Origin of the sequence: Nitrosococcus halophilus Nc 4 (assembly GCF_000024725.1) — a bacterium.
In the GTDB taxonomy this organism is placed as follows: Bacteria; Pseudomonadota; Gammaproteobacteria; order Nitrosococcales; family Nitrosococcaceae; genus Nitrosococcus; species Nitrosococcus halophilus.
Genome location: NC_013960.1, coordinates 2,543,732 through 2,659,074, shown reverse-complemented (window position 1 = coordinate 2,659,074; position 115,343 = coordinate 2,543,732). Strand labels below are relative to the sequence as shown.

The following is a 115,343-nucleotide window of genomic DNA, read 5'->3' as shown; positions in this document are numbered from 1 at the left end:
GAACTAGACAGGAAAAGTTGTATTCCGCCAAAATCTCTCAGAATACTCACCGACCTAGCCACCGCTTATCTCAATGAAGGCAAAGAAATCACACCCGTTGCCGGCTTCCTCCCCCGACAACCCCTCCGGCAATGATGTGGGCGGTGCGCAGAGGTTCGGGAATAATGCTGTGGATGGCAAAACGCCGGATTGTTGCCTCCGCCACGGCCAGGGGCAAACCAACCCGTTGGATATAAATACCAGCGACAAGCTCCGGCGGCCCAGCTCGCTCAATCAGCGCCCACTTGCGTCGACCTCCAGGGACCCGATTTAAGAGGGCTTTCTTGATGGCTGTAAAATTGGGCGCCCGTCGGGCGATGACCAACACCGGGATACCCGTGGCTTGGTAAAGGTGGTGCAAATCCACGACGTTAAATCCGGCCAAGGCAATCCCCTGGAGCATCAGCAATTGGGTGTGTGGGAAAAAACGTGAGGCCGTGATTAAACGGATCAGGGTTTGGGTTGAATTCACGCCGTCGCGGCGCACTTTACCGCTCAGGACACCATCAAGGCGTTCCGCGGAATATACCGCCCCCACCACCAACACATCCCCGTGGTGTTGTGCTGGAAAGGGAGCATCATCAAAACCAATCACATGGGACAGCGAGCGCACCATCTTGGACTAAACTCTAAACTTATGCGAATATTTTAAGTTTTTCCCTTCCAAGCGAAGGTACACTGGCCCTTTAACGCGTTTATCGGGCCACCTGACAACCCCTAATCAATCTAAGGAATTCATATGCGTAAGGGAGCCTCGTTTCTGGTCGCCGCCTTTATCCTGCCGCTCATTGGAGGGACTAGTGCTGCGGACGAACTTGAAACAGACAGCCAAAAACTGAGTTATATTATCGGGTATCAGATCGGTCAAAACTTGCAACGGCAAGGGATAGAGCTAGATAAGCAAGCTTTTCTACTCGCTATTGAGGACGCGCTGAAGCAAACCCCCTCGCGACTTTCTCCTGAGCAAGCAAAAGCGGCAATGAAGGCCATGCAACAACAGGAGCAACAGCAACGAACCAAACTCGCAGAGAAAAATAAAGCTGCCGGAAAAGCCTATCTCCAAGCCAATAAAGAAAAGCAAGGAGTCGTTGAACTTGACAGCGGTCTACAATATCGCATCATCCAGCAAGGGGAAGGCGAAAAGCCCGCCGCCGACGATACGGTGGTGGTGAACTATCGTGGCACGCTGATTGATGGCACGGAGTTCGATAGCTCTTACAAACGGGGTCAACCGGCCACCTTCAAAGTCAATGGCGTCGTCAAAGGCTGGCAACAAGCATTGCAGTTAATGCCCGTGGGCTCCAAATGGGAAATCGTCATCCCCCCTACTCTCGCCTACGGTCCACAGGGCGCTGGCCGCCTCATTGGCCCCAATGAAACCCTGATCTTCGATATTGAGCTACTCGAAATTAAATAATCTAGAAAAAGTCAACATTCATAGCACTGTTCCTGTGCTTCTAAGCGATCAACCACCGTTTGTAGGATAATCATTCCCTTTAAGGGCTGTGGGCGCCTGCTCGCAGCCCCTATGCCCTACCTTGAAGGAGCACAAGGAAGTGCGACGCCCCCCCCAGCGAGAGTGCGCAGCTTGCTACGCGGTGAGCGCGAGGGTCAGGATGACTTGCGTTTCGCCATGAATTCGCGTTTCGCGTAGTTGCCCAGCACGGTTTCAACCAAGTTTGATAGCGTTCGGTTTTCCCTCTTAGCCAACTTTTGAAGTTGCTTTTTGAGATCGGCATCAACCCGTACATTTAAATATTCCCTTGCCATTGTTATTAAAGCCCTGTTGTATTACGATTGGGATATGGTAACGCAACGGGCCTACAAATTCAGGTTTTACCCAACGCCCCAGCAAAAGCGGCAATTGGCCATAGAATTTGGCCATGCTCGCTATGTGTGGAATTGGGCGTTGGAGGCCCGAACGAAGGCGTATAAAGAGGATGGCGAGTCGCTGAATACGATAAGCCTCAGTCGCCAATTGACGGTACTTAAAAAGACGGCGTGCCCCTGGCTGAGTGAAGCCACCGCCGGTTGCCATACCTAGAAATTGCGAGACCAAGATACAGCCTTTAAGCATTTCTTTGCCGGTCGAGCGAAATACCCACGATTTAAGAAGCGTCATCAGACTCAATCGGTACGCTATCAACTCGATCAACGCCATGTGGCGAAGAACTTCAACGCCGAAAACCAACGGTTGAAACTGCCCAAGCTTGGGGCACTGAAGATCAAGTGGTCTCGGAATGTGGGCGGTATCCCTAAAATGGTGACAGTGAGTAAAGACCCCGCTGGCCGTTATTTCGTCAGCATGGCCTGCGAGGTGGAGATTACGGCGCTGCCTACCCGCAAGAATGCGATTGGGGTGGATGTGGGCGTCAAGGATGTGGTGGTGACCTCTAGCGGGGATAAGTCCGGCGCGCCTAAATACACTTACCAGTACGCACGGCAATTGAAAATGGCGCAGCCTCGCTTTCTGAGTGCGGGACTATTCAAGAGTTGATGCCGCTCAAGATCCGTGAATGGGAATGCCCGGACTGTGGAACGGAACACGATAGGGATATCAACGCGGCCAAAAATGTGTTGAGGTTGGGTGCGGCGGGGAGCGCCGGAACCGATAAAGCGCGTGGAGCGGTGAAGACCCCAAGGGCCGTGGCCTAGCCACCGCCCGAGGACTGCTGAGAAACGCGAATTCTCCAGGCTGACAAGGTGAGGAGGGACCGAACCGCAGTCAGTCATGGCGAAACTCCAAGAAGCAGTGGAACTAATGCCGGCCAAATGTTGTCGAGCATAAGGGCCTGGGCCTCAGGGCGAGGATGGATACCATCAGATTGCATTAACTCTGATCGGGTGGCAATCCCATGCAGGATAAAGGGTGCGATGGCCACTCCATACTCGTTCTTAAGATCGGCAAATAGTTTTTGGAACCTTTCCGTGTACAAAGGACCATAATTAGGCGGCAAGCGCATCCTAACAAGTAACACCTTGGCGCCGCTTTGCTGAGATTTTTGAATAATCTGGGAAAAGTTTCGTCGCATTTCCCCCAGCGATAACCCCCGTAGACCGTCATTGCCCCCCAACTCGACAACTACAATTTCCGGCTGATGAGTCTCCAGAAGAGGATCAAGGCGAGCCAATGCGCCGCGGGTAGTTTCTCCGCTAATACTGGCATTAACCACCTGATAAGGGTAGCCTTCACGGGTCAAACGTTCCTGGAGCCGCGTGACCCAACCTTGATCGAGAGGGATACCATAGCTGGCACTCAGACTATCGCCTAGGACTACGATGACCGGCTGGAGCGCGGCCCCGGCGACCATAGATTGGAGCAATAAACCGACAAGCACACTAAATCGAAATATGGAAAATAATTTCATCATACGCGCAGAACACCTCATCAAACGCGTGGAAAGCCCAGAGAATCTACTGACCATCCTGAATGATATCAGCTTTTCCATTGCCCACTCGGAAGCTTTGGCCATTATCGGAGCTTCCGGCTCCGGCAAATCGACCTTATTGGGTCTTCTAGCCGGCTTGGACACACCCACTTCCGGGCGGGTTATCTTGGATGGCGTCGACCTACAAACCCTGGATGAAGACGGACGGGCCCGGCTACGCAGCGACCGGGTCGGTTTTGTCTTTCAAAGTTTCCATCTCTTGCCCAATCTCACCGCCCTAGAAAACGTCATGCTGCCTTTGGAACTCGGGGGCCACTCCCAGCCGCGGGAGGCGGCCCTAGCCGAGCTAGAAGCCGTCGGCCTCGGCCATCGCACGGGCCACTACCCTAACCAACTTTCAGGCGGTGAACAACAACGGGTGGCCATTGCCCGCGCCTTTGCGCCTCGCCCTCCGATCCTTTTTGCCGATGAGCCCACTGGAAATTTGGATGGCAAAACAGGCGCCAAAGTAAGCGATCTCCTGTTTGCCATGAAGCGAGAACACGGCACTACCCTAGTGCTGGTCACCCACGACAAAGCACTCACCAAGCATTGCGACCGCACTTTAGCCCTGGACAATGGGCGTTTGGTGACCTCCCACTGATGGACCATGAAAATAGACTTAACTAAGAGATCCCTTAACCAACCACTGCTCTTTACCCGAGCACTGGCTATGCAACTGAGGAGGGCTGGATGAAATCATTGGCATTTTCCCTCACCACCCTGAAGCGGGACTGGCGTTCTGGCGAAATCCGGTTAATCGCAGTTGCCCTGATCATCGCCGTAAGCGCTGTGACCACGGTTAACTTTTTCGTTGAACGATTGCGCCAGGCCATGGAGACAGAAGCCGGGACGGTGCTAGGGGGCGACTTGGTAGTGGAATCCCGCAATCCCCTATCAGAAAATTTCATCACCAAAGCCCAGACCCTAGGGCTGGAAACCACCCAGACGGTATCCTTTCGAAGCATGGTACCTGCTGGCGACAGGCTGCAACTCACCGAAGTCAAAGCCGTTGAAGGAAATTATCCCCTGCGGGGACAATTAATGGTGGGAGAAGATCCCTTTGCGCAGCCCACCGAAGCAGACCACCCCCCCGCACCGGGAACCGTGTGGCTCGATCCTCAACTTGCGCCCACCCTCGAGCGAACGGTAGGCGACCAGATAGCGCTAGGGCAGTTAAGCTTAGTCGTGGATAAGCTACTGCTATTGGAACCGGACCGAGGGGGGCAACTGTTTAACATCGCCCCCCGTCTACTGATGAATTTGGAAGATGTGGAGCATACCGGTTTATTGCAGCCGGGAAGCCAGGCCCGCTATCGTCTGCTACTGGCAGGCCCCCATAAAGAAATTATCTCCTATAAACACTGGGCCAAAAACCACCTCCCAGAAAATAGCCGAGTGATGGGGGTCCGCGATGGACGACCCCAGCTACGGACCGCCCTCCAACGAGCCGACCAATTTCTGACCTTGGCGGCCCTGACCAGCGTTTTTCTCGCCGGCGTCGCCATTGCCATCGCGGCGAGACGATATGCCGATCGCCACCAGGACAATTGTGCCGTCATGCGTTGCCTGGGCGCGACCCAGGGATTGATTATTCAAATTTATGCCTTGACCATGGTTTGGCTTGGGCTGGTGACCAGCCTTATCGGCTGTGGAGTGGCCTGGTTAGCCCAATCGGTGCTTGCCCATTTAATGAGCCATCTCTTTCAAAGCGAGTTGCCCCCCGCCTCCCTATGGCCCTTGCTTACCGGTACCTTGACCGGCTTAATTGCCCTCCTCGGCTTTGCCCTACCGCCCCTGATGCGGCTCAAAGATGTGCCTCCTTCTCGGGTGCTCCGCCGGGATACAAAAGCGTCCCATCAGCCCGTGTACACCGTCTATTTAGGCGCTCTCATCGCTATTGCCGCCCTCATCCCGTGGCAATCGGGGGAAATGAGATTAACCCTCTATGTCCTGGGGGGCAGCATCCTCACCGTATTGGTGCTCGCGGCCTGGTCTTGGCTGCTTATCAGTGGGCTAAAGCTGCTGCGCTCACGGGTAGGGGTGGCCTGGCGCTATGGCTTTGCCAGCGTAGCACGGCGGGCAGGAAGCAGCACCGTGCAGACCATTGCCTTGGGGCTTGGAATCATGGTGATGTTGTTGTTAACCGTGGTGCGTTCCGATCTATTGGCAAACTGGCGGGCTAATCTCCCTCCTGATGCCCCCAACCACTTTGTGATCAATATCCAGCCAGACCAAGTAGAGGTCGTTCAAACGTTCTTTGCCCATCAAGGCCAACCCGTACCCCGGCTTTATCCCAATATCCACGGCCGCTTGGTGGCCATCAACGACACGCCCATAAAGGACAAACACTACGGCAACTCTCGGGCCCGACACCTGGCGAGGCGTGAATTTCACCTTACCTGGGCCCGTGAACTCCAAGCTGACAACCAAATCGTGGCGGGACGCTGGTGGTCCTCCCAAGAATCGGAACCGCCTCAGTTCTCGGTAGAGGCCGATCTTGCCGAAACACTGGGAATCAAACTGGGCGACTCCCTCACCTTCCAGGTCGCCGACCAAAAAGTCATGGCGCCGGTAACCAGTTTACGGGCCATCGAATGGAATTCATTTAATCCCAATTTTTTTGTGATGGCCTCCCCAGGGGTGCTTAACGATGCGCCTGGCACCTACCTGACAAGCTTTTATTTACCGGAAGAAGATAAACCCCTTCTTACCGCCTTAGTGAAACAGTTCCCCAGTGTCACTATCCTTGATGTGGAGGCATTGATGGGGCAGGTCAGAGCCATCATCGACCGGGTTACCCTCGCGGTTGAATTTATTTTTGCTTTTACCGTAGCCGCAGGAGTGGTGGTATTGTTTGCCGCCATTCAGTCCACTAATGACGAACGTTTCCATGAAAGCGCGGTGTTTCGAACATTGGGAGCCAGCAAAGGCACCATCATGCGCGGCCTAGCGGCAGAATTTCTTTCCCTGGGAGCCGTGGCGGGCACCGTCGCCGCCATCGGCGCCCTCGCCATTGGATATCTGCTGGCTGAACGGGTATTGCATACCGGTTTTCAGTTCAATGGCTGGTTACTCGTCCTAGGTTTACTCGCCGGCAGTCTTGGCGTAAGCCTTGCCGGCCTTCTAGGGACCCGCTCGGTGCTTCGCGCGCCCCCTTTTCAAACATTGCGGCAGGTGTGAAGGGCTGATACCAATTTAACCAAAGTCGGCACCCATGCGGATTATGACAAGATTGATGCGAATACCGTGTAAGGAGGCAAAAAATGGACATCAAACCGATCAAGGCCGAGGCGGATTACGAAGCAGCCCTAGCGGAGATCGCCCAGCTTATGGATGCTGAAGCTGATACGCCGGAAGGCGATCGGTTGGACCTGCTAACCACCCTGGCCGAGGCATGGGAAGCCAAACACCTCCCGATTGACAAACCGGACCCAATTGAGATGATCAAGCACCGCATGGAAGCTCAAGGTCTTACGCGCCGGGATCTGGAGTCGATGATCGGCAGCCGAAGCCGGGTTTCCGAGGTTCTCTCTCGACGGCGGCCCCTGTCCCTCAATATGATCCGTCGGCTCAACCGGGATATGAACATTCCCGCCGACATTTTGATCCAGCCCTATGAGCTGAACAATAAAACCCAATAGTATCGGGGGATATTACGTCGATTTTATGCCTATCAGTTCGATAACTGAGCACATTCGGGCTTATTGGCGGCGGCAGATTATCAACCGCTACCCCCTTCCCCTGGCCCTCTGGGAGAGGGTCACAACCCAGCTCCCTCTCCTCCAGGGTCTCACTCTGGCAGAATTGAATCGTCTTCGCGATTTAAGCACCTTATTTTTGCACCATAAATCCATTTATGGCGTCCAGGGTCTCAGGGTCACTGAGGAGATGCGCCTCGTGGTGGCGGCCCAAGGGTCCCTACTGATTCTCTACCTGGATTGGGACGATTACCAAGGTTGGCGCACGGTGCTGCTTTACCCAGGGGCGTTTATCGCCAAACATGAGGTGCGGGACGAAAACGGTATCGTACACACGGAACGCCACCCACTGATTGGCGAATCCTGGGACCGGGGGCCGGTGATCCTCTCTTGGGATGAGGTGGCACTCACCCTAACTCCCTCAGAACAATCTGGCAATGTGGTCATCCACGAATTCGCCCATCTGTTAGACATGGGCAATGGCGTAGCGAATGGCATGCCCCCTTTGCACAAAACCATGAACCGCCATGCCTGGACCGCCATTTTCTCTCAGGCTTATCAAAGCTTGAATAAATGCTGGGCGGCGGAGGAACCGATCCCTTTAGATCCCTATGCCCTAGAAAGCCCTGCCGAATTCTTCGCTGTGGCCAGCGAGGCCTTTTTTGTTTTCCCCCAGCGGCTACAAACGGCCCTTCCCCAGCTTTATCAACAACTGCAACTTTACTACCGTCAAGACCCGGCTAAGAGGCTGTTGGAAAACCTTTGTAGGTAGCGGTGGAGCGGTGGCGGGTTTCTCTTCGTTCCTCCTACGGCTCTACGCTAGAACCTACCGACAGGGACAAAAGGAAAATAGGACGAGGAACAACCTAGATTCGGTTTTTAGCCACCAATGCACGCGAATAAACGCTTATAAAAAATGCCTGGAATGATTTTCTGACGGGCCAACGCTTACTTGTCTTTAAGCTATTGAAATATTTGCGTTCATAGGCGCTAATTCGCGGCTAAATATTTTATTTTAGGAGAATTAACAAGCATAGAATTTTCCAACGGCTTCTAACTGCTCCCTTAGCACTTAGAAAATCCTTTTATACCAATTTAGTTAAAGAATGCAATTTATTGAGGCTTCAAGTGGTTGTTTAGACTGAATCTATAGAATGCAAAATTACATGAAATTGGTATTAGAGCCCCTCTTCTTTGGCGGCAAGGATCCACGTACTATAATTTTTTTGGTGCTTCTGGAGGCGGGGAAGATTAACCCAGTAGATTTGATTTCACTCCTATTACTACTGATGGTGGCCAACGGCGCCCCGGTAGTGACCGCTTTCCTATTGAAAGACCGCTTCAGTGGCCCCCTGGATGGCAGTCTTCGGCTTTCTGATGGGCACCCCCTCTTTGGCTCCTCCAAAACTATTCGGGGGATTGCCGCCGCTATTCTGACTACCGCTCTCATCGCCCCGCTATTCGGCTTCTCCTTAACCACTGGCGCCCTGTTTGGTTTTTGGGCCATGGCAGGAGATCTGGTCTCTAGTTTCATCAAGCGACGCCTTAGCTTGCCCTCCGGCGCTAATGTGCCCGGCTTGGACCACATTCCAGAAGCTTTTTTTCCCCTTTGTTTTTTACGGAGCCAGATGGCCATACCCTGGCCCAATCTAGCAGTGATCCTCCTGGCCTTTGCCTTGCTCGATCTCTTCCTATGGTATTTATGGGGCCGGCTTTATCCTCGCTTCCGCTAGCTTAAGCGCAGCAAAGCCGGTGCAAGGTAATTTCAGGGGGGCAATTGAGGCGGACATCCACTACGCAGACTCCCGAGCCCACTGAAGTATAGCCTTGCATCTGATGATAACGCCAAGGCCCGGCACAGATTCTGCGAGGGCAACGGGCATTAACCATGATAGGGATACCACCGGGCAAACAGATTTGCCCTCCATGGGTGTGCCCACAGAACATCACATCAAAGCCACAATGGGCCGCTCGTTTATAAATTTCAGGAGAATGGGCCAACAAAATTCGGGAGGCCGATTCAGGGATCTCGGCACAGGCCTTTTCCAAATTGTCGGCGCAATAATAATGGGGATCATCAACCCCCGCCAAATAGAACGCAGCACCGTCCCGCTCAATAGCCACCGACTCGTTAAGGAGCACCCGCACTCCCATCGCCTCCAAACCCGGAACCATGCGAATGGTATCATGATTACCAAGTACCCCGTAGATAGGGACCTTGAGATGGGGGCGCAATTGTTCCATGGCCTCTATCACGGATTGGTAAGGCCCGTAGGTCTTGGCGCGTAAATCCCCGGTGATCACACACAGGTCATACTCTACCTTCTGAACCTGTTCAATCAGGGCATGGGGAAGCTGCCCGTTCATGTCCAGGTGCAGATCACTTAAGTGCAAAAGAGTATAACCTTCAAAAGAGGGGGGTAGCCCCCGGAGGGAAATTTCGTTATGACGGACCTGAATGGCCAGGGCATTGCGTTTACCTCGCCGGTGGAGGGCCAAACAACGCAAGGTCATCCGAATGAAAGAATGGACAGAATACCAATTCTCAATATGAAAAAAATTACGCCCCTGGGAAAAGACGTGGGTTTCATGATCCCCTTCAATACCCAGACGCTGCTTGAGATGGAGGGGACCCACCCGCTGTTCAAGCTGTTTTAAAACCCAGGTTTCCTCCTGCTCCAGGGGAAGGATCTCCTCCGCGGAGGAGACTCCATTTGCCACCACGCCAGCCCAAGCGGAAGGGGCATACTTATCATTCCTTTGTTTCATTGCTTAAATATCCTGGTTAATCGGCAAGTTGCGCCTGAATGGCCCCTACTTGAAGCTGTTCAAGGACGCTTAGATCCGAGAAGGGCCCCAACCCCGTTTCAAGGCGCGCCACTTGGCCCGAAGGGAGAACTCCTTGAAATTGTTGCCTGTGTGAACGTACCAATCCTTGGGAGTCCAGATAACGCACTTCAATGCCAATGTCACGGACCGCTACCGGTGCCCGGTTGGCCACCTCGGCAATGAGATAACCGCGCCTGTCCAATCCAGCACGAACCGCCAGATACTTTTGGGGGTTCTGGGGTAAATCCAACCGGGCTAACGCACGGCCTGCTTCAAGGCCGAGAGGAGACTGGGAGGCGGCCGCTTTTTGATAATAGGCTATGGCGCTTTGCCGATCATTTTGAGCCAAGGCCAGATCCCCCAGAGCTTTGTTGGCCGTCGCCGTGGGCAATAGGGCCAAACTCCGCTGAAGATCCTGACGAGCACTTTCCAGATCCCCCAGGGCTTTTTTTACCTGGCCCCGTTGGTTATAAAAGTAAAAAAAGCGGTCATTGCGCGCGATAGCCTGATTATAATCCACCAAGGCCTCTTGGTAGCCTTCTCTAGCCAAATGGACATCACCCCGCAAGGCGTAGAACAGGGCCTCCCGTGGCTCTTCAGCAATGGCCTGCTCCGCCAAAGCCAAAGCTTGTTGCAAATGACCTTCCTGGAGTGCTTTACGGCCCTTATCATAAGCCCCATAGGCATTTTCCGCCTGTTTTAGGGGGGCGATCTTCGCCTGGTACTGCTCTACCCCTAGCTCCCCCCCTGCAGGCAAAGTACGGGCAATCGCTCGGTTGGCTTCCACCCGCTCCCGGGAAGGGGGATGACTCGCGAATAACCCCGAGAGCCAATTCTCCTGCCGCCCTTCGGAGAGGCGAACAAAAGTTTCCTGGAGGCTGACTGCAGCCCAGGGATCATAACCGGCACGGGACATATAGCGCATGCCATACAGATCCGCCTCCCGCTCCGCATCGCGACTATATTTCTGGGTGACTAATTGCGCCGCTACTTGGGCCCCCCCCAATACCAAGGGGGCATACTCACCACCCCCCGCTGTCACTGCTGTAGCCAGCACCGCCCCCTTGAGTAACAAGCCACGCTCCATGCCCTGGGCACCATGACGGGCCGCGGCATGGACAATCTCATGACCTAGCACCGCCGCTAATTCGGCTTCATTATTGAGCTCAGTTAGCAGCCCCCGGTTAAGGGCAATCTTACCGCCTGGTAAAGCCCAAGCATTGGGTATGGAATCATTGATCACCGTAAACTCATAGGGCAAGGAGCGATCACTCACTGTCGCCAGGCGCTGGCCCACCTGACTCACGTAGGCGGTTAATTCAGGGTCCACCACATAATCGCCGCCCTGCATCTGCCGCATCGCCAAATAATTCTCCTCCCCCATCTGCACTTCCTGGGTTTCGGAGACCAGTGACAACTCCCGCTCACCGGTGACAGGATTAACTGCACAGGCACTGAGCAGTGCGGCCAGCAACAGCAGTACAAAGCTTAATTGCCCAGCCATTTTGCTTGTTTTACTCTTACCCTTCTCAAGGGCGAATACCCTTATCCCCTAAAAATAGAGCATCTTTACCAGGAACGTCGCCAAATTCTGCTTCAGCTTTTGCCATTCGCTCTACGGTAATGATCGGTAATCACCTGGGCGACACAACAGGTCAATCGCTGAGCGGTGGGAATATGGAGAAACTCATTAGGACCATGAGCGTTAGAGTGGGGACCTAAAACCCCTGTGACCAAAAACTGTGCCTGGGGAAATTTCTCCCCCAGCATTCCCATGAAGGGGATCGACCCGCCCTCTCCCATATAAACCGCAGGCTTACCAAAATAGGTATTCGAAGCCTGTGCCAGGGATTTTTCCAACCAGGGGGAAAGAGCGGGAGCATTCCAACCGCTTGCCGCCTGCTCAGGATGAAAACGGACCTTAGCTCCATAAGGGGGGTCCTGTTCCAGCAGTTGCTTCAAATGATCGCCGGCGGCTTCTGCCTCTACCGTAGGGGGCAACCGCAGGGATAACTTTAATGCCGTCAACGGTCGCAGGACATTGCCTGCCTTATCTAGCGACGGCAATCCCTCGGCGCCGGTAATGGAAAGCGCTGGCCGCCAAGTGCGATTGAGTACCCGCTCCTTATTCTCTGTTCCCATGGGCCCCATGCCCCCAACCCAGGGAAATTTGGTGTAGATCCCATCGCCCAATACTTTTGCCGCGTAAGTGGCCTGCTCGACCCGCTCAGGGGGAATGTCCCCATGAAATTGAGGGGGGATTATCGTTCCAGATTGGGGATCTTCCAAGCGATCAAGCAACTGCCGAATAATGCGGAAGCTGGAAGGCACAATACCGCTCCCATCGCCGGAATGGACCCCCTCACGCAAAACTTCCACCGCCAACTCACCCCCAATCAAACCCCGTAGGGAAGTAGTACACCAAAGCTGATCATAATTGCCTGCTCCGGAATCCAAGCAAATAACCAGGCTAGGCTGACCGATACGCCCAGCTAGGGCATCAATATAGGCGGGAAGATCAGGACTGCCGCTCTCCTCGCTGCACTCGATAAGCACCACGCAACGGGCCCGTGGCACCTCCTGTTCCTGAAGGGCACGCAGGGCCGTGACTGAAGCAAACACGGCATAACCATCATCCGCGCCGCCACGGCCATAGAGTTTGTCGCCTTTAAGCACGGGTTGCCAAGGCCCCAAATCCTCCTCCCAACCCGACATTTCCGGCTGTTTATCCAGATGCCCATACAGCAACACACAGTCTTCTGAATTCCCAGGAACCTCCAAATAAATTAGGGGGGTCCGCCCCGGTAGGCGAAGTATTTCCGTCTTTATCCCCTCAAGGTGCTGTCCCCGGCACCAGCGCTCCACCAAAGCCACCGCATCATCCATATATCCTAGTGTCTGCCATTGGGGCTCAAACAAAGGAGATACCGCTGGAATGCGGATATATTCCTTCAGCTCAGACAAAATAGATTGCTGCCAGATCTGGTCGACAAAGCCGCGGATTTTAGCCGATTCCATGGATATTAGGCTCTCTTACCGGGAATAGGTCTCTGAATTTAGTTTTACTAAAGATAATCTTAGTTTAGAGCATCGGAGGTTTTCTATACGCTCCCTTGCATCGGCGCAGCTTTATGCTGGCGCAAGGCGAGCTGGTAAAGCTCCAGCAATCTGAGGGCGCAGGCTTTTGCGCTCCAGCTCTTGACATATTCACGGCCCTCCGCACTTAATCGCTGCCGTAATTCTGGATCGCGAAGGACAGTGAGTACCTTGGCCGTAAAGTCCGCCACGTTATCCTCAGCCACCAAAGCGCCTCTCCCAGGTCCCACCACATCCCGGGTTCCCATCACCGCTGTGGAAACCACCGGAATACCTAAGGCCATCGCCTCTAGAAGTACCAAACCCTGAGTCTCGGTACGGGAGGCAAAGACGAAGGCATCACCGGCATGATAGCAATCGGGAAGTTCCGCCTCCCGATCCAAGTACCCAATAAACAGCACATTATCCTTTAAACCTAAGGCGTCAACTTGCTTTTTCAAATGATTCAGGGCCGGCCCTTCTCCCGCAATAATCAGCAAAATCCTCGGCTCCTGCTGCTTGACCTCCTTTGTCACCTCCAGCAAAAAATCAATGTTTTTCTCAAACGCCACCCTACCGATATGCACCAGCGTGGGCCGATCCCCAGGGATACCGTAGCGTTCCCGAAAGCGGGCGCCATTTCCCCCCTTGAAACGTTCCAATTCGATACCGGTTGGGACAATGGCCGCCGGGCTTTTTACCCCATAATTTCGCAAGATCCCCAACATGGCGGTAGAAGGCACCACCAGGGCATCCACATTATTACACTGGGTGTTGGTCAAACGGCGGGCCGCAAAACGCAACCAAGCTTTGGGTAAAAATGGAATGTAATGGTAGAGATACTCCTCAAAGAAGGTGTGATAACTCTCTACCCGCGGCAAGCCCAGACGCTTGGACAGGGCTACCCCCACATAATGGGCCACGAAAGGAGTATGGATGTGGATCAAATCAAAGCCTTGCTTTGCCAACTCCGGGGTCAGATTAAGAATATGCCGCCATTTAAGGAACCGGTCTTCTGGATCGCGAATCACTGGCCGTGCGGGAATTCGAATAAGGTCGGCTTCCGGAACTTCGCCCTGGCCATAGGCCGGCGCAATCAAGGTGACTTCGTGGCCTAAAGCTTGGAGCTCGTGGCGAAAAGTTTGGATCGAAGTGGAAACACCATTGATCCGAGGAAAGTAAACGTCCGAGATCTTTAAAATGCGCACGGCAACTCCAAGTATCAGCAAACCCAAAACCGCGATGATTACTTGGACCGCCGAACGCTGTCAATCACTTACTTTTACCCGTTCATCATCATCAGCACCTGCTCTTAAAACTCATAGCGTAAGGTGGCAAAGAAATTGCGGCCGGGACCGGGGAGACGCTGCCCGACCGGTACGTCGCTATTGAGCGTCCGATTGAAACCCGTTAAATGATCGATATAGGTCTTATCGAGTAAATTATCGATTCCGGCGGTAAAGGTAATGCCCTGATTGGGCAACCGATATTGCCCATAGAAATTAACCAGGACATAGCCAGGGGTAGCCTCATTGTTATTGTTGGGGTTGTCCGGATCTCGGGTAATCGTATCCGAAATATCTTCCTGCCGATAAACCAATACGCTTTCAACGGTGGCAAACCAGTGGGCCCGTTCATGGGTAAGGCCTAAGCGCAAGGTAGGCGGAGCAATGCGGAAGAGATCATCGTCAATGTCCCGCCGTTTACCCCGGACGTAACTGGCTACCCCATCGACCCGCCATTGGGGATGGAAACGATAGCCAAAATCGGCATCGAGGCCATAAAATTCGGCATCCACATTGGTAAATTGCAGCGGGGTGGGATCTCCAGCCGCATTGGCACTGACCGCAGTCACCACTGGATCCGTCACCGGGGCCCCTTGAATATAATCGTCCACCCTGCGGTAATAGGCCCGCGGTGAAAAGTAAGCGGCTTGAGTTCGCCAATCAAAACCAAACTCCAGCTGATGGGAAACTTCCGGGTCAAGATCCACTTTGCCCACGTAGTTGTTGCCATCCCCAAGACCGGCATTAACTTCTAGAGGGATCCAGAGGAAACGTTCAATATAGGAAGGAGAACGGGTCTTACGGGCCGCCCCAAAGGTCCAACGAAGGGCAGGGTCCATTTGATAGTCAAGCTTGACCACCCAGTCCACATTATTATCCGTTTGATCCCGATCAGCATGATTAAACCGTTCCCTGAGCACAAACACCGCACGGGGGGGAGTCCCCATGGGAAACATGCCTGGATTGGCATCCACCAATTGGGCGGGAAAGGCATTGACCTTATCCGCATCCATTTCCACGCGGCTATAACGGACCCCAAGCTCCAGCCCCCAGTCTTGATAAATTTCCCCAGTCCATTCACTGAAGAACCCGTAAACGTTGGACTGAGCGTCATTAAAATTAGTAATAAAGAAGGGCGCAAAATCAGGATCAAAGACAGTGGCGTTATGCTGGGCATCATGGCCATCGGCGCCAATCGCTAAACTTCCTTTCCACAAAGAAAAGGTCGCTTTAACTCCATAGCCGATATCCTCACTATCGGCATTGACAAAACGCTTATCATCGCCGGCGCAGAAGGGTACCGGAAGTTGGCAAAATTCAGGCGTCTGCCGAATCTTAAAATTGTTCATTTGATGGTCCACATTGGAATAATGGAGCCTGGTTTCGAACTGAATATTATTCCAAAAACCGATGTAGTTCCCCCCCACTCGATCGGTCTCGGTAAAACCAATATCCAGAGGTAAGGCGGGAGTGCCGGTATCGGAAGTATCCAGACGTTGATAATCAACACCAAATTCATGGTTGCCCATCCGAAAACCATATCCTCCACCATAGGTATTCCGCTCGTATTCGGTGCCTTTGATGGTGCCATCTCCAAACTCGGTGTCATCCCCATCATCCCGACTACCCAGGAAATGTAACCGGTGGCGGTCATTGGACAAAGAGAAGATACCCCCTAGACCATAACCCTCATCCACCGAATGGCCAGTGGCTTCCACATCGCTGTGAAATTCAAATTGCTCGCTGTCGGTAAACTGGCTGGACTTGGATTTGGCCTCCATATAGCCCCCTACTCCAGAACCAGAACTTACCGGGGCGATCCCCCGCGTGACATCTAGGGATTCCAGCAAGCTGCGGGGCATATAGTGCAAGGGGGGATCCATCCAATTAGGCCCCCCCGATTCAATCGGAGTGCCATTTAGCCGTACATTCATTCGCAATCCAAACATCCCTCGGTATTGAGCAATGCCGGTAATAGGGCCGTTGGCATTGACGCCGGCCCCCGGAGTTCGCTTTAGCAGATCGGCCACATCAGGAACCGCAGCGGGCTTTTCTTCCGGCTGCACCACTGAGCGGTCAATGGGCTGTCCCACGACCTCAAGTTCCGGCAAACTCACTTCCTGGGCAAAAAGTGGGGGGATAACGCAAGCAGCCACGAGAACGGAGATTGGCGTTCGTTTAATCATTCTTCTCCCCTGATTATATTAATTTTTATCTAAGCCAAAATTTTACTCTTGCAAAATTTATGCTAAACACTTTTTACATAATAAACAAATACTTATAGATAAAGCTTAGCCGGGCTTAATAGTGAAATTGCGGCATTTCCCTTAATTTTTGCCTACCCTCACCTTTTTTCTTCCTCCAACCGCAGCCCCTTAGGCACCACGACCCGATCCACTCCCTCGAATAGTCCTTGAACCAGGAGGGCCAGCCCCGCTGCGGGAATCGCACCTTCCAAGATCAGGCCCACATCATCCAAGCGAATCCCACTCAGTATAGGCTGACCATAGCCTCCAGCGCCGATTAAAGCGCCTAGGGTCGCTGTCCCCACATTAATCACCGCCGAAGTTTTAATCCCCGCCAAAATAGCGCGAGAGGCCATGGGCAGTTCCACCAAGCGCAATCTAGCCGCCGCTGAAAGCCCTAGCGCTGCTCCCGATTCCAAGAGCTGTGGGGGAATATCCCGCAACCCGGTATAGGTATTACGAAGGATAGGCAATAAGCTATAAAGAAATAAAGCCACCATCGCGGGGGGTCCGCCGATGCCCAGGAGAGGAATCATAAAAACCAATAAGGCAAGGGCGGGAATGGTCTGAATGATCCCCGCAATACTCAAAATCATTTGCCCCAGGCGAGGCCGGTAGGCGGCGATGACTCCCAGAGGGATGGCGACGATAATGGCACTTAGCAGGGAAATGCCGACCAAGGCCAAGTGTTCTTTGGTATGGCGATAAAAGCGTTGCCAGGCGGTGACAGAGGCGGTCTGAGGGGGATAACCCAACGTCTGTTCCAGAAAATGACCAGCTACCTGGGAATCGGGGATTCGCTCCAATTTAGCCTGGGCGTTCATGGCGACCATCGCCGCCGAGTCGAGTTGTCCTTCTAGGGATTGCAAGGCAGCCACCGCCTCTGGCGCCCGTTTTAAAAGCTCATTTCGATAAAGAAATAGGGCTTTATAGTCAGGAAAGTAATGGCGATCATCCTCCAACACCCGCAATCCATAGTATTGGATCTCCGCATCGGTAGAGTAGAGATCCATCACTTGCACAGACCCCTGCTCCAGTCCTCGGTAAGCGAGATCGTGATCTAACCCACTGACCTGGCGCTGAGGTAACCCATAGTGAGCGCGTAAGCCCGGCCATCCATCAGCCCGGGCCATGAACTCATTGCTAAACCCCAACACCAACTCGGGGTGCTGAAGCAAATCCGAAATCTTGCTGATATTGAGTTTTTGGGCAACCTCTTCTTTCATCCCTAGGGCGTAGCTATTATTGAAGCCCAAGGGGCGGCTCATCTCAATTCCCTGGGTGGCCAAGAAACGGCGCAGTTCGGATTCTGCGGTGACCTGCTGGGCAAGAATTTCATGGTAAAGGGTGCCCGTATACTCAGGATAAATATCGATTTCGCCGGCAAGCAAGGCATTCCAAAGGACGCGGGACCCCCCCAGCTCCCGACGATGAACAGCCTTGGTGCCGACACTCCGCACCAACTGGGTGGCCAACTCACCCAGGATAACGGACTCGGTGAACTTCTTGGACCCTACCATTACCGGGGAAGCGGCGAAGCATCCCGAAAACATCATCCACAAAGTCAACGCTAGAGCGGTTTTACTTACCGTGTGGCCTTTCATAAATATCCAGGGGCGAACGCTGAGCCCGAATAAAACGTTCCACAAAGGGAGTCCCCGGCCTTTCCACGAAATCCTGAATCCCCCCCTGCTGAATGATTTTTCCTTCCTGCAGCAAAACGATGTGATCGCCGAAATAGGCCGCCTCCCCCATATCGTGGGTGACCATCACCACGGTTTTACCCAAAGCCCTAAAAACGCTTTTCAGCTCGGACTGCAACTCGTAGCGGTTCAGAGGATCTAGCGCGCCAAGGGGTTCATCCAACAATAACAGCTCTGGATCGAGCATCAGGGCACGCATTAAAGCCACCCGTTGCCGTTGTCCCCCGGATAGCTGGGTGGGGTAGCGGTCTAAGGCTTCATTCGGAAAACGGGTCAAGGTGACCAATTCCCCGAGCCGTTGTTGTATCCGGGCCTTCTCCCATCCCAGATGGTCAGCCACCAAAGTGATATTACCTCGGGCCGTGAAGTGGGGAAATAATCCCCCTTCTTGGATAACGTACCCCATTCCCTGGCGTTGCTCTAAAATATTGGCAGCAGTCAGTAAGGTGCCGCCAAAACGGATGGTTCCGGTATCTGGCTGGATGAGCCCTATCATCAACCGCAGCAAGGTGGACTTGCCACAGCCGCTAGGGCCAATTAAAACTGTAGTCCGGCCCGGTGAGATGGAGAGATCCGTAATATGTAAAGCAATGATACCGCCGTAACGTTTGGAAACCGCTTCCAGTTCTAGCATGTCCTTGCACTCCGGAATTGAAGGGAGTCAGCACCAAAATTCTAAATCTAAATGATGTTTTCCCCTCAAAAAAATGACTGACGCCGGCCATGGGACGAAAAAATACGACCTGCTGGCTCTATAAGGCGGAACAGTTAGCGCTAAAATAGGTGATTTGACCTAATACACTACGGCAAATGACCCAATTTAAAGCCCAATGTATTCCCAGAGTTGAAGTTCCTCACTTTTCCGTTTATTTTGCTGTCCGTGACTTTTCTAGATCCCCTTTTTACCACCTCTTTCACCTTTGCGCTCCTATTGGGCCTGCTTAGCGGACTGCACTGTGTGGCCATGTGTGGCGCCATCATTGGCACCCTGACCTTAAGCCTACCCCGGGAAATCCGCAGCCAAAAAAAGCGGCTGGTCCCTTTTATCTTTGCCTATAATCTTGGCCGGGTCGCGAGCTACATCACCATGGGATTAATCATGGGCTTGCTGGTAGGGTTGCTGGGCTCCACCAACCATCCCGTCATATTTGGAGTCTCAGGGCACGACATATTGCAAGCAACCTCGGCCCTGATCATGCTGAGCACGGGGCTGTATATCGCGAATTGGTTCCCCCGCTTTGCTGTGGTAGAGCGGATAGGGGTCCCACTATGGCGCAGGCTAGAGCCCCTGGGGCGGCGACTCATTCCTGTCCGCACTCGGAAACAGGCCTTTGTATTTGGTGTCATTTGGGGCTGGCTACCTTGCGGCTTAGTCTATAATGCCATAGCAGTGGCTGCCACCACGGGCAGCGGGACTCGGAGCGCCTTGACCATGCTCGCCTTTGGTATCGGCACCCTACCCACGGTGATGAGTACAGGCATCTTTACCGCCTGGATGGCTCACCTGGCCAGCCTAAATGGCTTGCGCCGGGTGGCTGGTTTGGTGATCATTGCGATGGCTGTGATTAACTTACTTGCTATTGGGTCCTATTAGGGCTAATACAGTCAAAGAAAATAGGGTAATATACGTCTTAAAATGACCAAATAACTAAACTAATAAGCAGGTGATGGGATGGACGGGTTTGATGTACTGATTGGCAAAGCGCCGGCTTTTGAATCCCTATTGCGCAGTGCGCGTATGGTGGCAGCGACAGAAGTGACCGTGCTCATTATGGGGGAGACGGGAACGGGCAAAGAGTTAATGGCAGAAGCCATTCACGCTGAGAGTCGACGGGCAAACAAAACTTTTGCGGCCATCAACTGCGCTGCCTTACCGGAAAGTTTAGCGGAATCGGAACTTTTCGGCCACCGCCGTGGTGCCTTCTCCGGAGCCACCCATGATCACTTGGGGCGTTTTCGGGCTGCTGAAGGGGGCACGGTGTTCCTGGATGAAGTCAACGAACTCTCTGCCGGAATTCAAGCTAAGTTACTCCGCTTCTTAGAATCCGGAGAATGCCAAGCCGTCGGGGATACTCGCACCCACCATTGTGATGTGCGCGTGATCGCGGCGACCAATTGCGATCTCAACCAACACATTAAGGAAGGACGTTTTCGACAAGACCTCTACTACCGTCTCCACGTGGTGCCCTTAGAACTGCCGCCACTGCGACAGCGGGAGGGGGATATCAACCAGCTGCTCAAACATTTTTGTGCCAGCTTTGCCCAGCACCATGGACTCGTACCACCGAACTTTAATTCGGCGGCCTTACGGGTACTCAACACCTATCCTTGGCCTGGCAACGTGCGGGAACTGCGCAACTTTTGTGAGCGAATGGTGGTACTGTTACCCGGACAAACCATTACCCCCCAGAACCTGCCGTTTGACGTTCGCGGTGGCTTGAACCTGCCGACTGAGAAGGAAACCCAACCGCTAATCACGCTGCCGGAAAGCGGTCTAGAATTAGAGCGGGTGGAAATGGAACTCATTCACCAGGCTATCGCCAGAGCCAAGGGTAATCGCTCTAAAGCCGCGCGACTGCTGGGCATTAGCCGCGACACACTGTGCTACCGGATGCAGAAATACGCCATTCAAACCCACTAAATCAAAGCAACGCCAAAGGCGGTTGCAACGCGGTGCTATACGGATTCGCCCTTTTAGCGCACCTACAATTGTGCCGAGCCTGTTGCTTGGCATTTCTATTTTTTTATTTAGATGAATAGCACCGAACAGCAACAACCTTTAAGTATCATTAAATTCGCTGATCGCCAGATTACGCTTCTGGGCACTGCCCATGTCTCGCGAGCTAGCGCTGAACACGTCAAGGCATTGCTCGCCACGGGGGACTATGATGCAGTGGCGGTCGAACTCTGTCCTAGCCGCTACCATGCCCTCATCAACCCCGATGCCCTCTCCCGTATGGACCTGTTTGAAGTCCTTCGCAAAGGCAAAGCCGCGATGGTGACCGCAAGCTTGGCCCTGGCGGCCTATCAACAGCGGATAGCGGAGCAGTTTGGTATTGAACCGGGCGCCGAAATGCGCGCAGCCGTCGATTCGGCCCATACCGCTAAACTTCCCGTTGTCCTGATCGACCGAGAAGTGGGCACCACCTTAAAACGCATCTACCGCAATGTTCCCTGGTGGCAGCGCTTTAACCTGATCGCCGGTCTCTTTGCCAGTCTCGTGTCGCGGGATACGGTCAGCGAAGAAGAGGTGGAACGCCTTAAGGAAGGGGATGTCCTGGAGACCACCTTCTCCCAATTTGCTGCAGAAGCCCGCCCCCTCTATACCCCGCTGATCGACGAACGGGATCGTTACATGGCTGCCCGCCTCCGGGAAGAAATCACCCATGGCGAATACCACCACCTCTTAGGGGTCATCGGAGCAGGGCATCTCCGGGGCGTGACCCGTTACTTAGAACAAGACAGCGCATCGGCGAAAAAAATTATCACCGAACTGGATCAGGTCCCCTCCCCAAGCCGTTGGCCCAAACTCATTCCCTGGGTGATTGTGGCCCTGATCCTGACCGGCTTTATCTTTGGCTTTTATCAGAGCTCCGAGCTCGGCTGGCAATTGGTCATCGACTGGATCGTGATTAACGGGGGCTTAGCTGCCCTAGGCGCCCTAGTGGCTAGAGCCCACCCTTTGACCGTAGTGGGCGCGTTTTTTGCCGCGCCGTTGACTTCCCTTAACCCCACCATTGGGGCAGGCATGGTCACCGCCGCAATTGAAACCTTCCTGCGCCGACCTACCGTGGGAGATTTCAGTCGTCTGCGGCAGGATACGACCCGTCTCAAGGGTTGGTGGCACAATCGAGTCACCCGGATCCTATTGGTATTCTTACTGAGTACCTTAGGCAGCGCCATAGGAACTTATGCGGCCGGTTTCAAAATCATTGATCGCTTGGCAGGGGCGTAATTCCAGTCCCCCATAGATACCCGGTGACAGCCAAGCAAAATCTCTTCATCCCCTCTGAATTAAAAACTTCCAGGTACGGGCCTTGTTACTCGGCACTCGAGGGGAATTTCCCACACTTTAGCTTGTCTCATTGTGGGTCTATGGGTCAAAATATGTGGTTATTCTGCATATTTTCTTCTGAAAATCCATGAAACCTAGTGCTGGACGGACTGCGTTATCCCTCTTCTTCGCCTTGTGGAACAGGGATCGTGGGTTCGAATTCCGGCAACCTGTCTTTTGGAGCAAATAAATGCGATTAATCTATCAGCTTAGCCTAGGTCTTCTACTGGTTTTATTGACCATGTCTTCCCATGCCGAGGAAAGCGTCTGGGACAAGGCCCAAGTCTCCTATTTTGGTCCCTCCAACATTACCGTCTATCGCAGCCCTACCTGTGGCTGTTGTAAGAAATGGGTCGAACACCTGGAAAAACACCGCTTCACCGTCAAAGATATTACCTCCAATAATATGCAAACCCTGAAGCAGCAATATGGTGTTCCCCGTGAGCTGGCCTCCTGCCACACCGCCATTATTGATGGTTATGTGATTGAAGGCCATGTCCCCGCTGACGATATCAAACGCCTACTCATAGAGAAACCTGAGATAGCGGGCTTGACGGTTCCTGCCATGCCGGTAGGCACACCAGGCATGGAGATGGGGGGAAGAAAAGATCCCTTTTACGTCCTTCAATTTAACAAAGAAGGTCAGTCAAAACCATTTAATGCCTATCGAGACTATTAAGTCTCTCGGCAAAAATTTTTAGAGGAATGCGGTCGGTTTTGCGTTGTTCAACCGCCCCTGTGAACCGACAAGTAGCGTGCGCACGAAGAAGCTATTTCTGATTCTGAAAGAAGGATGACTCTTAGGGGCAAGGGACTGCCGCCTTAACCGCGATAATTAAAGACAAGATGGGAGCCCCTTCATTGGCTAACCCCCTGGACTTTATCCTTAAGGGCTTGGATGAGCTCCTCAATCCAATCCATGGTCTCCCCCCGTGCGGCCCGAGCCTGACGAATCAGATCCAGATTGCGGGCTGTGGTCTTGGACTCCCAGGACTCCCGCACCGCGGCCAACGCATCGTCCAGATGCCGCCCCGCCGCCTCCCGATCCGTCTCCAGCACCGCTAATTCCAGCAAGGTCGCATAATCCCAGTAATCAGGGGACTTACCCTCCAAGCGCCGTTCCACGGCAAAGCGCACCACCGGGAGCAGTCGGTCCCGCTGGACTTTGTCTTCAGGTTCCCCCCGAATATCCAGCAAAGTGACCGCATTGATACCGGGATAAGCATCCCGCCAGTCCGCTTCAAAACCCCGCCGATAGGCGGCAATGGCCTGCTTCAGATAACCCCGGGCACTGCGGGGATGGCTATGACGGGTTTCATCCCACCAATCCTTGTAGATCCGGCCCATGAGCCCACCGGTCTCAGCGCTGGGGCCCTGTTGCGCTTCCACCTCTTTAAGCACCGCTAAAGCCCGCTGGCGATCTTCAGGACGCTGGGCTTCCCCGGCCCGGCGGTTGAGGGCAAAAGCCAATTGTTCCCGCACTAGGATGGAATGCTTTAAGGTCTCGGGCAGGATCTCATAGAGCGCGATCATCTCATTCCAGCCTTCTAAGGCCCGATAGGAGAGCAGCAGATCCACCAACACGCCCACTTCCTGGCTGTCCAGATGGGCTGCTAATTCCTGTTGCAGCTGGCGTAGTTCCGCCAGGCCCTGGGAGCGTTCTTGGTAACGGGCCGCCGCCATCCGCTCCTTAAGGGCTTGGTTATAAGCCGTCTGTTCCCGAAATAGATCGGTCTTTAAGCGGGACAGATCCGGTTGCCACTCCCCCAGCAACTGGAACAGGGGGCTGTCCTTGGTGTCGGGCTGGATCGCCTGTTCCCGCAGCGTTTGCAGGCGTTCAGCGAGCGTCTCACGGAGAGCCTGGGCTTCTGGCTCGGCAAAACGATTATCCGGGCCCAGATCATAGGGCAAGGCCCGCAGGAAATGAACATCAAAGGGAATGGGCTGCTGCTGAGCAAACAGGGCCTGGGTAGTACAAGGACGCGCCGTATGGCGCACCCCCAACTCGTAGAACACATTGGCATTGGCCGTGGTGAGATCCGCTACCGCGTATTCGCACAGCAGTAAGCGCTCGAACATGGGCTTGTGGATAATGCCCCCGGTTTTTTCCTCATCAGCCCGCAGGGGCGCCAGGCCAGCATCCTCGATGGCGGACTTGATGGCCTGGTTATAGATCCGGTCAAAGTTAATGGCTCCTTGACCGGTGGGAGCGGGCTTAATGCCAAAGGGCATCAACACAAAGCACAGGGGTTTTTGCGGCATGGTGGTCTCCTCAGAGCGGTTCAATGCTGACCGGCACCCCGGGTAGGGGCGGCTTCAGCCGCCAAGTGCGTTTGGGAACAAATCGCGGCTAAAGCCGTCCCTACCCTAATTTTCAATCCCATTGAACAGGCCTGGATCATCTCTTGGCCAGGATCGACCTCCGCTTTTCCCTAGGCCGGCGACGCCAAAGGAATCTGCTCTCGGGCCGCGGACTCCAAAAAAGCCCGGGTCACATCGCTGCAAAATAAGGACTCCTGATAGGTGGAGGCTACATAGGCCTTGGCTGTCAGGCAAATGGCTTCCGGCATTTGGGTCAAATAAATTTGCATGGGTTGAGCCGGCTCAAAATAAGCGGAAGCCTGAATCGCCTCCCAAATGGCATCCTCAGCAGCTTGGCGCTGTTCCTGGGAAACCTTGGGATCCAAATAAAAGGGCATGACGCAGAGGGACGCCCGCGCCCCGGCGTTGGCAGAGACCAGCACCTCGGACCACAGGTCCCGGGTAGGGATATTCACCACATCGTCATCAGCGGTTTGCAGGGTGACGAAAAAAGTACCTACTTGGGTCACCTTGCCCCGATGCCCCTTAAGGGCAACCCGATCCCCCACCTGCAACGGACGCTGGAAAGCCACCAAGGTCTTGAACGCCAGTCCCCCCAGAAAGGCCTTCGCCACATCGGTGCCGTTCAGCAACAACCACAGCAGCAGGGTGACAAAAACCAAGGCCAAACCAGCCTGGGCCGGCGCAGCCGCCTCTTCGCTAGTCTTGCTCGGGGCGGACTCAGGGGCGGCGAAATAACTCAGTATAAAAGGGACCACTACCACGGTCCCCACTAACACCAGCGCTTTCCAAAACGCCTCCCATCGCAATTCAGATAACCGCTGGGTATGATCCATCAGAATATCCGGCGGCAACCCTTGGCGCCGCCGCCGCCGAGTAAGGCGGTAGCGCTGAAATCGATACCAACCAGCCAGTCCCATTTGAGCCAAAATAACAATCAGCAGATAGCTTAAAACATAGCCATTGAGCAAGGCGCCAGCCAGAAATTTCAACAAATCCATCTTTACTCCTCTACTGGCTGGAGGGAGGATAACAAATCCAATCCCAGAGTCTCCCGCAGGCCAAACACCACCAAGGGCAGGGCCTGCTCCCGGATGACATATTGCGCTCCAGAGCGAGCCGCCACCACATCATTGTTCGCCAGCAACCCCAGAATTCGCTGGGCCAATGTCTTATTCAGCCCCAAGTCCGTCGTCAATTCCATTGGCGTTGAAGGCCCATTGACCAGGAGGGTAGCCAGGGTGCGCCGCTCATCCCGCGCCGATTTACGGGCGAGAATATGCCGCAGATGCAGATAATCCTCTTGGGTAAACTCCAAATGGGCCGGCAATGGTTGCCCAACCCGTTCCAATTCCTCCAAGGCGTTAATGGCTTCGTTCCATTCCGGCAAACGGGAGCGAAAAGGGCTTTCTTCCGCAGAGGCTTCCGGGAGGAGAAAATCGAAATTTTTTGCCCCCTTAAGAAACGCATAGGCAAAACAGTCTATGTGACAGGGTAAAGGCGCTTCCCGCTCAGGCAACCCACCGATCGTGCCTATTAAAGTCTTAAGATCATGGAAACCGCCTGGCCGCCTTCGGAAAAGCCGTTCCAAAGCCAAAAGCGTAGGCCTTGCCGGGCCTGAATCCAGCCACCGGGCCAGGGCATGGGGGTAAGCTTCCTCGGCTTCCTGGGCCGCTTGATGCACCTTACGTGCTGAGAACGACGAATTACTCGTCTCGGGCCAGCCTACAGTCAAGACGGCTTCTAGATGCATGATCTGCTTGAAGCTCCTCAATCATTTTTATCTTTTTTTTAAAGTGTAGCTTCTCACCTAATAATCACCACCGGGGCTAACAGCAAAATGAAAAATGAGTGAGATTTTCATCAGCTATGCCAACGAAGATCGGGAAGGTGGAGAGAGCGCCCACCGTGCTAATGCGTTATCCCTATGAAGTGCTTCTTCCCCGCTAGAGTACTCTATTCTTGGCCGGTGGCCACCTCCCACCACTTCCCAGAGCTTGATAGTGCCATCTCGGCTTCCCGAGGCCAGGGTCTTCCCATCCGGGGCAAAGGCCACGGCAAAACCCGGGTCGGTGTGCCCGCGCAATGTCCCCCGCTCGCGCTGAGTGAGCCTATAAAGAAAGCCCCAAGCGAAGTTATGAAGGTTTCTTGGACACCGCTCGGTGTCATTGAGCAGTCTCCGGGCCTGAATGGGGGGGTGTTTCACCACCTCCTGAGCCCAGGCCAATTGCGCGTTGCAGGCCCCCCGTTGCACCAGCGCGGCCTGCTCCTGGGCCTTGTTTCGCTGCGCTTCCGCCCGATACCACTGCCAGCCCGCCACTACCGCAATGACGGACACCAGCAGCAGACCCACGGCCAGTCCTCCCAGGGTCCGGCGCCGGGCCGCGGCGAGTTTCTGGGCCGCTTCCAACTCCCGCTGGCGCTGCGCTTCAGCTTCTTGTCGCTCGCGCTCCCGCAGGGCGACACTGGCGTCCAAGAAGGCCCGTGCCTCTTCACCTACTAGGTTAGGGCGGCGCTGCGCCCAAGCCTCGGCCCGGTGAGGCGAGAAAGAGGCGAAGGTGCAGGGGGGCAGGCATGGTTTTTTACCCTGTTTTTCTCCTGGACCCCGTCGGGGGTCGACTGTGCCCGGGGGGCGACTTTATCTAGCCTTAATTTAAGAGCTAAGTTAGACCATCCAGCGCGAAGAGGAAAGAAGGAGGCACCCCTGAGCCCGGAGGCAGAAAAAGGCACTAAGACTGCCTATACTCTTTCGATGGCAACTGCAAAAAATAACCTTTCTCCTTGAGCATCCGCATCACTTCTTGGGTGTTGGCCTGAGCCAGGGAAACCTCAGGTCGAAGTTCTAGCTTCATGACAAATTCTAACTTCCCTAGCATTTCCAGTAATTTTTCAGGGACACCAGAGAAATCATCTTTAGTTTCCACATATAAATAACTGTCGTTCTTTTTACGGCTTCGGTAGATAGCACAGGGTTGGGTTGCCGCTTCCTCCCCCGCCATCTCTTCTCCTCCCTCTTCCATCCACGCCCGGGTTTCAGGAAAAAAGTGGACCAGACCTTCCAACATCCCGGCGCTGTAATAACCATTGAGCCCCATAAAGCTGCCGCGGGCAAAATAAAGTTGCTGGCGATATTCTGACGGGAGGCGGCGGAGGGCTTCCTGGCGCACTTCCTCCTGGGCATTGCGCACTAAAATAGCTTGGAGACCGCTGGTTAACACTTCCAGGTCATTGCCGCTATCTCCAGCGAAAACGGTATGCCTTTTATCAAAATGTTTTTGTTCCATTAGGAAATGAATGGCATGGAGCTTATTGGCACACTTTGGTAAGACATCGAGCAAACCAACCTGAGCGGTTTCATCCACACTCCAGATAAAAGAAGCCTGGATTCCCTGAGCTTTTAACCGCTGTTCCAGCTCTGGAATCAAGGTTTCCCGGTCCAGATCCGGCGAAGCGTAGTAACTGAGCTTGAATTGATTTTGTTTTTCCGGCTCCTGCAGCCGCAGAATCTTAATATCGGCGAAAAGTTTGGCCAGATCGGCCTGGCTCATTCCCTGCCAATCCTTTCCAATCTCTTCGCTCCAGTCTTCCCAGACATGCCATTGCTTATCCCCAATTTCGTAAATCGTGGTCCCCACATCGCCAATAGCATAGTCGGGAAGGGGAAGGTCATATTCTTCAATGGCGCTTTGGATTAGAGCCTTGTGGCGACCACTAACATAGACCAGGGTGATTTCTGGGCGCTGGGCCAAACGTCGCAGCCGAGGCCGTGCTTGAGGCGACTCGGGTTGGTGACCATTGGGAAGTAGGGTTCGATCCAGATCAGAACAAAGCAGAATTTTGGGTTTCACAGTCATCCTCTATATTAAGTCTGAAAACTTTGGTGGCTTTTCTCTTGGGTGTCAATGCGCTCATATTCCGCAATCACTTGAGCGCCGAATAAGACAATAATGGCTGCCGCTTCTAGGCTCAGCAGGATCATCACTGCCGTGGCAAATGATCCGTAAATGATATTCACGAAAGATAGGGTCGAGAAATACCACACTAGGACCTGTCGGGTGATTTCCCATAGCAGGGTCGCCACCACACCGCCAATTAGGGCATGACTGAACACGATCCGACCCAGAGGCATGACCAAATAAAGGGAGGTCAGCAACAAAATTTCACCGAGCAGGCCCAATACATAAATCCCAACGGCGTAGTAACCACCGAATATATTGCCCAACAAAGTCACAGAACGTTCATCGAGGGCATGTAAACCACTGCTCACCAGACTCACCACAAAAAGCCCCAACCCCAAAAGGAATAGATAGCAGTAGGGAAGGATAGCTGAGACCAGGAAATGACGACGATGAATCGCCACACGATGAAAGAAGATGATAGACATGGCATTTTCTAGCACGGTAAATGCCATTGAGCTGAAAAATAGCAGGACTAAAAAGCCCACTATCCCGATTATCTTCCAATTTTCTAGAAACCCTGCGATCTCCTCGGTGAGGGCCTCTGCCTGCCCTGGGGCCAGTAACGACAGATAGTCATTGGTGGTCTCCAGTAATTGATCCGGATCGACTACCTGGGAAAGCCCCACCAAAATCAGGGCAAACATGGGAACCACCGATAGCAATGTGTAATAAGCGATGGCCCCCGCCAACAATAGTCCCTGGTTAACTCGAAATCCCGCGATAACCTGCAACAGGAAACGCAGCGGCTGTTCTAGAACAAATTCGGCTCGGGTTGAAAGATGCTTCATACACTCTCAGTCCGCAAACTTAAACGACAGTTCCACCCCTTTTAGAAACCCATAGGAGCGAAAGACCTGCCCCTATTGATTGCCTTGCGCTTACTGTTATGGGTAAAGAAACAACCTTGAGGTTCAACCTCTTTAGCTCTATACTTTAAGGTTAGAGGTGCTCAAATGATTTTTCTTACTTTAAAAAACAAACACTTAGGATAGAACAGGAATGACAAATAAAAGACTTTTTCATATCGGTTCTTATATCGCTCTATTTTCCCTATTTTTTACAATGACAACCACGGCTTATGCCTATGGGGGGGGGCGCTCCCAATCCCAATCAAGCAGCTGTACATCCGTCCGCTTTTCCGAGGAAAATCCTGCCCCTAAGGCGGTTATTCCGGAATTATCTCATTTTTCCTTTGTCGCCAGTTCGAACCTCCAGGAAGCAACCCTTGCTGTCGAAATTCGTGATCAAGAAGGTATTCTGACAGTCACCAAGCAACCCAATGGAAGCTATCTAGTGGAAGGAGATCTTCCTGAGCCTATCACCGAAGAACGGTATGCAAGGATTGATATCTCTGCGCAAACTGTCGCAGGATGCCCGTCTCACCACCATTACTTGGTAAAAATTGAACCCCCATCGGAACCAGAAGCAGAATAAAATCTCCGCTATCACGGTCGGAGTTAAATCATAAATCAATTAACGCTTAGAAAAATAGATACTGCCCTCGGTAGTGTTGGATACCGTTTGCAGGTAAGAGCCGTCAATTTCCCGGTGGCGGCGAACCTGTAAATAGATAGTTTTTTCACCACTGCCGGGACTCAACTCAAATTGGGGGGTTAAAACAAAAGCTTGCCATGGGGCGTCCCGAAAGTCTGGAAACTGGCTGGCACGATACTGGGTAGGCTTGCCTTCCACAGTGAAAAAAAGCGTGACCTTCCGGCTTCGGGTTAGGGGGGCACCCCGGTTAATAGCTAGATCCTTAACTAGGAGCTCTGCTGCAGTGGAGGCTTTTGTTTTAGCCTGAGGCAAAGCCTGGCAAGTGGGGCCTCCACCGCCCGGCGCTAGGGATACGACCATAACCCGATTCAGCGTTTGCCTGCCGACAATGCGTTGTTCTCCCCTAAACCCAGGCTTGGACACGGTGAGAATAAGGGGCACCGGTTGCAGCTCATGGAATAACACCCGACCCTTTTTACCTGTTAGGGAGGCCCCAAATTGCTGTGGATTTGGGGAGGTTCCAAGACAAACCGCTGCCTTTTCCAGGGGCGTTTTTTTATCCCCGGCCACAACTTGAATCTGGAGGTTAGCCGCCCACAGATTGCCCGCAAACAATCCTGGAGTGCTTAATAGCAAGAGTACCCTTGCCACTGCGGAGCGCTTGACGCCCCCTAAAAATTTCTTTGAGAGCTTTAACATCAGTCCCATCCCTTTATACCAATTTAGCAAAAGGCTGCAATTTATTAAGGTTATAACTGGTTGTTTATACTAAGCCTATACAATGCAAAGTTACGTGAAATTGGTATTACTTAACCTTAGCTAGAGCACCTTTATTTATCGGCAGGGGGATACCCCTTTCCTGCCGATAAGGCCCATGAACGAATCTTAGTAAAACGAGTAGTAGTCTGCTCCCTAAACCCTCCAGGCGTTTTGACCAGAAACAAGGCGGCAATTTGCTCCCGCTCGGCCAACCGAAACCCTTGCTCTGGCCCAAGCACCATCAGGGCCGTAGCCAAAGCGTCAGCACGCATCGCGGTAGCGCTTAACACCGTTACTGAGACTAGTTTATGGGTAATAGGCCAGCCTGTTCGAGGATCAAGGGTATGGGAATAGCGCTTTCCCTCCCGCTCGAAGTAGTTGCGGTAATCCCCGGAAGTGGCCACCGCACTGGAGTCCAACTCAAGGATGCGCTGCACGCTACGTTTCCCGGCCACTGGCCGTTCAATGGCAATTCGCCAGGGGCCTCCCTGGGGGCCATACCCCTGGATTCGCTCCTCCCCTCCAATATCGACCAGATAATTCTCAATTCCCTGGGCCTCTAGCAATTCCGCTATCCGGTCCACTCCATACCCTTTGGCAATACCCGAAAGATCCACATAAATATCCCCCTGCGCCTTTCTTATCGCCGGGGGTAAACGCCGTATTTGCAACTGCTTAAAATCGACCCTTTCCCTTGCCGCCTCCACCTGCTGCCTAGGGGGCAGGTCATCGACATAGGGGGAGGGTCCAAACCCCCATAGATTGACCAGCGGCCCTACCGTCACATCAAAGGCGCCTTCACTCAGTCGGCTAATCCGTTGCGCCTCTTCCAACACTTTGACCAGCTCTGGGGACACGGCTATCCAGTCAGTACGCCTACTGCGATTAAAGCGGGACAGCTCGGAAGCCTCTTGGTAAGTGGACATCAATCCATTGACCTCTTCCAGCAACTGGGCAATGTGATGATCCAAGCTTTCAGGGTCGATCCCAGCAGGGAGATCAACAATTTTGACGGAATATCCGGTGCCCATGGTCGCCCCGGTTAACCAGGTCAAGCGGTCCTCGGCTGACCCTAGGCAAGCAGTCAAAAGGAGGCAGAGCAGGAGGCCCAGAAGGCCTACCCTGCTAAATGGAAGAAGAATCAGCTTCAAAATCCAATGCACAGGAATTAATACAATAACGCTGCCCCGTGGGAGCGGGACCATCACCAAAGACATGACCCAGGTGGGCATCGCAGCGAGCGCACCTGACCTCGACCCGATGCATGCCATGACTGTTATCTGGGCGCATTTCTAGCGCCTGTTCCCGGATAGGGTTCCAAAAACTCGGCCAACCGGTTCCGGATTCGTATTTTTGCGCCGAGCTAAACAAGGGGCTACCACAGCAAATACAGCAATAGCTCCCCTTTTCCTGGTGGTGGTAATACTTTCCGCTAAAAGCCAGTTCGGTTCCCGCCTCCCGGGTGACATGATATTGCTCCGGAGTGAGTTGCGCTTTCCACTCTTGTTCGGATTTATGGATCTTATTCTCCATTTAGCCCTCCTCTCTAAGCTTGGTATCCTAGTAAAGTTTTGTTAATAAAAAATTATAGTCTTCTCATTTTATCCATATCAGCCGATGCTAAGTTTCCAAAATATTTCCTTACGGCGGGGCAGCCGACTGCTTTTCGAACATTTTAACCTGACCATTCATCCTGGCCAGCGGGTGGGTCTCACCGGCGCTAATGGCTGCGGCAAATCCAGTTTATTTGACCTCATCCTCGGGCAACTCCAACCGGATGCGGGGGAATTCAACCGGCCCTCCCAATGGGTACTAGCCCATGTGGCCCAAGAAACCCCAGCGGTAGAGACCCCTGCCCTGGACTATGTCCTTGACGGTGATACCGAACTGCGCTTTCTCCAGGCCGAGCTGGCAAAAGCGGAGCAAGCAGGCGATGGAACCGCTCAAGGCACTATCCATGCTCGGATTGAGGCCATCGATGGCTACACGGCTCCAGTTCGAGCGGTAAAACTCATGCATGGTTTAGGCTTTACCGCCGATCAGGAAACCCTCCCGGTACGGGCTTTTTCCGGTGGCTGGCGGATGCGTCTCAATCTTGCCCAAGCCCTCATGTGCCGTTCCGACTTACTGCTCTTGGACGAGCCCACCAACCACCTAGACTTGGATGCCGTGTTATGGCTAGAGGGTTGGTTAAGCACTTACCCCGGTACCCTGTTGCTGATCTCCCATGACCGGGAACTACTCGACCGGGTGGTGGACCATATTGCCCACATTGAAAACAAGACCGTCGATTACTATCGCGGGAATTACTCTGAGTTTGAACGGTACCGGGCTGAGCAATTGGCCCAACAACAGGCCAGCTACCAAAAGCAACAGCGGGAAATTGCCCATATCCAGCGCTTTGTGGACCGCTTCCGGGCCAAAGCAACCAAAGCGCGCCAAGCCCAAAGCCGCCTCAAGGCCCTACAGCGCATGGAGCGGATTGCCCCGGCCCATATCCATTCCCCCTTTCACTTTTCTCTGCCTCAACCGGAAAAGCTCCCCGCCAACCTCCTGCGCCTCCGTCAAGTGGCCATCGGTTACGATCAGTGGGAAGTGCTGAGCCGAGTCAACCTAGATTTGATCCCCGGGGACCGTATTGGCCTGCTTGGACCCAATGGGGCCGGCAAATCCACCCTCATTAAATTGCTCGCCGGAGAACTGCAGGCGCGTACCGGCACTGTGGACAGCTCACCGGATTTGCGCATCGGCTACTTCGCCCAACATCAAATAGAGCAACTCAACGCCCATCAAAGCCCACTCCAACATCTGCAACAACTAACCCCGACCGCCACCGAGAAAGAGATGCGGGATTTTCTCGGGGGCTTCAATTTCCGTGGCGATCAGGCCTTAGAACCGGTAGCCCCTTTTTCAGGGGGGGAAAAAGCCCGCCTCGCCCTGGCTTTGCTCGTGTCTCAACGCCCCAATCTGCTGCTGCTGGATGAACCCACTAACCATCTTGATTTGGAAATGCGCCATGCCTTGACCGCCGCCCTTCAAGATTTTGAAGGGGCCATGGTGGTGGTCTCCCACGATCGCCACCTCCTGCGCAGCACCACGGATATCTTTTGGTTGGTGGCCGATCATACCGCTTCCCCCTTCGATGGGGATTTGGAGAACTACCAGCAGTGGCTCAGCCAGCGCCAAAGTAGCACCGAGGAAACCCCTCGGGAGCCTCCTTCTGAACCCCACCATGCCGCTGCCCGCAAGGAACGCCGGCGGCAAGAAGCAGAGCGCCGCCGCATTTTACAGCCATTACAAAAAAAGCTTGATGAAATCGAAGGAACATTGGAAAAACTACAGGCGGAGAAATCAACCCTCGACCAAGAATTAGCTCATCCCGATTTATACCAGGATCCGCAACAAAAAGAACATCTCAAAGCCCTGCTCATGAAACAAGCGCGCCTAGAACAAACCCTCATCGAGACAGAGGAAGCCTGGCTAATGGCCAGCGAGAACTTGGAAGCTGCTCAACACGCAAGCTAATTCGCCTTGAAGGAGTGCATGGATGCACGACGCCCCCCTAGCGAGAGTGCGAAGTGAAACGGCGCGTCGAGCGCGAGGGCCGATTACTCGCGTTTGGCCATGAATTCGCGTTTTGCGTAGTTGGCCAGCCCTTGAGTACTCTTTTGCCATAGGCGACAGTTGTGGCATGATGGCTGCGTGGTAACGCAACGGGGCTACAAATTCAGGTTTTACCCCACACCCACGCAAAAGCGGCAATTGGCCATTGAATTCGGCCATGCCCGCTATGTGTGGAATTGGGCGTTGGAAACGCGAACGAAGGCGTATCAAGCGCAGGGCGAGTCGCTGAACACTATCAGCCTCAGCCGCCAATTGACGGCACTGAAGCAAACGGAATGCCCCTGGCTGAGCGAAGCCACCGCCAGTTGCCATACCCAAAAACTGAGGGACCAAGATAGGGCGTTTAAAAACTTCTTCGCCGGTCGGGGCAAGTATCCCCGCTTTAAGAGACGCCATCAGACCCAATCGGTACGCTATCAATTGGACCAACGCCATGTGGCGAAGAATTTCAACGCCGAAAGCAAGTTGTTGAAGCTGCCAAAGCTTGGGGCGCTTAAGCTGAAATGGTCTCGCAGGATGATGGGTATCCCCAAAATGGTGACGGTCAGTAAAGACCCCGCTGGCCGTTATTTTGTCAGCATGGCCTGTGAGGTGGAGATTGCCGCTCTGCCTGCCCGCAAGAACGCTGTTGGGGTGGATGTGGGGGTTAAGGATGTGGGGGTCACCTCTAGTGGGTATAAGTCCGGTGCGCCTAAATATACCTATCAATATGCCCGTCAATTGAAAAAGGCTCAGCGTCGCCTGAGCAAGAAAAAGAAAAGCTCTCAGCGTTGCCGCCATCAACAGCAAAAAGTGGCGCGTATCCATGCCCGGATAGCCGATAGCCGCCGGGATTTTCTGCACCAACAATCCTCCAAGATAGTCAACGAGAACCCAGTGATTTGTCTGGAGGATTTGAATATCACAGGGATGTTGAGAAACCGCCGCTTGAGCAAAGCCGTTGCGGATTGCGGGCTGTATGAGCTCAAGCGGCAAATGGAGTACAAAGCAGCTATGGCCGGGAAGTGTTTATCGTGGACCGCTGGGCACCCACCAGCAAGAGGTGCTCTGAGTGCGGGACTATTCAAGAGTCCATGCCGCTCAAAGTTCGCGAGTGGGAATGCCCGGACTGTGGAACGGAGCACGACCGGGATATTAACGCGGCCAAGAATGTTTTGATGTTGGGTACGGCGGGGAGCGCCGGAACCGATAAAGCGCGTGGAGCGGTGAAGACCCCAAGGGCCGTGGCCTAGCCACCGCCCGAGGACTGCTGAGAAACGCGAATTCTCCAGGCTGACAAGGGGAGGAGGGACCGAACCGCACTCAGTCATGGCGAAACTCCAACAGTGCCCCCTTGAAAGCGCTCGAAATCATCCCCATTTCTTTTGCTAAGAAGGGACCAGTAACCGCGCTCCCGAACTTAATTAAAACTCCCATCCCAGGAGGAAAAGAGAAAATGGCTATTAGACACTATGAACCTTTTGACATGCTCAACCAGTTGCAAAGGGAAGTCAATCGCCTCTTTGAGGTCAACCCCCTACGGCACGCTCAAACCGAAGCCGAGCTTGCCACCAGCGATTGGGTTCCCGCCGTAGACATCAAAGAAGAGGCGGATCGTTTTGTCATTTATGCTGATCTACCGGGCGTTGAAGCCAAGGATATTGAGGTGACCCTGGATAAAGGCACTCTCACGCTCAAAGGCCACCGGGAAACCCTCCACTCCGGGGAACAACAAAGTTATAAGCGGGCAGAACGGGTCAGCGGCAGCTTTTTACGGCGCTTTGCATTGCCCAATACGGTCGATGCCGCCAAGGTCAGTGCCCGTTCTCAAAACGGTGTCCTGGAGTTGGCGATCCCGAAAAGCCAACAAGCGCAGCCCCGTAAAATTACGGTTGAAGGCTAAGCCAAGGGCTCAGCCTCAAAGAGCCACGATGAAACGGATAACTGAAGGTCTAGAAAAGGAGTAATGAGGATGTCTCCCCTAGAGCAAATCCATAAAGGTGCCTCCCGTGCTTGGGATTACCTCACCGAGGGTTGGCATCACCTGCGGGAACGGGCAAGCCAAGCCCTCACCCACTTTTCACCAACGACCCAGCGAGGACAACTGGAAACCACGGAAGACCAGATCATGGAGAGTGCCTCCCGTTGGGGGCTACTCGCCGCTGAAGTCCAAGAGGATGATAAAACCGTGACCGTTCGGCTGGAAGTCCCCGGCATGGAAGTCAGCGATTTTGATATCGAAGTCATTGACAACACCCTGGTTGTCCGAGGTGAAAAGCGGGTAGAGCGGGAACAAAGCGAGGGACGCTATTATATGATGGAACGGGCCTATGGGCGCTTTGAACGGGCCCTGCCCTTACCCACCGAGGTCAATGAAAGCGAGGCTCGCGCCAAGTATCGCCGCGGGGTATTATGGATTTCCCTGCCTAAAACGCGGCAGACAAAACACCGTGTTGAGGTAAAAGCCGGCTAAGGGCCGGCCTTTATCTCACATTGAGAAGCGGCTGGAAAACCTTGGCGGGTAGCAGGGGGTTTCACTGCGCTCCCCTACGGCTCTATGTTAGAACCTACCGACAGGGACAAAGGAAAATAGAGACGGGGAACAACCTAACCTATGGAGAATTATTTCCTGAGGGGGTCCGAACCGAATCACTGACTGCTGCCGCGATATTCCTCATAATTTCCCACTCGATCTCGATCCGGTGCCTGGCAATGGCCCAATGACTTCTTTCGATGGATTTGAGAGACGGCACCTTGGCTTGCATGGCATTGTAAAATTTGAGGGCTCGGTGGGCGCATCGGGTCATAGAAAAGTGATTAGCCGTTTCCCTAGCCGCCTCTTCAAAATTTCGACGTTCGGCTGGGGTAAGAGAGCACATCCAGGATAGAGCCGCTGCAAACTCCTTGGCATCTTCTTGGAACAGCAAGCGTCCATTTCGATGATCAATGACCACTTCACGGACCCCAGGGGCATCAAGGGCGACCACTGGCGTGCTCGCGGCCATCGCCTCGGCCAGCACCAAACCTTGGGTTTCGCTCTGGGAGGCGAATACGAATACATCCATGGCCTGGTAAGCATTTGCAAGATCGCTCCCTTTCAAGATGCCAATGAAGTCCAAGCGGCTACCGAGGCCCAGGGACTCAAACAAGCGCTTGATCTCGGGTGCTGAAGGCCCGTCGCCCGCCACTAAAAAACGAGCCTTCTCATTTTGCAGCAGGAACTGAGCGACAGCATTGGAAAGGAAGTTCAAATTTTTCTCCGGGGCGAGCCTGCCAATATGGCCGACGAGAAAAGCGTCGGCGGGGATGCCCTGGTCGCGCCGGAAGGCTTGACCATCACCGCGGACAAAGTATTCTACCTCCACGCCAGTAGGAATCACCTCCATCGGCACCTTCAAGCCCCGTTGCCGGAGTATCCTTGCAATACTGTCGCTAGGGGCGATAACACCATCGCAAAGGTTGCAGTAACCACTCGCCAGATCAATGGCAAAGCGCTTGAGCCGGGGGGAGTCAGCCGGAACATAATGGGTATACTGCTCATACATGGTATGGTAAGTAAAAACTACAGGGAGGTTTTGAGCGGCCCCAATACGGAGGGCCGTATCGCCTAATAGAAACGGATGGTGGGAGTGGAGCACATCAGGTGCAAATTTTTTAAGCGCAGCCGCAAGCCTGCCGGGCACCGGCAAAGGTATCGAAAAATCGCTGCCCCGGAAATGTTCAATGGCGGGAATACGGATCACGTCCTGTTCCTGCAAGGGGGTCCCCTCGAACAGGGGGGCCACCACCAGCACCTGATGACCAAGCCGACGGTATTCGGCCGTAAAGTTCGATATGCTGCGGGCCACTCCGCCAACATGGGGCGTAAAGGTATTGGTCAGCATGCAAATTTTCACAAGGGTATGACTCCCTTTGCCGTCACCTGGTCTTTGCCTTCCGGGGGATGCAAGGGAGCAAGGCCCGGCAAGCAGACCTCTATCTGGGGTGGCTCTTGGCGCCATTGTCCTTGCCAATGAACCACCACGTTCTCGCCCTCTGGCCGCAGGGAAACAGTGATATCCCCAAATGGTGTCGGTGCCGGCCCATAAGAGATCGGCTCTCCCCCCTCAAGCCACCTCATGGGTATGCCGGAGGCCAGAATCAGGCGATCCTCTTCTTCTCGAACAAAACAGTTCCTCATCATGAGCACCCACTCTGCCGCTGCCCACACGTGGTGCCCATCGCCCATGCAGCCACCCCTAGTCCGGGGATGTATCGCTTCTGGCCACTGTCCCGTAGGAGAAGCCAGCCCTGCCACTGCCTGCATCAGCTCCAACGCCTGGGGATCTCCTGCTCGCAGCAGGACCTGGGCAATATGTAAAGTCAGGTAGGGATTGATCCCTGAGTGGATCATGTCTTGAAAAAAGCCCCCCCCGACAAAGCAGTTCTCAATGAGATAAGAGGCGGTTGCCAGCAATGGGGGGTCGGTGGCCGGACACAACTGAAGGGGATAACCTACAGCCAAGGAACCAATAGCCCCCGCATCCATTCGGCGATAGGGAGAGGCCGGCATTCCTGGATAACTGAGACCCGGTTTTATCGCCGCCAGGCTCTTTTCAATGGCCGCCATGAAACGGTCCGATTCAAGACGGAATTCACGGGCATGTTTTTCGTCGCCGTAGGACTCTAGCAACCCTGCTGCGGCTCTCAGCCCCGCCACACCCCAAAAATCGTCCCAATAGTAATAGTCATTAGGCCCCAGGTGCTCAGCGCTAAACCCTGCTGGCAATAATCCGGCGTGGGGCGCCTCCAACTGCTCGGACAACCGCTTCCGTACGAGCCAGCGCCCTCCATGAAGAATCGCCCGCCGCCACGCTTGTTTAGGGGGGCGACCTGTCAATTGACAGAAGCGCTGGAAAATCCAGAGGGCTTCACCGTTCGAGTCCCATTCCCCTTCCTGGGAATGGAAAAACCCCCCCTGGGTTTGCCGCGAGGGGAAGGTATCTAAAGTCCGTTCCACCCGATCTTTCAGCCCCCCACAAAGGAGGGCATGCAGGATAAAAGCGGCATCACGAAACCAAAAGCGCCTGTAGGTGTAGGGTCCCGGATAAACCTCAGTCGGTGAATGGAGAATAAGGGTCTGCACCGCCGCATCGTAGAGAAATTGGAATTGGCGCTCGGGCAATTCCAGCTTGGCGCACGTTTGAAGACTGTGCCGCCACAGTGCGGCGCCTGAATCCCCTGGATTTACTCCCTGCTGCACCTTTTCAGCGAGGGGAACGCCCACTAAAAGCTCCCTGGGCTGCTCTGGTTCGATGGTAAATAGTGCCGCCGCAGTCGCCATGCCCACATTGCAGTGGACCTGACGAGCCTCAGCTCCCGCTGGAAGCAGGGTATGAACGTCACCCGAGCGATAGTCGGAAAATTGGGCCCGTTCCATTGGCTGGTTGAAGCGCACTCGCCGGTGGTGGTCCAGCTCCCACCCCCTGGCATCCTCGCTCAAATGAACCTTGTGCAACAGACTCACCCCTTCTGGGTTATAAGGGCGCAAGCTCACCGCCAACCAAGCCTTCGCGTCAGCGCGGGCCGTCAGGTGTATCTGGCAAGTGGGGATGCCCTCTTCCATCGCGACGTGAACCCGGGAAAGGAGTTGCAACCCCTGGGCAGTGCTTTCGGTCACCACCGCACCCCCCTCCTCAAGGGCCAGGTAGTGGGTGACCGTATCGAGCCGTGAGGGAACCAACCAACGGCCGTCCTCACTAATCACCCAGCTATCCAGAGACCAACTATCCCAAAATGGAGTGACCAGCCCCCGAGGATCGACGATGGGCAGCTCTGTAACATCGGGAATTCCAACGGCTGTCCAGTTCCGGTGGGTGAGGTTGATATGGGTGATGGAGAAAGCCCTGGGGATGAATGCTTCATCCTTGGGATCGAACTGCCGTTCCACCCAAAAGGGCCAGATCCAATCCAGATTGTGCTGGATAGTGGCAGCGTTGAGAAGACCACGGGCATGGAAAACCACGCCAGCGCGAAGTAGCTCTAAGGGCTCTTTGACCTCGGAGGGCTGGGCGAAGCTCTCCAGACGCGCCAGTACTTGTACGGGATCAATTAGCCCGTGGGCCCTTGCTAAGCGCCCAATAAAAAACTTCCAGGGGAACCATCGGAGCCACATACTATTGGAGTGCTATAACCGTGCTGTTATTCGGATCCTGATTTCAATGCTTCGGCATTACCTCAACACTTTAGGAAATAGCACAGGGGATTAAGGATTTAAAGCGGAATCTAACATCTATGCTAGATTATGACCTTAACAAAGACTCCATCGCATGGGTTGGTTAATCGCTGCGGTTTCCGGGCTGCGAGTCGCTAACCCATAGGAATTCCGGTCCATCTTGCTATGATGAAACCGTTTTGCCAGGAGAAAAATAATGTCGATTCCAACCGAAGCCGTCGGCAGCATTCCTCGCCCACCGGAGCTGCTGGCACTCATACGCCAACACCGTGAAGGCAGCCTTCCCACTAAAGAACTAGAGGCTGCCTACGATGTCGCTTTGCGGGAAACCATTCAAGCACTGGAGGCCACCGGCTCCCCGATTATCACCGACGGCGAACAGACCAAATCCAGTTTTGCCACCTATCCGCTACAGGATTTGGCCAATATCACTGCAGACGGCATCGTCATTCCTTTCCAAGATGGACATACCCGCCGACTTCCCCGGCTAACCGCCGGCCCTTTTCGCTACGGGGTCCATGCCGAAACCTATACCCACGCTGCCCGCCGTTACGCCACCGTGCCGATAAAACAAGCGGTGATTTCCGCTTCGGCGCTCAGCCTAATTTATCCTCCGGAGGATATCGACGGCTACCCTCGCGAAGAGTTCCTAGACGATTTGGTCCGGGAAGCCATCCAGGACATCCACGGCTGCTTTGATGCCGGCGCGCACCGAGTGCAAATCGATTTCACCGAAGGGCGCCTCTCGGTGAAACTGGATCCAACCAAGCAGCTTCTCCAGGCTTTCATCGATCTCAACAACCGGGTGCTAGCCTCCTTCTCCCCTGAACAGCGGCAACGTATCGGTGTACACACCTGCCCCGGTGGCGACCAGGACTCGACCCATAGCGCCGACGTTGATTATGCCGAGCTGCTGCCGAGCCTGTTCAAACTGGAAGCCGGCAATTTTTATGTACAAATGGCAAGCGAAAAAGACCCTGAGCGGGTGCTTTCCATTATTGCTCGGCACCTACGTCCCCAACAGCGTGTCTTCATTGGGGTGATCAACGTCCTCGACCCCCATGTGGAATCCCCCGAAACAGTGAGGGACCGTGTGCTGCAAGCAGCCGCATTCATTCCGGTCCATCAACTGGGGACCACGGATGATTGCGGCTTCTCCCCCTTCGAGGATGACACCTCCACCGGCCGCGAAACTGCATTCGCTAAGATTCGCGCGCGGGTCATCGGTACTAAACTTGCGGCTAAGGCACTAAAACTTGACTGAGATTCAAGTTTCGTGCGCCAATAACTCTAGAACCGACCTTTCAAAATGGGGCAGGTCATCGGATTCCCGAACTTACTTAAGGCCCTTACCGCAGGAAGAAAACAGAAAGAGGTAGGGAATCTCGCCCCTTCCCCCCTTGCGGGGGAAGGTCGGGATGGGGGGATGTAATAGCACTTGCTCCTCACCCCCACCTCCCCCTCCCCCATCAAAGAGGAGGGAATAGAAGACAAAGACTAATGCCGCTCACCTAATACCAATTTCATGCCATCTTACATTCTATATATTCAGTCTCAACAATCACTTGAAGCCTTCCGCGATCAAGCCAAATCCAACTCTAGCTCAACGGCGATGGGGGGCTGCCTATGGACAGACAGCGTGGTCTATACTAGTTTGATAACCCTATTCCCTACTAAAGAAATGACTACACTGATACCAAGATTGATTCGTGCGGGAGCCCTTGCTCTGGTGATTCTATTTTCAAGCCCTATCGTTTGGAGCCAGGAAGAGATTCGCACCACCGATGCCGATCAAAAAAGGGTGGCGCTGACCATCTACAACAATGACTTGGCCATGATAAAAGATCAGCGTCGGGTAGCCTTAAAAAAAGGGCATAATATGCTGGCTTTCATGGACGTCAGCGCCAACATCCAACCTGAGACCGCCCTTCTCCGTAATCTCTCCCAACCCCAGGGTTTCTCTATTATCGAGCAAAACTATGAATTTGATTTGCTGACCGCCCAAACCTTGATTCAGAAACATGTGGGACGCGAAGTGGGCGTTATTTACCGCCACCCCACTACCGGAGAGGAAACCATTGAACAGGCGACTCTGCTCGCCGCCAACCAGGGAATAATCCTGCGCTTCGAGGACCGTATTGAGACAGGGATCTCCCCCTCCCGCCTGGTCTACCAGGATATTCCCCAAGACCTGCGAGAGCGCCCCTCTCTGATTTTGCAACTCCATACGGCAATATCAGGAAAACAGGAGCTAGAACTGAGTTATCTTACCAGTGGCCTAAGCTGGAAAGCCGATTATGTGGCTAAACTCAATCAAAGCGAAGATCGCTTTGATCTAAATGGTTGGGTGACTCTCACTAACCGCTCCGGGACTGCTTACCAGGATGCCCATCTGCAATTGGTAGCGGGCAGCGTCCATCGGGTTACTCCGGTAGCTGACTACGCCAAGCGCCAAGCGCGAGAGGCCATGGCGCTCGCTGAGGCTCCCCCCATGCGAGAAGAGGCTTTACTGGACTACCATCTGTACAGTTTGGAACGCACCACAACCATCAAAAACAATCAGACCAAACAGGTCGCTTTGTTAAGCGCCCAGGAGGTCACCGTTCATAAACAATATGAACTCCGCAGCCATACGCCCCATCTCTACTACGGCCATTCCCAAGCCTCCTCCATCTTAAAGCCTCCGGTCATGGTTTACCTCCATTTCGATAACACTGAAAAAGCGGGACTGGGCCTCCCTTTGCCAGCGGGTATCATCCGAGTCTATAAGCAAGATTCCAAGGGCAACACCCAATTTGTCGGGGAGGATCGGATTAATCATGTCTCCAAAAACGACTCCGCCAAACTAAAACTAGGACAGGCCTTTGACGTCACCGCGGAAAAACGGCGGACCGAGTACCGCAAACTAGATTCCAACTCCTTTGAAGCCTCCTTTGAAATTTTGCTTCGCAATGCCAAAAAGGAATCGGTTCTGGTGAAGGTCGCCGAATTTATCCCCGGCGACTGGCATATTCTCACCGAAAGCCACCCCCACCAACGGGAAACGGCCAACACTGCGCTCTGGCAACTGCCTGTCCCGGCAGAGGGCCAAGTCACCCTCACCGTGAGCTTCCAAACTCGAACCTAGTCCTAAGCCATGGGATACTAAATGCCTAATTGGGGGAGATCCGCACCATGAACATCATCCACCACGCCTTGGTCTTAAACTTACACCAGCCGGCAGGCAATCTGGAATACTTGCTGGAGCACAATCCCTGGGAGGCTAAAGAGATCCTCTATGCCCTGGACCGGATGCCGCGCGCCCTCTGGGGTTATGAGGATGTGGCGCGGGTTCATCTGGCCTTATCGGGCACACTCCTTGAGACCCTCTCCAATCCTAACTTTCAACAGCGCGTGTATGGGATTGTCAAATGCGGTGACTTGCTGTGGCATCTACAAAATACCGCCCTATTTGAGATCCTGGGCAATGCTTACTATCACCCGGCCCTGCCCTTGATTCCCGGCCCGGATCGGGAAGAGCATATCAGGCGCTGGCTCGGCATCGGGCAGTCCCTTTTTGATCGAACCCAATTCACTGGCTTTTGGCCGCCGGAGATGGCCTTTACCATGGAATTGATTCCCCTGCTGAAGAAACATGGGTTCCGTTATGTCCTGGTAGACAGCCTCCATGTGGAGCCTTTAGAGGAGATGAGTTGGCAGGAGCTCCGCTACCGCCCCCATATTGCCGAGTATGGAGGTGAAGAAATCATTGTCGTGGTCCGGGATCGGGAACTCTCCGATGCCCAGGAAGCTGGAATGGAGTTTGATTGGTTCCTTAATGAGCTCTACCATCGGACCCAAGGGTGTGACTTCCCGCCTTTGGTCACCACCTGTAGCGATGGAGACAATGGCGGCTGGTTCCGCAATACATCAGAGGAAGGTAACTTCTGGGGAATATTTTATCAGGAGCTGTTGACCAAGGCCCGCCGGGATAATGCCTTCCTCCGCCCCACTTTTGTCCATGATTACCTGGATAAATACGGTGCCAAGGGCCGAGTTAAGGTGAACACCGCAGCCTGGAATACCGGCGACCACTCAGGGATTGATTTTGTCCAATGGACCGGCTCTGAGCTTCAAAAGGAGGCCCTTAAACGAGTCGCGGAAACCAGCGCAACCCTCCATGAATTAAAGCAAAAACAAGCTGACACTCAAGCACAGGACCCGGAAATAGCCCAATTACTTGATGAGGCTGAGTGGCGCTTGTTACGCTCGGAAACTAGTTGCCACTTTTACTGGGGGGAGGCTTGGACTCATCGCGCCCACCAAGATTTGGATGCTGCCTGGGCCCCAATGAACGCTGCAGCACAGAAACTTAAAGTTCACAGTTAAAGCCCGCCCCTACAAAAACCTGAGTTACGTAGGAGATACAGAGCACAGCGATGAGCACCACCGAAATGGAAAAGGAATCGGTGAGTTTGTTGCAGGCCATCCCTGGCCCGCACCCTGCGGGTGTATTACGCACGACCCGATTCGCTCCCAGCGAGAATCGGTCGCTACGCCCAATCCGCCCTACCCATAAAGGGATTCCCTAGCCACCTTTGAGCATCATTCTTATGCCCATTAATCTTCAGAGGAGGGGCCTAGCAAAATACCATCTACCTGAAAAGAACTGTCAATCCTGCTGCACCCAGCAATACAGGTGTTTCGCTCCGGAGAATCCGCGCCACCAGTAAACATATCTGCGCAAAACTCTACGCATTTAGTGTAATCAATGCGGGATACTCCAGCGCTTTGCGTCCTTACAGTAATCTGCCCATCCTGAGACTGAGAGTTAGTTTGATTACCCGTACCTAGCCCTTGCGCTTCTACCCCGGTGCTCGTACCCATTGCCACCAACAGCAGAGGTAAAACCGTCAAAATGAATCTTGAGCGCACCATTTCGAACCTCCTCTAGGTTCTTTTGCCTGCCGCAACGACCTATGCTCGATAACCGATTTCCCAAATCCAGAACACGGTACCTAGGGGCTCTCTCTAACAACCGCGCCAGATCAGGAGTCATTACAAGATAAGGATAGCCTCTTCGTGCGCACAACACATGCCACTTGCTGGCTCCGCTCTTAAACCTCTTGGTAGTATTGTTTTGCCGGATACGCGACGCTTAATCCGGCCTACGGGGTGTTTATCAGCGCCTCCTAGGCGAGGTCATTGCCCGAAACGGATAGGCTTAGCCTCCCCTTCATTTGCTCAATTCTCCCCATTTAAAACACGACCACCCTCTTCATGGCCACAGCGCACGCTGCTTGCTCTAGCCGTTCACTCAGTTTGGGCTCGAAAAAGCCTTCCCGTGTAGAGCAAAGCCCTTTCGTTGGCGGCAGTCCTTGCGGTAACTTCCACCCAGACTTCCCGGATCTTACGGTCCAGGGGGTGCTTAAACTCCCAGCCGACTGGGCCTAGACGGTCATCCCCAAAGACCTTGCGGACATCATCCCGCTGAAGCCCGGTAGGGCATAGATGAAGTTTTTCGTTGGCCTTGATCTCGACGGCGGGCAACACCCCGTCATCCAGAGAAGCCGCCCAACCTCGCAGATATAACTGGCCGGACTCCAAAATTCGCCGCTCATCCACCCAACCCCAAGGGCCGCGCCGGAATGATTGCAATCCTGACAGGTCCCGATCCTGAGCCTTGGGAACCACATAAATATCCTGCTCGTGAGCTAAACCCTTGGGGATACGAAAATAGGGATGACCCTCAGCGCTTGCCTTGTGGAGGGCTTGCCCCACAAAGGACTCACCGACAAAGGTGGTGCCATAGATCTTAGGATCCAATTGGCTGTTTTCGCTGTGGGGGTTAAATAAAATACCCTCCGCTGGCAGACTCAATCCAGGGGGGAGGAGCGCTTGATCATGGACACTAAAACATAGCATTCCCTGGGGAGTCAGCAAGGAAAGTAGCCGCTGCAGCCACCGCTGGAACAGATCGGGAGGCAGGTGTGAAAAAAGGGAAGCCACCCAGATGAAATCAAACCGCCTGCCGGCTTGAAACTGCTCCGGGTCAGCACTGGACTCCACCGCTTGGACGTTGAATTGTTGAGTAACAAAGGCAAGAGCGTCTTTTTGGATTTCCGAGACCCAGACATTAGCGGCGGGCAAACTCAGGGTGAGAAACCTGACCAGCCGACCAAAGCCACAGGCGAAATCCAGAAAGGCAAAATCAGTCCCTGGGTTTGGAAAGAACGTTTGCAGGATCTGTTGCGCGGCAAAATATTGCTGCAAAGCCACATTGTAATACTGACTCAGGGCCGCGTTGGGATCCCGATGATGCCGCAGTGAATGAAGAAGCATCTGGTCATTGGGATGGATAGTCGTATTGAGCCCCCTCCCAATGACCCCACTGTCGAGCCGCCGATAGTGACGCCAAACGGCCTGCTTGAACCGCTCATCCCGGCACAGCGCATCCGCCTCAGCCCGCAAATCCTGCTCTATCGGGTCGATATTTTCCATCCAGGTCCTTGTTTATTGCGGCAGCTGAAGCCAGATGTCTCTGCCGGAATATCAAGATAAGGGACAACTAGCTGGAAACGTCCATATGCTCGATAATCGCCTTTCCAAATCCAGAACAGGGTACTTGGGTGGCGCCTTCCATCAATCGGGCTAGATCGTAAGTCACCCTCTTGGCGGCGATAGCCCCCGAAATCCCTTGGATGATGAGATCCGCCGCTTCATTCCAGCCGAGATGACGCAACATCATTTCCCCTGAAAGGATAATGCTGCTGGGATTGACCCGATCCTGACCGGCATACTTGGGGGCCGTCCCGTGGGTGGCCTCAAACACGGCGACCCTATCCCCCATGTTCGCTCCCGGCGCCATGCCAATTCCCCCCACTTGGGCCGCTAAAGCGTCAGAAATGTAATCTCCATTAAGATTCAGGGTCGCAATGACATCATATTCCTCGGGGCGGAGCAGGATCTGTTGGAGAAAATTATCGGCAATCGCGTCTTTGACAATAATTTTGCCGCCGCTTTTAGGATTCGTGAATTCACACCAGGGCCCCCCATCAATGGGCCGGGCGCCAAACTCCTCCTGGGCCAAGGCATAACCCCAGTCACAGAAGGCGCCTTCGGTAAACTTCATGATGTTCCCCTTATGCACTAGGGTCACCGAACGGCGATCATTATCGATGGCGTATTGCAGGGCTTTGCGGATCAGGCGTTGAGAACCTTCCTGGGATACCGGTTTAATGCCAATGCCGGAGCTTTCCGGGAAACGGATTTTTTCCACCCCCATCTGCTGTTGTAAAAACTCAATGACCTGCTTCGCCTCCGGCGAACGGGCCGCCCACTCGATCCCGGCATAGATATCCTCGGTATTTTCCCGAAACACCACCATATTGGTGCGGGAGGGATCAGCCAGAGGGCTCGGCGTGCCCGAAAAATAACGGACCGGCCGGATACAGGCATAAAGATCCAAGGTTTGGCGGATCGCCACATTAAGAGAACGGATACCTTTGCCGACCGGCGTGGTTAGCGGTCCCTTGATAGACACCACGAATTGCCGCAGGACATCCAAAGTCTCCGCCGGCAACCATTGATCGGCGCCATACACTTGCGCGGCCTTCTCCCCTGCATACACCTCGGCCCAGGCCAGGGAACGCTCTCCCCCATAGGCCTTCGCCACCGCCTCATCCACCACCTGGCGCATCACCGGGGTGATATCCACCCCAATGCCATCCCCTTCTATAAAGGGAATGAGGGGACGGGCGGGGACTTCAAGGCTGTAGTCCTCCTTGACGGTAATGGGTTCGCCATCGGAGGGAAGGGAAATCTTGTCATAGGCCATTAGGGGTTCCTTCTCAATAACAACAACTCGAAAAATTAGGTTTGCTCTTTACTATAGCATTTCCCATTTAAATTAGACGTCAGTCTCTCGGCAAAAATGCGACGCCCCTACGAGCCGCCAAAAAGCGTGGGCTGTGCGCACGAAGAGGCTCAGGGGCTAGCGGAGAAGAGCAACAGAAAAAACTTAAGGCTCATAGCCCAAAATAGACCTCAGCCAACGCTCCACCTGCTCCACGCTCATGCCCTTACGGCGGGCATAATCCTCCACCTGATCCTTTTGGATCTTGCCGGTGCCGAAATAACGGGCCTCCGGATGGGAAAAATACCACCCCGAGACCGCGGCGGTGGGGACCATGGCATAACTCTCGGTGAGGATTATGCCGGCATTTTCATCGGGCTGGATGAGTTGCCACAGAGTGGCTTTTTCCGTGTGATCGGGACAGGCCGGGTAGCCTGGCGCGGGCCGAACTCCTCGGTAATTTTCGTTAATCAGTTCCTCGTTGGTGAACGCCTCATCAGGGGCATAGCGCCAGAATTCCTTGCGCACCCGCTCATGCATGCGTTCGGCAAAAGCCTCGGCCAGGCGATCGGCGACGGCTTTGAGCAGAATATTGTTGTAATCGTCATGGTGCTCCATGAATTCTTGCAACCGCTCATCAATCCCCAGGCCCGCGGTCACAGCAAAGGCGCCGAGATAGTCCGCCACTCCGGTCTCTTTAGGAGCGATAAAATCCGCCAGGCAATAGTTGGGCTGCCCCCCCCGGCGGGCCATTTGCTGGCGGATATGATGCAACGTGGTTAACACCTCCCCCCGGCTTTCATCCGTATAAAGCTCAATATCATCATCGTTGACGGTATTGGCGGGGAAAAACCCAATCACCGCCCGGGCTTGGAGCCACTTTTCCTCCATCACCCGCTTCAACATGGCCTTGGCGTCCGCCAACAATTTGCGGGCCTCCTCGCCCACTACCTCGTCCTCCAAAATCTTGGGATACTTGCCGGCCAACTCCCAAGCGTGGAAAAAAGGCGTCCAATCGATGCGGGCGGCCAGTTCCTCTAAGGGATAATCCTCAAAGGTCTTAAGGCCGAGGAAAGTGGGTTGCGGGGGAGTATAGGCCGCCCAGTCCGTCTCAAGCTTATTGGCGCGGGCTTGAGCCAGGGGGGTATGGCTTCTTTCTGTTTGCTGTTCCGCCCGCCGCTGCCGCATTTGGCCATATTCTTCCGCAATCTCGGCGGCATATTCGGCTTTGATGGTGGGATTGAGCAGACGCTGGGCAATCCCCACCACCCGGGAGGCATCGGGCACATAAACCACCGGCTGGGCATATTGAGGCTCAATTCTGACCGCCGTGTGCATTTTGGAGGTGGTCGCGCCCCCAATGAGCAAAGGCACATTAAAGCTCTGGCGCTCCATTTCCTTGGCCACGTGGACCATTTCATCCAGGGAGGGGGTAATCAATCCGGACAGGCCCACAAAGTCACAGGACTGTTCCTTGGCCGTTTGTAGAATTTTCTCTGAGGGCACCATCACCCCCAGGTCGATGACTTCGAAGCCGTTACATTGCAGCACCACGGCCACAATGTTTTTACCAATATCGTGGACATCCCCCTTGACCGTCGCCAACACGAGCTTACCGTGGCTTTTGTAGGACTCCTTTTCCTTTTCCATATAGGGCAGCAGGTAAGCGACCGCTTTTTTCATGACCCGGGCCGACTTCACCACCTGGGGCAAAAACATCTTGCCAGAGCCAAACAGATCCCCCACCACATTCATGCCATCCATAAGGGGGCCTTCAATCACATCCAGGGGCCGCTTCGCCGCCAACCGGGCCTCCTCGGTGTCTTCTTCCACAAAATCGGTAACACCCTTGATCAGGGCATGGGCCAGGCGTTCATTCACCGGTAACTCGCGCCAGGCCAGGTCCTCCTTGCGCTCGGCAGCGCCGCCGGCGCCCCGGTATTTTTCAGCAATGTCCAACAATCTTTCCGTGGCATCCGAACGGCGATTGAGAATGACATCTTCCACCCGCTCCCGCAGATCGGAGGGAATCTCATCATAGACCGCCAACTGCCCGGCGTTCACTATCCCCATATCCATGCCCGCTTGAATGGCATGATAGAGAAACACCGCATGGATGGCCTCCCGGACCGTATCATTGCCCCGGAAGGAAAAGGAGACATTGGACACCCCCCCTGAAACCAGGGCGGGGGCCAAGGTCCGCTTGATTTCCCGGGTCGCCTCGATAAAGGTCACCGCATAGTTATCATGTTCCTCAATCCCCGTGGCCACGGCGAAGATGTTGGGATCAAAAATAATATCCTCCGCCGGGAAACCGACTTTTTCGGTCAGCAGCTTATAGGCGCGGGCGCAAATCTCCACCTTGCGTTCCTTGGTCTCCGCTTGGCCCTGCTCATCAAAGGCCATAATCACCGCCGCCGCTCCATAACGGCGGACTTGCTTAGCCTGCTGGATGAAGGGCTCCTCCCCCTCTTTCAAGGAAATGGAATTCACCACCCCTTTCCCTTGAATGCACTTAAGCCCGGCTTCGATGACCTCCCATTTGGAAGAATCAATCATGATCGGCACCCGGGAGATATCCGGCTCGGCAGCGATGAGATTCAGGAAACGGACCATGGCTTTTTGGGAGTCCAACAAGCCCTCGTCCATATTGACATCGATGATCTGGGCGCCGTTTTCCACCTGTTGCCGCGCCACCTCCAGGGCCGTTTCATAATCTTCTTCCTTGATGAGGCGGCGAAAACGGGCCGAACCGGTGATATTGGTGCGCTCCCCCACGTTCACGAACAGGGAGTGCTCATCAATATTGCTCGGCTCCAGGCCGGAAAGCCGGCAAGCTTCCGGGCGTTGGGGAATTTTTCTGGGGGGATACTTTTCCACCGCTTCCCGGATGACGCGAATGTGCTCGGGGGTGGTCCCGCAGCATCCCCCCACAATATTCAAAAAGCCCTCTCGCGCCCACTCGCCGATTTCCTTGGCCATTTCCTCCGGAGTTTCGTCGTAGCCCCCGAATTCATTGGGCAGCCCGGCATTGGGATGGGCCGAGACATAGGTATCCGCCAGGCCGGAGAGCTCTTCCACGTACTGCCGCAACTGCTTGGGTCCTAGGGCGCAGTTGAGACCAAACGCCAAAGGCTCCCCGTGGCGCAAGGAATTCCAAAAAGCCTCGGTGGTCTGGCCCGACAAGGTTCGCCCGGAAGCGTCGGTAATCGTGCCCGAGATCATGATCGGGAGACGAACTTCTTGATCTTCAAAGTATTGCTCAACCGCGTAAACTGCCGCCTTGGCATTGAGGGTATCGAAAATGGTCTCAATCAGGAGGATATCCACGCCTCCCTGGACGAGGCCATGAATCGACTCCCTATAGGCTTCCACCAACTTATCGAAAGAAGTGTTGCGAAATCCGGGGTCGTTGACATCCGGAGAAATGGAAGCAGTGCGGTTAGTGGGCCCCAAAACACCGGCCACGAAACGGGGGCGATCCGGGGTCTTCGCCGTCATCTCATCGGCCATTTCCCGAGCCAGTTGCGCCGCTGCCTGGTTAATCTCCACAACCAACGCTTCCATCTGATAATCGGCCATGGCGATCCGGGTGGCGTTGAAGGTGTTGGTCTCGATAATATCAGCGCCGGCTTCCAGGTAATCCCTATAAATTTCCCGGAGGATCTGAGGCTGAGTCAGCACCAACAGGTCATTATTCCCCTTGAGATCGCAGGGCCAATCGGCAAAGCGCTCCCCGCGGTATTGTTCCTCGACAAGCTCATAGCTCTGAATCATGGTACCAAGCGCCCCATCTAGCATTAAAATGCGCTTGGCAAGTTGGTCCTTAAGTGCTGCAATACGTGGAGATTTTAAAGACATAATGATCTCTAGAGTCTATTTCCGCAATTTAAGCAAAAGATTGTGAGTCTCTCTTTCCTGACTGAATAAGTCAACTATTGTTCATTGGAACCTATTGATACCCTACCGACCTATTCCATGAATGAATTCTAGCAGGCTTTACCTAAGCGGTTATTCCGACACCACCGGCTTAGGCTACATTAGTCGCCCTACCCTCCTAATTTATTTGCCTATTGGTAATGATGTCCCATGAGTAAAAAGTCCTCTGTTTACAAACGGCTGTTCGTTCTTGACACCAATGTGCTAATGCATGATCCTACGGCGATATTCCGCTTCCAAGAACATGATATTTATTTGCCCATGATTGTGCTGGAAGAATTGGATTCAGCCAAGAAAGGCTTATCAGAAGTCGCGCGTAATGTTCGCCAGGCGACCCGCTTTCTAGATGACCTCCTAGAGCAAATCGAGCGCCCCGAGGATATCAATCAGGGTCTCCCTTTACCAGCCACGGTCAACACCGGCAACGGGGAAGTCAATGACGCCAGTGGACGCCTTTTTTTCCAGACTCAAGAACTGAGTATCTCCCTACCGGAAGCCCTCCCAGGCCAAAAACCCGATAATAGTATTTTAAGTACCGCCATGGCCCTCCAGGAAGTGCATCCTGATCACACGGTCACTTTAGTCTCCAAAGATATTAATCTGCGGATCAAGGCCACCGTATTGGGTATCCATGCCGAAGACTATTATAACGATAAGGTGCTAGACGACGTGGATCTCCTCTATAAAGGCAGTTTCGAGCTTCCCCCTGATTTCTGGGAAACCCATGGGGAAGCCATGGATTCTTGGAGTGAAGGGGGACGTACATTTTACCGAGTGAGCGGTCCCCTGGCCAAAGAGTGGTATCCCAACCAGTGCCTTTACACGGAAGGCGAAAATAATTTCGAGGCCCTGGTCCGTCGCCGGGAAGACGAGACCGCTATCATTGAATTGGTCCAAGACTACCGCTCTTCCAACCACACGGTCTGGGGCATTTCCGCCCGTAACCGGGAGCAGAATTTTGCCCTTAATCTGCTCCTGGACCCGGAAGTGGACTTCGTAACCCTCCTGGGAATGGCCGGTACCGGCAAGACCTTGCTCACCCTCGCCGCCGGACTCACCCAAACCCTGGAGACCAAACTTTATCGGGAAATCATCATGACCCGGGTGACGGTGCCCCTCGGCGAGGACATCGGTTTCCTGCCCGGCACCGAAGAAGAAAAAATGACCCCCTGGATGGGCGCGCTCATGGACAACTTAGAAGTCTTGACCAAACCCGATATGGGAGGCGAATGGGCCCGAGCCGTTACCAACGATATGCTTCATAATCGAATCAAAATCCGCTCTCTCAACTTCATGCGCGGACGGACCTTTCTCAATAAATTTATTATTATTGACGAGGCCCAAAATCTTACTTCCAAGCAAATGAAAACCTTGATCACCCGCGCCGGTCCAGGCACCAAATTTGTTTGTCTGGGCAATATCGCCCAGATTGATACTCCCTACTTGACGGAAACCACCTCAGGTTTGACCTACGCAGTGGACCATTTTAAAGCCTGGGAACACAGCGGTCATATTACCCTGCTGCGAGGAGAACGTTCCCGGCTCGCGGATTTTGCTTCGGGCGTGCTGTAGCTCGAGTTATGACAGCATAGCCAAGGGGCCGATCACGGCATTCCCGTCCCGTTTGGGCACATGGGTATAGATCTGGGTGATGCGAATATCTTGATGGCTTAAGACCCATTTGATCCAAAAAATGTAATCTTTTAAAGCTTCAAGTGGTTATTTGGACTGAAACTATAACCATGCAAAATTACATGACATTGGGATAACAATTCCTGAGCCGTCGAGCAAACTCGCCATCAGCCCTGCTCTGCTTCTGGTTTCTACTGTAATCGAGAAACCTCTTTCCGGCTTAAGGCTACCGGTAAGCGTTAGAGTCTTTTTGCTCTTACCACAGAAGATAAAGCGCTTGTCTCAGCTCCAATTTCTTGTCTCAGCTCCAATTTAAAGATACGCCTATTTCGTCCGTATACTGAAATGGCGAACACGGATAGCTTGGCGGACCTGCTCTAAAAAAGGGAATCTTGCCATGCAAGAATCAAGCTGTATTAAATGTTGCTTAATTCTACATAGCATATTTTAAATCAATTGTGGTTTAACTCACAATACACTGATTATAAAATAAAAATTATTTATTTTGGATTAACTAAATAGTATCATACGGAGAAAAATTCTCTGTTATAAGGTAGATTTTTTATATCTACTCAATGTTATGCATAGGAAAAATCATGGCAGCTGATCACAGATTACAGGACGACGCGGGAAATCGGATTCCCTATTCGTGCGGGAACCGGCGCTACCGAACGAATATTGAGAAGGGATGTCGGCATGGCGAATTCTCGGAAACGCTTGGAAGTGTGTTTGAAGAACCGTTAATCGATAATGGTGGTTGGACTCTATGGCTGGAACATGCGACTGAAATAGAAACAGAGGCAGAAGTGTACTGGTTCATGTGGTATGCGCCAGATGGAATCCCGACAATCCCTCTAAGTGGGATCTTTGATCGTGCCGACCTGGCGCGAATGAATAGTATGCTCGCTCAATTCGTTCCGTGAGTGGGCTAATCAATGTTAGGCAAACCCTCAAAGAGCGCGTGAATAATAAGGATATTAAATGGCCGAGTTGAAAATAAAGTATCAATACGAGCACGGGGTAGCTGACGCAGGCAAGTTAGAGCTTTATGACGCGGCTGTTGCTCTCAGGGGTATATCTAGGGCAAGTGCGATAATTACCCATGCATTTATAAACGGAGAGGTGAGAACGCGCGGCGACGCTGCTGAAGGGGCAAAGTTCTATATCAATAGCCCTAAACGAGGTAGCTTTATATATGAGGCGTCTATATGGTTCGCCGGAGCAGTGTCTAGTGGGGTTTTCTATGACTTCATAAAGTACGGGTTTAATGAGGCGGTCGGAAAATTCAACAATGACGAATATTACAAAAAACTGAATGAGCGAATTGAGCCTACGATTGGAGAGCTGCCAGCGGTATTAGAATCGCCATTGGATGAAATCCATCGTCCTATTAGGCAAGAGAAGGAGATAAAACTTACGGTAATGCGCCCCAGAGGCGAAAAGCTAGCGGTATTTGATTCTGAAACAGCGCTTTACCTGCAACCACAAACGGTCCCCGCGCCCCACGAAATATCAGGTAATGTGACAAAATATAACTCTCTCACAGGGTGGGGAAAGTTCTATGACCTAATAGAGCGAAGAACGGTGTCGTTCAATATTGATCTTAAATCGTCTGAGCGTCAGCGTTCTTTAATTACATGGTCATTACATGAGCATAATATGCACCGAGATGGTTTGCTATATCTCAGTGCAAATGCAGTAATTGCGCCAACAGGGAAAATTAAGAGGTATATTGTCCACAATGTCAGTAACACTCCGTTTTCTTAGCCTAACAAGGCCAGGCAGAGCGACCCGTTTTTCGTTGCGCTTTGCTCCACTACAAACGGTCGCCTGCTGGCAGCGTTGGGCGACAGTACAAATTCGATAGATAAGAAACTCTACTACATGAAAGCGTTGTGGCTAATAATGGCAATCGCATCTTTCTTGCTTACGGGTTGTGCCACTGTAAGAGCGGTCGATGAATCAAAGGTTAATCAAGGATTTTCTCCACAACTTGGAGTAGAGTCCGAAGCGTACGTTGGTTCGACAATATTCAAGCAATTCAATTACACTTACAGGCCATCTTATTCATTGGAGTCTAGCCATACCGAGTCAGTCGGATTAGGGGGCAAGATAGTTCTCTCTCCGGGCATGAATCTTTTTCCGCTAGCTCTTGATGGGGCAAAATGTTTGGCAACAGCGGATAAGGTTTACCATGACCTGATCGTCGGTCCTCAAGCTAGAGTTTGCTTTTTTGATGAAAACGGTGACCAAGAGTTTGAGTATGGCAAATATGCACCGGGCACTGTGTATTTTAAATACACTCCATCTGTGCCAATTCGTTATTCGACGGGCGAGAAGATATCGGAAACGCCGGGCTCGTTCAGCTATGAACTGGTGTTGACGTCTGTTGGACACGATGCTTTGGAATTCATGTATCGAGAATACAGGGGAAATCTGGCCCGCCCTGCATTTTTCCAAAACGTGAAGTACAACATCGGTAATTTACCTACGAAGGTTCGGTTCCAAAATGTCGAGATTGAGATCCTTGGAACTTCTGATAATGTCCTCCGTTATAAAATACTCAACGGCTTTTGAGAGATCCAACCCTTGTTGCCCAACAATGCGTTGCAGGTAACGCCTAGCCCGCTACGCGTGCCATCCGGAACCGGGGTCAGGTCTCGCATATTGTTATAGTTTTGAAAGCTTGACGACAATTCTACTCAACCCCCCCCTCTGCCGAACGAAGGCTCGCAACACTAGAGCCAGAGGCCGACACTGCAAGGCCAACGATTTAGCCACCACCACCTCTGCCCCTTCCCTATCCCCCATCGCCAACCGCTTCACGGCAACCTGCTCTCAGTATTTAGCTTGCAAGTAAAGGAAAGCAAGAGGTCAGATACCGTCTTTTGAGTCAAGGGATTTAAACAGCGAAGTAGGGTTCAAATGGGGTTTTGTTTTTTAGAACGCCATAGATGAGATGAACGAGTTTTCGCATGGCGGCACCGACGATAGTCATTTTGGGTTTTCCAGCGGCGAGCAAGCGTTTTTTCATCTCGATTAAAACGGGATTGAATCGGAGGGCCACCAGAGCGGGCATGAAAAACGCCTTACGCAGTGCCCGTCTGCCCATTTTCGACATCAATCCTCGCTGAGGCAGTGAGGTGCCAGATTGTCTTATTCTCGGCGAGACCCCAATAAAAGCTGCTAGGGCTTTAGCATTACGGAACCGGCTCACGTCACTGAACTCCGAGAGTATGACATGAAGGGTGGCCTCACCGATGCCAGGGATAGAGGCTAACAGCTGTTGGCGTTCTTTTAGGTTGGGATGCTGCGCGATATGCTCATTGATCAGTTTCTTGGTGTTCTTAATCTGTTTTTGGAGAAAGCAGAGGTGTTGATTAAGTTGTTCTTCAATAATTTCTGAGGCCGCTTCTAGGCGATTGAGTTCCTGCTGGCGCATGCTGTTTAATGCTTTAGAAAAAGAGGTGAAAAAGAGGTCAGGTCTTGTATATTGTTATCTATGAGTTCGCAGTAATATTTTATTCATGCCCCTTTCTTTGCGAAAGGTAATCGGTGCATCCTTTGTTTACCCTCCCCTATTTATTCGCACATCAGGAGCAAAACCAAATTCGCATAGAAACAAAAACAAGTTGCGTATCGCGCAATAATAGTATATTTTTTATACCATATCTCTATTCGAGTTTGACGTATACTCCGAAAAGGGGTCAGATCTTGTCTATTGCCGTTTGGGGAAGTAGGCAACTGCCAATTCACCGCTTGTAAACCTCCCGGCGATTGCCAATCCGCACCACCAGAATCAGCAATTCGCTATCCTGAATATCGGCGATAATACGATAATCACCGACACGATATTTCCAGAACTCGCCCAGCTTCGCGCCCTTGAGGGGATCACCGATACTGCGCGGGTCGTCCAGCTTCGCGATCCGATCATTCAAAAAGCGTAGGATTCGCTCCGCTATCTGTTTATCCAGTCCGTGCAGGTTTTTTTGCGCCAGTCCCGACAACTCAATCTGCCAGGCCATATTGCTTCATGACGTCTTCCAGAGGCACGGGGATGCTGCGACCCGCACGAACTTCTTCTAGCTCACGCTCGGCCAAGTACACGTCTTCCAGATCATCAATGTACTCCAGAATGGCTTGGCGGGCGTAAAAGGTTTTGGTGCGCCCGGTAGCAGCGGCCAGCGCCTCCAGACGTTCCTCTATCTCCTTGGGGAGTCGGATAGCCAACATGGGAACCTCCAAACAGTCGATTGCTATACGTGTATATCATAGCATGGCAGGTCGGAAAAGTGGGACTACCATGACTGGCTTGAATCGGAAGGTTTTCATGCTTCTTTTGCAAGTATCCGTCAATGCCGTAACATACCCCCATGTATGCCGTCGCCGAAACCGGGATCTTCCAGCGCTATGCAGCCTCGATCTGGTCGGAGCAGGAGCGTGAGGCGTTCATCAACTGGATTGCCGAAAATCCCTTGTCTGGAGAGGGCATTCCCGGCTCTGGAGGTTGTGCCGCAAGGTGCGCTGGGCGCGTTCCAGGATGGGCAAACGTGGCGGTGTGCGGGTGGTTTATTTCAACCGGCTGGATAACGGCGAAATATGGTTGCCGGTAATCTACGCCAAGGCAGTACGCGGCAATATCCCGGCGTATCTTCTCAAGGCTATTAAGAGCATGGCTAAATCACCAATGACAGGCGAGGAATTTGGGCAAAAAAACTGCTGGAATCAGTACGCCAGATGAAGGCGGGCCAGGCGGCGCGGGTGACCCACGTAGAGGTCCCGCCCCTGGTGGAGGTACGCAGTTAAAAAGGGGTCAGATACCGTCTTTTGAGTCAAGGGATTTAAACAGCGAAGTGGGGTTCAAATGGGGTTTTATTTTTTAGAACGCCATAGATGAGATGAACGAGTTTTCGCATGGCGGCACCGACGATAGTCATTTTGGGTTTTCCAGCGGCGAGCAAGCGTTTTTTCATCTCGATTAAAACGGGATTGAATCGGAGGGCCACCAGAGCGGGCATGAAAAACGCTTTACGCAGTGCCCGTCTGCCCATTTTTGACATCAATCCTCGCTGAGCCAGTGAGGTGCCAGATTGTCTTATTCTCGGCGAGACCCCAATAAAAGCCGCTAGCACAAAAGGGGTCAGATCTTGCATATTGTTATTTATGAGTTCTTAGTAATATTTTATTCATGCCCCTTTCTTTGCGAAAGGTAATCGGTGCATCCTTTTTTTACCCTCCCCTATTTATTCGCACATCAGGAGCAAAACCAAATTCGCATAGAAACAAAAACAAGTTGCGTATAGCGCAATAATAGTATATTTTTTATACCATATTTCTGTTTGTAACGGATTCTGTTGATGGTCTAAAGAGGAGTTGCAAGCTGTCTCCGAGTACGAGATGTTGAGGGTTAGCACAACCCAACCCGACATATCGACACCCGGAGGCAGCGATGGATACTGTAGCGCATGAAGCGTGGAGAGGCTACCGAACGATTCGACTAGGATTAGCGGAAGCGGACTACGAACGGTTTATGAGCGATAGAGAATTTGCCAAGAGGGGGCTTGATAAAGGCTATCGAGAGCACCCGGAATTGTTTCCCGAGCAGTGGGATAAAGGCGATGTGCTCTACGGATTTACCCCGCAGTCGCGCAAGCAAGGGCTTCGCTGCCGGCGTATACGCCTTAGGGCAACGAGGGCGGTGTTTACCGTGGCCCCGTCGTTTGTGATGCCCTACATGAGCGCGAGGGTCGAGCAGGTTGAAAAGGCGCTATTTTTGATGCGTTTTCATGTCCCGTGTTGGGCGATTGCCCATGTTTTTAGGCGTGATGCGATGTATGCAAAGAAATTTGATTCCGAGTTTGACAGCGGTAAGGACATGACTCATGCCTTGGATATTTCCAAAGCGCGTCGTCCACTTCAAAAGCAAAGGCGTATCAATGTAGATTTTCCAGACTGGATGATTGAATCCCTCGACAGGGAAGCTAGCCGGCTGGGAGTGACGCGCCAGTCGATCATTAAAGTTTGGCTAGCTGAACGCCTCGAACAGACGGCTTCTAACAAACGTAGTAAGTCATGAGGATTATCACTAATGCCTTATTCAACATAGAAACATTAGAAATGATCGAGGGTGATTTACCTCAAAGAGCAAGAAAGATGGTTATGGAATGGGCCTCTATGTACCAGAAGGATCTTATGGAAATGTGGGAAAAACAAGAGTTTCAAAAGCTCCCACCTCTGAAGTAATAAAGTTATGCAATACCCAAGAATACGTTCAGCAAAAGCTATCAATAATCATGTTTTGCTTATAGAATTCGAAAATCATGAAAGGAGAAAATACGATATTACTCCTTTGCTAGAGAAAGAAATGTTTTATCCTTTAAAGGATTCAGTATTATTTAAAAATGTACAAATAGAAAAAGGAGGATACGCTGTCTATTGGAATGATGAAATTGATATAAGCGAGCATGAGCTATGGGTACATGGAACACCGATACCTTAAACGGTTGCATGCAGCCAGTACGTAAAGGGATCAGGTCTTGCTTAAAGCATAGCTAAAGGGGTCAGTAAGGAATGGCACTTAGTTAAGCTTAAGGGACTAATTTAAAAGAAGGAAAGCTAGTCCAGTGATAAACTCATTGTGACCCAACAATTTAATTATCACGGGGTCGAGCTTTCATGTCTAGTCATAGCAAAGTTGTGCGTTGTAAACAACAACGAATTCAAGCGCTAGTAAAAAATAGCGATTCGTATCACTTTTTTAATCTACTGACGGGAGCGGAGCTGTTGTCGGTGGTAGAACAATGGTTACCGGAGGAGCACCGCAAGCGCCAGTTCCCCCCCACAGAAACCTTATCCATGTTTTTAGCCCAGGCCATGAGCGAAGAGCGTTCTTGTCAAAAAGCGGTGAACGATGCGGCCATCAAACGCGTGGTGGGCGGTTTATTGCCGTGCAGTACGGCCACGGGAGGGTATTGCCAGGCGCGGCAACGGCTGCCGTTAGGGATGGTCTCGGCGCTGGCCCGTTACACCGGTGAACTGATAAACGAGCAGCTCCCCGAGCACTGGTGCTGGCATGGCAGGCGGGTTTATTTAATCGATGGGACCACCGTGACGCTACCTGATACGGCGGCCAATCAGGCTGTTTACCCCCAGCAAAGCAGCCAAGCACCTGGCCTTGGATTTGCCATTGGCCGGATGGTGGGGGTGCTCAATTTGTCTAGCGGCGCGCTCACGAATGCCTCATTGGGTCCTTAAGCGGTAAAGGTTCGAGCGAACAGAGCTTACTTCGCTCAATGCTGGAGACGTTTCATGGCGGTGATGTGGTGCTGGGAGATGCGCTTTTTGGCACCTATTTTATGTTAACGGCAATGCTTGGACGAGGCATTGATGGCGTGTTTGAACAATTGGGGGCACGCAAGCGGGTCACCGACTTCCGTCGGGGCAAACGCCTCGGTCCCAAAGACCCTCTGGTAGAGTTATACAAGCCCCAATCTAAACCTGATTGGATGAGCCAAGAAGACTATGATAGCGCACCGGCGTTGATCACCCTTCGCGAGTTGAAGGTCAACGATAAAGTATTGATAACGACCTTGCTTTCATCTAAAGCGTTCCCGAGACAGGAGCTTAAGGCGCTTTATAAAAAACGTTGGCACGTCGAGGTGGACCTTCGAAATATTAAAACCACGTTAGGGATGGAGACACTGAGCTGCAAAACGCCGGAAATGGCCGAAAAAGAAATGTGGGTGTATTTTCTAGCCTACAATCTTATACGTTTACTCATGGCACAATCAGCCTTACTTGCCAATGTGCTACCAAGACAGCTTAGTTTTAAACACACTGTGCAGCTGTGGATAGCCTGGAGCCAGCAGAGCCAAGCCGCTGGCGTTCAAGCAGATGAAGGGATGTTATTTGCCTTGATAGCGCAGAAAACGGTCGGAAATCGCCCTGGGCGTATCGAGCCAAGAGCGGTAAAACGAAGGCCTAAACCCTTTTCACTATTAATGATCAATCGAGAGCAAGCCAGGGATAAAACTAAAAAACAGGGGCATCCTAAAAAGCTTAAAGCTTAACTAAGTGCCATTCGGGTCAGTAAGCACTTAGATTTTGGTGGGTACGGCGCTGACACACCTTAACCCACCCTACTGAAAAAGGGCTTTTCCAGCAGTTTTTCAAGTTCTCGGGGAAGCACCAAATAACACTTAGAGTTCCAGCTTCTCCTTGATATCAGTACTCCATTGGAGTATATTAACTTAAGCATGATCACTGTCGCTGAAACTCAACCCTATCGTAAAAAAGCCTAAAAACTACTCTCAGAAGAAGAAAGAAATGATTTAATTGCTTATCTTTCTGAGTACCCTGCTTCAGGGACTATCATTCAAGGCACTAACACTAACGGTGTCAGAAAACTTCGATGGGCAAGAAATGATAGTAGTAAAAGTGGTGTATACAGAATAATTTATTACTTTGATTATTAGAGGCAAAGAAATGGGTAAAGCTTCCGATGAAATTCATGCTGGTTTACAAGATGCTCTCAACCATGAAAAGGGTAAGAAAAATGGTGTCGTTGAGCACAAGCCACGCCATGTGGACGTTAAAGCAATACGAGAAAAGACGGGTATGAGTCAGCAGCGCTTTTGTGCGACTTTTGGTATTTCTTTAGGTACCTTAAGGCACTGGGAGCAGGGTTTAAGAACACCCAGAGGTACAGCTTTGGTACTCCTAAAAGTGGTAGATAAAAACCCGAAAGCCGTCATTGAGGCAGTCGCAGAGCAAGCAAAATCTACCCCATAATGGAAGACACTTTGGTCCATTTCGGTGAGCGGGAATTGGCGCATCACGTTTGAGTTTCGGGATGGTAACGCTTACGTAGTAAATTATGAGGATTATCGCTAATGCGTATGCATAATCCACCACATCCGGGCGAGTTTATTCGTGAGGTCTATATCACACCTTACGGTATTAGTGTGCGAAAGGTAGCGGCAAGTCTTGGCGTATCACTCTCGACCCTGAATCTCTTATTGAACGGTGAGAGCAACATATCGCCTGAAATGGCTTTGCGCTATCGAAGGCTTTAGGTCGTACGCCGGAGAGCTGGCTTGCGATGCAGGACCAGCACCAAGGGAAGCTGAGTTTGCCACTGCTTGCAAAAGAGGCTTGGCGAGAGAATCCAGGGCATAGATGTTGAACTATTTAGCTATTAGGCATTACACAGTTTGCGCCACAGATTGAATTTGTAAACATGGCAAGAAAAATCAGAGAACTTATCCAAGATCTAAAAGAAGCTGGGTTTTACGAAATATCAGGTGGTGGTAAAGGATCGCATCGTAAATTTGCACATGCCAAGTATGCCGGTGCCGTGACACTCAGCGGAAGGTCTGGTGACGATGCGAAACCTTATCAAGAAAAGCAGGTGAAACAAGCTATAGAAACGGTGAAGAAATGAAAAAGATCGATCAGTATCATAAATGGGTCGAGTGGAGTGAAGAAGATCAAGCTTATATTGGAAAATGCCCTGACTTGATTACAGGAATTCACGGAGATGATCCGGTAAGACTATACGGTGAATTATGTGAGGTTGTTGAAGATGTTATTCGTCATTTCGAAGAAGAGGGGCGTGCACTTCCTAGTCCTCGCATTAGGCCTATGCAGGAAGTAGTGTAAATCTCTAATAAACGGCAAGTGAGTAAAAGGTTGTAGGACAAATGGGTCAAGTCTTGCTTGTTGCCATAAGTAGTTTAAGTACCCCAGCGAAAGTTCTGAGGATTTTGTTTTCCTGGCCTCTCATCCCTCCTCTTCGTGCGCACAGCGCACGCTACTTGTCGGCTTGTAGGGGGGCGCGAAAACGACCACATTTCCCCCCAAAATTTTTACAGAGATACTTAGTTTTGAAAGCTCGACAACACTTCTACTCAGCGCTCCCCTGCCGAACGAAGGCTCGCAAAACCAAAGCCAGAGGGCGGCGTTGCAGGGCTAACGACCTGGCTACCGCTGTCTCTGCCCCTTCCCTATCTCCTGCCGCCAGCCGCTTCACGGCAACCTGTTCCCAGCGCTTAGCTTGGCTTTCGATATGCAGCAGCCGCGATAGCTCCATACCGCAGCGGTGGCATTCCCTTCCGCCCTTGTAGCGGGCGCCGCAATTAGGACAACGCTCCATCAGCTCTCTAGATAGTAGAGAATATCCGACAGTTCATCGACGGCGGTCTTCAAGGCCGCGCTGTCCTTGGCGGCCATGGCATCCCGGATAGTCTCGATGAGATCAACCATGTCCTCCCGATCCTCGGGGGTCGCCTCTTCCAGCATGCGCTCGGCCTTTTCCACCAAAGCACCGGCCTGAACCAGGGCATGTTGAAGCTGCGCTTCCTCCGTCTCCTCTGCCTCTATAATCTCCCCCTCCTCGACGGCTTCTTCCTCGAAGAGGGCGTTGATCCGTGCCTGGGCTGCCTCCATCTCTTCCTGCTCATAGCGCCGAAGCGCATTGTCAATGGTAATGGATTTTTCCAGGCCAGTGCTTTTCTCCACCGCCGAGACATTTAGCACCCCGTCTAGATCCAGGGATAAGCGCATCACAATGGGATTGCCAGCGGGCACCTTGCTTAAGCCTTCAACGAGAAACCGCCCGATCAGCACATTATTCAAGGCATCCGGGTCCTCACCTTGATAAATTTTGACGTCCACTGCATTCTGATTATCATGGACGGTATAGAATACCTCGCTCTTGGTGACCGGAATGGGGCTGTTCTTGTGGATCACGGGCACGAAACGATCCAACGTAGGAATGCCGTCGATTTCCCCCAAGGCGCTGGTGCCAAAAGTATAAGGGGTAATATCCACCAATACCGACGAGACCTCCTGACCGGCAATCATGGCGGCCTGAATAGCCGCTCCCATCGCCACACACAGGTCCGGGTCCACTTCGCCTCGCGGCTGCTGCCCCAGTTCTTGCTCGAGTTGCTCGTTCACCAGAGGAGTACGGGTAGCCCCCCCGACTAACAAAATTTCGTCGATATCGGCGACCGTGAGCTTGGCACCCTTAAGGGCAATATGCACTGCCTCCAAAGTTTCCCGGATATAGGGCTCGATCATGGCTTCATAATCGCCCCGGGCCAGCTCCAGGGACAAGTGCACCGGTTGGCCATCCTGCTCGAGGAGGTACTCCTCCTCAACGGTTACAAAGGGCTGATCGGACAAAGCGATCTTGGCCGCCTCCGCTGCCCGGCCAATGCGGGCCATTGCTTGGCGGGAGTCCCTGGCATCCACCCCGTGCTGCTTTTCCAAATGGCGGAGCAGATGATCGACGATCTTATGATCAAAATCGTCGCCCCCCAGATGATTGTTGCCGTGGCTGGCCAATACTTCCACCACCTCGTCCTCCATCCGGACCAGGGAAACATCGAAGGTACCGCCCCCCAGATCGTAGACCAGGATGTGCTTAGCGCCATGATGGGCGGCCTCATAGGAGAGCGCAGCAGCGGTAGGCTCGTTGATAATACGCACCACTTCCAGGCCGGCGATTCTGCCCGCTTCCCGGGTGGCCTGACGCTGGGCGTCATTAAAGTAAGCCGGAACCGTGATGACTGCTTTGCTTGCAGGCCGCTCCAGATAACGCTCGGCGATGGCCTTGAGGCGCTTGAGGATAATGGCGGAGATCTCCTGGGGCGCGTAACTTTTGCCCGCCATCTCCACGGTCTCGTCGCTGCCCATCTGGCGTTTAATGGACTTCACGGTGCGCTCGGGGTACAGGGGATACTGGTTCTTAGCCGCCTCCCCCACAAGGAGGGCACCGTCATCCCCCACTCCCACGAATGAGGGCAGGATTTTACTGCCATTTTCGTCGGCAATGACCACCACCTTGTCCCCCTGAAAGACAGCCACCTCTGAGTTGGTGGTGCCCAGGTCAATGCCGATAATTAGTTCGCTTTTTTCATTCACGGTTTGTCGTCTCGCTTGTTGACCTTTACTTCAGCCGGACGCAGCAGCTCCTCATCCCAGAGAAATCCCTTGCGCAACTCGCCGGTGACAATGCCCTGAGCTTGGTCAGGCCGAAACTCCACCTCCAGCACCCGCATGGTATGGGGATCAAGAGGCTTGTCCAACACCTCCAGGGCTCGAACCCGGTAATCTCCCAGGATTCGATCCAGCCGCCGCAAAGTCATCCCCTGTCCTTCCCGCAAGGATTCGAGTAGCTGATTCTGCCGCCGGCACAGTCCTGGAAGCAGTGGACGCCGGGACGGTATCTCCAGCTCAAGGCCGGCCTCTAGACGATCGCGCAAATCCAACAGCTCCAGCAGCAGAGGGCGCAAGGTCTGCCGCCATAGGGTTTTCTCCGCCGCCCGGCGGCTCTCCAACTCTCGGGACAGGGATTCATTTCCCGCCTGGAGGGTGGCAAACACCGACTTAAACTGCTCCAGGGCTTCTTTGACCTGGCGGGACTCCCGCTTGACCTCGGTCCTCAGCCCAGACAGCTCTGCCAACAGGGAAAAGGCCTCTTCCTCCAGTGCTGGCTCGTCCCCCGCTTGCTCCAGGTAGGCACGGAACTGGGCTATCAGTTCTTCCTTCACCGCTTGATCCATATCACCTCACTGTTCAAGCTTAGTCGACTTTGCCTGTTAGGGTCGCCGCCAACGCCCGTTGCAACTGCTCCAGAGAAGGACGTCGAGCCCCTGCCTTCTGGGAAGGGGTGTCCAGCAGTTCGCTGAGTTCCGGTGGCTCGGCATGAAAAAGACGATAGCGCAGGCGATCGCGATGGGTTCCAATCGCCTCGAATGCATGGCGCACGGCTTGGAAACGCTGGGGGGCCCGGTCGGGTGGAAACTCCCGCACCTTGCTAAGGTAGGCCTTCTTGATTTCCCCATCATCGGCCGTCTCGGGTACACCTAATACCTGGAAAGGATTGGTCATTTTGGCTTCCCTTTAGGAAAAGGCAGAGGAAATGGCGGAAATTCACCCCTTTCTTCCATCTGCTCTTCGATAAAATCCAACACCTCTTGGGGATTATCCGTGTCCAGAAAATCCATAAGCTCTCTGATCACCTCATCCAGCTCCAAGGGCAAGGGCGGAACCCCGCTCGGCATGAGCGCCGGCATCCCCAGGAAATCTCCAATAAGGGCAGCGGTTTGGTGATCTTCCGCCTCCAGCGCCTGTTCTAATCCGGTCTGAAGCTGAATATGATCAACTACCGTCATCCGCTCCTGCCGGCCTTTGGTTCGTCCAAGCACATAGTAATAGAGGAATCGGGGCTGTTGGCCAAAACGATCTAACGCCGCTCCAGCGTAGTCTTTGAGCAACAGATAATGACCGACCTTCTCCAGGGCGACGAGAATCGCCTGCAGTTCCTGCTCGGAGAAATCTAGCCGGGCTGCGGCCTTAAGGGGTTTTCGCAAGCGTTCCAGGATCTCGGGAATTTTCTTGACTCCATCCTCGCTGTAGCGATGCAGCAGCTCCGCCAACAGCACGATATCCTTCGAGGTGGGAGAAGGCGGTTTACCCTTGATCCGATTGTAGTGCCGAGTCAGGGTGCGCTGGGCAATTCCCAAACGGTGGCCGTCCACCAGAAATCGGAACTGGGCGACCAAGCCCCCCCCTAGCTCCCGCAAGCCCTCCTGCAGCAAAGTTTCACCTTCCTGCTCCGAGCCCTGCAACAGGGCCACAAAGCCCCGGTTCAACGCCACTATGCCCCGTTGATCTGCTTGACGAGAAAAACCTTCTGCAGCGGTTAACTCTTGCTCAGCTAGCTGATGCTTGCCTGCCTTGATTTGCTTGCGAGCATGGGCCAGGTGGCAAGAAATCAGCAAATTTCTAGCGTGGGGATTGATGGGGTCGCGCTCTAGCAGGGCCCGGGCAAAGCCTGCCGCTTTCTTGAAGGCGGCACGCCGGTAGGCCCCCCTTCCCGCCGCCATCAGCACCTCAGGATCTTCGGGGAACTGGCGTACTGCCTGCTCCACCCACCGGTCCTGAGCCTTGCGGTCGTCCTGCTGCCGGGCGATATCCATCAGCCTGAGATAGGTTGGCTTGTCATCTTGATCCAGCTCTAGGCTTTTGGCTAAGCAATGCGCTACTTCCTCGTCCCAGGGGGGCAGTTCCTGAATAGCCAAGTCAGCCATGTGGCGGAGGATCAAGGCAGCCTGGAGCGCTTTCTCCCCTTTGGCGCCGTTAACTGTCAACTCCTCGACACAGCGGCCCCAATGCCTCTTGGCGGTCATGGGGTCACGGCGTCGCTCCGCCCCAAGCGCCTGAATCCGTTCACGTTCGAAGGGTGGCAGGGGACCAAAGCGCTTTTCGAAAGTGGACAAACCTTGGGGATAATGGGGCAACAACTCCAGACAGAAGTGTTTCAGAGAGGAATTCTCAAATTGACCGCCACTCAGGGCAAACCGGAATAGCTCCTTGGCACCCGCTTGCCGAACATCCGGAAGCCGGTGGATGAGATCGATTTGCTCTTCGCCCCAACCCTTCAGGGTCAAAACCAACTTGCGCTCGGGTTCCTGCAGCTGGCTGACGGCCTCCAGCAGAGCTTTGTCCTCCAGGGTAACGGTTCGCACCACCTGAGCAAAGCGTGCGAAGGGAGAATTGGCGGGGACTTTATCCAGTTGAGCAAGAACAGCCTTTGGCTCCGCCGCCAAGGCCGCCAACCCTTGCAGGATCAAACGCAGATCCCGGTAGGGTGAACGGAAGGGAATGGCTTTTAGCTTCTCCTTCATGGCGGCGGCATCGCCCCGGCAATAGGCCTCCATGGCGGCTAGCATGTTGTCACGCTGCGGCAACAGGGGAGAATCCGATGGCAGCGACTCGGCGATCTCCTCATAACCGCAGAGCAGCAGACCGGCCAGCCGGGCTGCCAGCCTGCGTCCAGCGGGACTGTCACGAAACGTTGTGTCCGCCTCGGCGAACAGTCGAGCTCCTCTGCCAAAACGGCCTGCTTGCAACAACCAGTCGACGTACCGGTCCAGATGGCGATCACCGCAGAGGCTGGCCATGTTCTCCCATAGCACCGCCGCCTCCTTGTACATGCTCTTGGCTGCAAGCTGCTCAGCCCGTCCCAGATAGGCGTCGGCAAGCGCTTCACGCCATGGGGGGCGTTGCTCCCGTTTCAGGAGCTGCTTGTAGGCATCCATCGCTTCTCGGAAACGACCGGCCTGCAGGTGGGATTCAGCCTGGGCAGCGAGTACGTCTATGGATTGTCGGGCAGTCTGTGATTTGCGTTTCTTACGCATGGCTCGCCCCTATAGCGCAGGAGGTAAAACTGCTAGAAACCTACTTGATTATCTTACAATTCCCTCTATGTTGCCACGAACTGCCTCTTCGAGGCTACCCTGCTGACCGCCGATGGCCTACTTTCCCCCACCCAAAGTGGGTATTGTGATCCATAATATTGAAGTGTAAAAGTCAGGTATTGGTATTTAGGATCTCACTAGGAATATAAGTAACTGGTTCTGGCAACCTGATGTGGCAAGCTAACAATACGCAAGACGAGGAAACCGATTTGGATCAAACCACCAAGTGTATCTGCGACTCTGGTATGGCCTATGAAGAATGCTGTGGGCTTTATCTCTCTGGTGAAAAACATACGCCAACGGCAGAAGCGCTGATGCGTTCCCGCTTCACGGCATTCGCTATAAAAGACGAAGCCTATATACTGGAGACTTGGGACCCGGCAAAACGCCCCCCAAAGGTAGATTTTCCCAAAACCCCAATTGAATGGAATCGCCTAGAGATTGTGGAAAAGAAAAAAGGGGGAAACAAAGACACCAAAGGAATCGTTGAATTCAAAGCCTATTATTTACTAGAGAACGACGAATATGTGGTGAATGAAATCAGCCGTTTTCGCAAAGAACAGGGACGCTGGTATTATCTGGACGGCGCAGTCAAATCCATCGCCAAGGTAGGCCAACAAACTAATACGGGAAAAAATGCACCCTGTCCCTGTGGAAGCGGGAAAAAATACAAGCGTTGCTGTGGAAAAGCTAAATCCTAATCCCCACTGGCAAAAAATCCACTGCAACCCTACAGGCTGTTAACTCACTTCAATGGGCGCAAAGAATAGCTGATGATACCACTCCCCGAAATGAACGCTCTTTCCCTCCCTTTCCTCCCGGAGGAAGGAAAAGAGGGTTATTTTACTCCTTTCTTTTCAGTAATTCCCCAAGCTCCGCGAATGGCTTGTAAGCGGCAGGCGGGCTTCCCCCACCGGTTGAAGCTGAGTCCATAGTGCTCTCCCCGTCCAGAAACCGCGCATGCTCGTTGTCGTGGCAGTATAGGCAAAGCAGTTCCCAGTTACTCCCATCAGAGGGATTGTTGTCGTGATTATGGTCTCTATGGTGAACCGTAAGCTCATGTACAGTGGCACGGGTGAATTCCCGCCTGCACCGACCGCAAATCCAGGGGTACATCCGAAGTGCCTTCTCTCTGTAACCCTGCTCACGCTTTGCACGATTACGCTGAGATTCAGCAACGACCTCATCTAACCTATTACTGGATCGATCTTTTTTCATTAATATCCCCTCCTACCCTCAAGCCCTTATGACCACGGAAAAGACCAATTTTCAGGTTACTGCACAGCAATAACGGGCTGTTGACTACTCAGTGTAGACCAACCTCTTATCTATTATTTTATACGCTTAGGAGCTGTTTAAGACAATTCATTCCGGGAAGGTAGTTTCCGCATCACTTCTTTGGCGGGATGATGCTGTTCAAGGTGTTCCTTTTTTAGCTCCTTTGCTATTTTGAGCGATTTATAAATATCCCATGACAATAGATAGGATATTCATTTTTATAGGCTATCTGTTACGGTCACCTTTTCTTTGAGCAAAAACTCTCGGTAAATTGGAAAAAACGATAAACGGTTTTAATACAGCACAGTGTTAGACAATTTTCCTATGCATATAACAAGATCTGACCCCTTAAACTTAAATGCGAACATTGCCCACTCGTACTCTACGATAACCTGCCCAATCACCGACCATACTCTTAATACCTGATAATCCAAGGGGATCGTTCTTCATTTGGTTCAGTACATGTTTTATTTTGACTTGCTGGTCTTGAGACAGTTTTTTCAAATAACGAGCAGCCCTAAACCTCATCACCCCTAATACTCACCACTGTCCTTCCCCGATGGGTTCCCGCCAACATTGCCTCAAAAACGGGCAATAACTCCTCCAGGGAAACCGTGCCGGTGACGATCTGATTGAGATGCCTAGGCCGTAAATCGGCGGCTAATCGCTGCCAAATATGTTGGCGCAGGAGCATGGGACAGTCTACAGAGGAAATGCCCAACAGGCTGACTCCCCGCAGAATAAAGGGCATGACGGTGGTATGGAGTTCGCTTCCTCCCGCTAGGCCAATACTGGCAATACTGCCCCAGGGCAATACAGTCCGGGTGAGCCAGCCCAGTATCCCCCCCCCGACGGTATCAATAGCCCCACCCCACTGCCCTTTTTCCAAGGGATGTTGGCCCATTTCCAGGGTTTGCCGAAATAGAATCTGGGAGGCCCCCAAGGTTTTTAAATCTTCAGCCGCCTCCCGCTTACCGGTCAGGGCGACCACCGTGTAGCCCAACCCGGCCAACATGTCGATGGCCAAATTCCCCACTCCGCCAGTCGCCCCCGTGACCAGGATAGGCCCCTGATCCGGTTTTTGCCCGTTGTCCTCCATTCGCTGGATAGCAAGGGCGGCGGTAAAGCCAGCGGTCCCTAGAGCCATGGCGTCATACAGACTTAAGCCTTCCGGCACGGGCACCACCCAGTCCGCCGGCACCCGAACATAGTCGGCATAGCCGCCGTCATGATCACTGCCCAAACCATAGCCGGTAACCAGCACCTTATCCCCCGGATGAAAGCGGGGATCTTCCGAGGATTCCACGACTCCCGAGACATCAATGCCACCCACCAGAGGGAAACGCCGCAGAATCTTGCCCTTGCCGGTGGCCGCCAAGGCATCCTTATAATTAGCGCTGGAATAATGGGACCGGATCACCACCGAACCGGGAGCTAAATCTTCTAAGCGCAAGGTTTCCAGCCGGGCATGAATGGCGCCCTTTTCCTGGTCAATTCGAAAACCCCGAAAGGATTCCATCAGCGTTCCTCCTTTGATTTAATCTCCCTGGAGTTCCGGTCGATCCCGGAAATAGTCCAAGGTTTCTGGGTTGGCCAAGGCGTCTAGATTTTTCACGGGGCGGCCATGGATCACCTGGCTGACCGCCAACTCTACCAGTTTGCCACTAATGGTTCGGGGCATATCCGGGACTTGAAGCACCTTGGCCGGTACATGACGGGGTGAGGTGTGGTCGCGAATGATCTGTTTAATGCGAGCAATGAGGGCCTCATCCAACATCCGGCCTTCCCGGAGGGTAACGAATAATATAATCCGTACATCCCCCTGCCAAGATTGCCCAATGGCCAGACTCTCGAGAATCTCAGGTAGCTTTTCTGCCTGGCGATAAATCTCGGCAGTGCCAATCCGTACCCCGCCTGGATTAAGCACCGTATCGGAGCGGCCATAAATCATCAAGCCGCCATGGGCCGTAAGCTCGGCATAATCCCCATGGGTCCAGACTCCAGGGAATCGTTCAAAATAGGCCGCCCGGTACTTTTGACCCTCCGGATCATTCCAGAAAAAAACCGGCATGGAGGGAAAGGGAGCGGTACACACCAGCTCCCCCTTTTGCCCCTCGACGGAACGGCCTTCCTCGTCAAAGATTTCCACCTTCATCCCCAAGCCGCGGCATTGCAATTCGCCCCGATAAACGGGAAGGATGGGATTGCCTAGGGCGAAGCAGGACACAATGTCGGTGCCCCCGGAAATGGAAGATAATTGCACATCCCCTTTGATGTCCCGGTACACATAGTCAAAGGACTCGGGGGCTAAGGGAGAGCCGGTGGAAAGAAGGGCTCGAAGCTTAGCAAGGTTATGGGTGCGTACCGGCTGGACCTCGGCCTTTTCCAATCCCGAGAGATACTTGGCGCTGGTGCCAAATACAGTGATCTCTTCCTCGGCGGCCATATCCCACAAACTCTCCGGTCGGGGATAAAAGGGCGCCCCATCATAGAGCACCACCGTGGCCCCCGTGGCCAGGGCGCTCACCAACCAGTTCCACATCATCCAACCGCAAGTGGTGTAGTAAAAGATCCGATCTTCCCGTTGCAGATCCGTGTGGAGCACCAGTTCCTTGAGGTGTTGGATCAGGGTCCCACCGGCTCCATGAACAATACACTTGGGAACCCCAGTGGTGCCCGAAGAGTACAAAATATAAACCGGATGATCGAAAGGGAGCTGGGCAAAGGTAAGCTGAGGATTTCCCACTTCTCCCATCACTGCCTCATAACCTTGCGCCTTGGGGATCGAGGCCAGATTCGGCGAGAAGTGGAGATAAGGCACCACAATCACCTGCTGGAGGCTAGGCAGGGACTCTATGATTTTGGCCAGGCGGGCCAGGGAATCAATAGCCTTGCCTTTGTAATCATAACCATCGGCGGCAAATAGCACTTTAGGCTCGATTTGCCCAAAACGATCCAGCACCCCATGAATGCCAAAGTCCGGAGAACAAGAAGACCAAACGGCGCCCAGACTAGTGGTGGCCAACATGGCAATGATGGTCTCCGGCCTATTGGGCATCCACCCTGCCACCCGATCGCCGACGCCCACGCCAGCCCTTTTCAGGACTTCGGCTAAGCGCGCTACTTGGAGATAAAGTTCCCCGTAACCGAGGGAATATCGATGGCCATCTTCGCCGCGAAACACCAGGGCCGGTCTTTCATCCCGGTAGCGCAGCAGATTCTCGGCAAAATTCAATCGGCTGCCCACAAACCAGCGCGCCCCCGGCATCTTATCGCCATTTTCTAGGACGGCCTCCCAGGGTTGGGAAGCCTTTACTTCACAGAAATCCCACACCGCCGTCCAAAAATTCTCAGGGTGCTGGATCGACCAAGCATAGAGGGAGGGATAATCCGAAACCTTAGCCCCGAATTGATCCTGGACCGTGCGCAGAAACCGAGTCATCTGGGCCTGCTCCACCTGGCTGCTCGACGGTCTCCATAGGGGTTCCTGCATGGGTATTCTCTAGCAACTAACCGGGCTTAGATTTGATATAGCGTAGGGGGTACAGAGCGTAGCGATGGGCGCATCGAAATAATGGAATTAAAGAGCGTCTCCAACAATTTCATAGACCCGCAATCTATTAAAATCGGCCCCGCTTTCAATATTCCCCTTTAATCAATATATAGACCATGGACTCAGCAGCAGATAGCCCATTTGAGTGCTTCTCTCCCTAATGGCGCAGAATCTCTGTAGCCTCTGCCGAAGCATGAGGCTCGCCCATAAAATGAAGTAAATCATCCCGATGCTCGCTGATGTTGAAAGTACCAATATGGCGGGTATGGGTGGGCAAAAAGAGTTTAGGAGAGCGGGCGGCAGCAAAGAGTTCTTTGCCATGATGGTAGGGAATAATCTCATCCTGCTTACTGTGAATGATAAGCAGTGGTGTAGGTGAAATCTTGGCGATGTGATCGATGGGATCATAGGACCCTGGAAGCACCCAAGAGAGAGGGTACTGGAATAGCCAGGTCAGCCAGAACTTGCTGAGCTTCTCCCGCGCGATACCCTGATAACGGGTAAAGGTTGCATCCAAAATGACGCCTTCGACCCGTTCGTGCAAATTCGGTACTTGGGCGCTGAACACTACCGTAAGGGCAGCCCCCAAACTTTGCCCCAGTAAGAAGACCGGTTTTTCCCGGCTTTCGGGGCGCGCCAACAGCCAACGATAGCCAATTTCAATATCTTCCAAGGCCTCCGCAATACCGGGGGAGCCAGTGGACCGCCCATAACCACGATAGTCCAGCAAAAAAACCTGGTAACCGTAGGCGGGAAGCCACATGACGCTGGCGATGTGGGTGCTAATATTTTCCGCATTGCCATGTAAGAAATAAACCGATCCCCGTAGTTCGCCCTGGGCATGAACCAGCCAGCCATGGAGGGAATGGCCATCCGGGGTGGAAAGAGTGATATCCTCATAGGTCAGGCCAATTTGATCGGGAGTGAGCACTTCTTCTTTACTCGGCAAGAAGAATAAATGGCCGCATCCGCCCAAGTTGGCAAAGAGAATAACGAAGCCTAGCCACCCGAGTAATTGCCAGGCGGTTAGTGTGGGCAACCCAGTCCGATTAGAAGTAAACACGAACACCGCCTTGGATCGTGGTGGCGTAGAAATCCCCGCTCTTCTCCCGCGCTATATTGAAAGTTAAGCTCCAGCCGGGTGGCCGATATAGGTCCAAACTGACGCTGCCCCGATAATAGGGTTCTTCGTCCTGACCGGGGTAAAATTGGCTCTGTGCCTCAGCATGAATACTTCCCCAGTGTTGCTGTAAATTCCAACCCAGAGTGATACCCGGTGAGGCTTGATAGCCTTCCGCGAGCTGACTACCCACGCGGCCGGTGCCCGTTGCCAAGGCATAGGCCAGTCCATGGGCCATACCATAGCTCACCCCGGCGCCCCCTTTGACGTAGGCGGCCAGTGGCCGCGAGCCGTCGCGGGTGAGCTGACGATCTGCGCCAAAGCCCGCTTGCCAGGAGATGGGATGGAAAAAGCGATCCCGTGGAGACAGGGAAATAATGTCCACAATGTTCAATTGTTCAAGCTCCAATTCCCCATTCTTTAAATAATAACGCAGCTCGGTATTTAGGAATTGGAGCTGGGAACCGGGACGGTAACCGGGCGCCGGGTCGGAAAAATCATGATAGGCGGGTCGAAACGCCAAATGAAGATAATCGCGCTGGCCATAGCGGCCCGCAATAGCGGTTATGCGAGCGGTGTCATGGCCCTGATCATCCCGCACCGCGGGCATGGGCGGAGCCAGTAAACCAGAGGATTCCGGTATCTTGCTACGCGCTCGCAGCAGCTCATAGGAGATATCAGCGGCGACTTCTCGAGGGAGTTTATCGCTCTGGGTACGGTAACGAACCAGCTCGTAAGCCGTTTCCAATACGGCAGCATGCCGATCGGGGGTTAAGGCCTCAATGGCTTCCCCATCAGGTAGCTGATGATTTTCATGAATGGAAAAAGCCAAATTGCGCTCGGAAGGGCTGAGTTGCCTTAAATGGTGGCGCAACTCAGTTGCCTGAGAGGGGCGGAAATAGACGGAGTCGACTAGCTGGTTAGCAACCACGAGGCGAACCGTATCGGCGGGAATAGCTCGCAGGAAACTCACCTGAGAGATCAGTTCAGTGCCCGGACGGGCCACATCAATCAACGCTAAGATGCGGTAGGCGCAATTTTCATCAAAGAAAAAATAATCAAAACGCTTATCTTTTATCTCCCAGGCATGGCGAAGTAACTGAGTGACTTCATCGGGGCTCAGGTTCAATTGGTATTCCCAAAGGTCACGGTTCTCCAGTTTGCTGTAGAGGCGAATCTTGTCGAAGTAAGGTTCTACCGTGGTTATTCCCGGATAGCCACCGAAAATGCCGCGGTAAGCGAACATGATTTCGCTATCATGAACTCCTGCATCCGCAGCATAGCTAACCGTGCTGGCCAGAATCAGATTGTCCTGATTTAGATGGGAAGGATCTAGCCTCAAAAAGGTATGGCCAAACATAGACGATGGACTATTGAGATAAGAGGAGGCAAATACCAACGTGACCGTTGCCGTATTCAGGTCATGGAGCCAAGCCTCGAACTCTGGACAAGACACTGGGGGAATATCGGAAAAGGGTCTTCCCTGCTGTTGCAGCCAATAGAAGCGAGCAGGAAAACGGCATTGGGGGTGAGTGGCCTGGCCATCACCCTCCCGCAGGGCGATAAGGGTTGCGGCAAGTTCTGCATCAGGATTGGTTTTCCCCTCCTGAGCGAGAAAAAAACTGGGATCGTCCGCCTGGCTTTTATGGCTCCACCCCAACACGGTGGGTCGATAGTGAAGCAAGGCCCACCATTGCGGACGTTCCGAGAGGTGTTGCTGCTGTGCCGCCGACAAAAGTTCCGTTAGCGTTGGAATCTCCGCCTGAGCCCAGCTGCAAATACTATTGAGAAGACAAAGCAGGCCAAAATAGCGAAGCATGAGAATGGGAAAGATCGGGCGATTAAGAGGGCTGAGGTTGCAGTCACGAAATTCTATAGCATTTCCCGCTTATAATGAGACCTAAAGGGCTTGGGTCGTGCCTACCCCAAACCCAACGGGGTGCCCTCTAAATGGGAATCGCTATAGCTCCGAAGACTTAAAAACATGAAGCCGGACTCGCCGGCTTCATGGGATTTGGACAAAAATTTAACCCAGATACTTAGCCAGGGCCGCATCCCCTTTCATGACTTCTTCGAGTTTGGAGAGTGCTTCATTAGAAGTCACATTCCGATTTGGGAAAATAGTGCTAAACTGTTTTTTCACTGTCATCTTGAAATGGTTCTTATCAACATCCTGAACCTTCATAAGCGCCATCAGGGCGTTGAGGTGCTCGCCTTCACCACGGCTCATATCGGCCGCCAATTGTTCCAGATTTTGATCGAAAAAATTGGCGGCCATCACGTCGATGTTATCACTGGTATCACAGCCCAAAGTACCCGTAGTCATCCCAAACGTTTGGTTGCCGAAGCTGGCATTGGTGGTTGCCGCCAGAACATGAGGAGCAAGCCCGTCTTGACCTTTAAAGAGCACAGAACCCGCGCCGCAGCCTGGACCAGTGTCTGCAAATGCAAGTCCCGATGCAGCAACCAGCAGTAGACCCGAGAATATTTGCTTCATTGTTAATCTCCTTGTTTGTTGGATTTATTAAGGGACGGCAATATTGAATTGATCTCAGTGCTCATGAAAACACCATTAGCTTATTTATGATGGGTAGGATAGTGCTAGTTTTTAAAGATACCTTAATCTGACTGTGATTCCTATTTCATGTTTGCTCATAAACCTTTAGGAATTCATCTCTCGGAATGCCAGCTTACGTACATATTGTTCTTAATGTTGAACCTTTAATGCGAAGATGGTTGGGTATTGTAAGAGGCGTTTTAGTTCCATCAATATTTTGCCGTATCATAGCAATATACTCACGCTCTCGTACCAATTCGAGCCCCAAGCGTTCAAATACTTTTATGACTCTCGCCTTGGGAGCATCAGCGGGAAATTTCGGCATTATATAGCCACTTTTGTCTCTGCAACAAAAGCTTCCAAAATAGAATCATCATTTTGAAAGGCATCTCGGCCAAAGGTTTCTATATGGAAGCATATGGCAGATTTGACATCGGTAAGCGCTTCTTCATAGGTATCACCTTGACCAACAATAACCCCTTTTAGTCCAAGTGGATAAGCAACATAACCTTCAGTGTGCTTTTCAATTACAATTTTAAACTGCTTTTGCATAGGAAAATCCTCACCTGGTATTCGGGAAACGCTATATTTCCACCACGCCCGCCAATTTCACATGTAGTTTAACAGGCGCGGCAACCCAGCCGCGCCCTTTTTCAGGGATCTGGTTAAGGATCTAGGCGGCAAGCTTGTTGAGTCCGGCAAACCACTTATTCTGAAGCATCTCCTCTATCACCGCGAGGTAGAGTACGTTATCTATATCGAGTATGAATTTGGGGTGCAAGTCTGACTTCTCCCGGCCCTGTCGGGCGAGGGTTGTTGGATCACTCCAAGAACTTTCCTCGTTCAACACGCCTTCCCTAGGCGACAACGCCTGTTGTCGCCCCCGTTCCAGTGGCTCCAGAGGCTAACCCCGCCAGCCCGGCGGTTTTGATATTGATCGCCGCTGCGATGTCGCGGTCATGGACACTCCCGCACGAGGGACAGCGCCATTCACGCACCTCCAGCGGCAGCGTTTCGTTGATATGTCCGCACCCTGGGGTGGGACAACGCTTGGAACTGGGAAACCCGCGGTCGATCTCGACTACGGTTCGCCCTACCCACTGCGCCTTGTACTTCAGTTGACGGACAAACTCACCCCAATGGGCATCGGCTATGGGCTTGGCAAGCCGGGGGTGTTTGATCATGTTCTTCACCGCCAGAGATTCAACGCACACGACTTGGTTTTCGTTGATCAGTGTGCGGGTCGCCTTGTGGGTGGCGTCCCTACGGCAGTCAGCTATTTTGGTGTGCACACGGGCCACCTTCAGCCGCAGTTTGTTGCGGTTACGGGAACCTTTCTGCTTCTTCGCCAGCTTACGCTGCAGATAGGCCAGCTTCGCTTCGTACTGCTCGGTGTACTTGGGATTGCCGGATTTGAATCCGTCGCTAGTGACGAACAAGTCTTTCAGACCCAGATCGATGCCGACCGTCTTGTTGACCACCGGCATCGGTTCGGACTCGAATTCACACAGCATGGACACAAAATAGCGCCCCGCTGCGTCCTTAGAAATCGTGATAGCGGAGGGCTCCGACGGCAGACCGTCCTTGAAGCTCCAGTGGATATTCAGCGGTTCGCTCGACTTGGCAATGAACAGTTGGCCGTCCTTGAACCGGAACGCGGCTTTGGTCAGTCGGATTGACTGGCCCCAAGGCTTGGATTTGAAACGCGGATACCCCGCTCGCTTCTCCCAGAAGGGCTTGAAAGCCTGCTGCTGATCGCGCAGCAACTGCTGGAAAATAACGCTGGAAACCTCATTCAGCCAAGAAAAGTCCTGCTTGAGTTGGACAAGCCTTTTTTCCAGCGCCCAATGGGGAATGACTTCGCCGTTCTGATAGAACGCATCGGTACGATGCTTGAGCGTGTTGTTCCAAACAAAACGCGCACAGCCGAACGAACGAGCCAGCAGTTCGGCTTGTTCAGCTGTGGGATAGAATCGTTCCTGGTACGCCCTCTTCGTCATATTTGTATTTTACAAATCTCAGCACATTCTGTAAATCCGCTTCGCGGCTTGCGCTTATATCACCGCCCGATTGGGCGATGCTTTACGCGCTATTGGGTAAACTTGAAATCCCCAGCTCTAACGTTATCGAATCACGGGTCTAGGTTGTTTCAAATCACCTGTTTCAAGTGGCCCAGCCCCGCGCGCCCCACTCGGCTTTGATTCTCACGTCCCAGCGCTTGGCAAATATGGCGGCCCACGCTGATGAGTTTTTCAAGATCAACTCCCGTTTCAATGCCCATCCCGTGCAACATATAGACCACCTCCTCCGTGGCCACATTGCCTGTAGCCCCTTTGGCATAAGGACACCCACCTAAGCCCGCTACGGCGCTGTCGATGACAGAGACTCCCAGCTCTAGGCAGGCAAAAATATTGGCCAGCGCCTGGCCATAGGTGTCATGGAAATGCACCGCTAACTGCCCCAAGGGAACCTGTTCCGCCACAGTCGCCAGCATCCGTTGGGCCTGCAAGGGAGTGCCCACCCCAATGGTATCGCCAAGGCTGATCTCATCTACTCCCAGTTCGGCCAACCGCCGGGCCAGGCGGGCCACCTGGCGGGCCGGCACCGGACCCTCATAGGGACAACCCAGGACACAGGAGAGATAGGCTCGCACCCCCAACTGTCTTTCCCGAGCCGCGGTAATCACCGGCTGATAGCGATCCAGGGATTCGGCCACGGAACAATGGATGTTCTTTTGGCAAAAGGTATCCGTCACCCCAGTGAACACGGCAATATCCGTCACTCCCGCAGCAAGTGCCCGTTCCAATCCGGCTCGATTGGGTACCAGCGCTGGATAGCGCACCCCAGGCTGGCGTTGAATGCCGGTATAGACTGCCTCAGCATCCGCCAGTTGAGGCACCCAACGGGGGCTAACAAAACTGGTCGTCTCGATGACAGGCAATCCCGTCCCGGATAATTGATGAATAAACTCAATCTTGGTAGCCGTCCCCACCCTGCCTGGTTCGTTTTGCAGGCCGTCACGGGGACCCACCTCCACTATCTTGACTTGCTGAGGTAATTTTTCACCCATTAGTATTGTCTTGCCGGATACGCGACGCTTAATCCGGCCTACAGTGTTTATTGGCGCCTCCTCGTAGGCCGGACCGATTCGCCGGGAGCGAATCGGGACCTCCGCAGGAAGCGCGCCAGGGAGGGCGCCCATCAATAAGGCCTTGAGACCGTTTCCGGCAAGGTCATTGCCGGAAACGGATGAGCTTAGCCTCCATTAATTTGCTCAATTCTCCCCATTTAAAACACAACCCTTTGTGTCTTTGTAGCGCAATGGGCGCGGCTAACGTTGCCAGCGGGGCGGGCGTTTTTCTAAAAAAGCGGCCATGCCTTCCTGCCCCTCCGGCGAACTCCGCAGGCGGGCAAGCAACTCCGCGGTATATTCCCGCAAGCTTTCTCCCCCCGGCTCGAGGCGGGACAGCAATCGTTTGCATTCGGCTAGAGCCAACGGTCCCGCCTTAAGGAGTCGGCCTATCTGGGCTTCCACCGCACCATCCAACTCCTCCCTGTCCTCCACCTGATGCACTAAGCCCAACTGGAAGGCAAGCATGCCGTAGATGGTTTCACCGTTCAAAAGAAAACGCCGCGCCTGACGAGGGCCGATGGCTGCAACCACATAGGGAGCAATGATCGCCGGGGCCAAGCCAAGCTGAACCTCCTTGAAAGCAAATTCGGCGCTAACGGTGGCGATGGCAATGTCGCAACAGACTATTAACCCGATGGCTCCCCCGTAAGCAGGGCCATTAATACGAGCAATAGTGGGTTGGGGCAGACGGTTCAGGGCTTGCATCAAAGCGGCCAGCTGCCGTGCCTCCTGGCGATTGGTTTCTTCCTCCTCCAAGCCCATGGACCGCATCCAATGAAGATCGGCCCCACTGGAGAAAGTCTCCCCCTGGCCGGTCAACACCAACACCCGAATAGTCTCATCTTTAGCTATGGCTTGGAGCCGCTGGAGTAAAAGATTAACCATTTCTCCGTCCAGGGCATTATGCCGAGCGGGAGCATTAAAGGTGAGCGTGCATACACCACGCTCATCGGTTTCTACTTGAAGCAATTCTTGTTTCATCATCCTATCCTACATGCGGAACACCCCATAATGGGTTTCTTCCATGGGCGCGTTGGAAGCCGCTTGGAGCGCTAGCCCCAACACCGTTCGCGTCTCAACCGGATCGATAACCCCATCATCCCAAAGCCGGGCAGTCGCAAAATAGGGATGGCCCTGAGTCTCGTACTGTTCCCGGATGTCCGCTTTAAAGGCTTTTTGTTGAGCCTCGCTCCAGGACTCTTCCCGGGCCTGAATACTCTCGGCCTTAATGATCCCCAGCACCTCTGCCGCCGTATCTCCTCCCATGACCGAAATCCGGGCATTGGGCCACATCCAGAGCAAGCGAGGCCCATAAGCCCGACCACACATGGCATAATTGCCGGCACCGAAAGAGCCGCCCATGATCACCGTAAATTTGGGCACCTTAGCACAGGCGACCGCGTGCACCATTTTGGCCCCATCCTTAGCAATGCCCCCATGCTCGTATTGCTTACCCACCATAAACCCGGCGATGTTTTGCAGAAAAACCAGGGGAATGTGCCGTTGGGTACAAAGCTGGATAAAATGGGTTCCCTTGAGGGCGGACTGGGAAAACAAAATTCCATTATTGGCCAAGATCCCCACCTGGTAACCCCGAATCCGGGCAAACCCGCAAACCAGAGACTTGCCATAGAGGGCTTTGAACTCGTGGAAATCAGAACCATCCACTAGGCGAGCAATCACTTCATGGACATGATATTGATAACGGGGATCCCGAGGAATGAGGCCATAGATCTCCTCCGGTGGGTAGCGGGGTTCCACCACCGCGCCTGGGTAAAAAGAGCGGGTTTGCTCCCGATAAAGCTGGGCGATCATACTCCGTACTTTGGCCATGGCTTCGGAGTCATTGGCCACCAAATGATCCCCCACCCCCGAAGTTCGACAGTGGACATCTCCGCCCCCCAATGCTTCCGCATCCACTTGATCGCCCGTGGCGGCCCGGACCAACGGCGGACCACCGAGGAAAATGGTGCCCTGGTTTTTGACAATAATGGTCTCATCGGCCATGGCCGGCACATAGGCGCCACCGGCGGTGCAAGACCCCATCACCACGGCAATCTGGGGAATGCCTTGGGCGGACATCCGAGCCTGGTTATAAAAGATTCGGCCAAAATGATCCCGGTCCGGGAACACCTGATCCTGCATGGGAAGGTAAGCGCCCCCCGAATCCACCAGGTAGAGGCAGGGCAAATGGTTCTCAGCAGCGATTTCCTGGGCCCGCAGATGCTTTTTCACCGTTATGGGATAATAGGTCCCCCCTTTGACCGTGGCATCGTTGGCGATAACCATCACTTCCCGGCCCTGGATCTGACCAATGCCGGTAATGAGACCGGCGCCAGGGAGCTCTGTTTCATACATCCCATAGGCGGCCAGGGCGGATAATTCAAGAAAGAGACTGCCCCGGTCCAGAAGCACCCCGATCCGCTCCCGCGGGAGCAACTTACCCCGCTTTAAATGCCTTTCCCGGGCGGCACCTGACCCCCCCTCTGCCACCCGTTCCAGATGGGCCTTGAGATCCTTTACCAAAGACCGCAGATGGGTATCGTTTTTGGCAAACTCCGGTGAGGATGGATCGATCTTGGTCTCGATAATGGCCATTTAATGGGCTCTATCCATACGTTCCCGACAAAATAATCCTGCTCATTCAGCTTCTAGGGCCATGGCCGTAGCTTCCCCCCCGCCGATACAGAGAGCGGCAATCCCCCGCTGGAGGCCCTGCTGACGCAGGGCATGGAGTAGGGTCACCACCAACCGTGCTCCGCTAGCACCAATGGGGTGGCCTACCGCACAGGCACCGCCATTCACATTCACCTTAGCATGGTCCAGACCCAACTCCTCCATGGCGGCCAAAGTCACCACAGCAAAGGCCTCATTGATTTCATAGAGATCCGCCTCCGACCATCCGAGTTTATCCTGGAGCTTTTTGATCGCCCCAATCGGGGCCGTCGTAAACTCCTCCGGCGCTTGGGCATGGCTCGCGTGGGCCACAATCCGCGCCAAGGGGGTAAGCCCCAGGGTAATGGCGGTAGCCCGTTTCATCAGTAGCACGGCGGCAGCCCCATCGGAAATGGAAGAGGCATTGGCCGCGGTGACCGTTCCTCCTTCCCGAAAAGCAGGCTTCATAGTCGGGATCTTGGAAATGTCGCTCCGACGGGGTTGTTCATCTTCATGCACCCGTTGCGCTTCCCCCCGCCCAGGGACCCTCAGCGGTAGGATTTCAGTCGCCAAGGCGCCATTATCCAAGGCGGCCACGGCGCGCCGGACCGACTCCGCCGCATAGGCATCCTGCTGCTCTCGGGTAAAACCATAACGATCCACGCAGAGTTCAGCAAAATAGCCCATGCGCTGGCCATCCTGGGCATTTTCCAGACCATCTAGGAACATATGGTCAAGCACCTGCTGATGTCCGAAACGATACCCCTGACGTGCTTTAGGCAGCAGGTAAGGGGCATTACTCATGGACTCCATCCCGCCGGCTAACACCAACTCAGCCGAGCCTGCCAAGCAGAGGTCATGTCCCAGCATGATGGTCTTCATGCCCGAGCCGCAGACCTTATTAATGGTGGTGCACCCCACCGCAGGGGGAATTCCCGCTCCGAGGGCCGCTTGCCGCGCCGGCGCCTGGCCGATGCCCGCCGGGAGCACACAGCCCATCAACACTTCGCTAATGTGGGCAGCTTCCACCCCGCTGTCAGCCAGGACCGCCTCTAACACTGCCGTGCCTAATGCCGGCGCCGATAGGGGGGAAAGTTGGCCGAGAAAACCGCCCACTGGCGTTCGCCTGGCCGCAACAATCACAATATCATTTGGGTTCATGGCAATGTCGCTGCTGTTTGCTTACTTCCATCCGGTGCCTCGCCCTTCTAATAGCCCACCCCTTAATTCCTATGACAGCATCCCAAAGGGACTGGTTCCCACGCCCATATCCTGAACTAATTGATTGATTCATAAAATTATTTTTAGAACAAAAGAACTCACCCTTCTACCTTGGATCTGAACTTTAAATCTCCGCCATCAACTAAAGTTAAGAATAGTTTAAAAGTTCAGTAACGGCCCTTTCAGGAGAGGTCGGCTATGGCAACGGTTACCCATCCTCCTCCCCATATTCTCCCCATGGCAGCGCAGTCCCCCTTGCGCTTTATAACCGCCACCTCCCTATTTGACGGTCATGACGCGGCCATCAACATCATCCGGCGGATGCTGCAAGATCAGGGCGCTGAGGTTGTTCATTTAGGACATAATCGAGGCGTTGAAGAAATTGTCCGGGCCGCCTTACAAGAAGATGCGGATGGCATCGCCATTAGCTCCTATCAGGGTGGACACCTGGAGTTCTTCCGCTATTTGGTGGACCGTTTGCGAACCCAAGGACGGGAAGACCTGCTCGTCTTTGGAGGAGGTGGCGGCACCATCACTTCAGAGGAAGCCAGGGAATTGGAAACCTATGGGGTGGAAAAAATTTACCTGCCCCAGGAGGGGACCCTCCAAGGATTGGAGGGCATTATCCAAGACATTATGAATCGCACCCACCAAGCCCGCCGCCCACGCGTATTTCCAGAAAAAATCACCTTTCAAGACCCGGCGGCTATTGGTCAGGCCCTCTCCCTCATCGAAGCCGGCCAATCCATGGCCACAGGAAAAGCGCAAGCGCATATACCAGTCATTGGCCTTACCGGCACTGGCGGCGCTGGCAAAAGCAGCCTCCTGGATGAATTACTTTACTATTTTCTGATCAGTTTTCCAGACCTGCACCTGGCGGTGCTAGCCTTGGACCCCACCCGGCACCGTACCGGGGGCGCTCTGCTGGGGGATCGAATTCGTCTGAACAGCCTGGCCAATCCCCGGATCTACCTGCGCTCCTTGGCGACCCACAGCCGTCAGGGGGTCACCTCCGCTTCCCTGACCGAGATGGTCCCGTTCCTCAAATCTGTCGGTTTTGACCTCATTCTAATAGAAACAGCAGGCGCCGGTCAGGCGGATTCAGAAATTGTGGATGTGGTGGACTTATCAGTTTACGTAATGACCAGCGACTACGGCGCGCCTACCCAGCTGGAGAAGATCGAAATGCTGGATTGCGCCGACCTGGTGGTGTTGAACAAATTCGACAAACAGGGGGGCCAGGATGCCCTGCGGGATATTCGCAAACAGTGGCGCCGCAACCACCTGGCGTTCTCCTTTCCCGATGAGCAGGTGCCCGTCTATCCCACTGTGGCCAGCGAATTCGGCAATCCAGGCGTTGCCAAGCTTTTTAGCGCTCTCTGCCAAAAACTGGCGGAACGCCATCCGGAGAAGGGACAAACCTGGAAAATAGCCACGGATCTCGCTATCCCTCCTTCTCCCAAAGAAGACATTATCCCTCCTCGGCGGATTCGTTATCTAGCTGAAATAAGCGAACAGGGCCGCCGCCTCCGTAATGCCATCAACAAGCAGGTCAAGGCGGCTTCCCAAGCCCAAAGCTATTATGAAAGTCTGCGGGCTTTGACCGATCCCCACCTTCCCCCTCCCCTGACCCATTATTCCCGGCAGGTGCTGAAAGAAAACCCAGAAGATCATCTATCCCGGCTCCGCCAGTGCTACGAAGAAGCCCTGGAACAACTGACCGAAGAAGCCCTGGAACGTTTGCAACGCTGGCCGGAAACTTGCCATAGGCTGACCAGGGAACACTATACCTATCGGGTCCGGGGACAGGAAATCCGGGGGGAAAACTATTATGAAAGCCTCAGCCACCTGCCGATTCCCAAGGTAGCCCTGCCCCGCTATCAAGACTGGGGAGAGATTCTCCGCTTTCTTCTGGAAGAAAACGTGCCGGGAGAATATCCCTTCACCGCCGGCATTTACCCTTACCGGCGGACCACCGAAGAACTGGCCCGGATGTTTGCAGGGGAAGGCACTCCCGAGCGCACCAACCGGCGGTTCCACTATCTGGTCAGTGGCCAGCCCTCCATCCGGCTCTCCACGGCCTTTGATCCCATCGTCTTGTATGGCGAAGACCCTGCACCACAGCCGGATGTCTTTGGCCGAATTGGCATGTCCGGCGTGTCCGTGGCCACCGTAGATGACTTCAAAAAGCTCTTCTCCGGCTTTGATCTGTGCCAACCCAATGCCTCAGTATCTATGACCATCAATGGTCCGGCCCCCATGGTGTTGGCCTGGTTCCTCCATACCGCCATCGATCAACAAGTGGAGAAGTACTTACGCCACCAGGGAAACTGGGAATCAGCACAGCAACAGATCAAGGCCATCTACCGGGATCAACCCCGCCCCGGCTACCGGGGCGACTTGCCCCCAGGACACGATGGCTTGGGGTTAGGGCTGCTCGGCGTCTCCGGCCAACAATTACTGCCGAGGGAGACCTATGAACAAATCCGCACCGATGTGCTTAGCCGTATCCGAGGTACCGTTCAAGCGGATATTTTGAAGGAAGATCAGGCCCAAAACGAATGTATTTTTGCCACCGATTTTGGCCTTCGCCTAATGGGAGATATTCAAGAATATTTTATCGACCGCCAAATACGCCATTACTACACCGTTTCCGTCAGCGGTTACCACATTGCCGAAGCCGGCGCCAATCCCATCACCCAACTGGCTTTCACCCTGGCGAACGGCTTTACCCTGGTGGAATATTACCTCTCCCGGGGCATGGCCATCGACGACTTTGCCCCCCAAATGAGTTTTTTCTTCAGCAATGCCCTAGACCCGGAGTACGCCGTGATCGGCCGGGTGGCGCGGCGCATCTGGGCCCGCGCCATGCGGGAACGCTATGGCGCTTCCCCTCGCAGCCAAATGTTGAAATACCATATCCAAACTTCCGGGCGCAGCCTCCAGGCCCAAGAGATCAACTTCAACGACATCCGCACCACCCTGGAAGCCTTGTACGCCATTTACGACAACTGCAACAGCTTACACACCAATGCCTATGACGAGGCCGTCACCACCCCCACCGAGGAATCGGTACGCCGGGCCCTGGCCATTCAGCTCATCATCAACCGGGAACTGGGACTGAACTACAATCAGAATTTCCTCCAGGGCTCTTTTCTCATCCAAGAACTCACCCAACTGGTGGAAGAAGCCGTTTACCAGGAATTCGATCGGCTTTCCGAACGGGGCGGCGTCTTAGGCGCTATGGAAACCAATTATCAGCGCAATAAAATCCAAGAAGAAGGTCTCTACTACGAAAGCCGCAGACACGAGGGCAGCCTACCCATTGTAGGGGTCAATACTTTCCCCTCTCCCCATCCGGAAGATGCCATACCGGCAGGCAAGCTCACCCGCTCCACCAGAGAAGAAAAACAGGCCCAAGTAGATGCCGTTGAACTTTTCAAACGCCACCATGCCCCTGAAGCGGAGGCGGCCCTGGCACAACTCCAGCAAGTAATCCGCCACGGCGGCAATAGCTTTGAAGAATTGATGCACACCGTACAGCACTGCACCCTAGGGCAAATGACCCATGCCCTTTATGGCGTGGGGGGACAATATCGGCGGCGGATATAGCTGGTTTGAATAATTCATGGGATCACCACAAAGACACGAAAAATACACAGAAATCTAAAAATTAAACTTCGACAGAGGCATTTGCCTGGACAAAAATGAATGCATTAGTAAGGGTCAGTTCTTGCATTAGTAAGGGTCAGTTCTTGCTTTTTGATATTACTGCAGTATAGATAGGCTATTCAGACTAGAATTTGTATCATGATCCAGTTCATAATGCCCGCTCTCATGAAGATCTCACTACTAAGTTTAAGTTAAAGAAAGATAGCCTCATACAAGATCGAATGGAAACAATCGATCAATAAAGAAATATAGGTAGAAACATTGGTCGGGGTCGAAAGGGATCGTCTAAAGGGGTCCGTCTAAAGGGGTCCGTCTAAAGGGGTCCGTCTAAAGGGGTCCGCTAAAGGGGTCGGGTCTTGACTATTGCTATTGTGGATTTACGGTAATATATTGCTCCGTTAATGGATAAACAGACCTGATTAGTCTATTTTTTATTATCCTGTATCCCATATTCTATGAGCCCGGAGGCGAGTGATGAAAGACCCTGAGCTGATGGATGGACGCAAGATACCCGATGAAGTGATGGAGCACTTTCGCCGCCGCACGGTGCACGCGATCCGAGTCCAAGGCCATAGTCCGGAAATCGTGGCTCAAGCCTGTAGGCCGGATTAAGCGTCGCGTATCCGGCAAAACAATAACTTAAAAAGCGCCAGGAGCAAGGTTTGAGAACACAAAAGCGCAGCTTTAGTGTTCTTGAAAATGGTAGATAACTGCGTTATCGCGGGTATTTTATTGGCGGTCATTTGCTCGGCGTTTATCCTCTTAAGCGCCTATGCCCTCGCTTGGCTGATTTTAGACTAACTTGGGAGTCAGGAGACAATAGCCAGCCTCCTGCAAATATTTATCAACGCTACGCGTTAATTGCAGGAACAGAAAAAATAGATTATTAATAGATGTTTTAAAGGTCAAGATTGCCTAGAATAAAAGGCAATCACTCCATAAACTCGAAAAACCAGGAGGTTTTCATGGGTATTGATGAATATTTAAAAAGCACCCCCAAGTTAGCCCAACTTTGCAGCCAAAATGGGTGGATAGATAATGAAACCCTAAGCTATGAGCTCATGGAGCAAGGGGACGATCAGGCCGTTGTCAATGTGACTTTTGACGAGGTGGTCATGGAGGGGTCCGGCTGCGTCGCTGGCCGGATTTCATGTTACGGCAAAATGCGGCTAACCCTTGGCGATAGCGGCCAAGTTGAAAACAGCGAAATTATTTAGCAACCAAGACAGCTTTGGTGGTGGCCGTAATGGCCACCACGTCCCTTTCCCCCATTATCAACTATAGTTCAATCCGGGTCCCCAGCAGTTCGAGCAGTTTCGCTAGCCAATCCGCGTGGGCCGGCCAGGCAGGTGCGGTGACAAGGTTGCCGTCCACATGGGCTTGATCCATCCCAAGCTTGACAAATTTCCCTCCCGCAAGGGCCACATCAGGAGCTATCGAAGGATAGGCAGAGCAGTTTTTCCCTTCCACTACCTGGGCCGCCACTAAAAGCTGTGCCCCATGGCAAACAGAGGCGATGGGTTTGTTGGTGCTCCCAAAGTGCCGCACTATTGCCAGCACTCGCTCATTCAAACGAATGTATTCCGGCGCCCGTCCGCCAGGGATGACCAAAGCATCATAGGCTTCAGCCTGGATCTCATCAAAGTCAGCATTGACCGTAAAATTATGGCCTGGTTTCTCGCTATAGGTCTGGTCACCCTCAAAATCATGAATGGCGGTCCGCACCTTCTCACCCGCTTTTTTCCCTGGGCAAACCGCATGCACCTCATAGCCCACCATTTGCAAAGCCTGAAAAGGAACCATGACCTCGTAGTCTTCTACAAAATCACCCACTAACATCAGGATCTTCTTGGCACTCATCTTAAAATCCTGCCCCCTTTTACTTTAAAAAAGCCGAACTTCGTCCTAGACTTGGATAAACTCTTGATATTATAGGAGAGAACGACGATGTTCACACCAACCCGGTTGTCCTTTTACTTTACTGGAGCGTTTTTTCTTCTTTCCAGTTTCTGCTCACTGGCCATTGCCGCTCAAGACCAGGACAAACCGTCTCCCAAGCCCTTGTTAGAGCGAACGGTAACGCTTCCATCAAAAGCTGTCAAAGTCGTGGTTAAACACATGCGGTTCCCGGTTGGCTTCAAGACTCCGGAGCATACCCATGAGGGTCCTGGACCACGATACATCATCAAGGGCACAGTCAAAATTATGGAAGGAGGCAAAACCCATACCTACCAGGCGGGCGAAGTTTTCTGGGAGTCCGGCCTTCCAATGACGGCGGAGAATGTCGGCACGGGGGAAGCTGAAGTCGTCGTTTTTGAACTGGCCCCTGTGGAAATAAAATAACTCAAGAGGCTATTGGAAAACCTTGCTTTCAGTGAAGGGTGGAGCCACCATTAAGCGCTTGAATTTTGGTGGGTACGGCGCTGGCACACCTTAACCGGCTCTTATAGAGTAGGTTGTGCAGAGCACAGCGGGCCTCCTTCAAATGTCCCGCTTTGCTCCTAGCGAATAAGACTAGGACGGGTTTATTCCCCCGGGTTTTCCTCCTCCTCCAAGAATTCCAGCAATCCATTGAGGGGCACATCCACCCATTCCGGTCGATTGTCTAGCTCGTAGCGGAGTTCGTAGAGCGCCTTTTCCAAGATAAACAACTCAATCAAATAGTGAGCGTGTTCCGGGTCTGCGGGATAAGAGGGACAACCCGCAGCCGCTTCACCATAGCCGGCCAGAAAACTTTCCCCCACCTGCCGCTCCCAGGTGTGGGCCAAGGGGAGGAGTAACCCCCGATCCTCGGGGCGCTCCACGGTACAATGGCGCAGGGCCACGGCGGTGGCATAATTGAAAGAGCGCAACATGCCGGCCACATCCCGCAGCGGTGAATGCTTAATCCGGCGCTCGGCTAAGGGACGGGCCGGCTCCCCTTCAAAATCAATAATGACAAAGTCATCCTCCGCCACCAAAACCTGCCCCAAGTGGTAGTCACCATGATAGCGGGTCTTGACGGCACGTAATTCGGGAGGAATTAAAGCAAGACGTTGCCGTAAGGTCTCCTTGAGGGCTAAGAGGCAATCCACCTCGGTGCGCAGCGGTTCAGAAAACTCACTCCTACGCTGTTCTAGCATCTTTAAAGTCTGCTCAATGTCCTTTTCAATATGCTTTCGCCAGGAGTCCAAATCAGCGGAATTGATGGGTTCTGGATCAAAAGCCGGATTCCCTGTCTCCTTAGCCAATGCCTGATGCAACTCTCCCGTGCGCTGCCCCAGGATTCGTATCATTCTGAGGTAATTGTTATGGGTTTCGCCAAACTCGATGGCCGCTTCCTCAAGGGGTTTTGCCAGACTGTTTTCCAAAAAGCGTTCCAAATAATCCACGGTATAAGCCCAGGCATCCCCCTGGTTGGGAACAAAACCTTGTAATAGGGCTAAGGTCATTGGCGTTCCCTCAGGACCCAGAGACTCCAAAGTGCCTGCAAGGGGGACAATATTGGGAAAGGGCGATGCTTCCGTGAGAAAATGCCCCATCTCCTGTTCTGGATTGATGCCTTCCTGCAAATGACGGTAAATTTTCAGAAACAATCGATTATCTAGGATCAAGGTGCTATTAGTGCCCTCCATGGCCGGACGCCACAGCTGCTGCAGGGAAACACCGTTGACCAATTTTTCAAAAGCAGCGGTCGGAGAAAATTTTAGTTTCCCGGCCCCAAAAGGGATCTCCCGATGCTGTCCCATTGCCGTGACTAATGCCCGGCTAAAACTCACATCCGCTAAAGCATCATACAAAATACCAATGCGGGCTTGCCGCCGAATCTTGGCGATAGTGGATGGCAACAAGCGGCGTATGGGCTCCTCATCACCCTCCCCCCAGGCAAGGGCTAAAGGGATAAAATAAGACTGGACTTCAATATCGGCAAACTCGACCCTTACCCGAGCAAGTAACCAACTTCCCGCTTCTTCCGTCCATTCCTCCATCTGCTCCAGCCGGACACGCTCGACTTCCTCTCCTTTAGCCGCAAACCAGCGTTGGGTTATCAAAAAATCCCGTAATAGTTGTTCTAATTGCCCACACAATTTTTCGGACATCCGCTTACGGGGGGGATCGACGCGGCTAGGAAATAAACTGTCCCAGCCTGCAAATAATACTAATACGGGCAATTCCAGCGGGGGCAAACGCTCCTCGTGCCAAGAGGGCTCCTCCACATCCGTGGCCAACCGAAACCAATAAAATCCATGGCTTGGTAAGGTCAACAAATAGGGCAATTCGCCAATGGGAGGAAAAGGGGTGTGTCCCATCATCTCTAGGGGCACGCGCCCCTTAAAACGGGAGAGGTCCAATTCCACCGGCTGAGCATAACGGGACAAATTGGCGACACATAAGATAGCTTCACCCCCATACTCCCGCACATACGCCAGGATCTTGCGATTCCCAGGCCGAAGAAATTTTAGGGTCCCGCGCCCAAAGGCCTGGGTATTCTTGCGCACCGCCAGCAGGCGCTTCATCCAATTGAGAAGGGAGGACGGATCCCGGCTCTGGGCTTCCACATTGACGGCCTCGTAGCCATAAATGGGGTCCATGATAGGCGGTAGATACAAGCGTTGGGGATCGGCTTTCGAAAAACCGGCATTACGGTCCGGACTCCACTGCATGGGCGTGCGCACGCCATTGCGATCACCCAAATAAATGTTTTCCCCCATCCCAATCTCATCTCCATAGTAGATAATGGGCGAGCCGGGCATGGAGAGGAGCAAACTATTCATCAACTGGATCTTGTCCAGATCGTTGTCCATTAACGGTGCCAGACGCCGCCGGATACCCACATTGACCCGCATGCGAGGGTTGGTGGCATAGGTCTGATACATGTAGTCCCGTTCCTTGTCGGTGACCATCTCCAGGGTGAGTTCATCATGATTACGCAGAAAAATCGCCCACTGGCAACTCTCCGGAATATCCGGAGTTTGATTCATGATTTCGGTGATGGGGTGGCGATCTTCTTGGGCGATGGCCATATACATCCGCGGCATGAGGGGGAAATGGTAGGCCATATGGCATTCATCGCCGTCACCGAAATATTCCCTCACGTCCTCCGGCCATTGATTAGCCTCCGCCAAAAACATTCGGTGCCGATAGTGATCATCCACCACCGCCCGCATCTGTTTAAGCACCTCATGGGTTTCAGGAAGATTCTCGTTGTGGGTGCCCTCCCGCACACAAAGGTAGGGAATGGCATCCAAGCGCAAGCCATCGACCCCCATATCCAGCCAAAAACGCATGACCCGGATCACCGCCTTCACCACCTGGGGGTTGTTATGGTTGAGATCCGGCTGGTGAGAAAAAAACCGATGCCAGTAATAGGCCTTGGCGACTGGATCCCAGGCCCAGTTAGAGGTTTCCGTGTCGGTGAAAATAATCCGGGTCTCGGGAAATTTTTGATCGCTATTGCTCCAGACGTAAAAATTCCGTTTGGCCGAACCGGGGGGCGCCTTGCGGGCGGCTTGAAACCACTGGTGCTGATCCGAAGTATGGTTGATCACCAGTTCAGTGATGACTCTTAAGCCGCGGCGGTGGGCCGCCCGCACAAAGTTCCTAAAGTCTCTCCGGGTTCCGTAATCTGGATAGATGTTACGGTAATCAGCAATATCATAACCATCATCCCGCAACGGGGAAGGATAAAAGGGCAATAACCAGATCGTATTCACCCCTAGATCCTGAATGTAATCCAACTTCTGGGTAAGGCCCTGGAAATCTCCCGTACCATCATTATTGCTATCCAAAAAGGCCCTTACATGGAGCTGATAGATAATCGCCTCCTTATACCAAAGCGGATCATCCTGCCAGCTAAATTCTTCTCCTTGCTGGTTCATAGGCCTCCTGTGACTACATGAAATAATCGAAGTCCCGCTCAGTCCGTACTCGGCGCCGCAGTCGGAAAATATAGGCGGGAATAAGCTCAGGATTGAGTTCTACATAATTGCGTGGGCCCTGCCAAAGATAGCGGTTATCGCTCAGCAAATCATGTACCTGGTAAGGAAGGTGGGGTTCAATCCCCAGACTCTCCAAGGGCAATTGAACCCAACCCGACTGGGCATGATAGGCATCTAAATTCACGACCACCAAAATGATATCGGCAAGATCTTTAGTCCATTTGCTATAGCAAATCAGCTGTTCATTATCCACTGGATAAAAATGCAGATTCCGATCCGATTGCAGCGCGGGGTGGTGTTTGCGAATTTGGTTCACTCGAGCGATAAAATCCTTAAGGCTATCGGGACGATCGAGGTCCCAGTGCCGAAGTTGATACTTTTCAGAATTCAGGTATTCTTCGCTGCCCGGCTCCCGAGGCCTATTTTCCATCAATTCATAAGCAGGCCCATAAATACCGTAGTTCGCCCCTAAAGTAGCCGCCAAAACCAAACGGCTCATAAAGGCCGGCCGTCCGCCAAATTGCAGGTATTCCGTCAGAATGTCCGGTGTGTTGGGCCAAAGGTTGGGACGGAAATATTCCCGTAATTCAGTTTGGGTCAACTCAGTGAAATACTCTGTCAGTTCCCACTTGGTATTTCGCCAAGGGAAATAATTGTAGGACTGGGTGAAACCCAGCTTGGCAAGGCGGTACATGACTTTAGGACGGGTAAAAGCTTCAGACAAAAAGAGAGCATCCGGTTGTACTTTCTTCACTTCAGCAATGAGCCACTCCCATAGGGGGAACGGCTTGGTATGGGGGTTATCGACACGAAAGATATGCACTCCCTGCTCAATCCAGAACAGAAACACGCTTTTTAATTCATCCCACAGGGGCTGCCACCGCTCGGTCTCAAAATGAAAAGGATAGATGTCTTCGTATTTTTTAGGGGGATTCTCCGCGTATTGCACGGTATTATCGGGACGCCAACGAAACCACTCCGGGTGCTCCTTCACATAAGGGTGATCCGGTGCACACTGAAAAGCGATGTCCAGCGCCACTTCAATACCATACTCCCGCGCTTTGGCTACTAAGCGTCGAAAGTCCTCTAAGGTGCCTAATTGGGGGTGAATAGACTTGTGCCCCCCTTCTGCTGCCCCAATGGCCCAGGGGCTACCCGGATCCTCCGGGTTAGGAATAAGCGTATTATTTTTGCCCTTGCGATTAATGCGTCCAATGGGATGAATAGGCGGCAGGTAGAGCACATCGAATCCCATAGCGGCAATATAAGGTAAACGGGCCTCGCAAGCTTTAAAGTGGCCATGCTGGCCGGATTCCGGCGAACAGGAGCGGGGAAACATCTCATACCAGGCGCTAAACCGGGCCCGCTCCCTGTCCACCACTACCCCCAGCTCGCTGTGATAACGAGTCGCGAACCGCCGATCAGGATAGTCCGCCATCAGTAAAGCCACTTCTTCGTCAAGGGCGGTATCCAACCGTTTCCCCAGATCCCCCTCGCCACTTAGGATTTCTGCCCAAGTTCTAAGCCGCTTAGCGTCTTCTCCCTCGGCACGCTCAGCCGTTTCTGCCAGCAAACGGGCCCCGACCTGAAGCTGGAGGGCAATATCTTCTGCTTGGACCCGTTTGGCCAAGTCATGGCGCCAGGATTCGAAGTGATCTACCCAGGCAATGAGCGTGTAGCGATAGCGGCCCACTTCGGTGACCCGGAATCCTCCTTGCCAGCGGTCGTTACCCACAGGCTGCATAGGGACTTCACGCCAAGAACTCGCCCCTTCCGGTCGGTATTGCAGAACGCAGCTTACCGTATCATGGCCATCGGTAAAAACGTTCGCCTCAACCCCCACCGCTTCCCCTACTGTTCGCTTAATGGTAAAACGGCCGCCATCAATCTCAGGCTTGACTCCTTCGATAACCGCTCGGTTTCTACCCTCTTCCCCTTGCATAGTGAAGAACCCTCCTATTGCCGCACCATCTCAGAAAAGAAGTGGGGTGCAATAGTCTTTGATCTTTCCCCAATTCAGGATTTATTTTCCTACCGCACTTAGATTAACTGCTGGTTCTTAAAAAATAGGACACTGAGGGGCGGCACTGTCAACATTAGGGAATTCGCTCTTCCATGGGCGGGGAAAGGGACTGCCTCAACGCCCCCAAAATTACCATGCCCCACACCTCCGTAAAGCTCACTATCGCTGTTAAGCGCTTCTCTCCAATCTCCCCCCCGAGGAACACCGATCCGATAATTCGTTCTGAGAACCGGAGTAAAATTACAGACCACCAGAATCATATCCTTGCCAGTTTTATCTTTTCTGATAAAACTAATGATGCTTTCCTCCCAAGCATGGCAATCAATCCATTCAAAACCTGCGGTTACAAAATCTTGCTCATACAGGGCCGGCTCGGCTCGGTAAAAGTGATTAAGATTGCTGACCCAACGCTGGACTCCCTGATGGGGAGGATTTTGCAGGAGATGCCAATCCAAGCTCTGGTCATGATTCCATTCCCGTCCCTGAGCAAACTCCCCTCCCATAAATAACAATTTCTTTCCTGGATGGCCATACATATAACCAAACAGCACTCTTAAATTAGCAAATTTCTGCCACTCATCACCGGACATCCTGCCGAAGAGAGACCCCTTTCCATACACCACTTCATCATGGGAAAGAGCAAGGACAAAGTTTTCGGAAAAAGCATACCAAATGCTAAAGGTTAATTGATCGTGATGATATTTTCTAAAAATGGAGTCTTTGGAAAAATAATCTAAAGTATCGTGCATCCAACCCATGTTCCACTTCATACCGAAACCGAGTCCCCCCACATAGCTCGGTCTTGAAACCATCGGCCAGGCCGTTGACTCTTCAGCAATGGTCTGTATATCGGGATAGGCCCCGTACGCGGCCTCATTGAGTTCCCTGAGAAAACAAATAGCGGCTAAATTCTCCCTCCCTCCATATTCATTAGGAATCCATTCACCTTCTTGCCTGCCATAATCTAAATAAAGTATCGAGCTTACTGCATCTACTCGGATTCCATCAATGTGATATTGTTCTAACCAAAATAATGCACTGCTCATGAGAAATGCCCTGACCTCATGGCGATCATAATTAAAAATATAACTGCTCCATTCTCGATGAAATCCTTTTTTAGGATCAGCATGCTCAAACAAATAAGTGCCATCAAAATAGGTTAAACCATGGGCATCATTGGGAAAGTGTGAAGGAACCCAATCAAGAATCACACCAATGCCGTTTTGGTGGAGATGATCAACGAGGTACATGAAATCCTGAGGCGTTCCATATCTTGCCGTAGGGGCAAAATAGCCAGTTGTCTGATAACCCCAGGAACCATAAAAAGGGTGCTCCGTCACCGGTAGAAGTTCCACGTGGGTAAACCCCATGTCCTTGACATACTCCGCTAATTTCTCCGCCATTTCCCGATAAGTCAGGGAGCGGTTATCCTCTTCAGGCACCCGTTGCCATGACCCTAGGTGAACTTCATAAATGGCCAATGGAGCATCAAGGCTATTGGCTTGGTGCCTTCTGGCCATCCATTCACCATCGCCCCACTCGTAATCCAGACTCCAGACCCGGGAAGCTGTCTGAGGTGGCGCCTCCCAGAAAAATGCAAACGGATCACCCTTATCGATCTGATAATTCCGATACTTGGATACAATACGATATTTATATCGAGTTCCAGGGGAAACTCCGGGAATGAATCCTTCCCAAATACCCGAGCTGTCGGGCCTTTGTTTGAGGGCATGGGTTTCAGAATTCCATTGGTTGAAATCCCCGATGACGGAAACCCGTTCTGCGTTGGGGACCCAGAGAGCAAAATAGGTTCCTTTAACCCCTTCTACAGAAATAAGGTGAGCACCTAACTTATGATAAAGTTTGGTGTGAGTGCCCTCCTTAAAAAAATAGACATCCTGTTCGGTCAGGAGGCTGACATCGTGCCTGACCGTTTCTGCCGTCTTTAGCCCTCTTGGTATTGCCACTATTTGACCTCCTTAATGGTCAATTCAAACCAGTACCGGGCAGCAGTCCCCTGCGATAAAGCAGAGCGCTCAACAGACCACTACTTACATCATTGTAGACTCTTATAGTTCAAGAATAGGGATCTGACTAGTCGCCACTGGGGCTTAGAGGCCGCTTCAGCGGGGTCCTGTTAAAAAAAACCAAAAATCTAAATCTCAATGGATTGGTACTCATATAAAGGCGGCAGCATAAGCGTAGCAGGAGATCTAAGCTTGCTCGCTGCATCATACCGTCTTGGCTCAATAGGAAAGGAAACCGGGAGATTCCTCAGAGATGGTAGGGTTAAGTACCAAACAGGATCATCATGACGGCACGGGTATCAAACTCCCGTCGACGCTATTCACAAGGACAGGAGGTAGGAAGAAGCTGACCTGAAAGATCCAGGCCAGCTTGTAGAGATCATAGAAAAAGGCCAGATGTGGGGATCAATAAATTAACCAATTTATCTCAATATAAAATCCTCCCGACCATGAATGTGGATGGCCGGGAGGATAATGAATCTGAGATTAAACGAGGTTTATTATCACCCCTACCAATATATTAAAAGCCAGCGACTGTCCCATGGGCAACGACATAGATATCGCCGCTAAGGTTAGTCACCATATAGATATCTTCATATACATTGGCCAACTCACTATGGATATTTGGATATTGGCCGGGTGCTACGGTATATTCGCCGTTATTCTTAGGTAGATAGTCGGAACCAATGTAGAGGTGGGTTTCGACCAGAGTGTAGGGAGGATTCACATGGTACGTCACTGTTGCCGCTAAACCATCATACTCGACGGTCAGAGTACCGATGAGGGTTCCTTTTGTAAGGTCACACTGACCTGCGGCTGCATAAAGATCAAAAGTATAACTGCCCGGTGCTAAGGGTCCATTACTCCAACCCCAGCGATTGAAATCATTTTGACCATCCTGGTTCAAATCGTATTCCAGGAAACAGGTCGCTTCATAGCCATCGATAGCATTAAGGCTGTTTCTGTGAAGGAAAAAAACTACGAAAGAGCTCACAGATCCAATAACATCAAAAAATTTAATTCATTTGGGGTCAACGCACTAACTTGTATTTTTTGCCACCAAGATAGCGAGAATGGGAAGGTGAGCAATCTCAACCCATTAGGAGAGACTAGTAGAGAGCTATGTAATTTTATATTCTAACAACGACTTAAAGGCCTAATAAATTACACTCTTTAGTTAAATTGGTATTAGTTTTATGAGCGTTTATTCGCGTGCATTTGCGGCTAAAAAACAAATCTATATAGAGAATGGCTGCTACTCAAACAACGTTCGCAAGCTGGCAAAAAACTCCCCTCTTAAAGAACCTGCTTCTAACCGGGACCGTTCAAAGAAAATCTCTAGATCTTCTATTTCCCCTTTATCCAACCAAATACCATGGCAGTGAGGACAGACATCAATCATCACCTGCGAACAGCGGGCATATTCACGGGCTTCCATCTCGTTATTGCAATGGGGGCATTGCAGTCTCCGGCCTATCTTCTGCTGTGCTAATTCATAGGCCTTGTAACCAAGATCAGGCATCCGCGCAAGTTCCTCTGAGTAATCCCGTTCTCGAGTTTCCTGAATGGCCTCCAATTCCCCTTTATCGAGCCACATGCCACCGCAGTTTGGACAGACATCTACTTTGATGTTGTCTTCATATCTTTTTGACTGAAGTTCAGTGTGATCTAGTGGGCATTTCATTACCAACTCCTAAAATTTTTATCAAAAGTCAATAATTTAATACTATAGCGCTGCGCGTGCTTTGCGAAGAAGTCCCGGTATCTCTTCCAAAAACGAATCAATGTAGTCCTTCGCTCCCCATGCTTCCTCTAAAGTAAAGAGATTCATCAAGGTGGTTCGAAAGACCATTATTTCATCATCACACCCCACCCAACCTTCACTGAGTCGCTGCTTCAACTCTTTTGAAGAAACAAAATAGTCCCCCTTAACGCCGAGTTTCTGCTCCAGAAAAGATTTGAGTATTTCAGGATTATAATTGGCGTAGCTAAATTCGATGTGGGAAACAATAAAAGATCGGGTCTGGACGGGACTTTCTGGATGGATGGAGAGTTCTTGATACAATCTCTGGGAAAAACGATTCATGATATCGAGACGATCGTTATTGGCCAGATTAAAGCAGTAATCCACTATATTGGTATCAGGCAAAACTAGGGGGGTTACAATGAAGTCATCCTGGATAGATTGAGCCAACAGCAGCAAACGATGATAAAACTTTCGAGCAATTTTCGCAGTATGTCCAAGCAATTTTCCATATCCTCCCTGATCGGGGGGCACCACCCGATGGGATAGAAAAACAGCTGCGGCAGCGGCGCCTGGTTTGGAACCTTCGAGGATAAACTTACCTAAGTGGATTTCGTTAGGATGGCCTGCCCGACCCCCCAAAGCATAAGCGGCTTCTTGGGCGACCAGCTCTTTGCTGCGGCCATCCCGAAAAACCACCGCCCCTGCCGGGTAAGGGACATAACCCAATTTATGAGGATCCACGGTGATGGAATCGACCGCTCCCAGAGCAGCAAAGCTTTGGTGCACTTCGGATGTTGGCCAGCCGCCGTATTCTTTTTGCATCTCCGCAAGGCTTCTCAGCTCACCAGAAGGCTTACGAAAACAAGCGGCCATATAGCCGCCATAGGCCCCATCACAGTGGAGAAAAAAACTTAACCCCTGTTCTGTTATTTCCTCGCGCAAAGAAACCAATTCGTACATGGGAGCCACCGCACCCTCCTCTGTGCTCCCTACCACACCAATGACCATAATGACCGGCCGTTGCATTTCAAGGGCTTCATATAAGGCCTGCCGGAGCAATCCCCTATCCATGCGGTAATATTTGTCAACGGGAATAGAAATTACCTGGCCGGCCCCTATCCCTACGAGACCGGCTCCTTTCTGTAGAGAGTAATGCATGGTCTGGGATGCAAAGATAACAGGCGTATTGAGGCTATCCTCACCCCTCAGCCGAGAAAAAAAGGCCTGGTCTCCGAGAGTGAGGATATTGTGTGCCTTCAGTTGCTGCACTGCTTCTGCAACGGCTTCCTGGGGTTCCAACTCAGGATGAGCTCCTGTATAGGCGGCAATAAACTGATCTTTAAGATCTAGAGTCTCGGTGGGAGTGAGATTCACTAAATCCCATGCTCGCATGGACTCAAGAGGAATTCGCGCTCGGCTTGCCGTCAACCCGGTGACGTTAAGCTCCTGTGCGGCAAAACGAACGGCAATAGGCAGAAACTTCAATGCCTTGGCCACCCATAGGGCTTCCAGATTGCCTACCGTACCCCCCGAGGTGATATGGCCCCAGGTGCGGGCCAACTCCTGGGGCATATTTCCAAACCCCAACATTTTAGCCAGTTCACGGCCTACCTCTACTTCAATCAAGGTGGTAATGGGGGAAGCTTCCCAAGAGACATTGTTCGGGTTATAGAGCATGGTGGCAAGGTAGCCGACCATTGCAGGCAAGGAGATATCGGCCACCATATGCCCAATATAGCGGGGAGAATAAAAAGGGATATCCGCCTTCAATTCTCCCAAGAGCATAAATAGCTCGCGCTGGAAACGGGCCACAAGACGTTGATACTCCGCACTAGTCTGCTCCTCCGGCTGGATAGCCGACATATCTTCCGGGTGGAAGTTCCTCCGCCAAAAGATGTAGTCACGAAAGACCTGGAGCAACATTTTTTCGGCCAGTTCCCCATTTTCAGCTTTGGGCCCAAGGAATAATGCCTTAATATCAACAGGAGTGGTTTCCGTATTTCGCTCGCCAAGCCGAACTAAATTTAGCTCCTTAGATGAACCATGTTGCGGCAGTAAACTAGCAATCTCTTCGGGGATCAAATAACGAAAAAGCCGACTTGAACCCGTTTGACTGAGTTTTTTTCGACGAGAACCTTCTTTCATGGCATGCTTTGTATTTCAAAGTAAGCGTCGGTGGGTTTTGCTGCACTCAATCCACCCGACTCATTAATGAATCCTCCAGTCACACGTTAATCAACTCCCGTGGTATTTTCCGTCAACATATTACAAAATAGCGCCCCTTGCGCCAGAGCATCATCCAATGCCACGTGGGTATGGGGCAAATCGTCGAACCAGCGCTTCGGGAGATAATGCTTGCCCGTTTTGCAGAATTCGCTTTTCCGCATCCCCATCGCGTAAGATCTAATGTCCAACGCGAATTCACTGAAGGGACGTTGTCCCGTAAAGCGGGTGATATACCAGTAGACCCACATAAAATCCCATGAAGCCGGCCAACCTATAAATATAGGTTTCCCAGGTAAGGATTGGACCCATGCCACGTATTCAGGCATGACCTCCTCCGGCGCTCGGGGCTCTCTACGACAAGCATTCCAGGCCTCTGGAAACTGACTCCACCAGCGCATAGTATTGGGGTCACTGCTGGCCCCCACCAATGTCTTCAGGTTTGCCGAGTAAGTAGCAATCAATGTTTTGTCGGGTAAATAAGCTGCCGAGCCAATGCTCAGCATGGAGTGGGGTCCTGGAATCGGCCCATCCGCTTCGATATCTGTACTGATGTAAATTTCTGGTTGGCGTTTACTCATAATTTTTGTCTAACTCGGCCCTGTTATAGATTTCCTAGGTACCCTTGATGCCTGCTGGAAACCTCTCTTTTCCCACTTCGGCTGCACTCTCTTTAAGTGCCTCCATAAAGTTCTCTGTCTCGCTCAGTTCCGACCTTTGAACCGTTTCTGGCTGGGTACCTTTTATCTTAGCTTCAATGACATCCCTTAAGGACTCATTGTACCTATCCCAAAACTGAGTGGGGTCAAAGGGTATCGTTCGATTCTCCATGAGCTGCACGGCCAACACCAACTGTTCCCGATCAACCGGCTTGTCTTCAACGCCCTGGAAATAGGTCTCCGCAGGATGTATCTCCTCTGCATAGTGCAAAGTGGAAAGTAACAGACCCTTATCACGGGGGGCAATAGCCACGGTATGCTCATGTCCTCCCATTACCACCTGACCTATGGCTATTTTTTTGCTATAGCGCATCCCTTGGCGTAACACACTAATTCCCTCTTCTGCAACCGGGCCTTCCGGAACAAGGTAATAGGGGATATTCAGAAAAATCGGATCGAGTTCTGAAGCATTGATAAATTGGACTACTTCGATGACCTTGGTGGTCTCTAGTTTGATATCTTCTAGCAACTGCTCGTCAATAATGACGTACTTATCCTGCTCATATTCATAACCTTTGACGACCTCCTCCCGGTTTACAATCCCATGCTTAGGGCAAGCAGACCGATAATGAATGCGCTGACCGCAGTCCTGGTGGAGTAGATGAAGCCTAATGCGACTCTGGCTACTGACAGCACAGTACAACCGCACTGGAATAGAAATCAGGGAGAGCTTTAGGTGACCCGTCCAGGTCGCTCTTGAAGCCATGGGGGTCCTCCTCAAATCAGGATTAACATTTACATTCTAGCAATAAGTTTCTCCTCTTCACCTATTGGCTCTTTTGGAACGCCCTGGTGGAGAAAGTCTATTCTTTCGTAAGACGGCAGCAATTATAGCGCCACCTGGGATAATTCCCTTTTACAGATAAGATCATGAAGCACGAGTATAAGTTAGACATCAAAGCCGAAGAAAGTGGCCTGTCAGAACCACTTGCCAAACAATTAACTTTGCTAGGGACTCTGCTAGAGCAGGCAATCCGAGACCAGGCAGGCCCCAAGATGCTGAATCTTATGGGGAAGCTTCATCAGCTATGTGGGCAAGTGGATACCCAAGATAACGCTACTCTATGCGAAGGGGCCGATACCCAGATCCAGAAACTTAGCCGTGACCAAATTGTTTGGTTATTACATGCCTATACCTCATTTTTCCATCTCGCCAATCAAGCCGAACAACAGGAAATTATCCGTATTAATTGGGAACGGGTACGGCAAAGCCGTATTGATAAACCACGTCCAGAATCCATCGATGAGGCTATTCATCATTTGCAAAAACAAGGCTATGCACGGGAACAAGTCTTACAACTTCTAGGACAACTAGATATTCAACCGACATTGACTGCTCACCCTACAGAGGCAAGACGCCGTAGCATCTTATTTAAACAGCAGCGTATCAGTGGCTTGCTTGCAGGATTAAATCAATATAGCAGCACAACACCGCCGGAAACAGAGCGGATATTGGATGATCTCTACAACCAAATCGCGCTTCTACTGGCGACTGATGAGGTGCGTGCCGAACGTCCTACAGTCAAGCAGGAAATTCACCAAGGACTCTATTTCATGCGCATTGCTATCTGGGAAGTAGCCGTACAAATCTACCGGGATACGCAACGCGCTCTGCAGCAATATTATGGCGAGGCGCCTGATTTTCCCCCTTTTTTACATTACCGCTCCTGGATTGGCGGCGACCGGGATGGTAATCCCCATGTTACCCCCGAGATTACCCGCTGGACAATCATAACGCATCGAGAAACCGCACTGCGTCGCTACTGTACCGAATTACAGGAACTCTATCACGAACTCAGCCTTTCCGAGCGACAGGTTGGGATTCCCCCAGCCTTGTACCGTTCCCTAGAACAGGACGCAAGAGAAACCACTTTAGGCCATAAATTTAGCGAACAGCTACAGCGTGAACCTTATCGCCTCAAAATAAGCTACATGATGGCCCGGCTTGGGAAATTACTTAAACCACCCAATCAGACAGAGACAGGGGAAAATACTTATAATAGCAAACGTTTTATTGAAGATCTGCAACTGCTCAAACGATGCCTTGAAGAGAGTGGTTTTGGCAAAATTTCCCGGCATGGGAGGCTGGGTCGCCTCTTAATACTTACCCAAACTTTTGGTTTTCATCTAGCCGCACTAGACGTGCGACAACACAGCCATATCCATGAAAAAGCCGTTGCAGCTTTATTACAAATAGCGGGGATAACCAGAGATTACCTAGCCCTCTCGGAAAAAGAACGGTTAGCAGTATTAAGCGCTCAGCTGCAGAAACCCCATCCACTCCGCGTACCAAACAGCGTGCTTCCCGAGTCCACCCAACAAGTCCTGGAAACTTTCGCCGTTATCCGGGACGCCATTGCCCAGGAACCTGAAGCCATTGGCAGCTATGTCATCAGTATGACTCACACTATAAGCGATTTGCTAGAGGTAATGCTACTTGCCAAGGAAGCGCAATTGTGGCAGCTACAGGATGGAAAAGTCATCTGCCCCCTTGATTTTGTCCCTCTTTTTGAAACTATCGAAGCTTTAGAAGCTGCCGATAAGCGCATGCTTGCCCTCATAAAGCACCCTATTTACCGGCAACAAATCGCAGCGCGGGGTCATTTCCAAGAAATCATGCTTGGTTATTCCGATAGCAGTAAAGACGGGGGGTATTGGATGGCTAATTGGGCTTTGCATAAAGCCCAGAAACGCCTAGGAAAGTTATGCCACCAGCAAAAAATCGACTTCCGGTTATTTCATGGCCGAGGAGGGACAGTGGGCCGTGGTGGTGGTCGAACTAGCCAGACAGCGATCCTGGCAATGCCACCAGCGGTTCATAATGGCCGTATTCGTTTCACCGAACAAGGGGAGGTGATCTCGTTCCGTTATGCGCTACCCGCTATGGCCCGGCGCCATACCGAACAGATCGTCAACGCGATGATTCAGGCAACCGCTGTTGCAGCCCAATCTGGCGATAAACCCAGTGATGATAGCTACCATGAGGACCTCATGGAGCGTATCGCTCAGCAGGCAATGGGAGCCTATCGCACACTCATTGAGCAGGACGGATTTTGGTCCTGGTATACCCAAGTCACGCCTATCGAGCACATTAGCCATCTTCCCATCGCCTCCCGTCCCATCTCCCGCACTTCCGCAACAGAGGTGGATTTCAAAAATCTGCGTGCTATCCCTTGGGTATTCGCTTGGACCCAAACCCGTTATCTTGTCCCTGGCTGGTTTGGCCTCGGCCAGGCATTACAAAAAATAATGGGAGATGAAACACTGCAAGAAACCCTCCAGAAAATGTATCAACAATGGCCTTTCTTTAATACCGTGATTGATGACGCCCAACGGGAGATGGCACGGGCACGTCTTAAAACAGCCTCTCATTATGCCCGGCTAGCTAACCAAAATGAAACAAGATTCCACGATATTATTGTGGCAGACTTTGAAAAGGCAAGAAAAATCATTTTGGAGATGAGTGGACAACAGGAATTGCTTGACAACACCCCCACTATTCAAAAAACCATTATCTTTCGGAACCCTTACACGGATGTCCTTAATCTTCTGCAGATCGAACTTATGAAACGCTATCGGCAAGCCCCAGAAAATGAGAAAGGGCTACTAAGGCAAGCGCTTTTTCTCAGCCTCAACGGTATTGCAGCCGCTATGCAAAGTACGGGCTAAAATTATTATCTTTTGGTCAACTTAATCTCAAATAACCTTGGCCAATATTTTCCTGTCACGAAAAGCCGATCCTGCTTATTGTCATAAGCAATCCCATTAAGCACACCGGCAGACAAGGTCTGCTCCGCTTCGCCCAACAGCGCTTTAAGATTTATCCATCCCAACACCTGGCCTGTTTCAGGTGAAATCCTGGCAATATAATCGGTCAACCAAATATTGGCATAGATTTCCCCTTTCACATACTCCAGCTCATTAAGGTTTGCAATGGGGGTATCGTCGTCATAAACTTTAATGCTCTTTACCAATTGTAAATTTTCTGGACTTAAGAAATAAAGAGTTGAGCTACCATCGCTCATAATAAGGTGCCGATTATCATGGGTAATACCCCAGCCTTCCATAGAATAAAAAAATCCATAAAGGGGATTAAAAGTTTCTTTATCATAGACAAATCCAACTCTGGCTTGCCAAGTCAGTTGGATTAATTTGCCCTGCCAAAGGGTCAACCCCTCCCCAAAAAAACGTCTTGGTAAAAGGTATTCTTGCAATACATTTCCGGTCTCCAACTCTACTTTTCTTAAAGTGGATTTACCCCATTTTCCCGTACTTTCATAGAGCACCCCCCCATCAAAGATTAATCCTTGAGTAAAAGCAGTGGGATCATGGGGGTAACTATTAATAATTCGGTAGCCATAGACAGGCAAAACAGAGTTTAGGGGGGCCCTGGTTTGGGTTTTTATCGACTCTAAAGAATGAGTGCTCTGCGTAACGGATACTTCCGTCTGAGCATACGCAAACATACCGATTACCATCAGCCACAAAAGCAAAAAAGCAGGCCATCTAAAAATGGAATTCATTTAAATCACATCGCAGGTTAGCTAAAAATTAAGCTGATCAAAAATCACTGCCTCACCGGTTGAGATCCTTCAATGCGGTTTGTTTTATCTTCTGTGTTTGCTTTTTTATTATTCTGCCTCCGGTAATGGCTCGCTCCTGCTTCATCCCATAAGACCACCAACATTTTGGGCTTATTCGGGGCCAGCAAGCGTGGCTTTTTTATCATTGAGACTAGGACCAAATCATCTATTGATGACAATAATTTATAGATAAATCATACCGCTCTGTTAGCTAGCATGATAAAGATTATGGGTACGCGCCTTTGAAATTAAATCAAAAAATGTGCCAAAACTTATACTCTTGTTATTTAATATTATTATTTTAAAAAAACGATAATAAATCGGAAATTGCATATTTTTTTGTATCATCCAGTTAACACCATCACAATAAAAGCAATTGTAAATATCAAAGAAAGCATTAATAAATGGAGATAAAAAATTGATTGGTATAAAATGTATCGGCTGCTTAACAGAAAAAAATCAGACTAAGATGGGCCAATCCTACACTGCCCAAGACCAAAACGGGCGAAGGATAGCAAATCTAAGGTAAATAGTATGTCTCCCTAATTATTCCCTTCCTTCAATATTCCCTTCCTTCAATATTTCTATCGTAACTAGTCGGGAAAACTCATTTCCTTGCCCCAAAGCCTCTCAGCAGCCCTTACCGGCGTCGCGCACCAGCCCCTAAATCCATAGTTGTCGTAGTAGGGCGATACTCGAACCCCCGTTTAGTGCAATTTTCTCGCCGCTTTGTAACTTTTCCGTCAAATTACCGTCAAACCTAATATTGATATAGTCTATTCTTCTATTTAGATTTGATTTAAGAGTGAACCTTATGGGAAACCTGAAACAGTGGTTGATCGACAAGGTCACCGGCTGGCTGGTTAGAGAAATCAAACCACAATCTGAACGTGCTCCGCTGGTGCACTTCGAACGGCTAGTCGAAGAATTACGGCCCGGCGATGTCTTATTGGTCGAAGGTCATACTCGGATTAGTGAGATTATCAAGCTTATCACCCAGAGTCCCTGGACCCATTCAGCCCTTTATGTGGGCCGCCTATTGGATATTAATGATTCCCAGCTGCGTGCCCATATTGCACGCCATTGTGAAGTGGAAGCCCATGAACCTCTCCTGATTGAGGCTCTGATTGGTCAAGGTACGGTTATCAATCCGCTCACCGAATACCGCCACGAACACTTGCGAATCTGTCGTCCTCGGGGCCTTTCCCGCACGGATGCTTGGCGGGTCATCAGGCATGCCGCAAACCGCCTGGGCCATGATTATGATGTGCGCCACCTGCTAGACTTGGCTCGCTTTCTATTTCCTTACAGTATTTTGCCACGACGCTGGCGTTCAACGCTGTTCGTGTTGGCGCCGGGCCATGCCAAGCGCACTATTTGCTCATCCATGCTGGCCGAGGCCTTCGGTGCAGTTCATTTCCCTGTTCTGCCTATTGTACAGCAACTCGATAATGGTAAGCTGCGTTTCTATAAGCGCAACACCCGCTTATACACGCCGCAAGATTTTGATTTTTCTCCTTATTTTGATGTGATTAAACATCCCTTGTTCGACCTTGAAGAACTTGCTGCCTATCGCAATTTGCCTTGGGTACATGGGGCGATGGTTCATAATGAATATGGCGTTGGCTCTCAGCCTCAGCCAACCACCCCACAACCCCCAGCACCTGCTACCCGTTCTAGTGCTCTGAGCTGGTTGGCGGGGGTCTTCCGCTTAAATGGAAAAACAGACGGATAAACATAATCCTCTTTATGTCCTCTTCATCACATGAAGTCTGGTTGCCTGGAAGGGGGAACCAAACCTGAAAGAAAGTCATCTTAGAGGATAACTGTCCGATAAAATTAATAAAAATATGGAGGCGAACATGGAACAAGGTGGACAACGCTCCCTGCCCCGACCTGTTTATATTATCGATGGCAATCGGACTCCATTCCTTAAGGCCCGGGGCAAACCTGGTCCCTTCACGGCGGCGGACCTAGCAGTCGCCGCCGGCCGTCCACTACTGGCCCGCCAGCCCTTCGAACCCGAGGTACTAAGCGAGGTCGTTCTGGGCTGCGTCATGCCCGGCCCGGATGAGGCCAATATCGCTCGGGTCACCGCCTTGCGCTTAGGGATTAATGAACGGGTCCCCGCTTGGACCGTACAACGCAATTGTGCCTCCGGCATGCAAGCCCTTGATTGTGCGGCTCTTGATATTGCCAACGGCCGTGCGGACCTGGTATTGGCTGGCGGCGTGGAAGCCATGAGTCACGCACCAGTGCTGCTAAGCCGGCCCCTGGTGGATTGGTTAGGAGACTGGAACCGAGCCCGCAACCTTAGCACTCGGCTACGCTTACTAGGGCGTTTACGTCCCTACCATCTACGCCCTATTATCGGTCTATTGCGGGGGTTGACCGACCCCGTGGTGGGGCTATCCATGGGACAAACGGCGGAGGTTCTCGCCCACCGCTTCGCCATCGACCGCCAAACTATGGATGCTTACGCCCTTGAGAGCCACCAGCGCTTGGCCCACGCTCAAGAGAGCGGCTGGTTAAGCGAGGTAAGTCCCCTATTCGCCTCCAATGGTCAAATCTTTGAACACGATGATGGGCTACGCCGCGACACCTCGATGGCCCAACTTAGCAAGCTCAAACCCGTTTTTGACCGCCCCTATGGCCTAGTCACCGCAGGCAATAGCGCCCAGGTCACTGATGGGGCTTGCTGGCTACTACTGGCTTCAGAGCAGGCTGTTCATCAATATCAACTTCCGGTCATGGGGCGCATTATAGACAGCCAGTGGGCAGCGCTAGATCCAGCCCAGATGGGACTGGGGCCTGTACACGCCACAACCCCATTGCTGCAACGCCATCAACTCAACCTTAATGACCTGGATGTTTGGGAATTGAACGAAGCCTTTGCCGCCCAAGTCCTGGCCTGTTTGAGGGCTTGGCAGGATCCAGACTACTGCCGCAGTGAACTCGGCTTGGCAGAAGCCCTTGGCGAATTGGATCGAAAACGGCTCAATGTGGATGGGGGTGCCGTCGCCTTGGGTCACCCGGTCGGTGCCAGTGGTGCTCGTATTGTGCTGCACTTGCTACACGCCTTGGAGCGCGTCAATGGCCAGCGCGGTATCGCCACCATTTGCATTGGTGGAGGTCAGGGCGGTGCTATGCTATTAGAAAGGGGATAAGCTAATGAATAACAATAAAGATTGGTACGCGGAAAAAGATACCGATGGCATTGTCTGGCTACACCTTGATCAAAGCGAAACGAAAACCAATGTGTTATCCAAGTCCGTACTGGAAGCCCTGGATCAGCAATTAACCCAATTAGCCACAGAAAATCCCAAAGGCTTGGTTATCCTTTCCGGCAAACAGCAAGGCTTTATTGCCGGGGCGGATATCACCGAATTTACCGCACTTCATGAAGTGGCCGAAGCCCGAACCTGGGTGCAGCGGACCCATGAAATCTTTAACCGCTTGGCCAATCTTCCTTTTCCCACTGTCGCCATTATCCATGGCTATTGCCTCGGAGGGGGGTTGGAACTGGCCCTTGCCTGCCGCTACCGGGTGGCGGCAGAGGGCTCAGAGACTCAACTCGGGTTACCTGAGGTTAAGCTTGGAATCCATCCCGGTTATGGCGGTACCGTGCGCTTGCCCCCCCTCATCGGCACCCTGCCCGCCCTGGAGATGATGTTAAGTGGGCGCAGCCTCAGTGCTCGTGCTGCAACGCGTCTAGGGCTGGTTGATCAAGCCGTCCCCCACCGCCACCTTCAGCGGGCTGCACGCGCCCTCATAGAAAAATCGCCTCCTCCCCACCGTCCGCCTTTCTGGCAACGGCTGATAGGGCAGCCGCCACTGCGACGGCTCGTCACCAAAACATTACGCTCCCGCCTGGAAAAACGGGTCAACCCCACTCACTACCCCGCCCCTTTCACCTTATTAGAACTGTGGGAAAGGCAACAAGGTTCCACCGAGCAGCGCCTCGCCGCTGAAGCCGAATCCCTTGCCTCCCTCCTCACCAGCGAAACGGCAAATAACCTTATCCGGGTTTTCCTCCTCCAACAACGGCTCAAATCCCTAGGAAAACAGGGTATTTCCAAGCCTCAGCAGGTTCATGTAGTGGGCGCTGGAACCATGGGGGGGGACATCGCAGCCTGGTGCGCCCTGCAAAAGCTTCAGGTCAGCCTCCAGGACCAATCTCCCGAACGTATTGCTCCCGCCATTAAGCGTGCCCATGGATTATTTGAGAAGCGCCTCAAAGGTCAACGCCCGATCCAGGCCGCCATGGATCGGCTGATGCCTGACCCGAGGGGGGAAGGACTCGCCAAAGCCGATGTGGTGATTGAAGCCATCTTTGAGAATGTAGAGGCCAAACAATCCTTGTTTCAAACCATTGAGCCTAAGCTAAAAGCAGGGGCCTTAGTGGCCACCAATACTTCCAGTATTCCCCTGGACACCCTAGCTGAGAGCTTGCCCCAACCGGAACGCCTAGTAGGGCTCCATTTCTTTAATCCCGTCGCCAAAATGCAGTTGATCGAAGTGGTGCGGGGCGAGACCACGAAAACCGAAGAGGTGGAACGGGCTGCGGCCTTTGCCCGCCAGATTGGCCGCCTCCCCTTGCCCGTAAAAAGCCTACCGGGATTTTTGGTTAATCGGGTGCTCACCCCTTATCTCCTGGAAGGCGTGCGCCTGCTCAGTGAAGGCGTGCCCGGTCTAACTATCGATCAGGCTGCTGTCGATTTCGGCATGCCTATGGGCCCCATTGAGCTTGCGGATACCGTGGGGCTCGATATCTGCCTCTCCGTGGCTGAAAGACTGAGGCCTGCCGAGCAAATCCCCCAAGAACTCAGCCTTAAGGTTCAACAAGGACAGCTGGGAAAAAAGAGCGGGAATGGATTTTACAGCTACAAAAAGGGAAAACCGGTAAAACCCCAACCCCCGCAGGAATACCAAGCGCCAGAGGATCTCACTGACCGATTAATTCTCTCCATGATTAACGAAGCCGTCTCCTGCCTCCATGACCGGGTCGTAGAAGACGCCGATCTACTCGACGCCGGCATGATCTTTGGCATTGGCTTTGCCCCTTTCCGCGGGGGGCCCCTCCACTATGTGCACACCCAGGGGGTAACAACAATCCGACAACGGCTACAGGAGCTAGAAACTCAACACGGTACCCGCTTTGCTCCCAGCCCAGGGTGGAAGGCGTTGTAGGCTATGGGGAATAACCTCAACCATATTATTTCTCCAGAAACCGCGGGTACCCTAGCAGGACTGTTTCGAAAACGGGTACAGCATACCCCCAAGGCTGTCGCCTATCGACATTTCGATCCCGCCGAGGAAGCATGGCGCGAGACTACTTGGGCTGAGATGGCCGCCGAAGTGGCCCGCTGGCAGGCGGCATTATCCAAGGAAGAATTAAGCCCTGGGGACCGGGTCGCGCTGATGCTCCGCAACTGCCAGGAATGGGTATGCTTTGATCAGGCCGCCCTGAGTTTAGGGCTGGTGGTGGTGCCCCTTTACATCAATGATCGCCCCGACAATATCCGTTATATTTTGAAAAATGCCGGAGTCAAGCTGCTTTTGATCGAAGGTCACCATCAATGGCAGGAAATAAAGCAATGGTGGGCATTACGCAAACTAGTGCGGGTGGTCTCCTTGAATCCCCTTGATGAAGCCCGCGGGCAAAAACGCCTCTGCTACTTAAAAGACTGGCTGCCCGAAACGGCTGATAAATTTTACCCTGAGTCCGCCGACCCTGACGCCCTGGCCACTATTGTCTATACTTCTGGAACTACGGGGGCACCCAAAGGCGTTATGCTGAGCCACCGTAATATCCTCTGGAACGCCTACAGCAGCTTGCAGAGATCGCCCGTATACCCCGATGACTTGTTTCTCTCCTTTTTGCCCCTCTCCCATGCCCTAGAGCGTACCCTGGGTTATTATCTGCCCATGATGGCAGGGGCCTGTGTGACCTATGCTCGTTCCATCACCAAATTGGCCGAAGATCTGGTCACCATCAAGCCCACGGCCCTGGTGAGCGTGCCCCGCATCTTCGAGCGCATCCGTAACCAGCTCCACCATGAGCTCCAAGAAAGAACTCCATTGGAACGAGCCCTGTTTAGGCTCACTGTCGCTGCTGGATGGCGACAGTTCAATTACCAACAAGGACAGGCCTATTGGCACCCCCTCTGCCTTTTGGCGCCCCTCCTGCAGCCACTCGTAGGCCGTCGAGTTTTGGCTCAACTCGGGGGGCGCCTCCGGGTCGTCGTTTGTGGAGGAGCCCCCCTGGCCTTTGGTGTCTCCCGGGAATTACTTGCCCTGGGACTACCGCTTATCCAAGGATATGGCCTTACCGAGGCCAGCCCCGTGATCAGCGGCAATTCCTTGGACAAAAATGATCCCAAAAGCGTCGGTACCCCCTTGCAAGATGTGGAAGTCCGTATCGGGGAACATAATGAATTGTTAGTGCGTAGCCCCGGGGTCATGCTAGGGTACTGGGATAACCCTAAAGCCACGGCCAAAACCATTGACCAGGAAGGTTGGCTGCATACCGGTGACCAGGCCCGTATCGAGCAGGGGCGTATCTATATTACCGGGCGCATTAAAGAGATTATCGTGCTGGCTAACGGCGAAAAAATCCCTCCTGGAGAAATGGAAGCGGCCATTGGCGCTGATCACTTGTTCGATCAAGTCATGGTCATCGGCGAAGGGAAACCCTACCTAAGCGCACTGATAGTGTTGAACCCGGAGCACTGGACCAAGTTTGCCCATGATTTAAATCTTAAACCTCAACAAGAGGAATCCCTTAAGCACCCTACCGTGATCGAGGCGGTATTGGAACGAATTGAACAACATACCCACCAATTTCCCGGCTATGCCCGCATCCGCCAAGTTGCTTTGACACTGGAACACTGGACCGTAGAAAATGGCCTTGCTACGGCGACCCTCAAAGCCCGCCGCAAGCAGGTAGTCCAGCATTATCGTAATCAAATCAGTGCCTTATATGAGGGACATTAATTAGATGACATTACCACGGGATCGTGAACCATCGCTCCGCATTCTAGCCCGGCCTACGGACACCAATGCCTCGGGGGATATTTTCGGCGGCTGGCTAATGTCCTGGACGGATATTGCCGGCAGTATCGTCGCTTTCCGCCGCGCCCGAGGCCGGATAGTGACCGTGGCAGTGAAGAATTTTAACTTTATCCAACCGGTTTACGTGGATGATCTGGTGAGCTTTTATGCAGAGGTGATTAAGGTGGGCCATACTTCTCTTACCGTAGAAGTCATCGTCTACGCCGAACGGAATCGGGCAGAGGACACCTGCGAGCAGGTTGCCTCAGCCCACCTTGTTTATGTCGCCCTCGATGAGAACCGCCGTCCAAGACCCGTGCCTACTACTGATAACTAGCAGGGGTTAACCTATGCCCTGAAATTAGGGGCGGTGAGAAGTTGTGGGAGCCTCAAAAGCCTTATGCTCCTGACCTTCCAGGATGGGCTTTAAAATAATCTCAACCCGGCGATTGAGTTGCCGCCCTGCTGCAGTATC

98 protein-coding genes and 5 pseudogenes (1 of these 103 cut by a window edge) are annotated in these 115,343 nt (G+C 52.6%); 45 read left to right on the top strand and 58 right to left on the bottom strand.

From position 1 onward, the window contains the following. Positions 1–88: 88 nt before the first annotated feature. On the bottom strand, positions 89–655 hold the full coding sequence (locus NHAL_RS12545; RefSeq protein ID WP_013033522.1) for an endonuclease dU: 567 nt from the start codon (positions 653–655) through the stop codon (positions 89–91). A gap of 123 nt (positions 656–778) precedes the next feature. On the opposite strand from NHAL_RS12545, the gene NHAL_RS12540 reads away from it, so the two are divergent. Continuing rightward, positions 779–1,456, top strand: coding sequence for a BamJ family beta-barrel-assembly machinery protein (locus NHAL_RS12540; protein WP_013033521.1), 678 nt, complete (start codon positions 779–781; stop codon positions 1,454–1,456). Between the two features lie 194 nt (positions 1,457–1,650). On the opposite strand, the gene NHAL_RS20535 is transcribed toward NHAL_RS12540, so the two are convergent. Then, positions 1,651–1,809, bottom strand: a complete 159-nt coding sequence (locus tag NHAL_RS20535) for a ribbon-helix-helix protein, CopG family (RefSeq protein WP_013033520.1) — start codon at positions 1,807–1,809, stop codon at positions 1,651–1,653. A gap of 34 nt (positions 1,810–1,843) precedes the next feature. Between NHAL_RS20535 and NHAL_RS12535 the strand changes: the two are divergent. After that, positions 1,844–2,694, top strand: a pseudogene (locus tag NHAL_RS12535) (RNA-guided endonuclease InsQ/TnpB family protein). Between the two features lie 74 nt (positions 2,695–2,768). Here the strand turns inward: NHAL_RS12535 and NHAL_RS12530 are convergent. Then, positions 2,769–3,410, bottom strand: a complete 642-nt coding sequence (locus NHAL_RS12530) for an arylesterase (RefSeq protein ID WP_049780647.1) — start codon at positions 3,408–3,410, stop codon at positions 2,769–2,771. Here NHAL_RS12530 and NHAL_RS12525 point away from each other — a divergent pair. From NHAL_RS12525 to NHAL_RS12505, 5 genes are all read left to right on the top strand, one after another. Continuing rightward, entirely contained in the window at positions 3,391–4,071 is a 681-nt protein-coding gene (locus tag NHAL_RS12525) for an ABC transporter ATP-binding protein (protein ID WP_013033518.1), read from the top strand. The genes NHAL_RS12530 and NHAL_RS12525 overlap by 20 nt on opposite strands. Before the next feature lie 89 nt (positions 4,072–4,160). Beyond that, entirely contained in the window at positions 4,161–6,650 is a 2,490-nt protein-coding gene (locus NHAL_RS12520) for an ABC transporter permease (RefSeq protein WP_013033517.1), read from the top strand. 83 nt (positions 6,651–6,733) lie between these two features. Further along, positions 6,734–7,111 (top strand): helix-turn-helix domain-containing protein, encoded by a 378-nt coding sequence (locus NHAL_RS12515; RefSeq protein WP_013033516.1) that lies wholly within the window; start codon positions 6,734–6,736, stop codon positions 7,109–7,111. Between the two features lie 25 nt (positions 7,112–7,136). Further along, complete coding sequence (locus NHAL_RS12510) at positions 7,137–7,940, top strand: M90 family metallopeptidase (protein ID WP_013033515.1); 804 nt, start codon at positions 7,137–7,139, stop codon at positions 7,938–7,940. Between the two features lie 394 nt (positions 7,941–8,334). Then, the gene (locus tag NHAL_RS12505; RefSeq protein ID WP_157862564.1) at positions 8,335–8,901 is read left to right on the top strand and encodes a CDP-archaeol synthase; all 567 of its coding nucleotides are present in this window, start codon (positions 8,335–8,337) and stop codon (positions 8,899–8,901) included. Between the two features lies 1 nt (position 8,902). On the opposite strand, the gene NHAL_RS12500 is transcribed toward NHAL_RS12505, so the two are convergent. The 7 genes from NHAL_RS12500 to NHAL_RS12470 all read right to left on the bottom strand — a co-directional run bounded on the left by NHAL_RS12500 (position 8,903) and on the right by NHAL_RS12470 (position 18,941). Beyond that, complete coding sequence (locus NHAL_RS12500) at positions 8,903–9,937, bottom strand: metallophosphoesterase (RefSeq protein WP_013033513.1); 1,035 nt, start codon at positions 9,935–9,937, stop codon at positions 8,903–8,905. A 16-nt stretch (positions 9,938–9,953) separates the two neighbouring features. Further along, complete coding sequence (locus NHAL_RS12495; protein ID WP_013033512.1) at positions 9,954–11,501, bottom strand: M48 family metalloprotease; 1,548 nt, start codon at positions 11,499–11,501, stop codon at positions 9,954–9,956. Positions 11,502–11,593: 92 nt separating this feature from the next. Further along, positions 11,594–13,015, bottom strand: a complete 1,422-nt coding sequence (locus NHAL_RS12490; protein ID WP_013033511.1) for a M20 family metallopeptidase — start codon at positions 13,013–13,015, stop codon at positions 11,594–11,596. Between the two features lie 83 nt (positions 13,016–13,098). Beyond that, positions 13,099–14,280, bottom strand: coding sequence for a glycosyltransferase (locus NHAL_RS12485; RefSeq protein WP_013033510.1), 1,182 nt, complete (start codon positions 14,278–14,280; stop codon positions 13,099–13,101). A gap of 104 nt (positions 14,281–14,384) precedes the next feature. Further along, positions 14,385–16,544, bottom strand: coding sequence for a TonB-dependent receptor (locus NHAL_RS12480; RefSeq protein ID WP_013033509.1), 2,160 nt, complete (start codon positions 16,542–16,544; stop codon positions 14,385–14,387). A gap of 158 nt (positions 16,545–16,702) precedes the next feature. Beyond that, positions 16,703–18,208, bottom strand: a complete 1,506-nt coding sequence (locus NHAL_RS12475) for an ABC transporter permease/substrate-binding protein (RefSeq protein ID WP_013033508.1) — start codon at positions 18,206–18,208, stop codon at positions 16,703–16,705. Further along, a complete protein-coding gene (locus NHAL_RS12470) occupies positions 18,186–18,941 on the bottom strand; it encodes an ATP-binding cassette domain-containing protein (protein WP_013033507.1) in 756 nt (251 codons plus the stop codon). The genes NHAL_RS12475 and NHAL_RS12470 overlap by 23 nt, the downstream gene beginning before the upstream one ends. Positions 18,942–19,151: 210 nt before the next feature. On the opposite strand from NHAL_RS12470, the gene NHAL_RS12465 reads away from it, so the two are divergent. From NHAL_RS12465 to NHAL_RS12450, 4 genes are all read left to right on the top strand, one after another. After that, complete coding sequence (locus NHAL_RS12465; RefSeq protein WP_238985350.1) at positions 19,152–19,901, top strand: sulfite exporter TauE/SafE family protein; 750 nt, start codon at positions 19,152–19,154, stop codon at positions 19,899–19,901. Between the two features lie 78 nt (positions 19,902–19,979). Beyond that, a complete protein-coding gene (locus tag NHAL_RS12460; protein WP_013033505.1) occupies positions 19,980–20,948 on the top strand; it encodes a sigma-54 interaction domain-containing protein in 969 nt (322 codons plus the stop codon). Between the two features lie 111 nt (positions 20,949–21,059). Next, entirely contained in the window at positions 21,060–22,262 is a 1,203-nt protein-coding gene (locus NHAL_RS12455; protein ID WP_013033504.1) for a TraB/GumN family protein, read from the top strand. A gap of 289 nt (positions 22,263–22,551) precedes the next feature. After that, complete coding sequence (locus NHAL_RS12450) at positions 22,552–23,040, top strand: DUF411 domain-containing protein (RefSeq protein ID WP_013033503.1); 489 nt, start codon at positions 22,552–22,554, stop codon at positions 23,038–23,040. A gap of 179 nt (positions 23,041–23,219) precedes the next feature. Here the strand turns inward: NHAL_RS12450 and NHAL_RS12445 are convergent, their stop codons facing one another. The 6 genes from NHAL_RS12445 to NHAL_RS12420 all read right to left on the bottom strand — a co-directional run bounded on the left by NHAL_RS12445 (position 23,220) and on the right by NHAL_RS12420 (position 29,430). After that, the gene (locus NHAL_RS12445) at positions 23,220–24,623 is read right to left on the bottom strand and encodes a TRAFs-binding domain-containing protein (RefSeq protein ID WP_013033502.1); all 1,404 of its coding nucleotides are present in this window, start codon (positions 24,621–24,623) and stop codon (positions 23,220–23,222) included. A 170-nt stretch (positions 24,624–24,793) separates the two neighbouring features. Then, complete coding sequence (locus tag NHAL_RS12440) at positions 24,794–25,684, bottom strand: mechanosensitive ion channel domain-containing protein (protein WP_013033500.1); 891 nt, start codon at positions 25,682–25,684, stop codon at positions 24,794–24,796. A gap of 2 nt (positions 25,685–25,686) precedes the next feature. After that, positions 25,687–26,436: a hypothetical protein gene (locus NHAL_RS12435; protein ID WP_013033499.1), complete on the bottom strand. Its 750-nt coding sequence runs from the start codon at positions 26,434–26,436 to the stop codon at positions 25,687–25,689. Positions 26,437–26,550: 114 nt separating this feature from the next. Next, positions 26,551–27,159, bottom strand: coding sequence for a WD40 repeat domain-containing protein (locus tag NHAL_RS21630; RefSeq protein WP_013033498.1), 609 nt, complete (start codon positions 27,157–27,159; stop codon positions 26,551–26,553). Between the two features lie 253 nt (positions 27,160–27,412). After that, positions 27,413–28,531 (bottom strand): YcgL domain-containing protein, encoded by a 1,119-nt coding sequence (locus NHAL_RS12425; RefSeq protein WP_013033497.1) that lies wholly within the window; start codon positions 28,529–28,531, stop codon positions 27,413–27,415. A 14-nt stretch (positions 28,532–28,545) separates the two neighbouring features. Further along, on the bottom strand, positions 28,546–29,430 hold the full coding sequence (locus tag NHAL_RS12420) for a YihY/virulence factor BrkB family protein (protein ID WP_013033496.1): 885 nt from the start codon (positions 29,428–29,430) through the stop codon (positions 28,546–28,548). Between the two features lie 211 nt (positions 29,431–29,641). Between NHAL_RS12420 and NHAL_RS12415 the strand changes: the two genes are divergently transcribed. Next, a complete protein-coding gene (locus NHAL_RS12415; RefSeq protein WP_013033495.1) occupies positions 29,642–30,076 on the top strand; it encodes a hypothetical protein in 435 nt (144 codons plus the stop codon). A gap of 39 nt (positions 30,077–30,115) precedes the next feature. Here the strand turns inward: NHAL_RS12415 and NHAL_RS12410 are convergent, their stop codons facing one another. The 3 genes from NHAL_RS12410 to msrB form a co-directional block, all read right to left on the bottom strand. Continuing rightward, positions 30,116–30,835 (bottom strand): hypothetical protein, encoded by a 720-nt coding sequence (locus NHAL_RS12410; protein ID WP_013033494.1) that lies wholly within the window; start codon positions 30,833–30,835, stop codon positions 30,116–30,118. A gap of 131 nt (positions 30,836–30,966) precedes the next feature. After that, positions 30,967–31,950 (bottom strand): FAD:protein FMN transferase, encoded by a 984-nt coding sequence (locus tag NHAL_RS12405; RefSeq protein ID WP_238985349.1) that lies wholly within the window; start codon positions 31,948–31,950, stop codon positions 30,967–30,969. 70 nt (positions 31,951–32,020) lie between these two features. Beyond that, the gene (gene msrB / locus NHAL_RS12400; RefSeq protein ID WP_013033492.1) at positions 32,021–32,428 is read right to left on the bottom strand and encodes a peptide-methionine (R)-S-oxide reductase MsrB; all 408 of its coding nucleotides are present in this window, start codon (positions 32,426–32,428) and stop codon (positions 32,021–32,023) included. Between the two features lie 84 nt (positions 32,429–32,512). Between msrB and NHAL_RS12395 the strand changes: the two genes are divergently transcribed. The 4 genes and pseudogenes from NHAL_RS12395 to NHAL_RS12380 all read left to right on the top strand — a co-directional run bounded on the left by NHAL_RS12395 (position 32,513) and on the right by NHAL_RS12380 (position 36,971). Further along, entirely contained in the window at positions 32,513–34,420 is a 1,908-nt protein-coding gene (locus tag NHAL_RS12395) for an ATP-binding cassette domain-containing protein (protein WP_013033491.1), read from the top strand. A 177-nt stretch (positions 34,421–34,597) separates the two neighbouring features. Continuing rightward, positions 34,598–35,751 (top strand): annotated as a pseudogene (locus NHAL_RS12390) (RNA-guided endonuclease InsQ/TnpB family protein). Between the two features lie 203 nt (positions 35,752–35,954). After that, the gene (locus NHAL_RS12385; RefSeq protein WP_013033490.1) at positions 35,955–36,401 is read left to right on the top strand and encodes an Hsp20/alpha crystallin family protein; all 447 of its coding nucleotides are present in this window, start codon (positions 35,955–35,957) and stop codon (positions 36,399–36,401) included. Between the two features lie 69 nt (positions 36,402–36,470). Beyond that, positions 36,471–36,971 (top strand): Hsp20/alpha crystallin family protein, encoded by a 501-nt coding sequence (locus NHAL_RS12380; RefSeq protein WP_013033489.1) that lies wholly within the window; start codon positions 36,471–36,473, stop codon positions 36,969–36,971. A 139-nt stretch (positions 36,972–37,110) separates the two neighbouring features. On the opposite strand, the gene NHAL_RS12375 is transcribed toward NHAL_RS12380, so the two are convergent. Both NHAL_RS12375 and NHAL_RS12370 read right to left on the bottom strand, forming a co-directional pair. Then, a complete protein-coding gene (locus tag NHAL_RS12375; RefSeq protein WP_238985348.1) occupies positions 37,111–38,382 on the bottom strand; it encodes a glycosyltransferase in 1,272 nt (423 codons plus the stop codon). An 8-nt stretch (positions 38,383–38,390) separates the two neighbouring features. Continuing rightward, on the bottom strand, positions 38,391–40,652 hold the full coding sequence (locus tag NHAL_RS12370) for a hypothetical protein (protein ID WP_013033487.1): 2,262 nt from the start codon (positions 40,650–40,652) through the stop codon (positions 38,391–38,393). 256 nt (positions 40,653–40,908) lie between these two features. Between NHAL_RS12370 and NHAL_RS12365 the strand changes: the two genes are divergently transcribed. From NHAL_RS12365 to NHAL_RS21215, 4 genes are all read left to right on the top strand, one after another. After that, on the top strand, positions 40,909–41,976 hold the full coding sequence (locus NHAL_RS12365; protein ID WP_013033486.1) for a cobalamin-independent methionine synthase II family protein: 1,068 nt from the start codon (positions 40,909–40,911) through the stop codon (positions 41,974–41,976). A 417-nt stretch (positions 41,977–42,393) separates the two neighbouring features. Further along, on the top strand, positions 42,394–43,839 hold the full coding sequence (locus NHAL_RS12360; RefSeq protein WP_238985347.1) for a DUF4139 domain-containing protein: 1,446 nt from the start codon (positions 42,394–42,396) through the stop codon (positions 43,837–43,839). A 47-nt stretch (positions 43,840–43,886) separates the two neighbouring features. Then, complete coding sequence (locus tag NHAL_RS12355; protein WP_013033483.1) at positions 43,887–45,080, top strand: glycoside hydrolase family 57; 1,194 nt, start codon at positions 43,887–43,889, stop codon at positions 45,078–45,080. Between the two features lie 50 nt (positions 45,081–45,130). Beyond that, on the top strand, positions 45,131–45,283 hold the full coding sequence (locus NHAL_RS21215) for a hypothetical protein (RefSeq protein WP_013033482.1): 153 nt from the start codon (positions 45,131–45,133) through the stop codon (positions 45,281–45,283). A 721-nt stretch (positions 45,284–46,004) separates the two neighbouring features. Here the strand turns inward: NHAL_RS21215 and NHAL_RS12345 are convergent. The 3 genes from NHAL_RS12345 to metH form a co-directional block, all read right to left on the bottom strand. Next, positions 46,005–47,192, bottom strand: coding sequence for a class I SAM-dependent methyltransferase (locus tag NHAL_RS12345; RefSeq protein ID WP_013033480.1), 1,188 nt, complete (start codon positions 47,190–47,192; stop codon positions 46,005–46,007). Between the two features lie 67 nt (positions 47,193–47,259). After that, positions 47,260–48,528: an NADP-dependent isocitrate dehydrogenase gene (gene icd / locus NHAL_RS12340; protein ID WP_013033479.1), complete on the bottom strand. Its 1,269-nt coding sequence runs from the start codon at positions 48,526–48,528 to the stop codon at positions 47,260–47,262. Positions 48,529–48,711: 183 nt separating this feature from the next. Continuing rightward, positions 48,712–52,407, bottom strand: coding sequence for a methionine synthase (gene metH, locus NHAL_RS12335; RefSeq protein ID WP_013033478.1), 3,696 nt, complete (start codon positions 52,405–52,407; stop codon positions 48,712–48,714). Positions 52,408–52,635: 228 nt separating this feature from the next. On the opposite strand from metH, the gene NHAL_RS12330 reads away from it, so the two are divergent. The 4 genes from NHAL_RS12330 to NHAL_RS19865 all read left to right on the top strand — a co-directional run bounded on the left by NHAL_RS12330 (position 52,636) and on the right by NHAL_RS19865 (position 56,694). Then, complete coding sequence (locus NHAL_RS12330; RefSeq protein WP_013033477.1) at positions 52,636–54,057, top strand: PhoH family protein; 1,422 nt, start codon at positions 52,636–52,638, stop codon at positions 54,055–54,057. Positions 54,058–54,713: 656 nt separating this feature from the next. After that, entirely contained in the window at positions 54,714–55,040 is a 327-nt protein-coding gene (locus tag NHAL_RS12325; protein ID WP_013033476.1) for a hypothetical protein, read from the top strand. 58 nt (positions 55,041–55,098) lie between these two features. Further along, the gene (locus NHAL_RS12320) at positions 55,099–55,884 is read left to right on the top strand and encodes a DUF7946 domain-containing protein (protein WP_013033475.1); all 786 of its coding nucleotides are present in this window, start codon (positions 55,099–55,101) and stop codon (positions 55,882–55,884) included. Between the two features lie 117 nt (positions 55,885–56,001). Next, on the top strand, positions 56,002–56,694 hold the full coding sequence (locus NHAL_RS19865) for a hypothetical protein (RefSeq protein WP_049780645.1): 693 nt from the start codon (positions 56,002–56,004) through the stop codon (positions 56,692–56,694). A gap of 93 nt (positions 56,695–56,787) precedes the next feature. On the opposite strand, the gene NHAL_RS21210 is transcribed toward NHAL_RS19865, so the two are convergent. The 4 genes from NHAL_RS21210 to relB form a co-directional block, all read right to left on the bottom strand. After that, positions 56,788–56,943, bottom strand: a complete 156-nt coding sequence (locus NHAL_RS21210) for a hypothetical protein (RefSeq protein ID WP_157862562.1) — start codon at positions 56,941–56,943, stop codon at positions 56,788–56,790. 76 nt (positions 56,944–57,019) lie between these two features. Further along, positions 57,020–57,559: an IS110 family transposase gene (locus NHAL_RS12310; RefSeq protein ID WP_049780643.1), complete on the bottom strand. Its 540-nt coding sequence runs from the start codon at positions 57,557–57,559 to the stop codon at positions 57,020–57,022. Between the two features lie 310 nt (positions 57,560–57,869). After that, complete coding sequence (locus NHAL_RS12305) at positions 57,870–58,142, bottom strand: type II toxin-antitoxin system RelE family toxin (protein WP_013033472.1); 273 nt, start codon at positions 58,140–58,142, stop codon at positions 57,870–57,872. After that, positions 58,126–58,350, bottom strand: a complete 225-nt coding sequence (gene relB / locus NHAL_RS12300; RefSeq protein WP_013033471.1) for a type II toxin-antitoxin system RelB family antitoxin — start codon at positions 58,348–58,350, stop codon at positions 58,126–58,128. The genes NHAL_RS12305 and relB overlap by 17 nt, the downstream gene beginning before the upstream one ends. A gap of 307 nt (positions 58,351–58,657) precedes the next feature. Between relB and NHAL_RS21625 the strand changes: the two genes are divergently transcribed. Beyond that, positions 58,658–58,858, top strand: coding sequence for a hypothetical protein (locus tag NHAL_RS21625; protein WP_203434320.1), 201 nt, complete (start codon positions 58,658–58,660; stop codon positions 58,856–58,858). Between the two features lie 100 nt (positions 58,859–58,958). On the opposite strand, the gene NHAL_RS12290 is transcribed toward NHAL_RS21625, so the two are convergent. Next, positions 58,959–59,270: an IS110 family transposase gene (locus tag NHAL_RS12290; protein ID WP_049780642.1), complete on the bottom strand. Its 312-nt coding sequence runs from the start codon at positions 59,268–59,270 to the stop codon at positions 58,959–58,961. Positions 59,271–59,947: 677 nt separating this feature from the next. Here NHAL_RS12290 and brnA point away from each other — a divergent pair. From brnA to NHAL_RS12260, 9 genes and pseudogenes are all read left to right on the top strand, one after another. Next, positions 59,948–60,193, top strand: coding sequence for a type II toxin-antitoxin system BrnA family antitoxin (gene brnA / locus NHAL_RS12285; RefSeq protein WP_041355697.1), 246 nt, complete (start codon positions 59,948–59,950; stop codon positions 60,191–60,193). Next, on the top strand, positions 60,190–60,360 hold the full coding sequence (locus tag NHAL_RS20530) for a DUF4160 domain-containing protein (protein ID WP_013033469.1): 171 nt from the start codon (positions 60,190–60,192) through the stop codon (positions 60,358–60,360). The genes brnA and NHAL_RS20530 overlap by 4 nt, the downstream gene beginning before the upstream one ends. 7 nt (positions 60,361–60,367) lie before the next feature. Continuing rightward, positions 60,368–60,616 (top strand): DUF2442 domain-containing protein, encoded by a 249-nt coding sequence (locus NHAL_RS12280; protein WP_013033468.1) that lies wholly within the window; start codon positions 60,368–60,370, stop codon positions 60,614–60,616. A 176-nt stretch (positions 60,617–60,792) separates the two neighbouring features. After that, positions 60,793–62,186, top strand: a pseudogene (locus NHAL_RS12275) (IS4 family transposase). Between the two features lie 415 nt (positions 62,187–62,601). Further along, the gene (locus tag NHAL_RS12270) at positions 62,602–62,907 is read left to right on the top strand and encodes a helix-turn-helix domain-containing protein (protein ID WP_013033467.1); all 306 of its coding nucleotides are present in this window, start codon (positions 62,602–62,604) and stop codon (positions 62,905–62,907) included. 9 nt (positions 62,908–62,916) lie between these two features. Continuing rightward, positions 62,917–63,009 (top strand): annotated as a pseudogene (locus NHAL_RS20525) (type II toxin-antitoxin system RelE/ParE family toxin); the annotation flags it as partial. After that, positions 63,009–63,301: pseudogene (locus tag NHAL_RS20520) on the top strand (HigA family addiction module antitoxin). The pseudogenes NHAL_RS20525 and NHAL_RS20520, both read left to right, overlap by 1 nt. Before the next feature lie 54 nt (positions 63,302–63,355). Continuing rightward, positions 63,356–63,559 (top strand): type II toxin-antitoxin system HicA family toxin, encoded by a 204-nt coding sequence (locus NHAL_RS12265; RefSeq protein ID WP_013033465.1) that lies wholly within the window; start codon positions 63,356–63,358, stop codon positions 63,557–63,559. Next, positions 63,556–63,777: a hypothetical protein gene (locus tag NHAL_RS12260; RefSeq protein WP_013033464.1), complete on the top strand. Its 222-nt coding sequence runs from the start codon at positions 63,556–63,558 to the stop codon at positions 63,775–63,777. Before NHAL_RS12265 ends, NHAL_RS12260 begins: the two co-directional genes overlap by 4 nt. A gap of 244 nt (positions 63,778–64,021) precedes the next feature. Here NHAL_RS12260 and NHAL_RS12255 read toward each other — a convergent pair whose 3' ends face one another. From NHAL_RS12255 to NHAL_RS12235, 5 genes are read right to left on the bottom strand one after another with little or no spacing between them, the layout of a single operon-like run. Then, complete coding sequence (locus NHAL_RS12255; RefSeq protein ID WP_013033463.1) at positions 64,022–64,270, bottom strand: hypothetical protein; 249 nt, start codon at positions 64,268–64,270, stop codon at positions 64,022–64,024. Beyond that, positions 64,270–66,045, bottom strand: coding sequence for an Hsp70 family protein (locus NHAL_RS12250; RefSeq protein ID WP_013033462.1), 1,776 nt, complete (start codon positions 66,043–66,045; stop codon positions 64,270–64,272). Before NHAL_RS12250 ends, NHAL_RS12255 begins: the two co-directional genes overlap by 1 nt. After that, entirely contained in the window at positions 66,042–66,686 is a 645-nt protein-coding gene (locus tag NHAL_RS12245) for a nucleotide exchange factor GrpE (RefSeq protein WP_013033461.1), read from the bottom strand. The genes NHAL_RS12250 and NHAL_RS12245 overlap by 4 nt, the downstream gene beginning before the upstream one ends. A gap of 19 nt (positions 66,687–66,705) precedes the next feature. Further along, positions 66,706–67,014, bottom strand: a complete 309-nt coding sequence (locus NHAL_RS12240; RefSeq protein WP_013033460.1) for a J domain-containing protein — start codon at positions 67,012–67,014, stop codon at positions 66,706–66,708. After that, a complete protein-coding gene (locus NHAL_RS12235; RefSeq protein ID WP_013033459.1) occupies positions 67,011–69,326 on the bottom strand; it encodes a tetratricopeptide repeat protein in 2,316 nt (771 codons plus the stop codon). The genes NHAL_RS12240 and NHAL_RS12235 overlap by 4 nt, the downstream gene beginning before the upstream one ends. A gap of 230 nt (positions 69,327–69,556) precedes the next feature. On the opposite strand from NHAL_RS12235, the gene NHAL_RS12230 reads away from it, so the two are divergent. After that, entirely contained in the window at positions 69,557–70,087 is a 531-nt protein-coding gene (locus NHAL_RS12230; RefSeq protein WP_013033458.1) for a YchJ family protein, read from the top strand. A 142-nt stretch (positions 70,088–70,229) separates the two neighbouring features. Here the strand turns inward: NHAL_RS12230 and NHAL_RS12225 are convergent, their stop codons facing one another. From NHAL_RS12225 to NHAL_RS12170, 13 genes are all read right to left on the bottom strand, one after another. Then, complete coding sequence (locus NHAL_RS12225) at positions 70,230–70,604, bottom strand: YajD family HNH nuclease (RefSeq protein WP_013033457.1); 375 nt, start codon at positions 70,602–70,604, stop codon at positions 70,230–70,232. Between the two features lie 577 nt (positions 70,605–71,181). After that, positions 71,182–72,183: an oxidoreductase gene (locus NHAL_RS12220; RefSeq protein WP_013033455.1), complete on the bottom strand. Its 1,002-nt coding sequence runs from the start codon at positions 72,181–72,183 to the stop codon at positions 71,182–71,184. Between the two features lie 18 nt (positions 72,184–72,201). Further along, complete coding sequence (locus NHAL_RS12215) at positions 72,202–74,157, bottom strand: acetoacetate--CoA ligase (RefSeq protein ID WP_013033454.1); 1,956 nt, start codon at positions 74,155–74,157, stop codon at positions 72,202–72,204. A gap of 217 nt (positions 74,158–74,374) precedes the next feature. Further along, positions 74,375–75,280 (bottom strand): alpha/beta hydrolase, encoded by a 906-nt coding sequence (locus NHAL_RS12210; protein WP_013033453.1) that lies wholly within the window; start codon positions 75,278–75,280, stop codon positions 74,375–74,377. Continuing rightward, positions 75,267–77,156, bottom strand: coding sequence for an Lnb N-terminal periplasmic domain-containing protein (locus NHAL_RS12205; protein ID WP_013033452.1), 1,890 nt, complete (start codon positions 77,154–77,156; stop codon positions 75,267–75,269). The genes NHAL_RS12210 and NHAL_RS12205 overlap by 14 nt, the downstream gene beginning before the upstream one ends. A gap of 207 nt (positions 77,157–77,363) precedes the next feature. After that, a complete protein-coding gene (locus tag NHAL_RS12200; protein WP_013033451.1) occupies positions 77,364–77,834 on the bottom strand; it encodes a DUF3015 domain-containing protein in 471 nt (156 codons plus the stop codon). A 384-nt stretch (positions 77,835–78,218) separates the two neighbouring features. Next, positions 78,219–78,446, bottom strand: coding sequence for a type II toxin-antitoxin system HicB family antitoxin (locus NHAL_RS12195; protein WP_013033449.1), 228 nt, complete (start codon positions 78,444–78,446; stop codon positions 78,219–78,221). 121 nt (positions 78,447–78,567) lie between these two features. Beyond that, positions 78,568–78,741 carry a hypothetical protein gene (locus NHAL_RS21205; protein WP_157862561.1) on the bottom strand — a complete coding sequence of 58 codons (174 nt, stop codon included), beginning with the start codon at positions 78,739–78,741 and terminating at the stop codon, positions 78,568–78,570. 10 nt (positions 78,742–78,751) lie between these two features. Continuing rightward, a complete protein-coding gene (locus NHAL_RS12190) occupies positions 78,752–79,894 on the bottom strand; it encodes an RNA-guided endonuclease InsQ/TnpB family protein (protein ID WP_013033447.1) in 1,143 nt (380 codons plus the stop codon). A gap of 149 nt (positions 79,895–80,043) precedes the next feature. Beyond that, complete coding sequence (locus NHAL_RS12185) at positions 80,044–81,096, bottom strand: hydroxymethylglutaryl-CoA lyase (protein ID WP_013033446.1); 1,053 nt, start codon at positions 81,094–81,096, stop codon at positions 80,044–80,046. Positions 81,097–81,225: 129 nt separating this feature from the next. After that, the gene (locus tag NHAL_RS12180) at positions 81,226–82,011 is read right to left on the bottom strand and encodes an enoyl-CoA hydratase-related protein (RefSeq protein ID WP_041354929.1); all 786 of its coding nucleotides are present in this window, start codon (positions 82,009–82,011) and stop codon (positions 81,226–81,228) included. 6 nt (positions 82,012–82,017) lie between these two features. Further along, entirely contained in the window at positions 82,018–83,625 is a 1,608-nt protein-coding gene (locus tag NHAL_RS12175; protein WP_013033444.1) for a carboxyl transferase domain-containing protein, read from the bottom strand. A gap of 42 nt (positions 83,626–83,667) precedes the next feature. Beyond that, complete coding sequence (locus NHAL_RS12170) at positions 83,668–84,843, bottom strand: acetyl-CoA C-acyltransferase (protein ID WP_013033443.1); 1,176 nt, start codon at positions 84,841–84,843, stop codon at positions 83,668–83,670. Between the two features lie 258 nt (positions 84,844–85,101). Between NHAL_RS12170 and NHAL_RS12165 the strand changes: the two genes are divergently transcribed. The 3 genes from NHAL_RS12165 to NHAL_RS12160 all read left to right on the top strand — a co-directional run bounded on the left by NHAL_RS12165 (position 85,102) and on the right by NHAL_RS12160 (position 89,792). Then, positions 85,102–88,515: a methylmalonyl-CoA mutase family protein gene (locus NHAL_RS12165; RefSeq protein ID WP_013033442.1), complete on the top strand. Its 3,414-nt coding sequence runs from the start codon at positions 85,102–85,104 to the stop codon at positions 88,513–88,515. Between the two features lie 534 nt (positions 88,516–89,049). Continuing rightward, the gene (locus NHAL_RS21200) at positions 89,050–89,187 is read left to right on the top strand and encodes a hypothetical protein (protein ID WP_013033441.1); all 138 of its coding nucleotides are present in this window, start codon (positions 89,050–89,052) and stop codon (positions 89,185–89,187) included. A gap of 353 nt (positions 89,188–89,540) precedes the next feature. Beyond that, complete coding sequence (locus NHAL_RS12160) at positions 89,541–89,792, top strand: hypothetical protein (RefSeq protein ID WP_013033439.1); 252 nt, start codon at positions 89,541–89,543, stop codon at positions 89,790–89,792. Positions 89,793–89,853: 61 nt separating this feature from the next. On the opposite strand, the gene NHAL_RS12155 is transcribed toward NHAL_RS12160, so the two are convergent. After that, positions 89,854–90,435 (bottom strand): DJ-1/PfpI family protein, encoded by a 582-nt coding sequence (locus tag NHAL_RS12155; protein WP_013033438.1) that lies wholly within the window; start codon positions 90,433–90,435, stop codon positions 89,854–89,856. Between the two features lie 87 nt (positions 90,436–90,522). On the opposite strand from NHAL_RS12155, the gene NHAL_RS12150 reads away from it, so the two are divergent. Then, entirely contained in the window at positions 90,523–90,918 is a 396-nt protein-coding gene (locus tag NHAL_RS12150; RefSeq protein WP_013033437.1) for a cupin domain-containing protein, read from the top strand. Between the two features lie 182 nt (positions 90,919–91,100). On the opposite strand, the gene treS is transcribed toward NHAL_RS12150, so the two are convergent. The 8 genes from treS to ku all read right to left on the bottom strand — a co-directional run bounded on the left by treS (position 91,101) and on the right by ku (position 103,938). Next, entirely contained in the window at positions 91,101–94,433 is a 3,333-nt protein-coding gene (gene treS / locus NHAL_RS12145) for a maltose alpha-D-glucosyltransferase (protein ID WP_013033436.1), read from the bottom strand. A gap of 13 nt (positions 94,434–94,446) precedes the next feature. Next, the gene (locus NHAL_RS12140) at positions 94,447–96,435 is read right to left on the bottom strand and encodes an alpha-1,4-glucan--maltose-1-phosphate maltosyltransferase (RefSeq protein WP_013033435.1); all 1,989 of its coding nucleotides are present in this window, start codon (positions 96,433–96,435) and stop codon (positions 94,447–94,449) included. Positions 96,436–96,533: 98 nt separating this feature from the next. Continuing rightward, entirely contained in the window at positions 96,534–98,483 is a 1,950-nt protein-coding gene (gene glgB, locus NHAL_RS12135; RefSeq protein ID WP_013033434.1) for a 1,4-alpha-glucan branching protein GlgB, read from the bottom strand. Between the two features lie 580 nt (positions 98,484–99,063). Then, positions 99,064–99,537: a hypothetical protein gene (locus tag NHAL_RS12130; RefSeq protein WP_013033433.1), complete on the bottom strand. Its 474-nt coding sequence runs from the start codon at positions 99,535–99,537 to the stop codon at positions 99,064–99,066. 261 nt (positions 99,538–99,798) lie between these two features. Beyond that, positions 99,799–100,227 carry a TFIIB-type zinc ribbon-containing protein gene (locus NHAL_RS12125; protein ID WP_013033432.1) on the bottom strand — a complete coding sequence of 143 codons (429 nt, stop codon included), beginning with the start codon at positions 100,225–100,227 and terminating at the stop codon, positions 99,799–99,801. Positions 100,228–100,269: 42 nt separating this feature from the next. Then, positions 100,270–102,435 (bottom strand): pyridoxal phosphate-dependent decarboxylase family protein, encoded by a 2,166-nt coding sequence (locus NHAL_RS12120; protein WP_013033431.1) that lies wholly within the window; start codon positions 102,433–102,435, stop codon positions 100,270–100,272. Positions 102,436–102,521: 86 nt separating this feature from the next. Then, positions 102,522–103,094 (bottom strand): exonuclease, encoded by a 573-nt coding sequence (locus NHAL_RS12115; RefSeq protein WP_013033430.1) that lies wholly within the window; start codon positions 103,092–103,094, stop codon positions 102,522–102,524. 34 nt (positions 103,095–103,128) lie between these two features. Next, positions 103,129–103,938 carry a non-homologous end joining protein Ku gene (ku, locus tag NHAL_RS12110; protein WP_013033429.1) on the bottom strand — a complete coding sequence of 270 codons (810 nt, stop codon included), beginning with the start codon at positions 103,936–103,938 and terminating at the stop codon, positions 103,129–103,131. A 164-nt stretch (positions 103,939–104,102) separates the two neighbouring features. Between ku and ppc the strand changes: the two genes are divergently transcribed. Beyond that, positions 104,103–106,901, top strand: a complete 2,799-nt coding sequence (gene ppc / locus NHAL_RS12105) for a phosphoenolpyruvate carboxylase (RefSeq protein WP_013033428.1) — start codon at positions 104,103–104,105, stop codon at positions 106,899–106,901. Positions 106,902–106,906: 5 nt separating this feature from the next. Here ppc and NHAL_RS12100 read toward each other — a convergent pair whose 3' ends face one another. Next, a complete protein-coding gene (locus NHAL_RS12100; protein ID WP_238985345.1) occupies positions 106,907–107,698 on the bottom strand; it encodes a glutaminyl-peptide cyclotransferase in 792 nt (263 codons plus the stop codon). 931 nt (positions 107,699–108,629) lie between these two features. On the opposite strand from NHAL_RS12100, the gene NHAL_RS12095 reads away from it, so the two are divergent. From NHAL_RS12095 to NHAL_RS12075, 5 genes are all read left to right on the top strand, one after another. Continuing rightward, positions 108,630–109,550, top strand: a complete 921-nt coding sequence (locus tag NHAL_RS12095; RefSeq protein WP_013033426.1) for a YiiX/YebB-like N1pC/P60 family cysteine hydrolase — start codon at positions 108,630–108,632, stop codon at positions 109,548–109,550. A 127-nt stretch (positions 109,551–109,677) separates the two neighbouring features. Further along, positions 109,678–110,982 (top strand): acetyl-CoA C-acetyltransferase, encoded by a 1,305-nt coding sequence (locus tag NHAL_RS12090; protein ID WP_013033425.1) that lies wholly within the window; start codon positions 109,678–109,680, stop codon positions 110,980–110,982. Between the two features lie 4 nt (positions 110,983–110,986). Beyond that, positions 110,987–113,005, top strand: a complete 2,019-nt coding sequence (locus NHAL_RS12085; RefSeq protein ID WP_013033424.1) for a 3-hydroxyacyl-CoA dehydrogenase NAD-binding domain-containing protein — start codon at positions 110,987–110,989, stop codon at positions 113,003–113,005. Between the two features lie 3 nt (positions 113,006–113,008). Then, positions 113,009–114,811, top strand: coding sequence for an AMP-dependent synthetase/ligase (locus tag NHAL_RS12080; RefSeq protein ID WP_013033423.1), 1,803 nt, complete (start codon positions 113,009–113,011; stop codon positions 114,809–114,811). A 4-nt stretch (positions 114,812–114,815) separates the two neighbouring features. Beyond that, complete coding sequence (locus NHAL_RS12075) at positions 114,816–115,205, top strand: acyl-CoA thioesterase (RefSeq protein WP_013033422.1); 390 nt, start codon at positions 114,816–114,818, stop codon at positions 115,203–115,205. Positions 115,206–115,229: 24 nt separating this feature from the next. Here the strand turns inward: NHAL_RS12075 and NHAL_RS12070 are convergent, their stop codons facing one another. Next, on the bottom strand, positions 115,230–115,343 hold the final stretch of the coding sequence (locus NHAL_RS12070) for a YiaD family glycine zipper/OmpA-like lipoprotein (protein ID WP_238985344.1). 624 nt of this gene lie beyond the right edge of the window; the window shows 114 of its 738 coding nt (coding positions 625–738); its start codon lies off the right edge, out of view — the gene reads right to left on this strand; the stop codon is at positions 115,230–115,232.

Bases quoted from the DNA above. Each gene is read 5' to 3' on its own strand.
- NHAL_RS12460 (WP_013033505.1), top strand. From the start codon at position 19,980: ATGGACGGGTTTGATGTACTGATTGGCAAAGCGCCGGCTTTTGAATCC.
- NHAL_RS21200 (WP_013033441.1), top strand. From the start codon at position 89,050: ATGAAAGACCCTGAGCTGATGGATGGACGCAAGATACCCGATGAAGTG.
- NHAL_RS12310 (WP_049780643.1), bottom strand. From the start codon at position 57,559: ATGCGCCAGCAGGAACTCAATCGCCTAGAAGCGGCCTCAGAAATTATT.
- NHAL_RS12510 (WP_013033515.1), top strand. From the start codon at position 7,137: ATGCCTATCAGTTCGATAACTGAGCACATTCGGGCTTATTGGCGGCGG.
- relB (WP_013033471.1), bottom strand. From the start codon at position 58,350: ATGTTGGCTATCCGACTCCCCAAGGAGATAGAGGAACGTCTGGAGGCG.
- NHAL_RS12255 (WP_013033463.1), bottom strand. From the start codon at position 64,270: ATGGAGCGTTGTCCTAATTGCGGCGCCCGCTACAAGGGCGGAAGGGAA.
- NHAL_RS20530 (WP_013033469.1), top strand. From the start codon at position 60,190: ATGAGGATTATCACTAATGCCTTATTCAACATAGAAACATTAGAAATG.
- NHAL_RS12365 (WP_013033486.1), top strand. From the start codon at position 40,909: ATGTCGATTCCAACCGAAGCCGTCGGCAGCATTCCTCGCCCACCGGAG.
- NHAL_RS12080 (WP_013033423.1), top strand. From the start codon at position 113,009: ATGGGGAATAACCTCAACCATATTATTTCTCCAGAAACCGCGGGTACC.
- NHAL_RS12270 (WP_013033467.1), top strand. From the start codon at position 62,602: ATGGGTAAAGCTTCCGATGAAATTCATGCTGGTTTACAAGATGCTCTC.
- NHAL_RS12085 (WP_013033424.1), top strand. From the start codon at position 110,987: ATGAATAACAATAAAGATTGGTACGCGGAAAAAGATACCGATGGCATT.
- NHAL_RS12245 (WP_013033461.1), bottom strand. From the start codon at position 66,686: ATGGATCAAGCGGTGAAGGAAGAACTGATAGCCCAGTTCCGTGCCTAC.
- NHAL_RS12475 (WP_013033508.1), bottom strand. From the start codon at position 18,208: ATGAAAGGCCACACGGTAAGTAAAACCGCTCTAGCGTTGACTTTGTGG.
- NHAL_RS12305 (WP_013033472.1), bottom strand. From the start codon at position 58,142: ATGGCCTGGCAGATTGAGTTGTCGGGACTGGCGCAAAAAAACCTGCAC.
- NHAL_RS12205 (WP_013033452.1), bottom strand. From the start codon at position 77,156: ATGCTTCGCTATTTTGGCCTGCTTTGTCTTCTCAATAGTATTTGCAGC.
- NHAL_RS21215 (WP_013033482.1), top strand. From the start codon at position 45,131: ATGAGCACCACCGAAATGGAAAAGGAATCGGTGAGTTTGTTGCAGGCC.
- NHAL_RS20535 (WP_013033520.1), bottom strand. From the start codon at position 1,809: ATGGCAAGGGAATATTTAAATGTACGGGTTGATGCCGATCTCAAAAAG.
- NHAL_RS12355 (WP_013033483.1), top strand. From the start codon at position 43,887: ATGAACATCATCCACCACGCCTTGGTCTTAAACTTACACCAGCCGGCA.
- NHAL_RS12495 (WP_013033512.1), bottom strand. From the start codon at position 11,501: ATGGCTGGGCAATTAAGCTTTGTACTGCTGTTGCTGGCCGCACTGCTC.
- NHAL_RS12075 (WP_013033422.1), top strand. From the start codon at position 114,816: ATGACATTACCACGGGATCGTGAACCATCGCTCCGCATTCTAGCCCGG.
- NHAL_RS12410 (WP_013033494.1), bottom strand. From the start codon at position 30,835: ATGTTAAAGCTCTCAAAGAAATTTTTAGGGGGCGTCAAGCGCTCCGCA.
- NHAL_RS12235 (WP_013033459.1), bottom strand. From the start codon at position 69,326: ATGCGTAAGAAACGCAAATCACAGACTGCCCGACAATCCATAGACGTA.
- NHAL_RS12380 (WP_013033489.1), top strand. From the start codon at position 36,471: ATGTCTCCCCTAGAGCAAATCCATAAAGGTGCCTCCCGTGCTTGGGAT.
- NHAL_RS12330 (WP_013033477.1), top strand. From the start codon at position 52,636: ATGAGTAAAAAGTCCTCTGTTTACAAACGGCTGTTCGTTCTTGACACC.
- NHAL_RS12195 (WP_013033449.1), bottom strand. From the start codon at position 78,446: ATGCAAAAGCAGTTTAAAATTGTAATTGAAAAGCACACTGAAGGTTAT.
- NHAL_RS12095 (WP_013033426.1), top strand. From the start codon at position 108,630: ATGGGAAACCTGAAACAGTGGTTGATCGACAAGGTCACCGGCTGGCTG.
- NHAL_RS12150 (WP_013033437.1), top strand. From the start codon at position 90,523: ATGTTCACACCAACCCGGTTGTCCTTTTACTTTACTGGAGCGTTTTTT.
- ku (WP_013033429.1), bottom strand. From the start codon at position 103,938: ATGGCTTCAAGAGCGACCTGGACGGGTCACCTAAAGCTCTCCCTGATT.
- NHAL_RS12470 (WP_013033507.1), bottom strand. From the start codon at position 18,941: ATGCTAGAACTGGAAGCGGTTTCCAAACGTTACGGCGGTATCATTGCT.
- NHAL_RS12375 (WP_238985348.1), bottom strand. From the start codon at position 38,382: ATGCTGACCAATACCTTTACGCCCCATGTTGGCGGAGTGGCCCGCAGC.
- NHAL_RS12455 (WP_013033504.1), top strand. From the start codon at position 21,060: ATGAATAGCACCGAACAGCAACAACCTTTAAGTATCATTAAATTCGCT.
- NHAL_RS12125 (WP_013033432.1), bottom strand. From the start codon at position 100,227: ATGAAATGCCCACTAGATCACACTGAACTTCAGTCAAAAAGATATGAA.
- NHAL_RS21625 (WP_203434320.1), top strand. From the start codon at position 58,658: ATGGGCAAACGTGGCGGTGTGCGGGTGGTTTATTTCAACCGGCTGGAT.
- treS (WP_013033436.1), bottom strand. From the start codon at position 94,433: ATGAACCAGCAAGGAGAAGAATTTAGCTGGCAGGATGATCCGCTTTGG.
- NHAL_RS12165 (WP_013033442.1), top strand. From the start codon at position 85,102: ATGGCAACGGTTACCCATCCTCCTCCCCATATTCTCCCCATGGCAGCG.
- brnA (WP_041355697.1), top strand. From the start codon at position 59,948: ATGTATGCAAAGAAATTTGATTCCGAGTTTGACAGCGGTAAGGACATG.
- NHAL_RS12480 (WP_013033509.1), bottom strand. From the start codon at position 16,544: ATGATTAAACGAACGCCAATCTCCGTTCTCGTGGCTGCTTGCGTTATC.
- NHAL_RS12345 (WP_013033480.1), bottom strand. From the start codon at position 47,192: ATGGAAAATATCGACCCGATAGAGCAGGATTTGCGGGCTGAGGCGGAT.
- NHAL_RS12450 (WP_013033503.1), top strand. From the start codon at position 22,552: ATGCGATTAATCTATCAGCTTAGCCTAGGTCTTCTACTGGTTTTATTG.
- NHAL_RS12500 (WP_013033513.1), bottom strand. From the start codon at position 9,937: ATGAAACAAAGGAATGATAAGTATGCCCCTTCCGCTTGGGCTGGCGTG.
- icd (WP_013033479.1), bottom strand. From the start codon at position 48,528: ATGGCCTATGACAAGATTTCCCTTCCCTCCGATGGCGAACCCATTACC.
- msrB (WP_013033492.1), bottom strand. From the start codon at position 32,428: ATGGAGAATAAGATCCATAAATCCGAACAAGAGTGGAAAGCGCAACTC.
- metH (WP_013033478.1), bottom strand. From the start codon at position 52,407: ATGTCTTTAAAATCTCCACGTATTGCAGCACTTAAGGACCAACTTGCC.
- NHAL_RS12520 (WP_013033517.1), top strand. From the start codon at position 4,161: ATGAAATCATTGGCATTTTCCCTCACCACCCTGAAGCGGGACTGGCGT.
- NHAL_RS12175 (WP_013033444.1), bottom strand. From the start codon at position 83,625: ATGGCCATTATCGAGACCAAGATCGATCCATCCTCACCGGAGTTTGCC.
- NHAL_RS12180 (WP_041354929.1), bottom strand. From the start codon at position 82,011: ATGATGAAACAAGAATTGCTTCAAGTAGAAACCGATGAGCGTGGTGTA.
- NHAL_RS12395 (WP_013033491.1), top strand. From the start codon at position 32,513: ATGCTAAGTTTCCAAAATATTTCCTTACGGCGGGGCAGCCGACTGCTT.
- NHAL_RS12360 (WP_238985347.1), top strand. From the start codon at position 42,394: ATGACTACACTGATACCAAGATTGATTCGTGCGGGAGCCCTTGCTCTG.
- NHAL_RS12185 (WP_013033446.1), bottom strand. From the start codon at position 81,096: ATGGGCGCCCTCCCTGGCGCGCTTCCTGCGGAGGTCCCGATTCGCTCC.
- NHAL_RS12100 (WP_238985345.1), bottom strand. From the start codon at position 107,698: ATGTTTGCGTATGCTCAGACGGAAGTATCCGTTACGCAGAGCACTCAT.
- NHAL_RS12420 (WP_013033496.1), bottom strand. From the start codon at position 29,430: ATGAAGCATCTTTCAACCCGAGCCGAATTTGTTCTAGAACAGCCGCTG.
- NHAL_RS19865 (WP_049780645.1), top strand. From the start codon at position 56,002: ATGAAAGCGTTGTGGCTAATAATGGCAATCGCATCTTTCTTGCTTACG.
- NHAL_RS12220 (WP_013033455.1), bottom strand. From the start codon at position 72,183: ATGGAATCCTTTCGGGGTTTTCGAATTGACCAGGAAAAGGGCGCCATT.
- NHAL_RS12325 (WP_013033476.1), top strand. From the start codon at position 54,714: ATGGCAGCTGATCACAGATTACAGGACGACGCGGGAAATCGGATTCCC.
- NHAL_RS12215 (WP_013033454.1), bottom strand. From the start codon at position 74,157: ATGCAGGAACCCCTATGGAGACCGTCGAGCAGCCAGGTGGAGCAGGCC.
- NHAL_RS12525 (WP_013033518.1), top strand. From the start codon at position 3,391: ATGGAAAATAATTTCATCATACGCGCAGAACACCTCATCAAACGCGTG.
- NHAL_RS12160 (WP_013033439.1), top strand. From the start codon at position 89,541: ATGGGTATTGATGAATATTTAAAAAGCACCCCCAAGTTAGCCCAACTT.
- NHAL_RS12540 (WP_013033521.1), top strand. From the start codon at position 779: ATGCGTAAGGGAGCCTCGTTTCTGGTCGCCGCCTTTATCCTGCCGCTC.
- NHAL_RS12435 (WP_013033499.1), bottom strand. From the start codon at position 26,436: ATGCATCTAGAAGCCGTCTTGACTGTAGGCTGGCCCGAGACGAGTAAT.
- NHAL_RS12225 (WP_013033457.1), bottom strand. From the start codon at position 70,604: ATGAAAAAAGATCGATCCAGTAATAGGTTAGATGAGGTCGTTGCTGAA.
- NHAL_RS12190 (WP_013033447.1), bottom strand. From the start codon at position 79,894: ATGACGAAGAGGGCGTACCAGGAACGATTCTATCCCACAGCTGAACAA.
- NHAL_RS12280 (WP_013033468.1), top strand. From the start codon at position 60,368: ATGCAATACCCAAGAATACGTTCAGCAAAAGCTATCAATAATCATGTT.
- NHAL_RS12320 (WP_013033475.1), top strand. From the start codon at position 55,099: ATGGCCGAGTTGAAAATAAAGTATCAATACGAGCACGGGGTAGCTGAC.
- ppc (WP_013033428.1), top strand. From the start codon at position 104,103: ATGAAGCACGAGTATAAGTTAGACATCAAAGCCGAAGAAAGTGGCCTG.
- NHAL_RS12115 (WP_013033430.1), bottom strand. From the start codon at position 103,094: ATGAGTAAACGCCAACCAGAAATTTACATCAGTACAGATATCGAAGCG.
- NHAL_RS12385 (WP_013033490.1), top strand. From the start codon at position 35,955: ATGGCTATTAGACACTATGAACCTTTTGACATGCTCAACCAGTTGCAA.
- NHAL_RS12230 (WP_013033458.1), top strand. From the start codon at position 69,557: ATGTGGCAAGCTAACAATACGCAAGACGAGGAAACCGATTTGGATCAA.
- NHAL_RS12530 (WP_049780647.1), bottom strand. From the start codon at position 3,410: ATGATGAAATTATTTTCCATATTTCGATTTAGTGTGCTTGTCGGTTTA.
- NHAL_RS12290 (WP_049780642.1), bottom strand. From the start codon at position 59,270: ATGCAAGATCTGACCCCTTTTGTGCTAGCGGCTTTTATTGGGGTCTCG.
- NHAL_RS12515 (WP_013033516.1), top strand. From the start codon at position 6,734: ATGGACATCAAACCGATCAAGGCCGAGGCGGATTACGAAGCAGCCCTA.
- NHAL_RS12265 (WP_013033465.1), top strand. From the start codon at position 63,356: ATGGCAAGAAAAATCAGAGAACTTATCCAAGATCTAAAAGAAGCTGGG.
- NHAL_RS12170 (WP_013033443.1), bottom strand. From the start codon at position 84,843: ATGAACCCAAATGATATTGTGATTGTTGCGGCCAGGCGAACGCCAGTG.
- NHAL_RS12415 (WP_013033495.1), top strand. From the start codon at position 29,642: ATGACAAATAAAAGACTTTTTCATATCGGTTCTTATATCGCTCTATTT.
- NHAL_RS12090 (WP_013033425.1), top strand. From the start codon at position 109,678: ATGGAACAAGGTGGACAACGCTCCCTGCCCCGACCTGTTTATATTATC.
- NHAL_RS12370 (WP_013033487.1), bottom strand. From the start codon at position 40,652: ATGTGGCTCCGATGGTTCCCCTGGAAGTTTTTTATTGGGCGCTTAGCA.
- NHAL_RS12140 (WP_013033435.1), bottom strand. From the start codon at position 96,435: ATGCAAGGGGAAGAGGGTAGAAACCGAGCGGTTATCGAAGGAGTCAAG.
- NHAL_RS12490 (WP_013033511.1), bottom strand. From the start codon at position 13,015: ATGGAATCGGCTAAAATCCGCGGCTTTGTCGACCAGATCTGGCAGCAA.
- NHAL_RS12240 (WP_013033460.1), bottom strand. From the start codon at position 67,014: ATGACCAATCCTTTCCAGGTATTAGGTGTACCCGAGACGGCCGATGAT.
- NHAL_RS12120 (WP_013033431.1), bottom strand. From the start codon at position 102,435: ATGAAAGAAGGTTCTCGTCGAAAAAAACTCAGTCAAACGGGTTCAAGT.
- NHAL_RS12200 (WP_013033451.1), bottom strand. From the start codon at position 77,834: ATGAAGCAAATATTCTCGGGTCTACTGCTGGTTGCTGCATCGGGACTT.
- NHAL_RS12545 (WP_013033522.1), bottom strand. From the start codon at position 655: ATGGTGCGCTCGCTGTCCCATGTGATTGGTTTTGATGATGCTCCCTTT.
- NHAL_RS12445 (WP_013033502.1), bottom strand. From the start codon at position 24,623: ATGCCGCAAAAACCCCTGTGCTTTGTGTTGATGCCCTTTGGCATTAAG.
- NHAL_RS12155 (WP_013033438.1), bottom strand. From the start codon at position 90,435: ATGAGTGCCAAGAAGATCCTGATGTTAGTGGGTGATTTTGTAGAAGAC.
- NHAL_RS12440 (WP_013033500.1), bottom strand. From the start codon at position 25,684: ATGGATTTGTTGAAATTTCTGGCTGGCGCCTTGCTCAATGGCTATGTT.
- NHAL_RS12505 (WP_157862564.1), top strand. From the start codon at position 8,335: ATGAAATTGGTATTAGAGCCCCTCTTCTTTGGCGGCAAGGATCCACGT.
- NHAL_RS12260 (WP_013033464.1), top strand. From the start codon at position 63,556: ATGAAAAAGATCGATCAGTATCATAAATGGGTCGAGTGGAGTGAAGAA.